The organism is Paraburkholderia solitsugae, from assembly GCF_013177695.1.
In the GTDB taxonomy this organism is placed as follows: domain Bacteria; phylum Pseudomonadota; class Gammaproteobacteria; order Burkholderiales; family Burkholderiaceae; genus Paraburkholderia; species Paraburkholderia solitsugae.
Map to the genome: position 1 here is coordinate 1 of NZ_WOEY01000138.1, position 83,593 is coordinate 83,593.

The 83,593-nt window shown below is 62.1% G+C and carries 69 protein-coding genes; 51 read left to right on the top strand and 18 right to left on the bottom strand.

Translation table 11 applies throughout. The features are described 5' to 3' along the window. The 5 genes from GNZ12_RS35965 to GNZ12_RS35985 form a co-directional block, all read left to right on the top strand. Nucleotides 1-1,214, top strand: a 1,214-nt coding sequence (locus GNZ12_RS35965; protein WP_172316726.1) for an efflux transporter outer membrane subunit, incomplete at its 5' end; no start/stop codon positions are given. Nucleotides 1,215-1,435: 221 nt separating this feature from the next. Further along, nucleotides 1,436-1,840: a MucR family transcriptional regulator gene (locus GNZ12_RS35970; protein WP_328806116.1), complete on the top strand. Its 405-nt coding sequence runs from the start codon at nucleotides 1,436-1,438 to the stop codon at nucleotides 1,838-1,840. A 161-nt stretch (nucleotides 1,841-2,001) separates the two neighbouring features. After that, nucleotides 2,002-2,592, top strand: a complete 591-nt coding sequence (locus GNZ12_RS35975) for a helix-turn-helix domain-containing protein (protein WP_172316727.1) — start codon at nucleotides 2,002-2,004, stop codon at nucleotides 2,590-2,592. Nucleotides 2,593-2,594: 2 nt separating this feature from the next. Continuing rightward, nucleotides 2,595-2,993, top strand: coding sequence for a DUF3331 domain-containing protein (locus GNZ12_RS35980; RefSeq protein ID WP_172316728.1), 399 nt, complete (start codon nucleotides 2,595-2,597; stop codon nucleotides 2,991-2,993). Nucleotides 2,994-3,184: 191 nt separating this feature from the next. Next, on the top strand, nucleotides 3,185-4,939 hold the full coding sequence (locus GNZ12_RS35985; RefSeq protein WP_172316729.1) for a LuxR family transcriptional regulator: 1,755 nt from the start codon (nucleotides 3,185-3,187) through the stop codon (nucleotides 4,937-4,939). On the opposite strand, the gene GNZ12_RS35990 is transcribed toward GNZ12_RS35985, so the two are convergent. Then, nucleotides 4,936-7,989 (bottom strand): ATP-binding protein, encoded by a 3,054-nt coding sequence (locus GNZ12_RS35990; RefSeq protein WP_172316730.1) that lies wholly within the window; start codon nucleotides 7,987-7,989, stop codon nucleotides 4,936-4,938. The two genes, GNZ12_RS35985 and GNZ12_RS35990, sit on opposite strands and share 4 nt — an antisense overlap. Nucleotides 7,990-8,188: 199 nt before the next feature. Here GNZ12_RS35990 and GNZ12_RS35995 point away from each other — a divergent pair, with 199 nt between their 5' ends. The 7 genes from GNZ12_RS35995 (at nucleotide 8,189) to GNZ12_RS36025 (ending at nucleotide 18,294) form a co-directional block, all read left to right on the top strand. Beyond that, the gene (locus GNZ12_RS35995; RefSeq protein WP_172316731.1) at nucleotides 8,189-11,287 is read left to right on the top strand and encodes an ATP-binding protein; all 3,099 of its coding nucleotides are present in this window, start codon (nucleotides 8,189-8,191) and stop codon (nucleotides 11,285-11,287) included. Nucleotides 11,288-11,490: 203 nt separating this feature from the next. Then, on the top strand, nucleotides 11,491-13,203 hold the full coding sequence (locus GNZ12_RS36000; RefSeq protein ID WP_172316732.1) for a thiamine pyrophosphate-dependent enzyme: 1,713 nt from the start codon (nucleotides 11,491-11,493) through the stop codon (nucleotides 13,201-13,203). Between the two features lie 239 nt (nucleotides 13,204-13,442). Next, a complete protein-coding gene (locus tag GNZ12_RS36005) occupies nucleotides 13,443-14,342 on the top strand; it encodes a LysR family transcriptional regulator (protein WP_172316733.1) in 900 nt (299 codons plus the stop codon). A gap of 131 nt (nucleotides 14,343-14,473) precedes the next feature. Continuing rightward, nucleotides 14,474-15,148: a histidine phosphatase family protein gene (locus tag GNZ12_RS36010; RefSeq protein WP_172316734.1), complete on the top strand. Its 675-nt coding sequence runs from the start codon at nucleotides 14,474-14,476 to the stop codon at nucleotides 15,146-15,148. A 7-nt stretch (nucleotides 15,149-15,155) separates the two neighbouring features. Then, entirely contained in the window at nucleotides 15,156-16,172 is a 1,017-nt protein-coding gene (locus GNZ12_RS36015) for a phosphotransferase (protein ID WP_172316735.1), read from the top strand. Between the two features lie 44 nt (nucleotides 16,173-16,216). Then, the gene (locus GNZ12_RS36020) at nucleotides 16,217-16,981 is read left to right on the top strand and encodes an SDR family oxidoreductase (RefSeq protein ID WP_172316736.1); all 765 of its coding nucleotides are present in this window, start codon (nucleotides 16,217-16,219) and stop codon (nucleotides 16,979-16,981) included. 68 nt (nucleotides 16,982-17,049) lie between these two features. Continuing rightward, nucleotides 17,050-18,294 carry an acyl-CoA dehydrogenase family protein gene (locus GNZ12_RS36025; protein ID WP_172316737.1) on the top strand — a complete coding sequence of 415 codons (1,245 nt, stop codon included), beginning with the start codon at nucleotides 17,050-17,052 and terminating at the stop codon, nucleotides 18,292-18,294. Nucleotides 18,295-18,462: 168 nt separating this feature from the next. Here the strand turns inward: GNZ12_RS36025 and GNZ12_RS36030 are convergent, their stop codons facing one another. Then, nucleotides 18,463-19,152, bottom strand: coding sequence for a TetR/AcrR family transcriptional regulator (locus GNZ12_RS36030; RefSeq protein WP_172316738.1), 690 nt, complete (start codon nucleotides 19,150-19,152; stop codon nucleotides 18,463-18,465). A 63-nt stretch (nucleotides 19,153-19,215) separates the two neighbouring features. Between GNZ12_RS36030 and GNZ12_RS36035 the strand changes: the two genes are divergently transcribed. The 3 genes from GNZ12_RS36035 (at nucleotide 19,216) to GNZ12_RS36045 (ending at nucleotide 24,732) form a co-directional block, all read left to right on the top strand. Beyond that, nucleotides 19,216-21,345, top strand: a complete 2,130-nt coding sequence (locus GNZ12_RS36035; RefSeq protein WP_172316739.1) for an alpha/beta hydrolase fold domain-containing protein — start codon at nucleotides 19,216-19,218, stop codon at nucleotides 21,343-21,345. Nucleotides 21,346-21,517: 172 nt separating this feature from the next. After that, entirely contained in the window at nucleotides 21,518-23,194 is a 1,677-nt protein-coding gene (locus GNZ12_RS36040; protein ID WP_172316740.1) for a long-chain-fatty-acid--CoA ligase, read from the top strand. A gap of 455 nt (nucleotides 23,195-23,649) precedes the next feature. Then, entirely contained in the window at nucleotides 23,650-24,732 is a 1,083-nt protein-coding gene (locus GNZ12_RS36045; protein ID WP_235993991.1) for a porin, read from the top strand. A gap of 48 nt (nucleotides 24,733-24,780) precedes the next feature. On the opposite strand, the gene GNZ12_RS36050 is transcribed toward GNZ12_RS36045, so the two are convergent. Beyond that, nucleotides 24,781-25,473, bottom strand: coding sequence for a Crp/Fnr family transcriptional regulator (locus GNZ12_RS36050; protein WP_235993992.1), 693 nt, complete (start codon nucleotides 25,471-25,473; stop codon nucleotides 24,781-24,783). Nucleotides 25,474-25,782: 309 nt separating this feature from the next. Between GNZ12_RS36050 and GNZ12_RS36055 the strand changes: the two genes are divergently transcribed. The 6 genes from GNZ12_RS36055 to GNZ12_RS36080 all read left to right on the top strand — a co-directional run bounded on the left by GNZ12_RS36055 (nucleotide 25,783) and on the right by GNZ12_RS36080 (nucleotide 32,358). Beyond that, entirely contained in the window at nucleotides 25,783-27,426 is a 1,644-nt protein-coding gene (locus GNZ12_RS36055) for a fatty acid--CoA ligase (RefSeq protein WP_172316742.1), read from the top strand. Between the two features lie 30 nt (nucleotides 27,427-27,456). After that, nucleotides 27,457-27,921: a MaoC family dehydratase gene (locus GNZ12_RS36060; RefSeq protein ID WP_172316743.1), complete on the top strand. Its 465-nt coding sequence runs from the start codon at nucleotides 27,457-27,459 to the stop codon at nucleotides 27,919-27,921. 47 nt (nucleotides 27,922-27,968) lie between these two features. After that, nucleotides 27,969-29,687 carry an alpha/beta fold hydrolase gene (locus GNZ12_RS36065; RefSeq protein ID WP_172316744.1) on the top strand — a complete coding sequence of 573 codons (1,719 nt, stop codon included), beginning with the start codon at nucleotides 27,969-27,971 and terminating at the stop codon, nucleotides 29,685-29,687. 61 nt (nucleotides 29,688-29,748) lie between these two features. Beyond that, the gene (locus GNZ12_RS36070) at nucleotides 29,749-30,171 is read left to right on the top strand and encodes a phasin family protein (RefSeq protein WP_172316745.1); all 423 of its coding nucleotides are present in this window, start codon (nucleotides 29,749-29,751) and stop codon (nucleotides 30,169-30,171) included. A 97-nt stretch (nucleotides 30,172-30,268) separates the two neighbouring features. Beyond that, nucleotides 30,269-31,072, top strand: a complete 804-nt coding sequence (gene phaZ, locus GNZ12_RS36075; RefSeq protein WP_235993993.1) for a poly(3-hydroxyalkanoate) depolymerase — start codon at nucleotides 30,269-30,271, stop codon at nucleotides 31,070-31,072. 104 nt (nucleotides 31,073-31,176) lie between these two features. Next, the gene (locus GNZ12_RS36080; RefSeq protein WP_235993994.1) at nucleotides 31,177-32,358 is read left to right on the top strand and encodes a DUF445 domain-containing protein; all 1,182 of its coding nucleotides are present in this window, start codon (nucleotides 31,177-31,179) and stop codon (nucleotides 32,356-32,358) included. 29 nt (nucleotides 32,359-32,387) lie between these two features. Here the strand turns inward: GNZ12_RS36080 and GNZ12_RS36085 are convergent, their stop codons facing one another. Further along, nucleotides 32,388-35,156: a LuxR C-terminal-related transcriptional regulator gene (locus GNZ12_RS36085; protein ID WP_172316749.1), complete on the bottom strand. Its 2,769-nt coding sequence runs from the start codon at nucleotides 35,154-35,156 to the stop codon at nucleotides 32,388-32,390. Between the two features lie 393 nt (nucleotides 35,157-35,549). Between GNZ12_RS36085 and GNZ12_RS36090 the strand changes: the two genes are divergently transcribed. The 4 genes from GNZ12_RS36090 (at nucleotide 35,550) to GNZ12_RS36105 (ending at nucleotide 39,894) form a co-directional block, all read left to right on the top strand. Beyond that, nucleotides 35,550-36,299, top strand: coding sequence for an electron transfer flavoprotein subunit beta/FixA family protein (locus GNZ12_RS36090; protein WP_172316751.1), 750 nt, complete (start codon nucleotides 35,550-35,552; stop codon nucleotides 36,297-36,299). Between the two features lie 15 nt (nucleotides 36,300-36,314). Then, on the top strand, nucleotides 36,315-37,262 hold the full coding sequence (locus GNZ12_RS36095; RefSeq protein ID WP_172316753.1) for an electron transfer flavoprotein subunit alpha/FixB family protein: 948 nt from the start codon (nucleotides 36,315-36,317) through the stop codon (nucleotides 37,260-37,262). A gap of 14 nt (nucleotides 37,263-37,276) precedes the next feature. Next, the gene (locus tag GNZ12_RS36100) at nucleotides 37,277-39,067 is read left to right on the top strand and encodes an acyl-CoA dehydrogenase (protein WP_172316755.1); all 1,791 of its coding nucleotides are present in this window, start codon (nucleotides 37,277-37,279) and stop codon (nucleotides 39,065-39,067) included. Between the two features lie 68 nt (nucleotides 39,068-39,135). Then, a complete protein-coding gene (locus tag GNZ12_RS36105; RefSeq protein WP_216673494.1) occupies nucleotides 39,136-39,894 on the top strand; it encodes an OmpW/AlkL family protein in 759 nt (252 codons plus the stop codon). Nucleotides 39,895-40,003: 109 nt separating this feature from the next. Here GNZ12_RS36105 and GNZ12_RS36110 read toward each other — a convergent pair whose 3' ends face one another. From GNZ12_RS36110 to GNZ12_RS36125, 4 genes are all read right to left on the bottom strand, one after another. Beyond that, the gene (locus GNZ12_RS36110; protein ID WP_172316757.1) at nucleotides 40,004-40,996 is read right to left on the bottom strand and encodes a sugar-binding protein; all 993 of its coding nucleotides are present in this window, start codon (nucleotides 40,994-40,996) and stop codon (nucleotides 40,004-40,006) included. A 223-nt stretch (nucleotides 40,997-41,219) separates the two neighbouring features. Further along, a complete protein-coding gene (locus tag GNZ12_RS36115; protein WP_172316759.1) occupies nucleotides 41,220-42,215 on the bottom strand; it encodes an ABC transporter permease in 996 nt (331 codons plus the stop codon). Between the two features lie 56 nt (nucleotides 42,216-42,271). Then, on the bottom strand, nucleotides 42,272-43,012 hold the full coding sequence (locus GNZ12_RS36120) for an ATP-binding cassette domain-containing protein (RefSeq protein ID WP_172316761.1): 741 nt from the start codon (nucleotides 43,010-43,012) through the stop codon (nucleotides 42,272-42,274). Between the two features lie 144 nt (nucleotides 43,013-43,156). Beyond that, nucleotides 43,157-44,404, bottom strand: coding sequence for an NADH:flavin oxidoreductase/NADH oxidase family protein (locus GNZ12_RS36125; protein ID WP_172316763.1), 1,248 nt, complete (start codon nucleotides 44,402-44,404; stop codon nucleotides 43,157-43,159). Nucleotides 44,405-44,472: 68 nt separating this feature from the next. On the opposite strand from GNZ12_RS36125, the gene GNZ12_RS36130 reads away from it, so the two are divergent. Then, complete coding sequence (locus tag GNZ12_RS36130; protein ID WP_172316765.1) at nucleotides 44,473-44,946, top strand: MerR family transcriptional regulator; 474 nt, start codon at nucleotides 44,473-44,475, stop codon at nucleotides 44,944-44,946. Between the two features lie 402 nt (nucleotides 44,947-45,348). After that, nucleotides 45,349-46,248, top strand: a complete 900-nt coding sequence (locus GNZ12_RS36135) for a LysR family transcriptional regulator (RefSeq protein WP_172316767.1) — start codon at nucleotides 45,349-45,351, stop codon at nucleotides 46,246-46,248. 180 nt (nucleotides 46,249-46,428) lie between these two features. Here the strand turns inward: GNZ12_RS36135 and GNZ12_RS36140 are convergent, their stop codons facing one another. Next, a complete protein-coding gene (locus GNZ12_RS36140; RefSeq protein ID WP_172316769.1) occupies nucleotides 46,429-47,103 on the bottom strand; it encodes a peroxiredoxin-like family protein in 675 nt (224 codons plus the stop codon). Nucleotides 47,104-47,558: 455 nt separating this feature from the next. Between GNZ12_RS36140 and GNZ12_RS36145 the strand changes: the two genes are divergently transcribed. The 11 genes from GNZ12_RS36145 to GNZ12_RS36195 all read left to right on the top strand — a co-directional run bounded on the left by GNZ12_RS36145 (nucleotide 47,559) and on the right by GNZ12_RS36195 (nucleotide 57,968). After that, complete coding sequence (locus GNZ12_RS36145; protein WP_172316771.1) at nucleotides 47,559-48,158, top strand: 2'-5' RNA ligase family protein; 600 nt, start codon at nucleotides 47,559-47,561, stop codon at nucleotides 48,156-48,158. 552 nt (nucleotides 48,159-48,710) lie between these two features. Then, a complete protein-coding gene (locus GNZ12_RS36150) occupies nucleotides 48,711-49,112 on the top strand; it encodes a DnaJ family domain-containing protein (protein WP_172316773.1) in 402 nt (133 codons plus the stop codon). Continuing rightward, nucleotides 49,109-49,948 carry a tRNA adenosine(34) deaminase TadA gene (gene tadA, locus GNZ12_RS36155; protein ID WP_407947751.1) on the top strand — a complete coding sequence of 280 codons (840 nt, stop codon included), beginning with the start codon at nucleotides 49,109-49,111 and terminating at the stop codon, nucleotides 49,946-49,948. Before GNZ12_RS36150 ends, tadA begins: the two co-directional genes overlap by 4 nt. Nucleotides 49,949-49,975: 27 nt before the next feature. Beyond that, complete coding sequence (ldcA, locus tag GNZ12_RS36160; protein ID WP_172316775.1) at nucleotides 49,976-50,902, top strand: muramoyltetrapeptide carboxypeptidase; 927 nt, start codon at nucleotides 49,976-49,978, stop codon at nucleotides 50,900-50,902. Nucleotides 50,903-51,218: 316 nt separating this feature from the next. Next, on the top strand, nucleotides 51,219-51,959 hold the full coding sequence (locus tag GNZ12_RS36165; RefSeq protein ID WP_172316777.1) for a GntR family transcriptional regulator: 741 nt from the start codon (nucleotides 51,219-51,221) through the stop codon (nucleotides 51,957-51,959). A gap of 341 nt (nucleotides 51,960-52,300) precedes the next feature. Beyond that, nucleotides 52,301-53,782, top strand: a complete 1,482-nt coding sequence (locus tag GNZ12_RS36170) for an NCS1 family nucleobase:cation symporter-1 (protein ID WP_172316779.1) — start codon at nucleotides 52,301-52,303, stop codon at nucleotides 53,780-53,782. A 24-nt stretch (nucleotides 53,783-53,806) separates the two neighbouring features. After that, the gene (locus GNZ12_RS36175; protein WP_172316781.1) at nucleotides 53,807-54,673 is read left to right on the top strand and encodes an aspartate/glutamate racemase family protein; all 867 of its coding nucleotides are present in this window, start codon (nucleotides 53,807-53,809) and stop codon (nucleotides 54,671-54,673) included. Between the two features lie 232 nt (nucleotides 54,674-54,905). Next, on the top strand, nucleotides 54,906-55,856 hold the full coding sequence (gene puuE, locus GNZ12_RS36180; RefSeq protein WP_172316783.1) for an allantoinase PuuE: 951 nt from the start codon (nucleotides 54,906-54,908) through the stop codon (nucleotides 55,854-55,856). Next, nucleotides 55,853-56,374 (top strand): 2-oxo-4-hydroxy-4-carboxy-5-ureidoimidazoline decarboxylase, encoded by a 522-nt coding sequence (gene uraD / locus GNZ12_RS36185; protein WP_172316785.1) that lies wholly within the window; start codon nucleotides 55,853-55,855, stop codon nucleotides 56,372-56,374. Before puuE ends, uraD begins: the two co-directional genes overlap by 4 nt. Before the next feature lie 71 nt (nucleotides 56,375-56,445). Next, nucleotides 56,446-57,459 carry an allantoicase gene (alc, locus tag GNZ12_RS36190; RefSeq protein WP_063495873.1) on the top strand — a complete coding sequence of 338 codons (1,014 nt, stop codon included), beginning with the start codon at nucleotides 56,446-56,448 and terminating at the stop codon, nucleotides 57,457-57,459. Continuing rightward, entirely contained in the window at nucleotides 57,456-57,968 is a 513-nt protein-coding gene (locus GNZ12_RS36195; RefSeq protein ID WP_172316787.1) for an ureidoglycolate lyase, read from the top strand. The genes alc and GNZ12_RS36195 overlap by 4 nt, the downstream gene beginning before the upstream one ends. A 104-nt stretch (nucleotides 57,969-58,072) precedes the next feature. Here GNZ12_RS36195 and GNZ12_RS36200 read toward each other — a convergent pair whose 3' ends face one another. The 4 genes from GNZ12_RS36200 to uraH all read right to left on the bottom strand — a co-directional run bounded on the left by GNZ12_RS36200 (nucleotide 58,073) and on the right by uraH (nucleotide 61,809). Beyond that, on the bottom strand, nucleotides 58,073-59,422 hold the full coding sequence (locus tag GNZ12_RS36200; protein WP_172316789.1) for a type II toxin-antitoxin system HipA family toxin: 1,350 nt from the start codon (nucleotides 59,420-59,422) through the stop codon (nucleotides 58,073-58,075). Continuing rightward, nucleotides 59,419-59,685 (bottom strand): helix-turn-helix domain-containing protein, encoded by a 267-nt coding sequence (locus tag GNZ12_RS36205; protein WP_172316791.1) that lies wholly within the window; start codon nucleotides 59,683-59,685, stop codon nucleotides 59,419-59,421. Before GNZ12_RS36205 ends, GNZ12_RS36200 begins: the two co-directional genes overlap by 4 nt. Before the next feature lie 258 nt (nucleotides 59,686-59,943). Further along, a complete protein-coding gene (locus tag GNZ12_RS36210) occupies nucleotides 59,944-61,137 on the bottom strand; it encodes a urate hydroxylase PuuD (protein WP_172316793.1) in 1,194 nt (397 codons plus the stop codon). Between the two features lie 318 nt (nucleotides 61,138-61,455). Continuing rightward, on the bottom strand, nucleotides 61,456-61,809 hold the full coding sequence (gene uraH / locus GNZ12_RS36215; RefSeq protein ID WP_074283346.1) for a hydroxyisourate hydrolase: 354 nt from the start codon (nucleotides 61,807-61,809) through the stop codon (nucleotides 61,456-61,458). Nucleotides 61,810-62,324: 515 nt separating this feature from the next. Here uraH and GNZ12_RS36220 point away from each other — a divergent pair. Continuing rightward, on the top strand, nucleotides 62,325-63,731 hold the full coding sequence (locus GNZ12_RS36220; RefSeq protein ID WP_172316795.1) for an 8-oxoguanine deaminase: 1,407 nt from the start codon (nucleotides 62,325-62,327) through the stop codon (nucleotides 63,729-63,731). A gap of 87 nt (nucleotides 63,732-63,818) precedes the next feature. On the opposite strand, the gene GNZ12_RS36225 is transcribed toward GNZ12_RS36220, so the two are convergent. Continuing rightward, entirely contained in the window at nucleotides 63,819-64,751 is a 933-nt protein-coding gene (locus tag GNZ12_RS36225; RefSeq protein WP_012433318.1) for a LysR substrate-binding domain-containing protein, read from the bottom strand. 251 nt (nucleotides 64,752-65,002) lie between these two features. Here GNZ12_RS36225 and GNZ12_RS36230 point away from each other — a divergent pair, with 251 nt between their 5' ends. The 4 genes from GNZ12_RS36230 (at nucleotide 65,003) to GNZ12_RS36245 (ending at nucleotide 69,923) form a co-directional block, all read left to right on the top strand. Further along, on the top strand, nucleotides 65,003-66,604 hold the full coding sequence (locus GNZ12_RS36230) for an ABC transporter ATP-binding protein (protein WP_172316797.1): 1,602 nt from the start codon (nucleotides 65,003-65,005) through the stop codon (nucleotides 66,602-66,604). A gap of 91 nt (nucleotides 66,605-66,695) precedes the next feature. Further along, nucleotides 66,696-67,793 carry an ABC transporter permease gene (locus GNZ12_RS36235; RefSeq protein WP_172316799.1) on the top strand — a complete coding sequence of 366 codons (1,098 nt, stop codon included), beginning with the start codon at nucleotides 66,696-66,698 and terminating at the stop codon, nucleotides 67,791-67,793. A 38-nt stretch (nucleotides 67,794-67,831) separates the two neighbouring features. Continuing rightward, a complete protein-coding gene (locus tag GNZ12_RS36240; RefSeq protein ID WP_172316801.1) occupies nucleotides 67,832-68,761 on the top strand; it encodes an ABC transporter permease in 930 nt (309 codons plus the stop codon). Nucleotides 68,762-68,828: 67 nt separating this feature from the next. Then, nucleotides 68,829-69,923 carry a BMP family ABC transporter substrate-binding protein gene (locus GNZ12_RS36245; RefSeq protein ID WP_172316803.1) on the top strand — a complete coding sequence of 365 codons (1,095 nt, stop codon included), beginning with the start codon at nucleotides 68,829-68,831 and terminating at the stop codon, nucleotides 69,921-69,923. A 191-nt stretch (nucleotides 69,924-70,114) separates the two neighbouring features. On the opposite strand, the gene GNZ12_RS36250 is transcribed toward GNZ12_RS36245, so the two are convergent. After that, nucleotides 70,115-70,321: a dodecin gene (locus GNZ12_RS36250; protein WP_074283352.1), complete on the bottom strand. Its 207-nt coding sequence runs from the start codon at nucleotides 70,319-70,321 to the stop codon at nucleotides 70,115-70,117. Nucleotides 70,322-70,493: 172 nt separating this feature from the next. Between GNZ12_RS36250 and GNZ12_RS36255 the strand changes: the two genes are divergently transcribed. The 4 genes from GNZ12_RS36255 to GNZ12_RS36270 all read left to right on the top strand — a co-directional run bounded on the left by GNZ12_RS36255 (nucleotide 70,494) and on the right by GNZ12_RS36270 (nucleotide 75,408). Beyond that, a complete protein-coding gene (locus tag GNZ12_RS36255; protein WP_172316805.1) occupies nucleotides 70,494-71,453 on the top strand; it encodes an NAD(P)-dependent oxidoreductase in 960 nt (319 codons plus the stop codon). Between the two features lie 145 nt (nucleotides 71,454-71,598). Then, nucleotides 71,599-73,191 (top strand): ABC-F family ATPase, encoded by a 1,593-nt coding sequence (locus GNZ12_RS36260; protein WP_172316807.1) that lies wholly within the window; start codon nucleotides 71,599-71,601, stop codon nucleotides 73,189-73,191. A 294-nt stretch (nucleotides 73,192-73,485) separates the two neighbouring features. Further along, nucleotides 73,486-74,676, top strand: coding sequence for an NAD(P)H-dependent flavin oxidoreductase (locus GNZ12_RS36265; protein WP_172316809.1), 1,191 nt, complete (start codon nucleotides 73,486-73,488; stop codon nucleotides 74,674-74,676). A gap of 69 nt (nucleotides 74,677-74,745) precedes the next feature. After that, nucleotides 74,746-75,408 carry an OmpW/AlkL family protein gene (locus tag GNZ12_RS36270; protein WP_172316811.1) on the top strand — a complete coding sequence of 221 codons (663 nt, stop codon included), beginning with the start codon at nucleotides 74,746-74,748 and terminating at the stop codon, nucleotides 75,406-75,408. Nucleotides 75,409-75,542: 134 nt separating this feature from the next. On the opposite strand, the gene GNZ12_RS36275 is transcribed toward GNZ12_RS36270, so the two are convergent. Then, nucleotides 75,543-75,746, bottom strand: a complete 204-nt coding sequence (locus GNZ12_RS36275) for a DUF1289 domain-containing protein (protein WP_028199276.1) — start codon at nucleotides 75,744-75,746, stop codon at nucleotides 75,543-75,545. Between the two features lie 471 nt (nucleotides 75,747-76,217). Here GNZ12_RS36275 and GNZ12_RS36280 point away from each other — a divergent pair, with 471 nt between their 5' ends. The 4 genes from GNZ12_RS36280 (at nucleotide 76,218) to GNZ12_RS36295 (ending at nucleotide 80,321) form a co-directional block, all read left to right on the top strand. Beyond that, entirely contained in the window at nucleotides 76,218-77,318 is a 1,101-nt protein-coding gene (locus GNZ12_RS36280) for a polyamine ABC transporter substrate-binding protein (protein ID WP_074283357.1), read from the top strand. 92 nt (nucleotides 77,319-77,410) lie between these two features. Next, nucleotides 77,411-78,577: an ABC transporter ATP-binding protein gene (locus GNZ12_RS36285; protein WP_172316813.1), complete on the top strand. Its 1,167-nt coding sequence runs from the start codon at nucleotides 77,411-77,413 to the stop codon at nucleotides 78,575-78,577. After that, nucleotides 78,574-79,503 (top strand): ABC transporter permease subunit, encoded by a 930-nt coding sequence (locus tag GNZ12_RS36290; RefSeq protein WP_172316065.1) that lies wholly within the window; start codon nucleotides 78,574-78,576, stop codon nucleotides 79,501-79,503. The genes GNZ12_RS36285 and GNZ12_RS36290 overlap by 4 nt, the downstream gene beginning before the upstream one ends. Next, nucleotides 79,503-80,321 carry an ABC transporter permease subunit gene (locus tag GNZ12_RS36295; RefSeq protein ID WP_172316066.1) on the top strand — a complete coding sequence of 273 codons (819 nt, stop codon included), beginning with the start codon at nucleotides 79,503-79,505 and terminating at the stop codon, nucleotides 80,319-80,321. The genes GNZ12_RS36290 and GNZ12_RS36295 overlap by 1 nt, the downstream gene beginning before the upstream one ends. Nucleotides 80,322-81,166: 845 nt before the next feature. Here GNZ12_RS36295 and GNZ12_RS36300 read toward each other — a convergent pair. Both GNZ12_RS36300 and GNZ12_RS36305 read right to left on the bottom strand, forming a co-directional pair. Beyond that, complete coding sequence (locus tag GNZ12_RS36300) at nucleotides 81,167-82,570, bottom strand: methyl-accepting chemotaxis protein (RefSeq protein WP_172314702.1); 1,404 nt, start codon at nucleotides 82,568-82,570, stop codon at nucleotides 81,167-81,169. Between the two features lie 409 nt (nucleotides 82,571-82,979). Then, nucleotides 82,980-83,593: alpha/beta fold hydrolase (locus GNZ12_RS36305; protein ID WP_172316815.1), on the bottom strand; the 614-nt coding region annotated here is incomplete at its 5' end.

An 83,593-nucleotide genomic window follows, 5' to 3' on the forward strand; every position in this document is an offset into this window, starting at 1 on the left:
CGCAGGCCAACGCGCAGGTCGAGCTGATCCGCGCGGGGTCCGGTTTGCAGATGTCCGCACTGGCGGAAGCCGATCGCGAGCATGTCTCGGGGCACGGTTTCCTCAGCGCGTATGCGTCGCACGACCCGGCGATCGGCGCGTTCGGGCCGTGGTATTGGACCGGGCTGGTAGGCGTCGACGCGCACTACGACATCGACATCTGGGGCAAGCAGCGCGACCTCGTGCGCGCGGCGATTGGCGAGCAGAACGCGCGGCGTGCGGAGGCGGCGCAGGCCGAGCTCGAGCTCTCGGCAGGTGTCGCGCAGCTCTACTACAGCATCCAGATCACCTACGCGAGCCTCGAGCTGTTGCGGCAGCTTCGCGAAGTGCGCGCCTTCGAGCTCGACACGCGATCAGCGCGGCACGAACGCGGCCTCGAAGCGCTGACACAAACCGCCGAGGCGCGCTCGCAGGTTCTCGCGATCGACCAGCAGATTGCGTCGAGCGAGCAGCAGGTCGTCCACGCGCGCGAGGCGCTGCGTGCGCTGGCAGGCGCCGGTCCCGACGATCTGCCGCCGATCGCGCCGGTGCCGTTGCCGGCGCCGGCGGTCTCGCTGCCGTCGACGCTGTCGTATGAGCTGCTCGCGCGGCGCCCGGATCTGCAGGCGATGCGCTGGCTGGTACAGGCGTCGTTCGACAAGATCGATGCGGCGAAAGCGGCGTTCTACCCGAGCTTCGATATCACCGCGTTTTTCGGATTCAACGCGCTGCGAATGCGCGACCTGTTCATGCATTCGAGCCAGCAGATCAATCTCATTCCCGGCCTCACGCTGCCGATCTTCGACGGCGGCCGCCTGAACGCGAACCTGCACGGCGCGCGCACGGCCAGCAACACGCTGATCGAGCAGTACGACCAGGCGGTGCTCGACGCGGTGCGCGACGTCGCGCAGAGCGGCAGCGAGATCGACGACCTCGACCATCGCGTGCATCTGCAGCATGACCGGATCGACGCGTTGCGCTTCGCGAGCGACAGTGCCGAGGCAAGCTACCAGACCGGCCTCGGCGACAGGACGACCGCGATGCAGGCGAAGGCGCCGGTCATCGTCGGGCGCCTCGAGCTCGTGCAGCTGACCGGCGACGAGATCGAGGCGGGCATCGTGCTGACCCGCGCGCTTGGTGGCGGCTATCGCAGCGACGAGCTGCCGGGGGACCCGGCCGGTACGAACAGGCCCTAGACGGCGAGCGCGCCGGCTTCGTTGCTGCTGCCGGTCGCCCGTGCGAGCGTGGCGACCGCTCTTGCGGGGGATTGATCGCCGTGCCTGCCGACCCTAACGCGACCGATGACCCGCCTGTCATGGAGCCAAATCATGAAGAATCATGATGCTTCGGGAATCCGCACTCCACGTCGGGCAACGCCGCTGTTCCACCCGGAGCAGTTGATCCGTCGAGGCGGATCGTGACGGAGGATATCGATCTGATCGAACTCACCGCCGCAATCGTGGCGAGCTTCGTGTCGTGCAATCCGTTGCCGGCGGCCGATCTGCCTGCGTTCATCTGGAGCACCTACGCCGCGCTGGCGGCATTGCGCACGACGTCGATACCGGCCGCACAGCAGCGGGCGGCGGTGTCGATCGAGGATTCGGTGCGCGACGATTATCTCGTCTGTCTCGAAGACGGACGCCGGCTTAAGTCGCTCAAGCGCTACCTGCAGCGCCACTTCGCGATGACCCCCGACGAATACCGGGCGAAGTGGGGCCTGCCCGCTGACTACCCGATGGTCGCGCCGGCCTATTCCGCGCTGCGCTCGTCAATCGCGAAGCGCCATCCCGGGGGCGCAATCAAGCCGCGTCGCGGGACCTGAGAACGGACGAACGAGGGATGCCGCTCCCGTCGCGCTCACCCGACGGGGGGATGTCGCGCCGCCGCCAGACTGCGCAAGATGGGGACCGTCGACAGCAACCATTTTGCATGGGATCGGAGTAAGTGCTGAAGCGCCAACTCCGATCGACAGCGGAGGCGCACATGTTCACGCAGACACCGAATGCAGCGTGCGGCAACGGGGCGGCAGATTTCGCCGCCGACGGTGGGACCGCACTCGAGGAAGCCGAGCCGGTCGCCGGCGCGTCCCGCCGGCTCGACTCGGACAGCGTCTGCGACGCGATCGTCGCGCGCCTCGTCGCACGGGCTGCCGAGCAAACGCCGCCGTCCGCGCGGCGCGCGGCGTCGCTGCCGAAGTGGCGTCTGCGGCGTGCGCTCGACTTCATCGAAGCGAATCTCGCGCAGCCGATCGGACTTGCCGATGTCGCCGCCAGCACCGGACTCACCCGCATGCATTTCGCCGCGCAGTTCCGCTCGACGACCGGCTATTCGCCGCACGCGTATCTGCTGCGGCGCAGGATCGAGCATGCCCAGATGCTGCTGCGCTCGTCGGCGCTCAGCGTGCTCGACGTCGCGCTCAGTTGTGGCTTCGGGTCGCATGCGCACTTTACGACCGTCTTCGGGCGGATGGTCGGCGAGCCGCCCAACAGCTGGCGGACCCGCATGCGCGGCGAGGGGCCGGTCGTGGAGCCGGTCGTGGCTATCGCCGCGCGCCGGGGCGACACCGGAGTGTGATCATGCAGACCGATCTGGCGGATGACGCATGCTGGTGCGCCGCGTTGCGCCTGCTCGACGGGGGCTCGTGGGAGTGGGCCGCGAGCCGGTTGGCGCCAGGCCTCGAAGCAGCAAAGGTGCCGGCTGCGCAAACCGACGCGCACCGCGAATGCGTGGTGCGCGTGCTCGATCGCGTTTCGGCGAAAATCGTGGTCGTGTACTGGTGTGACGCAACGTCCTGCCGCTACGGCGACCAGCCGTGGAGGGTGGGCGTCTCGAGGCGGCGCGGTCGCTGCGCGTTGTCGGGTGCGCCGATCAAGGCCGGCGACGCGGTCTATCGTCCGCGCCAGGGCCGGCCGAGGCCCGTCAACGCGGCCGCGATGATGCTGGCCTCAGAGGTCGAGCGCGTGTCACCCGGCTGATCACTGGCGCATTACAAATCTCGGTATTGATCGCTTTCGTTTCGGTTGCAGTCTGGCCAATACCGGGCAACAACCCATCCTTTACCAAAAAAGAACCGAATCATCACGCTTTTCCGGACGGTCATCTCTAGTCTGGACGGTACTGTGTTCGTCAAGCGGTTGTGACGATCGGGTGTCCGACGGAGCGTGGAATGAACGAAGCATTTGTCTGCGAGACTGATCAGGAAGCGGGGCATCTTCATCCCCGCGTGGCGCCGCCGCGGGCGCAGCCCGAAGCCCTCGTGATGTGGGCGCTTAATGCCGTTGCGCCCGCGCCGGCGTACGTCGACAAAGTTCAGGTATTGACGCGCGTCGACCGGGAACCGCCTGCGGTGAGTGTGGCGCGCATCCATCTGGATCTTGCGCGCGCGTGGCAGATGCTGATCCGCTGCGAGGCCGCCGAAGCGCTGCTGAGCGCGCAGCGGATTGAAGGGCAGGTCGGCCCATTGCCGGGCCCTGCTGCGGTTGCGGTGCGTTGCGAGATCGCGGCCGTGCGGGCCGCGGCGCTCATGCAGCAGGACGACGCGGGGGCAGCATTGGCCGCTGCGCTTTCCGCCCTGCGGCTCGGCACCGCAACGCCCACCGCGCACGTCGCGCTGACGGTGTGCCGCTGCGCTTACTGGCGCCTCGGCGATCCCGAGAGTTACTACGCGGTGGAACGCCGCGCGCCGGACGGGCAGCCGGGCCGGCTGCGCGCGATCACCACGATGCTCGACCTTGCGCTCGACGCCGCGATCGAATTCGGTCAGATGCATTTCAATGCCGCGCGCTTGCTGGCCGACGACGCGCTTGATGTCGCGCGCCGTTTCGGGACCGGTCCGGCGGCAATCGACGCGCTGCCCGCCTGCGTGATGGCGCAGGTGCTGTACGAGCAGGGCCGCGTCGCCGAGAGCGAGGCGCTGGTCGCGGCACGGCTGCCGGGAATCCGGCAGGGCGGTGCGATCGAAGGCGCGGTGCGTGGTTACGGACTGCTTGCTCGCATCGCCGTGAACCGGCGGCAACCGGGACAGGCGCTCCTGCTGCTGGCCGAGGCGGACGCGCTTGGGATGAAGCGCAACTGGCCGCGGCTGCGCGCTGCCAGCCTCGCGCAGCAGGTCGAGATGCACGTGGCCGCGGATCGCCTCGACCAGGCGGCGCTCTGCGCACAACGGCTCGCCGTGCTGGCCGGGCAATGCGGCGCGGCGAGCAGCAGCGCGCGTTTCGAGATCGCGCGCTACCACGTGCTCGCTCAGGCGCGGCTTGCGCTCGCACAGGCGCATTCCCCGGTATTCGCTCAGGCGTTCCCTCAGGCACCCATCCAGGTATCCGCCGCGGTCGATGTTGCGGCGCTGCGGCAGCTCCACTGCGATACCTTTCTGAGGCGCGATCGATACGGCGCGGTGGCGATCGCGCTGTTGCTGGTCGAAGCGTTGCTGGTCGCCGGGCTGCGCGATGAAGCGGTCGAGGCGCTTGTGACGCTGCTGACGGAGGCGGCTTCGGTGGGGTTGCAGCAGACGCTCGTCGACTGCAGCGAGCGCGTTGCGAAGCTGATCGACGGGATGGTGCGGGGTTCGGTCGTGCCCGCCGGCGACGTCCGCGAGCTGTTTCCCTACGCAGGCGCATTGATGTCGCGACGCCGGCGTGGCACCGCCCATGCGCAACCGGCGTGTGATACGGCACGGGACATAGCACGCTCCGTGGCTGCCATGAGCCTCAGCGAGCGAGAACGCGCGATCATCGGACTGATGGGGCACGGGCTGACCAACAAGCAGATCGCGATCCGACTGTGCATCGCGCCCGAGACCGTGAAGTCGCACGCGAAGCATCTGTACACGAAGCTGTCGGTGAGGAACCGGATTGAAGCGGTGACGCTGGCGAGCCGTCTGGGTCTCGTCCGGCTGTCGTCATGCCGGCACGCCGGTGACTAGCCCGCTTCGAACGTCTCGCGCAGACGATGGCCCGACGGCAGCGTCGCGGCGAGTGCATCCTTCATCGACTTGCTGAGTGTTGCGTGGCGCTTGGCCGCTTGCGTGTCGCCGGCCAACTCGCAGGCGCGGGCAGCCGTGCGATGGATGCGCCAGTCCGCGAGCGGCGTCTGGTAACCACGCGTTGCGTCGAGCGCATGCTGCACGCAGCGCAGCGCATGGTTTGCGTCATGCTGTTCGCACGCGACCCGCGCGCGCATTTCCCACGCGAAGCCTTGCCACGTGCGCTCTTCGATACGGGTCGCCAGCTCGACGAGACGGTCGGCATGGGCGATCGCCGCATCAAGATCGCGCTCTGCGAGTGCGACGCCCGCGAGCCCCCATTCGAGCGGCAGACGCCAGTACCAGTCGAAGATCACCGGCTGCGTGTCCATCCGTTGCAGCACCTGCGTGAGCGCGTCGCGCGCGGCGCGCGCATCGCCAAGGCCGAGCTGTGCGAGCCCGGTCAGCAGCACACAGAGCCGGTATTCGGCCGGCAGGATCGATTTGCCGCTGCCCGGTTCGGGCGACTTGCCGGCCAGCACCTGCGTGCAGGATTGGAGCATGGCCTCGAAATCCATCGCGTGGAACTGCACCCAGCAGCGATAGAGCGTGAGCGTGTCCGCGCCGTACGGGTTGCCGTTGTGCGCGAACATCGTGATCGCCTTGTCGAACTCGCGCTGCGCGCGGCCGAATTCGCCGAGATAGAGCTGCGTCCACGGCACACCCAGATGCACCATCCAGGTCGCGCGCGCCATGTTGAACTCGGGGCGGTTTTCGTCGTTCTCGACGAGGAAATGGTAGTTCGAGACGATCGTGTCCTGGGCTTTCTGGTAGTGCGACGACACGAGACAGACCATGGCGTATTCGCACAGGGACCAGGCGGTCGCGTAGGGATCGTCACCGGCGCGCAGGGGGACGAGCGCGGCCTCGCACCGCGCGATGTCTTCGGCGCACCAGCCGCGCACCCACATTCGCCATACGTAGCAACTGATGCGGGTGCGGGCCTGCTGCTGCGGGTTGGTCTGCCGGTCGCTGAGCGCGAGCGCTTCGTCGATGATCTGGCTGCAGCGCAGCTGGTCGCGCCAGCTATACGTATACGCGAGGCTCATCAGTGCCCGGCTCTGGATGTCGATCAGGCCGTGTTGCGCGGCACGCTCCGCGAGCTGCGCGCAGGTTTCCCGCGCGCGGGAATCGTGGGCCGCCGCGAAGATCGAAGCACGCCCTTCGAGGAATTCCGTTTCCGCCGCAGCGCGGGCTTCACTGGGCAGGTTGGCCGCGAACATCAGCGCGCGGTCGAGGACCGCGAGCGCGTCGTTGTACGCGAGACGCTTCTTCGCCGTCTGGATCGCAATGCGCAGATAGCCGAGCGCACGTTCCCAACGTTTCGCGACGGCGAAGTGCTGGGCGAGTTCGGCGGCGACCCCGCCGCGCTCGTCCGGTGCGAACAGCGCCTCGAGCGCCTCGGCGACGCGCAGATGGGAGCGGGTGGTGCGCAGCAGACCCTGCCGCTCGTAGAAGGTCTGCCGGTACATCGTGTGGCGGAACGCGTAGGTGCTCGCGGCGAGCCCGTCCTCGAGCGTGGACGTCGGCTCGCGCCGGATGAAGCTTTCCTGACGGCAGAGCGCCTCGCAGATATCCTCGAAATGCTCCTGGCTCAAGCCGGCGGCCGGCGCCGCGGTGGTCGCGCTAAACGCGAGGCCGGCGACGCTCGCGCCTTCGAGCGCGCGTTGCTGGTCGTCGGTCAGCCGCTGGATGCGATGCTCGATGACCTGGTTCAACGTGAGCGGCACCTCCAGCCGTACTTCCGAGGGTGACAGATGCAGCTTCCAGCCCTCGGGCGTCGATTGCGCGATGCCTTGTTCGACAAGGTGATCGAGCGTCGCGACCATGAACAGCGGGTTGCCGCCGGAGCGCTCGCGCACCAGCTGAGCGAAGCCGTTCGCGCTGTCGGGCCGAGCGTCGCGCGGGCCGCCCGTGAGATATTCGGCGATTGCGCCTTCGGTCAAGGGTTCCAGCACGATGTCGTGACACAGCTTCTGCAGCCCCAGATCGCGGTTCAGCCGGCACAATGGGTGTTGCGCGAGTTCGGCGTCTTCCGGACGGTACGTCGCAATCACCATCAGACGTGCGCCGCTGCGATGGCGGGCAAGCGCGGACAGCATGTCGACCGTCGAATAGTCGGACCAGTGCAGGTCTTCGAACACCAGCGCGAGCGGCCGCTCCAGCGACAGCGCTTCGAGGAATTCGCAGATCTCCCTCAACATGCGCCCGCTCGCCGCGCCGATCACCTGATGCTGTAGCTCAGCGCGGTATTGCTGCGGCACCGATCCCAGCATCTGGAGGGCCCAGGTCGGCGCGATTGATACGAGCGTGCGGGTGATCATCGGGCCCGCTTCGCTGCGGGTCAGCTGTGTCAGCGCGTCGAGCACCGGGTAGTAAGGCTCGATGCCGCCGTAGCCTTCGACGCAGCGCCCGAGCGACGTCAACACAGTGGCATCGCCATCGAGCGAGTCCAGGAACCGGTTGACGAGCGTCGTCTTGCCGATGCCAGGTTCGCCCGCCACGAACACGATGCGCGATGCGCCATGGCGTGCCTCGTCGAACAGCGTCTTCAACCGGTTCAGTTGCTGCTTGCGGCCAACGAACCCGCCATGGCTGCGCTGGTCTGCCTCGCGCGCGCCGGTGCTGGAACTGGCGGAGAGCGGTGCAATGAAGCAATAGCCGCGGCCGCGATGGGTTTCGATAAACCTTGGACGGGCGGGATCGTCGCCGAGCGCCGTGCGGATGGTCAGCATGTGGGCTTTCAGCACTTCGGGCTGGACATGCACGTTTTGCCAGAGGGCATCGAGGAATTCGTCGTGCGTGATGAGCCGGCCAGCGTGGTCGATCAGGTATTGCAGCATGTCGTAGGCGCGCGGCGCCAACGTGAGCCTGCGGCTCGTGCCGTCGGGCGCACATTGCCAGACGCATCGATTCACTCGATCCAGCCGAAAGGGTGGGAAATCGATCACCTAGGTTCTCCGACGCAGCCGCAACCCGACTTGGTTGCCGCGATTTTATACTGCGGGTGCGGGTCACGCTGACTGGAGCATTCCATTACCCAATCAGGACCAGAAAATCACCCTTCCGGATTTCGAACGCCTTACCCTGACGGGAAAAGTGTGCGTCTCGTCCTGGCAGGCGGGCGCGTTTGTTCTTCAGAGGGTTGGCATGAAGGCTCATTCGAGCAAGCTATCTTCGGTCAGTTTCGAAGGCTTTCGTCTGGATACGGCGAACGAATGCCTTTGGCGGCTGGATTCCGACTCGACACCCGAGCGGATCGACCTGACGCGCAAGACCTTCGGCGTGTTGCGGTTTCTGATCGAGAATCGCGGTGCGCTGATTACCCATGACGCGCTGCTCGAAGCCGTGTGGCCCGATGTGCACGTGCAGCCCGAAGTCGTGAAGAGCCACATACAGATGATCCGGGCACGGCTCGGCGATAGCGCGCAGCGCCCTCGCTACATCGAAACCCTGCGCGGGCGCGGCTATCGTTTTGTCGCGCCCGTCAGGGTCCCTGCAACGGAGTCCGTGCCGGCCGTTAGCGAGGAGAGCTTCGGCCGCTTTGCCGGGCGCACGAGCGAACTGCAGCAACTGAGTGCAGCCATGGACCTGGCCCGATCCGGAAGCGGCCAGGTCGTGGTGGTTGCCGGTGAGCCGGGCATCGGCAAGACAGCGTTGCTCAAGCAGTTCGTTGCCGCCCAACGGTTCGAACCTGACGATGCGTGGGTCGCTGAAGGGCATTGCGTCGAGGGCTATGGCGGCACGGAACCGTTTTATCCGGTTCTGCAGGCTCTCGGGCAACTTTGCCAGGGAACCGGCGGCAGCGAAGTCGTGAAAGCGCTGGTGACGCTGGCGCCCACGTGGGCATGGCAGCTCCCGGGCCAGGTGGCGAGTCATGTGCGCGAGTCCCTCCATCGGCAGCTCCCTGGCGCGTCGCGCGAACGCATGCTGCGGGAGATCCGGGGCTTGCTGAGCTTTCTGACGCAGACGCAACCGCTACTTCTGATATTCGAAGATCTTCATTGGGCCGACTACTCAACCATCGATTTTCTGGCGGCGCTGGCGCGCCAGCCAGGCGCGCTGCGCCTGATGGTCGTCGCCACTTACCGGCAGGACGAGGCGGCGCTGGCCGAACACCCCATCGAGCAACTGCACCACGAGCTTTCGCTGAGGGGCCTATGCCGGGAGCTGGCGCTTGGACCATTGCCGCGCGACGCAGTGGTTGCGTGGCTGACAGATCGCGATCACGCCGACCCTGCCGAGGCAGAACTGTCTTATCTCATCGCGCAACGTTGCGGCGGGAATCCACTGTTTATGCGGGCGACCCTCGCAGATCTCGTGGAGCGCAACATGCTCCGCAAGACGGCGACGGGCTGGCGGCCGCTGGCGCCGATGGCGACGATCGGCGCGGCAGCGCCACACACGATAACCCGGACGCTCGAGGGTAGAATCCGGCGCCTCGGCGCCGACGAGCGTAATCTGCTTGAAGCCGCTAGCGTTGCGGGGCTCTGCTTTTCTTCGGCGACTGTGGCCGAGGCCGCGGGTCTGTCGACGGAGCAGTTCGACGATCTCTGCGAGGCGCTGGCGCGCAACCAACGCTTTATTCAACGTTGCGGAGTGAAGCGCTTACCCGACGGGGAAGCGGCGGCGATGTTCTGTTTCGACCATGCCCTCATTCGCCACGCGTTCTATGGACGTCAAGGGCTGACTCGCCGCTCCCGTTTGCATCGGCAAATCGCGGAACGGCTCGAGGCGATCTATGCTCTCGATCAGAGAGCGGAGGTGGCATACGAGCTTGGACACCATTTCGCTGACGCGAGAGACTGGCTCAAGGCGATCGACTATCTACGCATGGCGCTGCAAACCGCGAAGGTTCGCTTTGCGTATCGCGAGGCGCAGTCGATTCTCGACTTTGCCGCTTCGCTCACCGCGAAGTTGCCGGCTGATTTGCGTCCGCTTAAAAGCTTTGAGTTTGCCGAGGCGCGCGCATCGCTTTACGCTGCAGCGCATGATCCGCGCGCCGAGGCCGCCTGGATCGAACTGGAGGAACAGGCACGCACGATTGGCCGGCTCGATGCGCAATTGCGCGCCATGCTCGGCCTCGCCTACGTCTTTAGCTGGAGCGACAGGCAACGTTGCATCGAGATGCTAAACGAAGCGCTGACGCTGAGCGCATCGCATCCCGACCTGCGCGTCAGTGCGCTGGTGCGCGTGAGTGCCTACGTACGCCGTATCTGGACCGACGGCTGGTCGCATGCCGATCTGACTGAGTGCGAGACGGCGATGCGTGCGCTGCGCGAGACGGGGGATCCCTTGCCGATCGCCCGGGCGAATATGGAATACAGCATGCTGTGCATCATTTCCACCCGGTATCGCGAAGCGCTCGGGACGGTGCGGGCGAATTACCAGATTCTCTTCGAGCATGCGGTGGAACATCCGGGCTTCGACCTCGCGAGGGCGACGTGGATGCTCCGGTTGGGTACGTCGTGGGCTCAGCTTTTCCTCGGCGAGTTAGGCCGGTCGATGGAATCGTTCGACCAGGGTATGGCTTCGTTCCACGAGAATGGCGACTATTTTGCGGCCCGCACGCTCGAAGTCTATCGGGGTTGGTTGCTCGTGCACACGATGGACTACGAATCAGTCATTGAAATGTACGAACGCTTCGTGCCGGCTTCAAACTCGTCCGCTCGGGCGGTCGAAACCGACTCCGGCGCACTGCTGCCCGTGCAACACCGTGCGTGCATCGTGCTCGCGGGCCTCGCGTATATAGGATTGGAGAACGGCGCACGCGCCTCGGCGCTGTTTGCGGAAGCGCAACGACAGCTGGACGCCACGCCCATCATGTTCGACTGGTACTGGCGACTGGCAATCGAATGGGGTACCTCGGAGGCCGCGATGATGGCGGGCGACTATCGTACCGCCCGATCGCGCGCCCAGGTGTTCCTCAGGCTCGCCCTCGCCACCGAAGACCGGACGTGGCAGGCTCTCGCCTGGGAAGTCGTTGCCCGAGAGGCGCTCGCGAGTGGCGATCCGGTCATTGCACTCGAGCACATCAACGCCGCGTTCGCGGCCACGGCAGGATTCGAAACCCCGCTGGCGGACTGGCGGCTTCACCGCACGGCGGCCGCGATTCACGAGGCCTGCGGCGACGCCGAACAGGCGGATGTGCAACAGCGCCATTTCATGTCGACGCTCGAACGGTTGTCGAATTCCTTGCCGCGGGGCGGTCAGATCGGCTGGCGTCTGCTCGCTTTTTCAACAAGCTGATGGATGCTTCAGGCGTGAGGCACGGGGGAGCCGTCAGAGTGTCGATCCCCCGGCGGGGTGATATCGGCTGATAGGGCGTCCATGCAAGATAAGTGAATCGTCAAACCGATGAACTCAGTGCGGCCGGAGGTTAAGAACTGCGGCCTGCGGTTCATAACGGTGGCGGATCATTTCATGCGTGGAGCACCTTCAGGAGAGCAGACGTGAGCAAAAAAGTTGCGGAAGTCATTGTGGACACGCTCGCCGCGGCGGGCGTCAAGCATTGCTACGGGATCGTGGGGGACACGCTGAATCTCATCGCTCACCACATCAACGAGAGCGACATCGAGTGGGTCCATGTGCGCCATGAGGAGGCGGGGGCGTTCGCCGCCGAAGCCGAAGCCATGCTGACCGGCAACCTCACCGCCGTGGCGGGAAGCTGCGGCCCTGGCAGCCTTCACTTCATCAACGGCCTGGTGGATGCCAACCGCAATCGGGCGCCGGTTATCCTGATCGCAACCCAGGTCGCGAGCGAGGAACTTGGCTTTAACTTTCCGCAGGAAGTCGACTTCAAGGCGATCTACGGATCGTGCAGCGTGTTCTGCGACATGATCATTACGCCGGAGCAGGCGCGCCGCAAAACCGTGATTGCCTGTCAGACCGCCATTGCAAAGGGTGGCGTCGCTGTGTTGATCGTTCCGGTCGACATCGCGCATGCCAATACGAGCGATGAGGTCCCGTATTCGGTCCACACGAATGTGCCCGTTGTCCGGCCGAGTGACGCGGACCTCGACCGTGTCGCCGACATCCTCAATTCGGGCGGCGACAAGATCGCGATCTATGGCGGCTCGGGATGCCGTGGCGCCCACGCCGAAATCCTGGCGGTTGCCGAGCAGCTCAAGGCGCCTATTGCACATACGTCCCGCGCAAAAGACGCGCTGGAACATGACAACCCGTACAACGTCGGCATGACCGGTATTATCGGCGGCGAAGCGGGCTATCTGGCGGTATCCGAATGCGAGACCTTGCTGTTGCTGGGCGCCGACTTCGCGTGGCGGCAGTTCTATCCGGAGAGGGCCAAAATTGTTCAGATCGATATGGCGCCCGATCATCTCGGCCGCCGGCATCCGGTTACGTTAGGGCTGGTCGGGGATATCAAGGCCACGATGGAGGCGTTGTTGCCGCGCCTCAAGCCGCGCACGTCAACCGAGTTCGGCGACAAGCTCGTCGAGCGGCATGCCAGCGCGCTGGAAACCCACCGGTCCAAGGCCGTCGCGTCGAACCGCGGAACGATTCCGCCCATCTATCTGACCGAGTTGATCAACCGGTATGCAGCCAGCGATGCACTCTTCTGCGCCGACGATGGAACGCCCACTGTCTGGCTTTATCGGCATATCCAGACGAACGGAAAACGCCGGGTGTTTTCGAGTCTGCTCCACGGCACGATGGCGGCGGCCTTGCCGATGTCAATGGGGCTGCAGAAGTGCCAGCCCGGACGCCAGGTGATCTCCATGTCCGGCGACGGCGGTCTCGCCATGCTGTTCGGTGAGCTCATGACGGTCGTGCAGGAGAAGCTGCCCGTCAAGGTGGTGGTGTTCGACAACGGCAAGCTTGGATTTATCGACATCGAACAGAAGTCCGAAGGCATGCTCCCGCTCTACACGGGCCTGCAAAATCCGGACTTCGGCAAGGTCGCCGAGGCGATGGGATTGTGGGGGCGCACGGTGTCGAAAGCCGACGAGCTCGAAGAGGCCGTTATCACATGGTTGAACCAACCCGGCCCCGCGCTTCTGAACGTCAAGGTCGACACGATGACGCTCGTGATGCCGCCGAAGTTCGAGTGGGGTTCTGCTTACGGAATGGTCCTGTATTCCGCGAAAGCCATGCTGCAGGGGCAGTCCGCCGACGTGTTCGCCATGATCCGCGAAAATTTATAGGACTTAGGCGGTAAGCGGGGCGGGCAGACGGCGCGATCACGCTCTCGACGATCGCGCAGAAGCGCAGGATAAGCGCGCGCGACATGTCCTCATTTCCCTGTTTGGCTGTCTTGCCCCGGCGGGAGTAGACTCGCCGGGGTTGCTCCGTGATACCACGCCGATCGTCGCTTTGCGCCGATATTTGCGCGTGAACAAAAGGAGTAGGGAAACCAGTTTGAGTGGCGTCGGGGAATTCGAGAATGCGTCTGTCCAAGGTTGATCTGAATCTCTTCGTGGTCTTCGAAGCCGTCTACAGAACGCGAAACCTGACGCGCGCAGCGGAGATGCTGTTCATCACCCAGCCTGCTGTCAGCAATGCGTTGGCGCGGATGCGCAAGGCATTCGACGATCAGCTTTTCGTCAGTACGTCGGCCGGCATGATGCCGACGCCCGCTTCGGAAAACATCATCGGCCAGGTTCGTGAGGCGCTGCAGTTGCTCGACTCGAGCACCCACGTCGGAGGGCGCTTCGATCCCGCCTCGTCGGAGCGTACGTTCCGGCTTAGCATGACCGACCTCACGGAGGCACTCCTTCTGCCGGCACTGGAGGAGGTATTGCAGCAACTGGCGCCCGGCATCCGCATCGAAAGCTACTTTACGACGCGCAGAGAGGTTCCGGAAGCGCTAGCCAGCGGGGCGGTCAATCTCGCGATCGACGCGCCGCTGATTGATGACCCCTACCTCGAGCAGGAGCCGCTGGGCCGCGACCGTTATGCATGCATGCTGCGCCACGACCATCCGTTCACAAAAAAGAAACTGACGATCGATGACTACCTCAGGTTCGGTCATATCCACGTATCCAGCCGCCCCCAGGGGTCGGGTCTCGTCGACGCGGAACTGAACAGGCTGGGTCTCCGGCGATCGATTCAGACGCGGGTTCAACACTATCTGGTCGCCCCCTTGATCGCGATGCGAACCGATCTCGTCCTCACGGCCCCACTTGTGCTGCTCCAGCGGTATGACGCGCGAATCCTGGCGCTGCCGTTCGATCTTCCGGATCTTCAGTCTCATTGCTACTGGCATCGAAGCGTGACCGGGGACCCGGCTCATCGTTGGCTGCGCGAGCAGATTGGCCGCCTCATGCGTGAAATGCACCAGTAGCCGGGGCTTGTGGGGCGTACGGGGTCTACGCGCCAGGTGTCACGAAAACTTATAGCGGACTATCACAACAATCAATTTCCTGAATGTCGCGGCACTGGGTATTCTGCTAGTCATGTTGAAGCGAGGATGGCATGGCAGAACTCTATCTTGTACGGCATGGTCAGGCGTCTTTCGGCGCCGAAAACTATGACGAACTCTCTCCTTCCGGTCGTACCCAATCAGGTTGGCTCGGCGAGTACTTCGCGCAGGCGAACTTGCGGTTCGATCGCGTTGTCATCGGCACGATGCAGCGGCATCGGCAAACTGCCGATGGAATTCTCGCCGCCATGGGTGACCCGCAAGTCGAGATCGCGCAAGACGCGGGTCTGAACGAATACGATTTCGAGGCCCTGTTCGGAGCCCTCGGCGAAGCGGGCTTGCCGTCAGGTTTGTCGCCGGCAAGTTCAAAGAAGGACTTTTACAAAGGGCTCCGGCAAGTGCTGCAGCTTTGGGCCGATGACCGCTTGCCGGGCCGTGTTCCAGAGACATGGCAGCAATTCCAGGCGCGTGTCCAGCGCGCGCGCCTCGACATCCAGCGGGCTGGCGGCAGGCGCGTTCTGGTGGTGAGTTCGGGTGGTCCGATCGCGGTAACGGCACAGCAGGTTCTGCAGGCGCCCGCTGCGAGCGCGATTGCACTGAACCTGCAGATTCGAAACAGCAGCGTTTGCCAATATGTCTTTAACGACGACGCGATGTCGCTAGTCAGCTTCAATTCAGTGCCTCATCTCGAACATGCCGAGAGGCGTGAATTTGTCACTTACGGCTGATCTTTACATGAATGCCCATCTTCAATTCGACACCGAAGATCTCACACGTTATCTGACGGTGCACGTCCCTGGGTTTCAAGGGCCGTTGTCCGTCGAGAAATTTCCCGGCGGACAATCCAATCCGACGTTTCTTTTGAAGGCGCAAAGCGGTCACTACGTGCTGAGGCGTCAACCGCCCGGCGAACTGCTCAAGTCCGCCCATGCCGTTGATCGTGAGTTTCGCGTGCTGTCGGCGCTTGGCCGAACAGCGGTCCCGGTCGCCCGTGCGTATCACCTTTGCGAGGACCGTGACGTTATCGGTAGCCTGTTTTACGTCATGAGCTACGAAGACGGGCGAATCTTCTGGAATCCGGCGCTGCCTGAAGTACCCGTCGAGGAGCGCGGCTCTATCTACGACGCACTGCTCGGCACGATGGCGGCTCTCCACGACGTGGATATCGACGAAGCCGGATTGTCGGACTACGGCCGCCCGGGCGACTATTTCGCGCGTCAGATCGACCTGTGGACCCGGCAATATCGCGCCGCGCAGACCGATACCCTGGAGCCGATGGAGTCGCTGATCGCGTGGCTGCCTGCCCACTGTCCGGCGGAAACCGGCAAGCCTTCGCTTGTGCACGGCGATTTCCGTATCGACAACCTCATTTTCATGCGCGGCGAACCGCGAGTTCGCGCGGTTCTCGACTGGGAGCTCTCCACGCTCGGCAATCCTCTGGCTGACATCGCGTACTTCTGCATGTGTTTGCGGCTTCCGCCCGGCAGTCATATCGCCGGACTCGCGGGCCTGAATCGAGGGGCGTTGGGGGTGCCGGACGAGGCGTCGATTGTCGAGCGGTATAGCGAGCTCCGGGGCATTTCATCGATTGAGAACTGGAACTTCTACCTGGCGTTCAGCTTCTTCCGACTCGCCGCTATCGCACAGGGCGTGAAGAAACGGGCCTTGAGCGGTAACGCATCGAATCAAAAGGCCCGGCAGGTGGGGGAGATGGCTGGAGTGCTGGCGAAGATGGGCATGGACCTGATCTGAAGGCAGGCAGGAAACACGGAAACGTAGAAGGATGGAGACTGATTGTGACTACTAATTTGTTTGACCTGAAAGGGAAGATTGCGCTGGTGACGGGCGCGAGCCGCGGTATCGGTGAGGAGATCGCCAAACTGCTCGCCGAGCAGGGTGCCCACGTGATTGTGTCGAGCCGCAAGCTGGAAGATTGCGAATCTGTGGCACGCGAGATCAGCGAAGCGGGCGGGAACGCGGAAGCCAAAGCGTGCCATGTCGGGCGCGTCGAGGACATTCACGCGATCTTTGCGCATATTCGTGCACAGCATGGCCGTCTGGATATCCTCGTCAACAACGCGGCGGCGAATCCGTATTTTGGCCATATTCTCGACACCGATCTGTTGTCCTTCGAAAAGACGGTGGAAGTCAATCTGCGCGGTTACTTCTTCATGTCCGTGGAAGCGGGCAAGTTGATGCGGGAGCACGGTGGCGGTGCGATCGTCAACACGGCTTCGGTCAATGCCTTGCAGCCTGGCGACAAGCAGGGAATCTACTCGATCACCAAAGCGGCCGTTGTCAACATGACGCGGGCATTCGCGAAGGAGTGCGGGCCGTTGGGAATTCGCGTGAATGCGCTGCTCCCCGGATTGACCAAAACCCGCTTTGCGGGGGCACTCTTCGCCGATCAGGGCACGTACGAAAGCTGGATGTCGCGCATCCCGCTGCGGCGTCACGCGGAACCTCGCGAGATGGCGGGGACCGTGCTTTACCTGGTGTCCGATGCTGCGAGCTATACCAATGGAGAGTGCATCGTCGTTGACGGTGGACTGACGATCTAGTCAAGGGGTCGACGCACGGGCTTGACCCATGCGTCGACGGCATGAATCACGATTCTGGAAGAGTAAAAATGGACTTTGCATACAGCCCGAAAGTCGAAGCGCTGCGCTCACAGCTGCGTACGTTCATGGACACGCATATCGTTCCGCGCATCCGGCAGTGGCACGACGAAGTGAGTGCGGGTCAATATCCGGTTTCCTTTATGGAGACCTTGAAGGAGCAGGCGCGTGAGGAGGGGCTCTGGAACCTGTTTCTGCCGCATCTGCGCGATGACGAGCCCGGTACCCGCCTCACCAATCTCGAGTACGCGCCGCTCGCTGAAATCATGGGGCGGGTGTCGTGGGCTTCCGAGGTGTTCAACTGCAATGCGCCGGACACGGGCAATATGGAGTTGCTCCATATGTTTGCCACGCCGGCCCAGCGCGAGCAGTGGCTCAAGCCCCTTCTCGACGGCAAGATTCGCTCCGCGTTTGCGATGACGGAGCCGGCTGTGGCCTCCTCGGACGCGACCAATATCACGACGTCGATTCGTCGTGACGGTGATGACTATGTCATCGACGGCCGCAAGTGGTTCATCACGAACGCCGCCCACCCGAATTGCGAGATCTTCATCGTGATGGGCAAAACGGATCCGGACGCGCCGAGTCACAGTCAGCAGAGCATGATTCTCGTGCCTCGCGATACACCCGGCGTCAAAGTGATCCGCAATATCTCGGTGGTCAATCATGTGGCGCCGGAAGGGCACTGCGAAATCGAGTTCAAAGGCGTGCGCGTACCCCGGTCGAATCTCCTCGGCGAAGAGGGTAGCGGCTTTGCGCTCGCGCAGGCGCGTCTCGGACCGGGACGGATTCACCACTGCATGCGTTCGATCGGCGCCGCGGAATTGGCGCTCGAGTTGATGGTGGAGCGGGCCCAGGCGCGCACGGCATTCGGAAAGCCGCTGTTTAAGCATGGGACGGTCGCCGAATGGATCGCGAAGTCACGAATCGAAATCGATCAGGCGAGGCTCTTTGTTCTCAAAGCCGCGTGGATGATCGACAACGTGGGGGCGAAGGCGGCGCGCAAGGAGATCTCGATGATCAAGGCGCTCGTGCCGGGTGTTCACACCGCCGTTTGCGATCGGGCGATGCAGGTGTTTGGCGCGATGGGTCTGAGCCCCGACACGCCATTGGCCGATAGCTGGACGTGGGGCCGTGCGTTGCGCTTCGCGGATGGCCCGGACGAGGTTCACCTGCAGAGCATTGCACGCATGGAACTCAAGGCGCAGCCCTATGAGCCGGGGAAGGAGAATCCCTACCTGACGGCGTCGGTGTAACGTATAGCGGCAGTTTCAAAGCTTTGCATGGGACCCGAGCGCGCTGCGTGGGACCGGAGTAAGTGCTAATGCGCCAACTCCGGTCGACAGCTAAAGCGTGAACTCGGGTCGACAGCGTGACCTTGCGAAGGGAGCCTTGGGTTTCCAGTGCGTTGTCGTGACCACTGACTAACGCTGGCCGTCAGATCCCCCCAGCAAGGACCGCGTCTCTTCCGATGGCTCCGCAGTGAGTACGCTTTCAAAGCTGTCCATCAAGCTGGACACCGCGTATCGTGGGGACCAGAGCGCGCCCGAATCGCCACTGTCCCGACTCGCTTCCCACGCTGCCAGCGAGGCATTGCCGTAGATGCTGATGAGCGACAGCCGGTGATCGACGATTGCCGGTGGAATATCGGCAAGCAGATTCCGAAGCAGGTCGTTGCAACGCTGATAGCCCAGATTCCACTTGTTTTCCAGCGCCTCCCGCAAGAACGCGCGATTGTTCAACTGCAAGTTGGCGATCATGCGGATGTACGTCGCTTGACCCGTACGATCCGCTAGCTCAAGCATCGGAAAGAGCAGCGCGCCTAATACCGCCCGCACGTTTATCCCCGCCTCTACATCCAGTCTGTCGAGCCGCGCCTGACGATCTTCGTCGATCAGGCGCGCGCCGTCGACGACCAGCTCACGGGCCAGTTCCAGTTTGTTCCCGAAGTAGTAGCGCAGCGAGGCGCTGTTGCGCTGCCCTGCGGCGGAGATGATGTCCTGCACGGACACGCCGTCCAATCCGCGTAGCGCGAACAGGCGCTGAGCTTCTTCTTTTAAGCGAATTCGTGTCTCCGCCCCATCCGAGCGAAGGGTTTTCCCTGGCATCATCATTACTTTACCGTGTCGAGTTAATTAACTACACTGGGTTAATTAACCCAGTTGGAGAAACTTAGCATGAAAGTGATCGTTGTTGGAGGAGGCATTGGTGGGCTCACAACCGCTCTGGCGTTGCTGCGCCACGGTATTGAGCCGATTGTACTGGAGCGCGCGCCGCAACTGACCGAGGTCGGCGCGGGCATCCAGATCGCTGCGAACGGCACGATCGTGCTGCGGGAATTGGGGCTCGAGCCGGCGCTGGCGAGCATTGCGACCGTGCCGGCTGGCTTTGATTACCTCGAGTTGTCGACGGGACGCCGCCTGTACTACGCCCCGCTCGGTGAGGAAGCAGCGGCACGTTATGGCGCGTTGCTTTACAACGTCCACCGCGCCGATCTGATCGAGTTGCTCGCGAAGGCCTTGCCGCCCAAGGTGGTCCGGCTGGGTGCGCAATGCGCGTCGGTGTCGCAGGACGACGAGGGCGCCTACGTCACCCTGCAAGACGGCGAAGTGATTCGTGCCGACGCCGTGATCGGCGCGGATGGCATTCACTCCGCCGTTCGGACGGCCCTCCGGGGACCCGAGGAGAAACAGTTCGCCAACATCCTGATGTGGCGCGCGCTGATTCCGGCAGACCGGCTTCGTGGGCTGAACCTGCCGGTGGCGGGGAACAACTGGTTCGGCATTGGCCGCAATATCGTCTCGTACTGGGTTCGCCCGGACCTCTACAGCGTTCTCGCGTCGGTGCCGGCAACCGAAGTGAGCCGCGAGTCCTGGACGCAAGCAGGCGACGTCGCGCAACTGCGCCGCGCGTTTGAAGGTTCCGAGCCGACCGTCCAGAAAATGCTGGAAGCCGTCGACTCGACTTTCATCACGGGGATGTACCACCGGGATCCGATTGAACACTGGGCCACCGGACGGATCGCGCTGCTCGGCGACGCCGCGCATGCGATGGTGCCTTATCTTGCGCAAGGCGCCTGCCAGTCGATCGAAGATGCGTGGGTCCTTGCCACCTGTCTCAAGAACCATGGCCCGGCCGGCGTTCAGGACGCGCTGCTGGAATACGAACGGCGCCGCCAGCCGCGTACGACGCGGATTCAGGCGGGCGCGCGCTTTGTCGTCGATTGGGCCCATGAGCCCGACGAGGCACGGGTACGCCAGCGGAACGGACGGCTGAAGGGACTCTCGCGTATCGATCCGCTGGCCGAGGCTTCGTGGTCGTTCGCCTGGGGGCACGACATCCTTAAGGCCGTCAAACTGCCGCCGGGCGAGGTGGTGGGTTTGAGCGCGGCACGCGAAGGAAAGCGGATGGCACGCCCCGAGAGCCAGCGCGCTTTCGATCTCTGGAAGGGTGTGTTCAAGCCGGATGACATCGCGCGTGGCGACCGGGGGCAGCGTGCAGCCTACGAACGGTTCCTTTTGGAGCAGTTCCCGGCGCCGGCAAGCACCGAAGTGACAGACGTCGATCTTGACGGCGTGAGCGCGTTGCGCGTGGTTGCGCCGGGAGCAGGGCAGAAGGCGACCGTACTGCACTTCCATGGCGGCGGCTACGTGCTGGGTTCGGCGAAGAGCTCGGTTGAATACGCAAGCCGTCTCTCACACGCGCTGAACGGTCCGTGCTACACGGTCGACTACCGCCTCGCGCCCGAGCATCCGTATCCGGCGGCATTCGATGACGCATTCAGCGCCTATCGCGGCTTGCTTGCTGCGGGCGTCGATCCGTCGACGGTCTTCCTGAGCGGAGAATCGTCCGGCGGCGGCCTGGCTCTGGCGCTGGCTGCTGCGCTACGTCGCGCCGGCCTGCCGTTGCCAGGCGGCGTCATTGCGATCTGCCCGCTCACCGACCTCACGCTGAGCGGCCCCTCCGTCAAGGCGAATTCGGGCGACGACCCGGCCGCGAATCGCGAGACGCTTTCCAACCTCGTCGCGTCCTACTTCCAGGGCCACGAGCCGACCGATCCGATGGTGTCGCCGCTGTTCGCGGATCTCGCCGACCTTCCGCCGGTGTTCCTTTCGGCCGTGGAGGGCGAGGTACTGGAAAGCGACACGACTCGTTTTGCGGAGCGGGCAAAGGCAGCCGGCGCGAACGTGCAATTGAAGATGGTGGCCGATTCGGTTCACGTCTTCACGCTCTTCCCGTTCTTGCCGGAAACCGCTGAGACGCTCGAAGAAATCGGCTGGTGGAGCCGCCAGCTCCTTCAGAAGTAGCGAGACGCATCCGCCTCGCGCACGTCGCCAGGAACGGACACGACAACCTGCTTACGCGTCGCTGCCGTGAGCAGATCCTGCTTGCGTCACGGGCGATTTGCCCGTGACGCAAGCAATCGGTTTCAAGGCGCTACGCCATCTCACTGCATTTCGTTTCATGCCCGGAGTAGATATGACGGCAACATCAACGCGTCGGCTGACCGACGTGTCGCGGCAACTATCCGTGCCGCAGACATCGCTGTACACCAATCTCGAAGCCTCCTCGATCCGCCATCCGGACAAGGCTGCGATCCTTTACTACGGCAGTACCGTAAGCTACCGGCAATTGCGATCTGAAGTCGATGCAATGGCGGGATTTCTGCAGCAGCACTGCGGCATCGCCCGCGGTGACCGCGTCGTCCTGTACATGCAGAACAGTCCGCAGTTCGTCATCGCCTTTTATGCGGTGCTGCGCGCGGATGCGGTAGTCGTGCCCGTCAATCCGATGAACCGGACATCGGAGCTGCAACACATACTCGAAGATAGCGGGGCTAGGGTCGCGTTCGTCGGTGAAGAACTCATGGGGCACGTACGGCCGCTGTTGGGCCGGCACGTGGACTATGTGATCCCTGCACGTTATGCCGACTATCTTCGCGACCAGACCGATCTGCCGCTGCCCGACGTTCTGACATCGTCCGGGCTGCAGCCCCATGCAGAGTCCATAGACAGTCATGCTGCCCTCATCGGCTGGAACGATGCGCTCTCGCGCGCGTGTATTCCGTGCGGCCACGAATCCCGGCCCGAGGATCTGGCGGTCATTCCGTATACGTCCGGCACGACCGGTCGCCCCAAAGGGTGCATCCATACACATCGTAGCGTCATGCATTCAACGGTCTCGTGCGCTGAATGGCCGAGCCTCGCGAGCGAGAGCGTGATGCTGTGCTCCGTGCCGTTGTTTCACGTCACCGGCATGCAGAACTGCATGAATATGCCGATCTACATCGGCGCCACGATGGCGATCATGACCCGCTGGGACGCGCAATGTGCCGCGCGCGTGATCGAACGCCACCGCGTAAGCACATGGATCATGGTTCCCACGATGCTCATCGACCTGCTGAATCTGGCGGACGTCGACAGGTTCGACCTGAGCTCTATTGCGTACCTGAGCGGCGGCGGTGCCGCGATGCCGCAGGCTGTCGCGCAGCAGATAGAGACGCGTTGGGGCATCCCGTACGTGGAAGGGTATGGCCTCACCGAGACGATGGCGGCGACCCATATCAATCCGCCGAAGCAAAGCAAGCAACAGTGCATGGGGGTGCCGGTTTTCAGCACGGATTCACTCGTCGTCGATCCCGAGACGCTCGACCCTCTCGGCGAAGGAGAAACAGGCGAAATTCTCGTCAGCGGACCTCAAGTCTTCGACGGGTATTGGAAATCGGCCGAAGCCACGCGAGAAGCATTCGTTCTGATCGACGGGAAGCGCTACTTGCGCACGGGAGATCTCGGCTATGTAGATCGGGACGGATACTTCTTCATCGTCGACCGGCTCAAGCGCATGATCAACGCCTCCGGCTACAAAGTCTGGCCGGCCGAGGTCGAGGCCATGCTGTTCGAACATCCCGCCGTACAGGAAGCGTGTGTCATTGCGACTCACGATCCGCGTCGAGGCGAGTCGGTCAAGGCGGTCATCGTGCTTCGGAACGGTGAGCGCGCGACGCAAGACGAAATTGTGTCGTGGGCTCGCGAGCGCATGGCGTCCTATAAGGTTCCGCGCGTCATTCAGTTTGCCGCCAGCTTGCCCCGCACCGCGAGCGGAAAGATCCAGTGGCGGCTACTGCAGGAAGAGGAGGCGCGGAGTCGACACGCTTGATCCGAAGCTCACCGGCTGGATTGATCCGTTGCCCGCGCGATGTGTTTTCACGACACCGCCAGGGTTATCCCGCACGCCTCGTCAACGCGGCGGAATAAGGCGCGGCGCAGTGGCCGACGCGTTCATGGCGCGCAAAGTAAGTTTTCTGGCAGTTGTGGTCAACGTTTCCGGGCACCGTGTGGTTGTGGACACAACGCCTTGATCGGAGTGGGTGCCGTCAGAGGGTGAGGTTCTCGTCGAGCCGGCAGGCGGATCAAGTCATGTCGGCCCATCGAGTCACGCAACAAGAAGAACTCAAGCGCGTGTACTCAGCCGGCAATGAATGAGCCGTAAATAGGGTTCATATAGTTCGTAGTGCGACATAATCATAAAATTGGAGTCTTTGTATGACGAAGGTAAGGAGATTGGCTGGAAAAGAGCGGCATCGACACAAGGCCGGCCTGTTGGCGGCCATCATGTCTACTGCGACGCTGTACTCCGTCTCGGCGGCCGCGCAGTCGTCGGTCACGCTTTTCGGCGTCGTCGATCAAGGAATTCGCTACACGACTCATGCGGATCCGCAAGGCGATTCTCGTGTGCAGCTCGCCAACGGCGCAAACGAGAGTCTTTGGGGATTCAAGGGAGCGGAAGACATTGGTGGCGGAACGAAGGTCGTATTCCAGCTGGAGAATCGCTTTTTCCCGAACACCGGGGCGACCGACCCTGCCTATCCGTTCTTCAATACGGCTTTTGTTGGCCTGCAGTCGAGCAGTTACGGAAAGCTGACCATGGGCCGTCAGATCAACCCGCTTACCGACGCTGTTGTGGGCGCCTTCGTGACCAATGCATGGCTGCCGACCTTCTACCAGTTTCGGCCAGAAGTCATGATGGCTCAGGGCGTGTGGACCAGCAACATGGTCAAGTACGCGGCGCGATGGCAATCCCTCACGGCTGAGGTGTCGTATGCGTTTGGTGGCAATGCAGGCGCATTTGGTTCGGGAAGTCAGATTGGGGCATCGATTCTCTATTTGCCTGGCGCACCCTTGCGTCTGGCTGCCGCATACCTGGACTCGCGCGACGCCGTGAACGGTTCCGCGCACTTCAAATCCTGGACTGCTGGCGGGTCGTACTCGCTCGGCGATACGACAGTCAATGCCGGCTGGGCCGTGAACAGGCAGGATGCCGGGTTTGTCGGCAATTTCCCTAACGGTCCATTCACCCCGCCGGAGTTGTCCGCGCTGAAATTCAATACATTCAGTTCCCGGCAAATGTTTTTTGGCGGGGTGACGCAACTGATAGGGAATGCGACTCACCTTTCTGCGAATGTATGGCGCACGATTCAGACCGGGAAGACGCAAACGGCCGACGGCAACGCGACGCAATTCCAACTGCTCGCGGACTATAACTGGTCCAAACGCACGGATACCTATCTGGAAGCCGACTACTCGCTGTACCGCGGCGGAATGGTGGGCGCCCAGTTCCAGGGGATCAACGCCCTGAGTTCGGCATACGGCACGAACCAGCTAGGCATCATGGCCGGTATACGGCATACGTTCTAGTCTGCCTGCGGGATGACGAACGGCTCGAGCGCGTGCCGGCGGGAGCGATCACGGATAGTCCTGAAAGGACGAGAGGATGTCCTTCGAACATATTTCGATTCGACCATACCGGAGAGCGATCGCTCCTTTTTCGGCCATTGCCTTCAGCTCCAGCGACAGCGTCTGGCGCGTGATGCCCAGCATCATGGCCAGTGTGTCCTGGGAGATGCTGACGTCCTGGCGACTCTGCGGCCACGCTGTCACGTCGCCCGACGCGAGCAGCAGCAGGCGCCGGGCAATGCGCGCGCGCGTCGAGTGGAGGGTGGCATCTTCGATCAGGCGATAGAGCCAATTCATGTGGATGGACTGCAACTCGGCGATAGCCCGGAGGAACGCTTGACTCTGCATCAGTCCGTCAAAGGCGGGTGTTCTGACCACGAAGACGCTCGATCGCTCGATGGCTACGACATCGCGCGGCCGTGGCTGACCACCGGTCATGGAGGTCTGTCCAAACCAGTTGCCGGCTTCGATGACGGCCAGGATCGCCTCCTTGCCGTCTTCGCGAAGCGTGCAGGCTTTTAGTCTGCCGCTCTTAAGACCATAGAAGCCGATCGGCGTATCGCCGCGGCGGAACAGATATTCGCCGGGGTGCATCGTCACCAATTCGCTTCGCTGGATAAGTGCCTCCTGCTCGAGCGCAGGCAAGGAGCAGAACCACTGGTTTGTCCGCATTTCTTCGGACGTGTCGGTCATGAATGCCATTTTGAAGCTGTCAATGTACACATCTGCTGAAAACGCGACGGATGATCGCAAGTTTGTGCGGCTTCCGTCGCGTCCATATCAGACCGCGTGGCCGGAGGGCTCCACCCCATTATCGGGCTCGGGTCTCTGATCGAGACGCTCAGTTCAGACTGTATCCCCCGACTGTATCCACAGCATTCCCCCATTCGGGGGGTACTTCCCGAGTCCAGACACTCGGATCATTGTCCCAACGCGATGCCACAGCTGGCCGAGAAAGATAAATAGATCAGCATCCGCTTTAAATCCATTTTGGAACTGAAGGAGATACAGATGCAGGACGAAGTCATGACGTCAGGATCCGCCGCCTACGCCTATCCGTTGCTGATCAAGCAACTATTGCTCACACCGTTCGTTCAGTCGCAGGACGAGGAGATCGTCTACCGGGACCAGTTCCGGATGACCTATGCCACGTTGCGCGAGCGTATCGCGCGGCTCGCCAACGGGTTGAGCCAACTTGGCGTGCGGCACGGCAGCACCGTCGGGGTGATGGACTGGGACAGCCACCGCTATCTCGAGAGCTATTTCGCCGTCCCGATGATGGGCGCTGTCTTGCAGACGGTGAACGTGCGTCTGTCTCCGGCAGAGATCGCCTACACGATCAATCATGCCGGCGCTGAAGTCCTGCTGGTTCACACGGATTTTCTGCCGGTCGTCGAAGCGATCAAGGACAAACTGGAAACCGTGCGAACTTTCATCTGGATCGATGAGCCAGGCAGCGAAGTTTCTGCACACAGCATTCCCTTCGCGACGGAATACGAGGCGATGCTGGCGGCGAGCAGCACGAGCTATGTGTTCCCCGATTTCGACGAGAACACGCGTGCAACGACTTTCTACACCACCGGCACAACCGGTCTTCCCAAGGGCGTCTACTTCACGCATCGGCAACTGGTTCTGCACACCATCACCCTGATGGCGGCACTGGCGAGCCCCGTCTCGGGACAGCGTTTCCATCGCGGCGACGTGTATATGCCGCTCACCCCGATGTTTCACGTCCACGCATGGGGCATGCCGTATATCGCCACGGTGATGGGTGTGAAGCAGGTCTATCCCGGACGCTACTTACCGGACCGGCTCGCACGGCTCGTGCGCGATGAAGGCGTCACGTTCTCGCATTGTGTCGGCACGATCCTGCACATGCTGCTCTCGTGCGAGGAGGGGAAGACGACGGACATGAGCAAGTGGAAGGTCATCATCGGCGGCGGCGCGTTGCCGCAAGGCCTCGCGAAGGCGGCGCTAGACCGGGGCATCGATGTGTTCGTCGGTTACGGGATGTCGGAAACCTGCCCCGTGCTCAGTCTCGCGCAACTGCCGCCCGGGGCCGAAAAGCTCGACGCCGACGAGCAGCTCAGCCTGCGCTGCAAGACCGGCCGGCCGGTTCCGCTGGTTGATCTGCGTGTCGTCGACGACAACATGGATGAACTCGCCCACGACGGCAAAGCCACCGGCGAGATCGTCGCGCGGGCACCGTGGCTCACGCAAGGCTATCTGAAGAACCCCGAGGCTTCCGAGCAGCTGTGGGCCGGTGGCTATCTCCATACGCAAGACATTGCCAGTATCGACCCGACGGGCAACGTACAAATCACCGACCGTCTCAAGGACGTGATCAAGTCCGGCGGGGAGTGGGTTTCATCACTCGAAGTAGAAAACCTGATCTCGCGCTACGAGGGTGTGTCCGAAGTGGCCGTTATCGGCATCAAGGACGAGAAGTGGGGGGAGCGGCCGGTGGCGCTGGTCGTGCTCAAGGAGGGGGTGGCAGTCACGGAGGACGACATCAAACAGCACGTCCTGTCGTTCAGCACATCCGGAAAGATATCGAAGTACGCGGTGCCGCAGACTGTGAAGTTCGTCGATGCGATCGCAAAGACGAGTGTCGGCAAGACCAACAAGAAGTGGCTGCGCGAGCAGTTCGCCTGATGGGTAAGCAAATTTCCGGGAGTGCAAGCGATGAGTACTGAGAACTACAGCATTGTCACCATCGGCGACTTCGTGGGGCGCGAGCTGGGCGTGTCGAATTGGGTGGTGGTCGATCAGGCGCGTATCAATGCGTTCGCCGAGTGTACGGGCGATAAACAATGGATTCACGTCGACGAGGAGCGGGCGAAACGTGAGAGTCCGTTCGGCGGCACGATCGCACACGGCTATTTGACCCTGTCGTTGTTGGGGGGCCTCGCGATCGAGATCGGCATCGTTCCGAAGGACGCTTCTGCGGGTCTCAACTACGGTCTGGACAAGGTGCGTTTCATGACGCCGGTCAAGGCAGGTGCGCGTGTGCGTAGCCGTATGACGCTCGTGTCGGCGGAGAGCAAGGGCGGTGGCCGCATCCTGATCAAGATCATGAACGAGCTGCAGATCGATGGCGAGGACAAGCCCGCACTGATTGCAGAAACCCTCGCGATGCTGGTCGCGTGACCCATGACGTTTGGCGAAGCGGAAGACATTCCTGAAGGAGCAGCAAAATGGCGGTAACCACTGAAAGCCCGCAGCAAAACGCGCAACAAAGTGACAAGGCTGATGATCTCGCGGCGTCGGCTGCGGAGGGAATGCTGGGTCCGAATCCCTTTGTCGGTCTGCGGCCGTGCGACATCGTCGCCACCGCGCAGCAAATCGGCGTTCAGGCATGGCGGCAACCGGGTTTGGTCCTGGAGCAGGAAGTGGCTTTCGCTCGCGAGCTTTTAGCGCTTTTCTCGGGTAGCGCGGAATCCACGCCGCCAAAGGGCGACAAACGCTTCGCCGACGCCACATGGCAGAACAATTCGCTGTATCGCTTAACGTTGCAAGGCTACCTCGCGTGGCGCAATGCGCTTGCGGGTTTCGTTGACCGCTCCGCGCTGGATCCCACTAACAAGGAGCGTGCACGGTTCGTGATGTCGCTCATTACGGACGCGGCGTCTCCGACGAACACGCTGCTGGGCAATCCTGCCGCGCTCAAGAAGGTCATTGATACGGGTGGCGCCAGTCTGGTGGATGGCTGCAACAACGTCGTGATGGATCTGCTCAAGAATCGCGGCATGCCCGCGCAAGTCAACAAGACGGCTTTCGAGGTGGGCAAGAACCTCGGTACATCCACAGGCGCGGTCGTGTTTCGCAACGAAGTGCTGGAACTGATCCAGTACGCGCCGACGACGCAGCAGGTCTACAGCCGGCCGCAACTGATCGTGCCGCCGCAGATCAACAAGTTCTACATCTTCGATCTCTCCGAGGGCAAGAGCATCGTCGACTATCTGGTCAAGAACGAGCTCCAGGTGTTTGTCGTCAGCTGGCGCAATCCGACCGCGGCGCAAAGCCATTGGGATCTGGACACGTACGTCCGCGCACTTGTGGAAGCCATTGCGGCGGTGCGCGAGATCACCGGGTGCGACGACGTCAACCTGCATGGCGCCTGCTCCGGTGCGATGACCATTTCGGCCTTGCTGGGACATCTCGCAAGCAAGGGTGAAAAGACGGTCAATGCCACCACGCTGATGGTCGCCGTACTCGACAATATCGCCGACTCGCAACTCGGTCTCTTTGCGACGCCGGAGGCGATTGCGGCGGCCAAGCAGCACAGCATCTCACGCGGGGTGCTGGCGGGCGAGGAAATGGGACGCGTCTTCGCCTGGATGAGACCCAACGATCTGGTGTGGAACTACTGGGTCAACAATTACTTGCTGGGCAACGCACCGCCTGCTTTTGACGTCCTTTACTGGAACAACGATACGACCCGGCTCCCGGCGAAGCTGCATGGCCAGTTGCTCGACATTTTCACGCAGAATCTGTTCAGCAAGCCTGGCGCGCTGACTGTGCTGGGCACGCCGATTGACCTGTTCCAGGTCAAGTGTGACAAGTATGTGGTGGCAGGTATGACGGATCACATTACGCCGTGGAAGGGTGTGTACAACACCGCTACGACGTTTGGCGGGAATACCCGTTTCGTCTTGAGTTCAAGCGGTCATATTCAGAGCCTGATCAACCCGCCCGGCAATCCGAAGGCGAAGTTCTACCTCAACGCCGAGTTGCCGGCCAACGCCGATGCGTGGCTTGCCGGCGCACAGGCTGAAACGGATTCGTGGTGGGCCAACTGGAGAGACTGGCTGGTCGCCCGTTCCGGCGACAAGCGTGCAGCGCCGGCGGCGCTCGGCAGCGAACAGCACCCGGCCGGTGTGAAAGCACCCGGGACCTATGTTTCGGAAGCCTAAGCGGCATCGTCGCCGAATAGCAAAACCGATTTTTTTTTGCAACTACTTTAACGGAGTCATCATGGCAGCAACCCAACCCAGCAATATCTTTGGTGAATATACGAAGCTCATCACGCAGTTCAAGCTGCCGGGCGTCGACGTAGCCGCAATCCTCGAGTCGCGCCGCAAGGACATTGAAGCGCTCGCCGAGGCGAATATGACTGCACTCGCCGGTGTACAGCAACTCGGTCAGAAGCAGATGGATATCGCGCGTTCGTCGATGACTGAACTGCAATCGCTCGTGACCCGCTTGAGGACCCCCGGCAGCGAATCTGCTGCGGCAACGGGAGAAGGCGTTCAAAAGGCACTGCAAAAAGCCTTCGTGGACATGCAGGAACTCGCGGATGCCGCGTACCGGGCTCAAACCGACAGTATCGCTGTCGTCACGAAGCGTTTTGCGGAGCATGTCGAGGAACTGAAAGCGCTCGTGCAGCCCAAGAAGTAACGGGCGGGTGCGAGCCGCCATCATAACGAAACGAAGCGTCCAACCTGGGGCCAACCGGATGACCGACTTACAAACAAGCGCGGAGTCTATCGACGCCATGCAAATTCAGATGATCGATCTGGACGGCCAGTTGCTGCGTGTCGCAGTCCGGCCCGGTAGCGACGCTTCGCCCCCGCTGCTCTTATTCAATGGCATCGGAGCGAATCTTGAACTCGTTGAGCCGTTCGTTACAGCACTAGATGACGTAACAGTCGTCATCTTCGACGTCCCCGGCGTTGGCGGTTCGCCCGCTCCCTTGATCCCGTATCGGTTCTCGACGCTTGCCGTCCTGGCCGACAAGCTGCTGACGCGGCTCGGTTACGTCGACCCGGTCGACGTGCTCGGCGTATCGTGGGGTGGGGCGCTGGCCCAGCAGTTCGCACACCTTTACCCCGAGCGTTGCCGCAGGCTGATTCTCGCGGCCACGTCGCCTGGGGTAATCATGGTGCCTGCCCGGCTGTCGGTACTTTCAAAACTGATCGGGCCGCGACGCTATACCGACCCGGCCTACCTGCGGAAAATCGGAGCCGAGATATACGGGGGCGCCTACCGTCACGATCCCGCGTTGCTCGAGGAACACAGCCGACATATCGAGCCGCCGCGCGGCCGTGGCTATCTTTATCAGTTGCTGGCCGCATCGGGTTGGACCAGCTTGCCGTGGCTAGGCGGCCTTCGGCAAACGACGCTCATCATGCATGGCAACGACGACCCGATTGTGCCGCTCACGAATGCAAAGATTCTCGCGGCAAGGATTCGACATGCGACCCTGCATGTGATAGATGACGGCCATCTATTTCTGATCACCCGGGCAAAAGAAGTCGCTCCGGTGGTGAAGCGGTTCCTGCGGCAGGAGGCGCGTTGAGTTTCGTGACGCAGAGGAGCGGAAATTTACAGCGTGCGGCGCTCGACCCAACCGGGGACAGGAAGCTCGCCCGGTTGAAGCGCATGCGCACGACGGCGACCTGTTTGCTCGCGGCGATGATCGTGCTGCTGCTCGTCTGCGTGGCCTGGCAGGCGCAGCATCCGTGGCTCGCATGGCCACGGGCTTTTGCCGAGGCGGGTACAGTCGGTGCGATCGCGGACTGGTATGCCGTCGTCGCATTGTTCCGGTACCCGTGCGGGATCCCGATTCCGCACACGGCCATCATTCCGAAGAACCAGCAGCGCATCGCCGAGAGTCTGGGCAGCTTCGTCGAGGAAAACTTCCTGACCCCCGAACTTATCATCGGGCGACTGAGTGGTTTCAACGCGGCCCAAGCGCTGGCGGGATGGCTCGCAGTACCTGAAAACAGCGCGGTGGTCGCGGATGTGGTGGCCGGCTCGCTTCCCCGATTGCTCGAAGACATCGACGAGAGGGACGTCGAGCATCTCTTCGACCGACTGGTGATGCCGCGCTTGCGCACGCTCGAGGTATCACGCCTCGCGGGCCAGGTCCTGACCATCCTTACCGAAGGCAACCGTCATCAGCCCCTGCTGGATCGCGGACTGAGCGCCGTGGAAACGTGGTTGAGCACCAACGTGAGCCTGATCAAGGCGAAGTTCAGCGAGGCGTCGAAATTCACGATGGCGTCGCTGGACGCCTACATCGTCAACAAGTTTGTCGAAGGCATCGTCGCGCTCATCCACGAGGTCGCGGCGAACCCGGAGCACGAGCTTCGAAGCCGGTTCGACGTGGCGGTCGACGATCTGTCCCACAACCTGCGGACCTCAGCGGTTTATCGCCGGTTTGGCCGACTGTTGCTGCGCGACTGCATTCGGCATCTTGAAGAGGGGGGCTATTACCGTGTCATGCTCGATCACGTCCGTGCGACCGTGCTTGCTGATCTCGCAGGCAAGGACTCTGTCGTGCGCGACATGCTGACCGGGACATTCGTATCTATCGGTAAAGGCGTGGCAAGTGAGTCTTCCATTCAGCACAAGTTGAACGCGTGGTGGCTTGATATTGCCGGCCTGCTCGTGCTGCGCCATCGCCATCAGCTGTCGGCGCTGATAACTGACGTCGTGAAAGGCTGGGACGCGAAGGAGGTGAGCCACAAGATCGAGGCCGAGATCGGTCGCGACCTGCAATACATCCGAATCAACGGCACGTTTGTCGGTGGCGCGGTGGGCGTCCTGATCCACGCATGTGTATTGCTTGTTTTGCGGTAAGCCAGGTACCACCCGCGTATCGGGCGCTGCTAGCTATGCTTGACCAATCCGAGCGCCTGTGCGCGCGAGACGGCTTGGGCGCGTTTGTCGACTTCCAGCTTCGTAAAAATACTCTTGACGTGGGATTTGACCGTCTCAGGTGTGATCCCGAGCGTGCGCGCAATTTCCTTGTTTGACTGTCCCTGTGCGATCAACTCGACGATGCCGCGCTCACGCGAGCTGAGGCGGTCACGCTCGCCTTCTGGCTGGGGTTGGCTGTTGGGTTCGTACTGTGCTCGCCAGCTATTCAGCAGACGGTCTAGCCAGGTCACGATTTCCTGCGCTTTGGCGGTAGTAGTGGTGCGGGCGCTGTCGCGCGCCAGCTTCAATAGCGGACCGATCTCCGGCCCATGATCGATAATGGACTGGCAAATCCCAGCAGGCGCCGCGACCGTCGCAACCTGGTGGAATATGTCGAGCGCCCGGTCGCGCTCGCCCGCGTTCAGCCACGCCAGCGCGAGGAGGGATCGCAGTCGCAGTGCGAGATAGGTTCCATGGAGGTGTTCGAGACGCTCCAGCGCACCGTTCAATATCGTGACCGCCTCCTGGGTCTGCTGCCGTCGTATCGCCAGGTACGCGGCCCCAAGGTCCCGGTAGTTTTCGATCTCCGGCGAGACCGGAACGGACGACCCGGCGTTGGCGGTAGCCAACTGACGTAGTTGTGCCACGCACGCGGCTGCTTCGGCAAGCCTGCCTTCCGCGAGATTGAGCCGGGTTCTTTCCGAGAGCCCGGCAGCGACCAGCCGGTTCCATCGACGTGCCTGACCCAGTTCCTGTCCTCTGTCGAGCAAGACATACGCGTGCGCAAAATTGCCGCGCGCCACGGCGATTCGAATGAGTATGCGATAGCCAATCAGCACGCTGTCGAGAAATACCGCAAGGTCAATAACCGGCATGAGTTCGACGAGCAGCGCTTCGGCTTCGTCCAGCCGGCCCTGTTCATAATGCAATTGCGCGAGCATCGGCGCGCACAACGCCGCCGCTATCGACTGCGGACCCGAATACTCCTCGGCAAGCGCCATCGCTTCGTTGAAACGGCGCTCCGCGAGCGGACAGCGCAGCTGCTGCATTTCCACATGACCGAGCAGGCAAAGCCGGTAGACCGAGGAAAATACGCTGCGTTGATCTTCCGCGATCGAGTCGGGAATCCACGGCGTGGCGTGCAGCGCGTCGAGATTGCCCGCTTTCCAGTGGCAGAAACGGGCTACGTTGGAGACCACGTTGGTGGTCCACGAATCGCGCGATGGCCGGTCCAGATAGTCTTGCGTGAGCGCGAGCGCCCGTTGCGGGTCATCCTGTAAGGCTGCAAGTGTCGCGCGAAGCGCGACGCACTCCGAGCGGACGTGGTCCGCGTCGATACCCTTGCGCGCGGCATCGTGTTCGATCGAATCCAGCATCGTGACCGCGTCATCGAAGCGCAAGGCGAGTACCGTGCCCCAGGCGATCGCAAGCGTGACCGTGATCTGTGCGCGCATCAGGTCGGCCGGGAATTGACGTTGCCAGCCGACCAGCGTGAGCAGATCGCCGCCTTTGAGGAGGGCCATGGCGCAGTGTTCCATGAGGCGAATGGCCTCGTCGGTCGCGCCGGCCGCAATCGCGTGCCTGACTGCGTCGGTCCACTGGTGCTGCGCCGCATACCATTGCCACGCGCGGCGATGCAGTTCGGTGATCTCGTCGTGATGCGGTGCCTCCAGCCGACGCTGCAGATACTCGGCCATGAGCGGGTGATAGCGGAACCAGTGCCCTTCCAGGTCCAGCGGCTCCAGCAGCAACTGGCGCGCGACAATGGCGTCCAGCATCGCCTGGCTCGGCGCGAGGCCGGTAAGCGCCTCACACAGCGGTGCGCTCAGACGATCGAGTATCGCCGTACGCAACATGAACTCGAGCATCCCGGTTGGTAAGGACTGCAGTATGTCTTCGAGGTAGTCTGCCAGCGGCCTCGACGCGCCGCTCGGCGCGCTTGGCCGCCAGCCTTGGGGGCGATCCTTCCGGGACAGCACCGAGGAGGAGATGCGCAGCGCCGCCGCCCAGCCTTCGGTGGTGGCGAAGAGTGACTTCACGTCGATGGTGCCGTGCTTGTCCGGGCATTCGTGCTCGACGAAGCGGCGCGTCTCGTCGAAGTTGAATCTCAAGGTCGATGCGTCGATTTCCAGCAGATCGTTGTGGGCGCGCAGCTTGGCCGTAGGAAAAGGGGGATCCGTTCGCGTGCAGAGCACCACGTGGACCTGCGAGGGCACATTGGCGATGAACAGCGACATCGCTTCGTGAATCGGCGTCTCGCTGATCAGGTGATAGTCGTCGATGAAAAGGTAGACCTCGTCGTCGACATCGATCAGCTCGTTGATCAGCGTCGTCGCCAGCGAATTCGCCGGCACAAACGACGCTTCGGCGGTCAAGCCGATCACTGAAGTGCCGACGTTACCGCAGGCTTGCCGCAATGCGTGCGCGAGATGATTGAAGAAGCGGGCGGGCTCGTTATCTTCGGCGTCGAGCGATAGCCAGGCCACCCGCGCACTGCTCGTGCCGAGCAACTTGAGCCAGGTGAGCGCGAGCGACGTCTTGCCAAATCCAGCCGGAGCCTTGATCACCGTCAGGCGCTTCGTTTCCGTCTGCGCAGCAAGCGAGGCAAGGCGCGGGCGATCGATCAGGCCGGCGGGCAGGCGTGGCGGAAAAACCTTCGTTGCGAGGACGAGAGGTGGCCTGTTCGGGGGCGGCGGTTTTGTCGCGTTTATTGCTTTCGTCGCTTCTGTCACGTGCATCAGCTGCTCCAGGCGTTCGGGTTGACCCTGGCTACCACCCCCCATCCATCCCATCGTGCTCCCCTTTACGGGGGATTCTGCGCGGTGCTGCGCTCGGACACTATGGATTCCAGCGAGCAGACGCGCAGTTCCGCAACGGGACAACGGAGCAACCGGCCGGTCATGGGTGATTGCCCTTCGGCGGGCTGTGCCTGAACGGGTGTCTTGCTCAGGAAATGATACGCCCAACCACCCTAAGGGAGGAGACATGTCTAGCGCATCGAATCGTATTGCGGCGCACAAACCCGGGCCGGCGGCACGTATCCACGACGAACACAACGACACCTCGAACGATCGGTTCACATGGCCGGCGTGACGGAGTACCCGGAGTCCTTTATCGAAACGGAGTAGGCAATGAAAGTACTGGTTCCTGTCAAACGCGTCGTCGACGCGAATGTGAGAGTCCGCGTGAAAGCCGACGGCAGCGCCGTCGACATCGCGAATGTGAAGCTGTCGATGAACCCGTTCGACGAAATCAGCGTGGAAGAGGCCGTGCGTTTGAAGGAAGCCGGCGTGGCCTCAGAGGTGGTGGTCGTGTCCTGTGGGGTGCAGGCTTGCCAGGAAACGTTGCGCACGGCGATGGCGACAGGTGCTGACCGCGGCATCCTCGTCGAGACCGACGTCGAGTTGCAGCCGCTCGCCGTGGCGAAGCTGCTCAAGGCACTGGTGGACAAGGAGCAGCCGCAACTCGTGATGCTCGGCAAGCAGGCCATCGATGACGACGCGAACCAGGTCGGCCAGATGCTCGCGGCGCTGCTCGGCTGGCCGCAGGCGACCTTCGCATCGAAGGTGAGCGTCGAAGCAGGCAAGGCGATCGTGACACGCGAGATCGACGGTGGACTCGAGACGATCGAGGTCGATCTGCCGGCCGTTGTGACTACCGATCTCCGGCTCAACACACCGCGCTATGCGACGCTGCCCAACATCATGAAGGCGAAGAAGAAGCCGCTCGACGTGGTGGCACCCGCTGCCCTCGGCGTCGACATCGCGCCGCGCCTGTCGACGCTGAACCTTGCCGAACCGGCGAAACGCGCGGCGGGCATGCGCGTCGCCGACGCCGCGGATCTCGTGGCCAAGCTCAAGAACGTCGCACGCGTCATCTGACCGGAAGAGGGAACCATGTCCATACTCGTTATTGCAGAACACGACAATCAGACGCTGAAGGCGGCGACATTGAACACCGTCAGCGCCGCTGCGCGCCTTGGCGACGACATTCATGTTCTCGTCGCCGGATCACAATGCGCGGCCGTAGCCGAACAGGCTGCACGCATCGCCGGCGTGAAGCGCGTGCGGGTCGCCGATGCGCCGCACTATGCCCATCCGCTGGCCGAGAACCTGGCCGCGATGATCGCAACGGTCGCGCCCGACTACAGCCACGTACTGGCGCCCGCTACCACCACCGCCAAGAACGCGATGCCGCGCGTGGCCGCGCTGCTCGACGTCGCGCAGATCTCCGACATCGTTGCCGTTGAGTCCGCCGATAGTTTCGTGCGCCCCATCTACGCGGGCAACGTGCTGGCAACGGTACGAAGCGCGGACCGCATCAAGGTCATCACAGTACGCACGACAGCCTTTGCCGCAGCGCCCGCCGAGGGCGGCACGGCGGCGATTGAATCGATCGCACCGGCCGCCGAGGTCCCGGGCTCTCGTTTCGTGAGCCAGCAACTGACCCGCTCCGAGCGTCCTGAGCTGACATCGGCGCGGCGGGTGATCTCGGGCGGCCGAGGCATGGGCTCCGGCGAAAACTTCGCCTTGCTGGAAGACATCGCCAACAAGCTAGGCGCAGCGGTCGGTGCGTCGCGCGCTGCCGTGGATGCCGGCTTCGTGCCGAACGACTATCAGGTGGGCCAGACCGGCAAGGTCATCGCGCCACAACTTTATATCGCGGTCGGCATCTCCGGCGCGATCCAGCATCTGGCCGGCATGAAGGATTCGAAGGTGATCGTCGCGATCAACAAGGACGAGGAGGCACCGATCTTTCAAGTTGCCGATTACTGGATCGTCGGCGATCTCTTCAAGGTATTGCCAGAGTTGTCCGCCGAACTGGACAAGCTGCAACAAAACTGATTCCGGAGACCATGATGAGCACCTATATTGCACCGCTGCGCGACATGCGCTTCGTGATGACGGAACTGGCCGGTCTCGGCGAGTTGTCCTCGCTGCCAGGCTTCGATGAGGTGAGCCCCGAACTCGCCGAGGCCGTGCTCGAGGAGGCGGCGAAGCTCGCGACCGAAGTGCTGGCACCGCTCAACAAGTCCGGCGACGAGCAGGGCGCGCGCCTGACGAAGGACGGCGTCGTCGCAGCGGACGGTTTCGCGACAGCCTACCGGCAGTTTGCTGCAGGCGGCTGGAGCGGCCTCTCCGGCGACCCGGAGTTCGGCGGGCAGGGGCTGCCCGAATTGCTGCATGCGGCGACCGTCGAGATGTGGAACTCGTCCAACATGGCGTTCGCACTGTGTCCGCTGTTGACAGCGGGCGCCACGGAGTCGCTGAGGCAGCACGGCTCGGAAGAGCTCAAGGGACGCTATTTGCCGAAGCTCGTCAGCGGCGAGTGGACGGGCACCATGAACCTGACCGAGCCGCAAGCGGGCTCGGATCTCGCCGCCGTGCGCACGAAGGCAGTGCCGGAAGGCGACCAGTATCGCCTCTACGGCCAGAAGATCTTTATCACGTGGGGCGATCACGATATGACGGACAACGTCATTCATCTCGTCCTCGCACGCACGCCGGATGCACCCGAGGGCGTGCGCGGCATCTCGCTCTTTGTCGTGCCCAAGTTTCTGCTGAATGCCGATGGCTCTCCCGGGCAACGCAACGACGTGCATTGCGCGTCCCTCGAACACAAGCTCGGCATTCACGCGAGTCCGACCTGCGTGATGAGCTTCGGCGATCAGGGCGGGGCGATCGGTTATCTGGTGGGGCAGGAGAACAAAGGCCTCGCCCATATGTTCACGATGATGAACGAGGCACGCCAGAAGGTGGGTATCCAGGGGCTCGCGATCGCGGAACGCGCTTATCAGCAAGCCCGCGAATACGCGAAGGAACGTGTCCAGGGTCGGCTTGCAGCCAGTAAATCTGCCGGTGCGGTTTCCATCATCCATCACCCGGATGTGCGGCGCATGTTGATGACGATGAAGTCCCAGGTCGAAGCGATGCGTGCTTTCGCCTACGTAATGGCCGCGGACATGGACCGCGCGCACCGTGACCCCGATGCCGCTGAGCGCGCGCGTCGCCAGGTGCGTGTCGATCTTCTGATCCCCGTGTTGAAGGCATGGTGTACGGAGTTGGGCGTCGAGATTGCGTCGATGGGGGTGCAGGTGCACGGCGGGATGGGCTACATCGAAGAGACGGGCGCATGCCAGTTCCTGCGCGATGCGCGAATCGCGCCGATCTACGAAGGCACGACAGGCATCCAGGCTGCCGACCTCGCAGGACGCAAGCTCGCGTCGGATCAGGGCGCGGGGATGGCTGACCTTGTTACGGAGATGCGTCAGACCGCGCTGGAACTGGAGCGCAGCACGGATACGCAAGTGGCGTCCATTGGCACGGCGCTGGTGGCCGGTGTACAGGCGCTCGACGATGCCACCGCCTGGGTGCTGCACGCTTTGGCGACTCAGCCCGACGTCGCGCTTGCCAGTTCCGTCGACTATCTGATGCTCACCGGCTATGTATGCGGCGGGTGGCAGATGGGGCGCGCAGCGCTTGCTGCGGCAAGAAAAAGCGCCGCGAATGAAGACCCGGACTTCCATCGCACCAAGCTCGCCACCGCGCGTTTTTACGCCGACAAGGTCTTGCCCAAAGCGAATGCGCTTCTGAAGGCGATCCGCAGCGGCGCATCGAGTGGATCGAGCCTGCCAATCGAGCAATTCTGAGCGGCAATGCAAGAAACAGCGTCGATGTGAAAACATTGATATGTAATGCGAAATAAATGGGAGGAGACATGATTAAAAGACTTGCATGCCTTGCGTTAATACCGGGCGCGATTTGTTCCAGTGCGATGGGCCAGAGCGCCGGCAGTCTCGTTACCAGCGTGGGTGGAGTTTGGCTCGACTTTGGCCCGTCTTCCACAACATCGTTGCAGAGCAGTTCGGCTTTGGGCACATTCACGTCAATGGGCACGGGTGGTCAGATACATAACACGTTCACCCTGGAGCTCTCGAACACCTATTTCGTCACGGACAATATTGCTCTTGACCTGGCGGCGGGCATACCACCCAAGCTCAAGCTCTATGCGCAGGGCAACGCCACACCCTTCGGTGCCGGCGGGCCTTCGCTCAATCTGGGGAATCTGGCGCCGCTCGCCACCACCCGGTCGTGGTCACCCATTCTGTTCCTGAAGTATTTCTTCTTCGACGCGCAGGCGAAGCTGCGCCCGTTCGTCGGTGTAGGCGCGAACTATACCTGGTTCTCGCATACCAATCTCAATTCAACATTCAGTGGCGCGTTGCAAGAGATTGCAGGGCCGGGCGGACAGGTCAAGGCAACGCTCAGTCCGTCATGGAATCCCGCGTTCGTCGCGGGCGCGTCCTACAACATCAGCAAGAACTGGTACGCGACTGCGTCGGTGACCTATCTGTCTCTCAAGACAAATGCGACGGTCAGTTCCGTGGCCGCCAACGGTCAGACGGTGTTGTCCAACAAGACGCATATCACGGCGGATCCGGTGATCGTCTTTCTCGGACTTGGATACCGGTTCTAGCGAACGGATGCGTTGGTTGCGGCCGCCCTGCGAAGAAAGCCGCGTGACGGGGCCGAGTCAGGGCTGCCTCGGCTCCCGCATCCATCTTTGCAACGGATCCTACCGGCCTTCAATGTTTGAGGCAGGTGTCGGCGTTCTTCCAGGTGCAGGTGTCAAGGCCGGTGTGGATGACCGGCTTCACCGTCTTTCCTTCCGCGAGGTCGCGCATGACCATCGCTGCCCGATAGCCCATTTCTTCCGGCCGCTGGCCGACGAGGACATTGACCTTGTGATCCTTGAGGGCTTGCAGTTCCGGACCGAGCGTATCGGCCGAGACGATGACGAACTTGCCGCTGTTGATCTTATCCATGATCGGAGCTACGACCTGCGAATAGGCCTGCGGAGCAAAGAGCGGCCAGCCGCCTTCAAGTACGAAGGCATCGAGACCGGTGGCGTTGGCGGTCAGCGTGTCCTGCATCATCTGGTTCGCCTTGGCGGCGTCGTCGTTCACGTAGAGCGGGCAGGCGCTGATCTCATTCCAACCGTTTTCGCCGGCGAGCTTCGCGATGCCCTTCTTGCCGGAGAGTATGTCGCGCGTGCCCTGGGCGCGCTGGTTGATATTCTCGGCAGCGGGATTGCCCATGACGAGGCAGATATTGCCGCCCTTCGGCATCAGCAGCTTCAACTGCTCGCCGAGCTTGACGCCCAGTTCGTAATTGTCGGTACCGACGTAGGTCTTGCGCAACGACGCATCCTTCGGCAACAAATCGGCATCCGCGGTGATGACCGGGATCGTCACATTGCGGCGGCGCAACGCTTCGGCCACGGCTGGGGCGTTCGCGGGCGAGATTGCCATACTCGCCACGCCCTTGGTCAGAAGGTCGTCGATGATCTGTACTTCGGCGCTTTCGTCCGCGGCCGTCGCGGGGCCGGTGTAGTAGCAGGTGTAGCCTTCCTTATGAAGTTCCTTGTTCGCCCGCTCGCATCCCTGATGCATGAGGTCGAAGTAGGGGTTGTCGAGACCCTTTACCACCAGCGCCAGGGTCTTATCGGCTGCGAAGGCGGGGGAGGCCAACATGGCGAGCCCTCCGATCGCGGCAAGACACATCAAAGCTTTCTTCATTGTTCCCTCCATTCTCATGCAAAGCTATCGGCGCCGGGTCGACGGTGCCCATGTCTGCTCGCATACAATTCATAATAGTTCCAAGGAAAGCCCGTGTTCGAGCTTTAACCTTCCTGCGGAACCTTGTCATTTTGTGAACATGTGCGTCCGGCGGTTCCGCATCTCGTCCGGCCGCGCCTCCCCAAGCACCGGCCGCGTCGCGACCGCTGCACCCGCAGACATTTCAATCTCCTTGCCGCTCGCCGCCGAGCCGGTTGAAGAGCATGGCGACGATGATGAAGGCACCGACAACCGTCCCCTGCCAGAACGAGTCGACGCCGAGCAGGATCAGGCTGTTGCGAATGACTTCGATGAGCGCGGCGCCGACCACAGTCCCGAACGCGCTGCCGACGCCGCCCACGAGATTGGTGCCGCCGATCACGGTCGCGGCGATCACGCGTAATTCGTCGCCGGTGCCAAGGCCCGTCGTCACCGCGCCAAGCCAGCCGACTTCGAGGATCGCCGCGACACCCGCCATGAGGCCGGCCAGTACATAGACGGAGCAGATGATGCGGCGCACCGGAACGCCGGTGAGATTCGCCGCATGTCGGTTGCCACCGACCGCGAAGACGTAGCGGCCCCAGCGCGTCCAGGTAAAGGCGAACCAGAACAGCACGGCGAGGACCACGAGGAACCACACCGGATTGGCGAGGCCGAAGGTCTTGCCGCCGCCGAGCGTAAGGAGCTTGCTACCGTCTGGACCGAAATCGAAAATTGTCCGGCTGCCGGAGAACACCAGCGCGAGGCTACGGCCGACGCTCAGCATGCCGAGCGTCACGACGAAAGGCTGCATGTCGAGATAGGCGATGAGCAGACCGTTCACGAGGCCGACGAGCCCGGCGGTCAGGAGCCCCATGCCGATGCCGGCCCAGATCGGGTAGCCGGCGTTCATGACCACTGAAAGAACGATACCGCTCAAGCCGATCGTCGAGCCGACCGAAATATCAATGCCGCCCGTGACGATCACGGCCATCATGCCGAGCGCGACGATTGCGACGAAGGCGAAGTTGCGTGTGACGTTGAAAAGGTTCTGCTGCGTGGCAAAAGTCGAGGTCACGATCGAGAGCACGAGGCAGGCAACGACAGTCGCGAGCACCACCCAGAACACCTGGCTCGCGAAAAGCCCGGTCCAGCGGGTATGAGTCTTCGCGGATTGCGGATCATCAAGCAATGCCGACATTGGGGTGGGCCTTTCCGGCAGATCGTCCAATTTTGCGGCTCCCGTGTGAGGCAGGATCAGGCGACGGCGATGGCCCCGGTGATCAGGCCGGTCACTTCTTCCGGAGAAGACGCTTCGGTCTTCTTGTCCGCGACCTTGCGCCCACGCCGCATGACGACCACGCGGTGGGCGACGGCGAAAACGTCAGGCATGCGGTGGCTGATGAGAATGACTGCGATGCCATGTTCGGACAGGCGTTGGATGAGGTCGAGTACCTCCGCCACCTGCCGGACGCTGATCGATGCCGTCGGCTCGTCCATGATGACGAGCCGCGCCTCGGAGAGCCGCGTGCGAGCGATTGCCACGGCCTGTCGCTGACCTCCCGACATTTGTCGGACGAGATCACGGGGACGCGTCTCGGATTTCAGTTCTTTGAAGAGCTCGCCGGCGCGCCGATACATGGTCGCGTGATCGAGAATGCGGATGGGCCCGAAACCGAGCCGGGGCTCGCGGCCGAGGAAGACATTGGCGGCCGCCGTGAGGTTGTTGCAGAGCGCGAGGTCCTGATAGACGACTTCGATCCCCTGAGCGCGGGCGTCAAGCGGTCTGCTGAAATGCACCTGCTTACCGTCAATAAGGATTTCGCCGTGCGAGGGGGGAAAGTTGCCGGCGATGACCTTCACCAGCGTCGATTTCCCAGCCCCGTTGTCGCCCATGAGCCCGACCACCTGGCCTGGCTCCAGACTGAAGGTCATGTCGGTCAGGGCGTGAATGGCGCCGAAGTGCCTGGAAACGTTTCTGAGCTCCAGAAGACTCATGGATTGTCGCGCTCGCTCCAGTGGAGCCGCCCATTTCTTCGGCCGGGCGACCGGTAGGGATGCCCTGGTTAGCTTTTTTTTATAGCACAACAGCGCCTTTTGGCAAGCCTCCTTCGGTTTGCAGGATGTCCGGCATGCTGTCGGTTAAGGCCGATCCCCGGCTGTGGAGCCGTTCCACTGACGGTAACGCCGCGTCAATTTGCGCGTGCGGATCTGGTCGATCACGAGACTGTAGACCGGCGAGTAACAGCGCCGCGGGTGCCCGCCTGCGGTGATCGCGCGCAAGCGGCGCTTGACGAGCGCCATGGTCGCGAATCCGGCAGCTGCCTTGTCCTGCCATCGGACCTGGGCGATCGATGCGTCGACAGCCTGACCGTCGCGCCAGCGATTCGGCAGGTCCGGTACGGACGCCAGCGCACTCGCCATGCCGACGACGGCGACGCCTTCGTCCAGCACTGTCTGAGCGATCGACTGCCGGCGAATGCCGCCCGTCGTCATCACCGGCATCGCCGCGATGGCGGCAATGTCGCGCGCGAATGTCAGGAAATAAGCCTCGCGCGCAAGCGTGCGGCCGTCCGCAGTGTGGCCCTGCATCGCCGGGCTCTCGTAGCTTCCGCCGGACAGTTCGACGAGATCGACCGCCTGGTCGTTGAGCCACAGCACGATTTGCCGGGCTTCGTACTCGGAGAACCCCCCGCGCTGGAAGTCGGCGGAATTGATCTTGACCGCGACGCCGAACCCGGCGCCGACCCGCGCGCGCACCGCGCGCACGACGGATAACAGTAGTCTTGCCCGGTTTTCCAGCGAGCCGCCCCATTCGTCGTTGCGCCGATTGGTCAGCGGCGACAGGAACTGCGATATCAGGTAGCCGTGCGCGGCATGTATCTCGACACCGTCGAACCCGGCCGCTTCGGCAGCCACGGCTGTGTCGGCGAAGCGTTCGATGACTTCGTGGATCTCGGCCGCGGTCATCGCCTGCGGCTCGGCAAACAGTTTGCTATGCCGGCCCAGATCGAGCGGCACCGCGGACGGCGCCCATGCATGCCGCCTCAACGCCGCGAGCACCTGGCGTCCCGGATGATTGATCTGCATCCATATCCGGGCGCCATGCTGGCGCGCGGTGGCCGCCCACCGTTTGAACGGTTCGAGAGGCGTATTGCGGTCCAGCACGACGCCGCCCGGGCCGGTAAGCGCTCTCGCATCGATCATCACGTTCCCGGTGATCAGCAATCCCGCTCCGCCGGCTCCCCAGGCGGCATAGAGACGCCAGAGCGCCTGACCGGGCAATTGCCCGGCATCGGCGAGGTTTTCCTCCATCGCGGCCTTCGCGATGCGGTTGGGCAGGGTGCTGCCGTTGGGCAGCGTCAGCGGTGTGAACAGCGATGTCGTCATCGGGAGAACTCTTCGGTGTGGTCGATAGGCCTATACTAAGTTTCAAGTCGACTTTAAGGTCAAGCGCGATGAAGATCGGGGAACTGGCGGCGCGTACCGGGATGACGGCATCCGCGATCCGCTTTTACGAACAGAGCGGACTGCTGCCGCCGGCGGGCCGCGGGCCGAACGGCTACCGGATCTACGACGCCGCGGCGGCGGAGCGGCTAGGGCAGATTCAACTGGCGCAGCGGCTCGGCTTCTCGCTGGACGAGATGCGCGCCGCGGTCGAGGACATGAAGGGCTTCTCGAAGGAGGGGCTGCTCGAGCGGATCGACCAACGCTTGCGCGAGATCGATGAACTCCGCGCGAAGCTGGATGGGCAGCGAGCGGAGCTGCACACAATACGCGACGCGCTTCAGGCCGAATGGACGGCAGGGCGGTGCTTCAAGGTCGATCAATTTGAAGCGTCGGCGCCTGCTGCCGCCAAACACCGTCGCACGGAGCGAAAGGTTGCGTCGCATGACTTTGGCGCGTATAAAGCGCCGAAAGGCAGCTTTTGATATCTGGCGCCGTCCCGCCATGCCGCCATTCACCTTCTGCCTTCGCGATCTCCGCGAAGACGCGCCGCGCCTGTTCGACATAACGCTTACCTTCTTCTGTCTGTGCACGCGAACGCGAAGCACAGAAGCAGGGCATCACCGTGCGCGTCGCGAAACTGCCGGTGAGCAATGTGTTGCGCACTTAAGCCAGGGGGGAGATGCAAGGCTTCATGACAGTACGCGTGTCCGTCGTCTCATCGAAGGATCTGGGGGCCTGTACACTGGCACCATTCTGGCCAGCGGAGGATTCACGGCTGAAAGCAGCACGAGTGAGGTTGCACCTCCTCGTGCACGCAGGCTGGCTCGAGTGTGCCTCGCCGTGCGACACACGAACCACAACGATTCGTTCGAGGAGGGAAGGCATTGGACCGACTGACAGCGATGGAAACGTTTGTATGCGTGGTTGAGTCGGGTTCTTTCTCGGCTGCAGCCCGGTTGCTCGATGTCGGGCAGCCAGCCGTTTCAAAGTCGATTGCGCAACTCGAAGAACGGCTCGGGGTTCGATTGCTGCTCCGGTCTACCCGCGGGCTGACGCCGACCGAGGCAGGTCAGGCGTTTTACGAACGCGCAAAACGGACGATCGAAGAAGCGGACGAAGCAGAGTTGGCGGCACGAGGATCGGCGGGTGCTCTTTCGGGCCGCCTCAGGGTTTCAGCGGCCGTGACTTTTGCGCGGCTTCATATCGTCCCGCGACTGCCGTCATTTCTCGCTCGACATCCTGATCTCAACATCGATATTGTCCTCGATGATGAAAACATTGACTTGCTGGAACGCGGCATCGATGTAGCGATACGAATGGGTGTGCTGGGCGACTCCGCCATGACGGCGCGCAGGCTCGCCCATGGCAGGCGTTGTGTTGTCGGCTCGCCAGCATGGTTCGCGATAGCCGGCGAACCGCGCGTGCCTGCCGATCTCGTTTCGCATCAGGCGATTGTGTACGAGCAAAGCGGCGGCGGAAGCGCATGGTCGTTCAAACGGGGCAATACGGAGACGTCTATTGCGGTCGCGGGGCGAATCCGCGTGAACGCGGCGGAGGGCGTGCGCGCAGCGGTGCTTGCCGGAATGGGTGTCGCGATCGCGTCCGAGTGGATGTTCGCGCCAGAAATTGCGAACGGCACGGTAAAACAGGTGCTCACTGAATGGGAATTGCCCGGTATTGACCTGTGGGCAGTGTTTCCGAGTGGGCGCATGGTTACTGCAAAAGCGCGTGCTTTTGTCGCCTGGGTCGAGGAGATATTCGGCGCGTCGGATTCGATGGTCTGACTTTGACCTGTAATGAACGCAGCCTCTTCGAACAGCAGGAATGCGATGGCTGCAGTGATTTCGTCTGGCTTGCCGAAGCGTTTCATTGGGACGGCAGCGAGGTAGCGCGGCTCGCCTCTATCGGTCACCCTCATGCGTTCGCTCCCGACTCCGACGTGCCGGGAGCGAAGCCGATCCGGCTTAAAGAGCCGGGGTGACCTTGCGGCGGAGAACCGGCAACATGTCCTGCGGTTCAGGCCGATGGGTGTAATCCGGATTCACTTCGGAGTACAGGATAGTGCCGTCTTGTCCGATCACGTAACGCGCTGGCATCGGCAGAGTCCAGCTGTCGTCGCCGTTGAACGCTGGCAGGTCGTTCTTGAGCTTCCTGTACAGATCAACGAGATAGTCGGGCAGGGCAAAGCGGATGCCGAACGCCGCTGCCACATCGTTGTGCGTGTCGCTGAGGATCGGGAAGCTCAGCTTGTTAGTGCGAACCGACTTGCGGCTATTGACGGCATTCTGCGGTGAGATGGCGACAAGACTGGCACCTTCGGCCTTGAACGACGGCAACGCTTCCTCAAGCGCCAGCAGTTCAAGGTTGCAATACGGGCACCACACACCACGATAGAAGCTGATGACGAGCGGCCCGTGCTTCAGCAGTTCGACAGACGACACGGGTTTTCCCTCCGGGTCGTTGAGGGTAAATTCCGGTGCCACGTCGCCCGCTTTGAGCGCGCGTTCAGCCTGACCAGACGCCACGAGCTCGGCCGTAGCGCGCTCCATGACTGGATGGATTTCCGGTGGCGCAAAGTACGGCGCCTTTCCACCTTTGAAATCCGCTTTGAATGCGTCGAGCTTCGTTTGAAGTGACATGACAATCTCCTTTCTCGGACAGGTGACGTGTTGAAGTTGCACTGCGTTGGACGGATAGTCCGCCAATGCAAACAGGTGGAGAAGACAGGTCGACCTCATAACAGTCATTCCCGTAAGGCATGAAGGCCGGCGGCTCGAAGTGGGCTGTGGGGGGCGGATGGCGAGGCGTGTGGATTGGATTAGCTTTGGTGCCTATGCCTCTGCGCACGAAGGATTGCCGCGACGAACTCGCGGAGCGCACTGGAATCGGTCGGGACTTTTCAGCTTCAGGCGGTCCCATTTGCAGCCAATACTGTATGCATGTACAGTATTGTATGTTTTTGGGCGGTGAGCGAATGCAAACGCTTCTGACGCCCGCGTCCTCGCTCGACGCATCCACGCTTTCCAGAGGCGTGGCACGCGCACTATTGAACGGAGATTCATCCCTATGCCGGCTTCACCCCATCAGGAACGACATGCCTGAACAACTCTGGTTGCCCGGTCTCGAGGCGCCGCCAACGCCGACTGACGGGCTCTTTTTCGCGGTCTTTCCCGATACGAATACGGCGGCCAGCATCGCGAAGCTCGCGCAGCAGCTTTGCGGGGAGACGCGCTCGAAGAGCAAGCCGCTCGCGGCCAACCGTTTGCATGTCACGTTGCTGCATCTTGGGAATTTCGCCGGTGGCTTGCCGCAGGCACGTGTTGATGCGGCGATGCGCGCGGCCACATCGATCAGCATGAAGCCTTTTACCGTCGAGTTTGAGAATGTGATGAGCTTCGCGTCGAAGCCGCGCCCAGGGCCGCTGGTGTTGGGAGGCGGCGAGGGCGCCGTCGGGCTTCATGCGCTTCACGACACGCTGGGATTGGCATTGCAGGACGAAGGTTTTGGCGATCGCGCGGTTATGCCAGGCGTGCCATACATCCCGCACGTCACACTCGCTTATGGCATGCCCTGGATGGCCACCCGTCCCATCGAGTCTGTCTGCTGGAACGTGCGCGAGTTCGCGTTGATGCACAGCTTGCTCGGGCGTACCCGGCATATCGCGCTGGCCCGATGGCCTTTGGTTGGCCCTTAGTTGGCACGCAGTGATGCCACGGAGCGCGGATCGGGCGGGGATGCTGCCAATGTGCTGACGCGCTGGCGCCTAGAACCGCATGCCAGTCGAACAACTGCCGGCAAAACCACCGCCGCTTCCGCCTGCGCCACCGCAAAATACGCCGCAGCCGGACAGCGCGATCGACATCGTCACAGCTGCGAACGTTGCACGGAGACAGGTTTTGAAAGTGCGCTGCCCAGCGCGCGCAGGGAATGCAGCGCGTCTGGGACTGTTGCTCCTGGCACAAGCGGAACCTGAGTTGTCAAAGCGGTGGTCGATCATTCCGGATTGCATCACGTAATTGGGCTCGGTAAGCGATGAGTGAGGGAACGAGCGGCGTCGTCCGTTGAAAGATTTTTGTTAGCTTTTGCCTGCGGAAAGCGGTGCGGTCGCGAACCCCTCAGCCTAGCCCTTGCCATGCGTCCCTCAAATACGCAAAATCTGAAAACCAGGGGGATCCGTCGGTCAGACAACCCGAATCGCCTTGCGCTCCCTGATAGAATGGTTGGGCCGCAACGTAGTGGACTGCAGATGAGATTGCTTGATGCGTTAGTCGAACAGCGTATTGCCGCCGCAGCCGCGCGCGGTGAGTTCGATGATTTGCCGGGCGCGGGCGCGCCGCTGCCTCTGGAGGACGATGCACTGGTCCCTGAGGAAGTGCGCGTCGCCAACCGGATTCTGAAAAATGCGGGTTTCGTGCCACCGGCTGTCGAACAGCTGCGCGCCTTGCGCGACCTGCAAGCGGAGCTGAATGCCGTGAGCGACCGGGCCACCCGCTGCCGTCTCCAGGCGCGCATGCTGGCGCTCGATATGGCACTTGAATCCCTGCGCGGCGGCCCGCTGGTCCTGCCGCGCGAATACTGCCGGCGCATTGCCGAGCGGCTGTCGGAACGCGTCGACAACCTCAAATTGGCCGACGCGGGTTCGCAGTGAGCGAGCCGCTTGCCCGCTCCGCCGCGCCAGGTCCGGAGTCTGTCGCGTCCGGTGAATCCGCTGAGGCAGCGACATTGCCGGCTGCTCCGGCCGGATCCGTTGGGTCCGACGCTTCAGCACCCGCGGTGGGTGATCCAGCGCCAACGGCTGCCGCTGTGACGCTAATCGGCATCCCCATGCCAGATGAATCGCCCGCACCGCCTGTCTCGGAGCGCGATCGCCGCTTCATGGCGCTTGCCCAGGCCGCCGCCGAAGAAGCCCGCGCAGCCGGCGAAGTGCCGGTTGGTGCTGTGCTCGTGCGGGGTGACGAAGTCATTGCCAAAGGGTTCAACCATCCGATCGGTGCTCACGATCCGTCGGCGCATGCGGAAATGATCGCATTGCGCGCAGCTGCGCAAGCCGTCGAAAACTACCGTCTGCCAGGCTGCGAGCTCTACGTGACGCTTGAACCTTGCCTGATGTGCGCCGGTGCGATCATGCACGCACGCATCGCCCGCGTCGTGTTCGGGGCGCGCGATCCGAAAACCGGAGCGTGCGGCAGTGTCGTCGATGCATTCGCGAATCCGCAGTTGAATCACCACACCACGGTGACTGGCGGCGTGCTCGAAACCGAATGCGGCGCCGCGCTCAAATCGTTCTTTGCCGAGCGGCGGCGCGCAAGCCGTGAAGCACGCGCGGCGGCACGGGGCGAAGCGCACGTCGCAGCAGGTGGCGAAGCACACCCTGAAGCGCACGTCGAAGGACGCGGCGAAGCACGCGTTGAAGCACACCCTGACGCACACCCCGACGCGCACGTCGAAACACGCAGCGAACCAGGGCCGGCCGAGCCGCTCTAAAACCAAAACATCCAACAGGTCTCGCCAATGACCGTCCATCGCACCATTGAACTGATCGCGCCGTCCGGCTATCCGCATGATTCCGAGGCGCTGCATCGCGCGTTGCACCGCTTGCATGCGCAGGGGCACCGCGTCGAGGGGGTGGAGGCGACAAGGCGCCGTTACCAGCGCTTCGCCGGTACCGACGGTGAGCGTGCAGCCGATCTGAACCGGCTGGCCGACCCCTCGCGTGCGTTGCCCGATATCGTGCTAGCCGTACGGGGTGGCTACGGCGCGGCGCGCATCCTGCACGGACTCGACTACGAAGGGCTGCAACGGCGGCTGACCGATCAACCGGTCGCGCTGGTGGGCCATAGCGATTTCACCGCGATACAGCTTGCTTTGCTGGCACGCGCCGGCGTGAAAACTTTCGGCGGCCCGATGTTGATCAGCGACTTCGGCGCGGAAGATCTGAACGAATTCACCATGCAGCACTTCTGGTCCGCGCTGACCAAATCGACCATGACGGTGACGAGCAATGTCCCGCAAGCTCAGACTGCCGACGTGTCGGGCATGTTGTGGGGTGGCAATCTGGCGGTGCTGACATCGCTGATCGGCACGCCGTACATGCCGCCGGTGCAGGGCGGCATTCTGTTCGTCGAAGACGTCAACGAGCAGCCGTTCCGGCTCGAGCGGATGCTTTATCAATTGCACCTGTCGGGCATCATCGCGCAGCAGCAGGCGCTTGTGCTTGGCGACTTCTCCGGCGGCAAATCGTACGAGTACGATAACGGCTACGATCTGCACGCGGTGATCGAGCAGGTGAGGTCGGTGATCGGGATTCCGGTCATCACCGGTCTGCAATTCGGCCATATTCCCAACATGCTGACGCTGCCGGTCGGCGCGGATGCGCACCTCGTCTCCGACGCACACGGGTTCAAACTGACGCTATCGGGTTATCCGAGTCTCGCTTGAGACTACGCGGGGGCAGGGAAGCGGGCGTTTGCCCGCTTTATTTTCGAATCTATAACGCAACTAACGGTCATTAATTTGAGGCAACCGCAAGCGGACCAGCGCTGTGAAGGTCCTCTACTTTGTTGACAAAAGACGTCACCAATGGACGACCATCCCATACTTTAATTAAACTGGTAGTGAAGTAGAGCAAGGCCTAAACGGCATGTTCACTGGCCTGCAGTCCTGCACGGGCATTCAGATTGTCGAAATTAATGGAAAAAATTGTTGACAATCTTTATGTCCGTCCTATGATGACAAACATACCGAGACACACATCATGTCCGACACAGACTCCGCTGCCGCGAATAGTTCGAAACCCGAAGCGATCGCCGAGCGCATCCGCGCTGCGATCCTCGAGCATCGGTTAGCGCCTGGCGCCAAGCTGACAGAAGCACAGCTATGCGAAGTATTTGGTGTGAAGCGCGGCCCGATCCGGCAGGCGCTCGCCCAACTGGCAACAGACCACCTCGTCGATCTCGAGCCGAATCGTGGTGCATTCGTCGCCAGTCCGTCGCTGCAAGAAGTGCATGAAGTGTTCGAAATGCGCCGGATTATCGAGTTGGCTGTGGTTGAAAAGATTTGCGGCGGTCATGGCATGCGCCGTCTGAAGAGCATCGGCAGCATGATTGGCCGCGAACGCAAAGCGTTCGAAACACGTGATTTTCCGGCGTGGATTCGCCTGTCGGGTGAGTTCCATACTGAGTTGGCCGGGCTCACCGGCAACGCCGTGCTGTGCGACTGCCTGAACGGACTGGTGGCGCGCTCCACGCTGATTTCAGCACTGTACGAGTCGCTCGGACGCAGCCCTTGCTCGTTCGAAGACCACGAAGCGATTCTCGCCGCGCTCGACGCCGGCGATGCAAAAGAGGCAGCGGCACTGATGGCGCGCCATTTGCAAAGCGTCGAGTTGAAGATGCTGGAGCGCCCCGCACGTGGCGCGGCCGACCTGCATGAAGTGTTTGGTGCACTCAATGGCGCACCGAAGGAAGCACCTAGACCCAAGTCCGCGCCAGGCTAAGGCGGGCGGCCGGTGTGCGCTCTTTGCCCGTGCGCGCCGCACTGAATTGAACTGAACTGAACCGAATCAAGCGTTGCAAGGCGGCTCGGCGTGAGCGCTGCCGGCTTGCGCACGCGTGGCCGTCACCGAATGACAGCCTTGGAGTAGTAACGCACCGCCCGCGGTCCGCGGCTGCCTGCGGTGCGATAACCACAAGTACATCAAGTACGGAGACACCCGCGGCGCGGTCAATCAGCCGGCTCGAACCTCCTGTTCCCAGATCGAGGAGAAGAGGGCGACTGGCATGGCCGATGCCAAGTCCTTCGATTCGCAATCGAGGGTCCCTATCCCAAGGAGGAATCATGGCTCAGTTCAGTGCAGCGCCCGGCAGTCCCGCAGTTTCCACATATGGAGACGGCGTCGTGTCCAGCGAACTTTCGATACCCGCAGGCTACAGCGAAAGGCTGTACAACGAAGACCTCGCGCCGCTGCGCCATCAAACCTGGGGCGCTTACAACATCTTCGCGTTCTGGATGTCGGACGTGCACAGCGTCGGCGGCTACGTGTTTGCGGGCAGTCTGTTCGCGCTTGGCCTGACGAGCTGGCAGGTGCTGATCGCGCTGCTGGTCGGCATTACCATTGTCAACGCGCTCTGCAACCTGATTGCGAAGCCGAGTCAGGCGAACGGCGTGCCGTATCCGGTGGCCTGCCGCGCGACGTTCGGCGTGCTTGGTGCGAATATCCCTGCCGTGATTCGCGGCTTGATCGCGGTGGCATGGTACGGAATCCAAACCTATCTGGCTTCGAGCGCGCTGGTGATCGTGGTGCTGAAGTTCGTCCCGCAACTGTTGCCGTACGCGGACGTTCATCATCATGGCTTCATGGGCCTCTCGACCCTTGGCTGGGCCGGTTTCATGTTGCTGTGGATCCTGCAGGCGCTGGTATTCTGGCACGGCATGGAGACCATCAAGAAGTTCATCGACTTCGCCGGTCCGGCAGTCTACGTGGTGATGTTCATTCTCGCGGGCTACATGGTATATCGCGCAGGATGGCGAAACATCGGCATCAACCTGGGCGGCGTTAAATATCACGGCATGGAAGTGGTGCCGGTGATGATCACGGCGATCTCGCTGGTGGTGTCGTACTTCTCCGGACCGATGCTGAATTTTGGCGACTTTTCGCGCTACGGCAAGAGCTTTCGCAGCGTGAAACGCGGCAACTTCTGGGGGCTGCCGGTCAACTTCCTCGCCTTCTCGCTGGTGACGGTGGTCACGACCGCAGCCACGCTGCCGGTGTTTGGCCAATTGATCACGGACCCGGTCGAAACGGTGGGCCGTATCGACTATCCGACCGCGGTGATTCTCGGTGCATTGACCTTCACGATTGCCACGATCGGCATCAACATCGTCGCGAATTTCGTGTCACCGGCCTTCGATTTCTCGAACGTCGCGCCGCGTCTGATCAGCTGGCGCGCGGGTGGCATGCTCGCGGCGGTGGCGTCGATCTTCATCACGCCGTGGAATCTGTTCAACAATCCGGCGGTGATTCACTACACGCTCGACGTGCTCGGCAGTTTCATCGGACCTTTGTATGGTGTCCTGATCGTCGACTACTTTCTCGTGAAACGTCAAAAGGTCGTGCTCGATGATCTCTACTCGGTCTCCCCAGCCGGCTCGTACTGGTACACCAACGGTGTCAACTACCGGGCCGTGGCTGCATTGTTGCCGGCTGCGCTCATCGCCGTGATCTGCGTGATGGTGCCGACGCTCGACGGGCTGGCTAATTTCTCGTGGTTCATCGGGGCTGGATTGGGTGCAGTGTTCTACCGCGTGCTCGCTCGCTGAGCCAGTGCTGTAACAGGAGTCGATATGCGCATCAAACTGATCAATCCGAATACGACACAACGTATGACGGACGCAATGGGACGCTGTGCGCGCGAAGCCGCTGCGCCCGGCACTGAAGTGATCGCGGTGAATCCCACCATGGGGCCGCCGTCGATCGAAGGCTATTACGACGAAGCGCTCGCCACGCCCGGCTTGCTGGCCGAGGTCCTCGCCGGCGAGCGTGAGGGTTGCGACGGGTACGTGATCGCCTGCTTTGGCGATCCTGGTTTATACGCAGCACGCGAGTTGGCGCGTGGCCCGGTGATCGGCATCGCCGAAGCGGCAATGCATGCGGCAAGCGTGCTGGCTCCCGGGTTTTCGGTGGTGACCACGCTGGCGCGCACCTGCGGCATGGCATGGCATCTCGCCGAACGTTACGGCATGAAGCGTTTTTGCCGCAACGTGCGCGCCACCGATGTCGCCGTGCTGGACCTGGATAAGCCCGGCTCGGCGGCGCGCCGCATCATCCTCGACGAATGCCGGCGCGCGCTGGAGGAGGATGGTTCGGACGCAATCGTGCTTGGTTGCGCCGGCATGGCCGAGTTGTGCGCGGAGATTGAAGATGCGTTGGGCTCGCCGGTGATCGAGGGCGTGACGGCGGCGGTCAAATGGACCGAGGCGCTGGTCGCGTTGCGGCTATCCACAGCCAAGCGGGGTGACTATGCGCGGCCGCTGGCCAAACGTTACGACGGCGTGTTGGAAGCTTTCAGTCCGATTGATGCGGACCCAAATCCACAACCGCCGCGCGATTCGGCCGTCAGTACCGCGGAAAGCGTAAATTCGGCCGGTTTACTGCGGGTAAACACCACGGAATGCCCGGTGGAACGGGCTCCGCACATACTTCCGGTCTGACACGCACTATCTGCCCGGGTGTATGGGCGCACCCGGGTGTTTTCGCTACACTGGTCCCACTCGGCGCTGGTGCCCGAATGCTATTTTGCTGTTGCTTCTGGCGCCGCTTTTTTAGGGCTGTTTCCGCCCGCACCGGTGTGAGGAACAAGCAAAACGCCACGCAAACCCCCACGTGCATGTCACGTGAGTTCCACGAGAATTTTACGTACCGTCACCACGCTTTCGTCAAACCATGCCACTCGACTCGAACTATCCACGCGATCTGATCGGCTACGGCCGCCACCCGGTGCAGGCGAACTGGCCGGGTCGAGCGCGCGTCGCGGTGCAATTCGTCCTGAACTACGAAGAAGGCGGTGAAAACTGCGTGCTGCACGGTGATCCGGGCTCGGAGCAGTTTCTGTCGGAAATCGTTGGCGCGGCGTCTTATCCGGCGCGTCACATGAGCATGGAGTCGATCTACGAATACGGCTCGCGGGCAGGCGTGTGGCGCATTCTGCGCGAATTCGAAAAACGCGGCCTGCCGCTCACGGTGTTCGGCGTCGGCATGGCGATCGAACGGCATCCTGACCTGGGGCGCGCCTTCGTCGAGCTCGGTCATGAGATCGCCTGTCACGGCTATCGCTGGATTCACTACCAGGACGTGTCACCGGAAAAAGAGGCGGAGCACATGCGCCTCGGCATGGAAGCGATCGAGCGCATCACCGGCGAGCGGCCGCTCGGCTGGTACACCGGCCGCGATAGCCCCAATACGCACCGTCTGGTCGCCGAATACGGCGGGTTCCTGTACGACTCGGATTACTACGGCGACGATCTGCCGTTCTGGATGGATGTCGAAGTGACGGGCGGCGCAAAGAGCCCGCAACTGATCCTGCCGTACACGCTCGACACCAACGATATGCGCTTTGCAAGCCCGCAAGGCTTCAACACTGCGGACCATTTCTTCACGTACCTGCGCGACGCATTCGACGTGCTCTACGAAGAAGGCGACGAAGCACCGAAGATGCTGTCGATCGGCATGCACTGCCGTCTGCTCGGCCGCCCGGGGCGCTTCCGCGCGCTGCAACGTTTTCTCGATCATATCGAACAGCACGATCGCGTGTGGGTGACGCGTCGCGTCGATATCGCGCGTCACTGGCGCGAACATCACCCTTACCAACAAAACAACCGCGGGGCTGCGGCATGAAGGCGATGCAATACACTCTGGACCAACTCAACTGCACCTCGACTGACGCGTTCGTCGCGGCGCTGTCGGGCATTTTCGAGCACTCGCCGTGGGTCGCGGAAATTGCCGCGCAACAACGGCCATTTGCCAGCATCGACGAACTGCATAGCAAGATGTCGAACATCGTCGAGACGGCTGGCGAAGAGAAGCAACTGGCGTTGATCAACGCCCACCCGGAGCTCGCTGGCAAGGCTGCGGTGCGCGGCGAGCTGACGGCCGAATCGACGCGTGAGCAGAGCGGCGCGGGTCTCGCCCTGTGCACGCAGGAAGAATTCGACAGGCTGCTGGCGTTGAACAGCGCCTATCGCGAGAAGTTCGGTTTTCCGTTCATCCTCGCGGTGCGCGGCTACGACCGCCACGGCATCATCGCGAACTTCGAGGCGCGCGTGAACAACAGCCGCGCCGACGAATTGCGCGCCAGCCTTGATCAGATCTACCGCATCGCACGTTTCCGGCTCGACGACCTGATCGACGCGTAAGGTTCGTTACGCGTCGCGGACTTCGAACAGAAACGTTTTTTCAGCACTAACAAACATTAAGGAAGACAAAGATGGCACTCCCGATTCTCGACCCCAACGCACCGGAATTCACGCGTCGCTATGTGAACCTGGCGGACCCGCGTCTGGGCGCGCAGGCGCTCGAGGCCAGCGACGATTTCTTCGCACCGAAGGAACGCATGCTGAATCCGGAGCCGGCCGTCTTCATTCCGGGCAAGTACGACGACAACGGCAAGTGGATGGACGGCTGGGAAACGCGCCGCAAGCGCGCCAACGGCTACGACTGGTGCGTCGTGAAGCTCGCACGTCCGGGCGTGATCAAGGGTCTCGACCTCGACACCAGCCACTTCACGGGCAACTTCCCGCCGGCGGCTTCGGTTGAAGCTGCGCGAGTCGTGGACGGCGTGCCGAACCAGTCGACGCAATGGACCGAAATCGTCCCGTCGACCACGCTGCAAGGCAACAGCCACCACTATCACGAAGTCAGCGACGCGAACGCTTACACGCACCTGCGCGTGAACATCTACCCGGACGGCGGTATTGCGCGTCTGCGCGTGTATGGCCAGCCGCAAGTCGACTGGGCAGGCGCAAGCCGCACCGAGCAGTTCGATCTGGCCGCCATGGAAAACGGCGCGTATCTGGTCGCGGCGAATAACCAGCACTTCGGCGCTGCGTCGACGATTCTGATGCCGGGCCGTGGCGTGAACATGGGCGACGGCTGGGAAACGCGCCGCCGCCGTGAACCGGGCAACGATTGGGCAATCGTCGCGCTGGCGCAACCGGGCGTGATCAGGAAGATCGAAGTCGATACGGCCCACTTCAAGGGCAACTATCCGGACCGTTGCTCGATCCAGGCGGCATACGTTACGGGCGGCACCGACAGCTCGCTGATCACGCAAGCCATGTTCTGGCCGGTGCTGCTGGGCGAACAGAAGCTGAAGATGGACAACCAGCACTATTTCGAAAGCGAAATCGCTGCATTGGGTCCGGTCACGCACGTGCGCTTCAACATCATTCCGGACGGCGGCGTCTCGCGTCTGCGTCTGTGGGGTACGCTCGCATCATGAAAACGCTGGTCATCGAACCGTTGACGAAGGAAGCGTTCGCCGCATTCGGCGACGTGGTCGAACTCGAAGGCGCGAAGCAGATCCCGATCAACCTCGGGACCACAATCCGCTTTCACGATCTCGCGAAAGTGGATGTGACCGACGAGAACGGCCGGACGCTGGTGAACCTGTTTCGCGGTCAGCCGCGCACGTTGCCGTTCGAAGTGAAGATGCTCGAACGGCATCCGCTCGGCAGCCAGGCCTTCGTGCCGCTGAACGACAAATCGTATCTGGTGGTCGTGGCGCCGGCGGGCGAACTGGACCCGAAGCTGATTCGTGCGTTCGTGACGAGCGGCTGGCAAGGCGTGAACTATGCAAAGGGCGTCTGGCACCATCCGCTGATCGCATTGGGCGACGTGAGCGACTTTATCGTCGTCGATCGTGGTGGCGACGGATTGAACCTGAACGAGCAGGATCTGGTCGAGTCGCTCTGGCTCACTGAAGATGCGTTGAGCGCGGTGACCGTTTGAGGCCGCCGTTGCTTTAGCGTAGCAGGTTGGTTGTGAAAAAGCCCACAGTGTAATGCTGTGGGCTTTTTCATTTGTGGAAGACGAGGGCGAGGCCAAGTGATCTTTCAGCTACGCTTGCCTAAGAGCGGTGAGTGCCCGATCACTTCGCGCGCACGTTCCGCAGGCTCCGGCGAGGAGAATACCGCGGCTTCGATTGCCGGTTTGAGTCCTTTGAATTGCAGGCTTTTCTTCGGCGACCGCAGCGACGCCATGCCGTCGTCCCAGGCGTGGAGCATGTGTTTCGCGACGTTGTGCCACTGCGGTTCGTTGCGCGCCGCTTCAATTAACTCGTGACCGACGGCGACCGCCGAATCGCACAACGCTTCGACCATCTGCGCGTATTGCCGTGGCGCGATCCCCATGCGGGTGTTGAAAAAGCGTTCGAGCGTTTTGCCGGCCGCCCAGGTCTTACGTCCGTCGATCGGCAGGCCCGGCGGATTGGCCGCGAAACGCGGATAGGCCTGCGTCGTGACGATGTCATAGACAGGCGTGAACGCGACATCGTCCACCGACGTGTAGAACAGCGCGACATTCTTTGTGTGACAGTCCGCGTTGCGCACGACGTAGTTTGTCAGCAAGTGCCAGGCGAGTTGCTCGAGCTGCTGCCGCATGCTGTCGCGATTGAGCAGGTAGGCCCGCGCGGCATTGAGCATTTTCTCGCTGGTCGAATTGTATTTTTCGTGCGGCGGCAAACCTAACAGGCCGCACATGTCTTCGACACCATAGGCTGGCAGCCCATGCGCATCGACGTCGAAGCGTTCGACGATCAGCGCCCGGCCATCGTCTGACATCTGCGTGTGCGCGACCGGCGCTACGCCGAGCCGCTCGAGCACGCGCATCGAGTAGAACTCGTTGAAACCGAGAAACGGCGTGCTGTCGTCAGAGCCTTTGACGATGTGGCGGCTCGTTCGGATGGTCGGTTTGCCGAGCGGCATGGATGCGGACGCGCTGGAAGCTTCCGTCAGAGGTGCGATGAACTTCGGCACGGCGCCCGAGATGGCCGCGCGCGCATATTCGCGAACCAGCGCGGCGAAATGTTCGGCGGTGTTGTCGCCGTGCAGGATGTCCTGCACATCTAGCGGTTGCAGTTCGGTGCCTGGCGCGACGCCTTCGGGTGTCACGGTGACGCGGCCAATCCCCATGGCGCCGACTACGGCAAGCAGCGACAGATCGGTGCCGTCGAGCAACGGGCCGAATTGCTCGCGGATCAGATTGAGCAGGTAGCCTTCCGGCAGGTTTTGCCGGAAAAACGGATGCAGGTCGCGCGGCCAGCGCCAGGCTTCTTCGCGTACCGGCATGGTCAGACTGATGAAGTCGGCCGCCGTTGCGTCGCGATCGTATTTGAGGACGTAGTCGTCGCGCTCGCGAAACAGCGTAGCGACATGCTTGCCCAGTACCTGAACGTCGAGCCTCATGAGTCCGCGTCCGGCATGCGTTGTTCAGCCAGGATGTCTTCGAGCGTGCGCCCGTGGCCGTGCGCGACGAACTTGAGGTCGTAGCCGGCCGCTTCGAGCAGGCGCACGAGCACGGATACGCTCATATCGTTTCTGGCTAGCGTTTCCATGCGTGCGACGGTGGTGCGGGCCACGCCCGCGCGGCGGGCCAATTCCTCTTGCGACAGGTGGCTTTCGCGCCGAACGGCCTTCAGCATGTCCGATACATCAGCGAGGTTGGTCATTTGTAGCCTCGAGGCGACAATTTTTCAAATATCAGCCTATATTGTAGCCCATAAGGCACAAGTTGTTTTTAAGATTTTGTGCCTGTTAGGCTACATTCCAGAGATTTTCATTCAATTTGTGTCCCTTGGGATGCAAATTTGATTGCCATCGCTGACAAGCAACGCTAACCGACTGGCCAACAAAAAAGCGGGCTTCCCGCTCACGCGAAAAGCCCGCTACATGCTTTGCAAAGCCGGGCGCAACGCCCGGCCAGCTCATTACTTCGCTGCACCGCCTTCGAACCACGCGGCGATCTTCATCCGCTCGTCGTCGGTCATGTGCGTGACGTTGCCCAGCGGCATCGCTTTCAACGTCACCGCCTGCTGATAGATCCGCTGTGCATTCTGCGAGATCTCGTCCGGCGTATCCAGCAACACGCCGGCCGGGGCGCTGCCCATCAGCGTCGGATGCGCGGAGTGGCAAGCAGCGCAGCGCTGTTGCAGCACCGGCGCAATATCGGCCACCTTGACCGTCGGCGCGTTCGCGGCCTGCGCTTGCGGCACCATCGGCTTGGGCATCGTCCAGAAGAGGGCGCCGAACATCAGCACGATCCCCACCAGCGGCAGATACCACAGCACCTGGCCACGGTGACGCATCACGAAGAACTGGCGAATCAGCGCGCCGGCCAGCATGATCATCAGGAGCACGACCCAGTTGTACTGATTCGTGTACGTCATCGCATAGTGGTTCGACAGCATCGCGAACACCACCGGCAGCGTGAAATACGTGTTGTGCACCGAACGTTGCTTGCCGCGCTTGCCGTAGATCGGGTGCGGCGTTTCGCCCTTGAGCATCGCGGCAACCATCTTGCGCTGGCCCGGGATGATCACGAAGAACACGTTCGCCGACATGATCGTCGCCAGCATCGCGCCCATGATCAGGTAAGCCGCGCGGCCCGCGAAGATATGGCACGCCAGGTAAGCCGCGATCAGCACATAAATGCCGACGCAGATGCCGAGTACCTTGTCTTTATTGCCGAGCAGACGGCACAGCGAGTCGTAGACGATCCAGCCTGCAGCGAGGAAGCCGAGAGCGGACGCAACGGCCACGACCGGACCCATATCCAGCACGTTCTTGTCGATCAGGTAAGTGCTCGGCGAGAACAGATACAGCACCGTGAAGAGGCTCGCGCCCGACAGCCACGTGGTGTATGACGGCCACTTGGACCAGTGCAGGTCGTCCGGCATTTCCGGCGGCGCGACGGTGTACTTCTGCATGTTGTAGAAGCCGCCGCCGTGCACGTGCCACAACTCGCCGAATACGCCGCGCTTGCGCTGGTTCGGGTCCGTAGGCGGTTTCAGGCTGTTGTCGAGCGCGACGAAATAGAACGATTCGCCGATCCAGGCGATGGCGGCGATGACGTGAAACCAGCGCAATGCCAGGTTCAGCCAGTCTGTGATAAAGCCTTCCATGAAACTCCTCCACTTCTGATTCGTTGTACGCGCAGCGATGCTTATGCCTTGATTGCGCCTTGGGTGACCCGGCTGACGGGTCGTCGGCACGCATGGCGTCGCTGCACAGACTGCGGGGTGAAAGACGCGGTGCGCTCAGTTCGCACGCGCCGTTTTTTATTGGAACGTCAGGTCGAGTCGCTCGCGTTCGATTGCGCTTCGCGGGTGTCTCCGAGGATCCGCACAGTGCAATCGGGCGCGCTCGGAAATGCAACGCGACTTCAACCTCGTCCTCCTCCAGCGCCTATCGAAAAACGCGCCGTGCGCTCAGTTGCGCACTTAACTGCCCCGATAGGTGCTGTACGACCACGGCGACACCAGCAGCGGCACGTGATAGTGCGCGCCGGCATCGGCCACGCCGAAGCGCAACACGACGCGATCGACAAAACGCGGCTCCGGCACCTTCGTGCCGATCGAGGCGAAGTAATCGCCGGCGCCGAACACGAGTTCGTATTCGCCCGGGACCAATGCGTCGCCTTCGAGCAGCGGCTGGTCGCAGCGGCCGTCGTCATTGGTGGTGGTGGTTTTGAGCGCGCGGCGAGTGTCGCCGGAGAGCGCAAAGAGTTCGACCTTGATGCCCGCGCCAGGACGGCCGTTCGCGGTGTCGAGCACATGGGTAGTGAGCTTTCCCATTCGCAATTTTCCTTATGTGGATGCGAGGTTTCGGCGGCGGCCCGATCCAGAATACGTTGCGGCGGATCGAGGCTCCACGTCAGTGGCTACATACCCGTCGGCGAATTGAAGCGAGCGCCGTGGCAGTCATTGTAAAAAGGATGTTCCCCTCAGCGCGCGCGAGATAGGAAAGATAATACCTGGCGCATGACAGACAGCCTGTTGAAAGCCACATTGAGTCGATTCGTTCGACTATTGCCGTGCATTTAATCGTACCGGCGCCAAAAAGGGGCCACTATATCGATAGCGTGAGGTTGAGTATCGCACTGGCGCGAGTTGTCAGCATTATTTTGGCCGTCGAAGGTTACACCTGTGCGCCGCGCCGAACCTGAGTGAAGCGCGGCACACCCCGAAGACGGCGGAAGCACGCTGGGTAACCGGGCCAACGGCGTTCGACGGGACGCGGCGGCACGGTTGACGTGCCGTCACATCGCGTTCGAACGGCTTTGCACGGAAGCAATGAAGCGGAGAAACGAATGACGATGGAGCAGGCGGCTAATCAGCCGAACCAGGCAAACAAGCCGAAGAAAACGATGTTGGTGAAGCACGCGGACGTGCTGGTCACGATGGACGGCGCCCGGCGCGAACTGCGCGACGGCGGCATGTACATCGAGGACAACCGCATCGTCGCGGTCGGACCGACGGCGGAGTTGCCGCAAACGGCCGACGAAGTGCTGGACATGCGCGGCCACCTGGTGATTCCAGGGCTGGTGAACACGCATCATCATATGTATCAGAGCCTGACGCGCGCGATTCCGGCCGCGCAGAACGCCGAGTTGTTCGGCTGGCTGACCAACCTCTATAAGGTGTGGGCGAACCTCACACCGGAGATGATCGAAGTCTCGACGTTGACGGCAATGGCTGAGCTCTTGCTGTCCGGTTGCACGACCTCGAGTGACCACTTGTATATCTACCCGAACGGCAGCCGCCTCGACGACAGCATCGGCGCGGCGCGGCGGATCGGCATGCGTTTTCACGCCGCGCGCGGCAGCATGAGCGTGGGGCAGAAGGACGGCGGGTTGCCGCCCGATTCGGTGGTCGAGCGTGAAGCGGACATCCTGAAGGACACGCAGCGTCTGATCGAAACGTACAACGACGAAGGGCGCTACGCGATGCTGCGCGTGGTGGTGGCGCCGTGCTCGCCGTTCTCGGTGAGCCGCGATTTGATGCGCGAATCGGCGGTGATGGCGCGGCATTACGGTGTGTCGATGCACACGCACCTGGCGGAGAACGTCAATGACATCGCGTATAGCCGCGAGAAGTTCGGCATGACGCCGGCGGAGTATGCGGAGGACCTGGGCTGGGTCGGTCACGACGTGTGGCATGCGCACTGTGTACAACTCGACGACGCGGGCATCGAACTGTTCGCCCGCACGGGGACAGGCGTCGCGCATTGCCCGTGTTCGAACATGCGGCTCGCGTCGGGCATTGCGCCAGTCAAGCGGATGCGCCTTGCGGGGGTGCCGGTGGGTTTGGGCGTCGACGGGTCGGCGTCGAACGATGGCGCGCAAATGGTCGCCGAAGTGCGTCAGGCGCTGCTGCTGCAGCGTGTCGGTTTCGGCCCGGACGCGATGACCGCGCGTGAAGCGCTGGAGATTGCGACGCTAGGCGGCGCGAAGGTGCTCAATCGCGACGACATCGGCGCGTTGGCGCAGGGCATGGCAGCGGATTTCGTGTCCTTCGATCTGCGTCAGCCGCTGTTTGCCGGCGCGTTGCACGATCCGGTCGCGGCACTGGTGTTCTGCGCGCCGTCGCAGGTGAGCCATAGCGTGATCGGCGGCAAGGTGGTGGTGAAGAATGGTCAGTTGACGACGCTGGAACTCGGACCGGTCATCGAGCAGCACAACCGGTTGGCGAAGACGCTTTACGAAGCAGCAGCGTAAGCGCAATGATGGAGTAAAGGCGGAATAGAAGAAGCAGGTCTATCGGCATCCACGAAGATTGGATGCCGATAGACCGCAGCACAAGGATTAAGGCTTATCGATCAACGTCTTGGTCGCCTCGGCAACCAGACTGCGCAGCCAGCGCACTTCGTCAGAGTAATGCACGCGCTCGTGCCACAGCTGGTAGTACTGCATCGGTGGGAAATCGAGCGGGGCGGGTACCACGGTCAGCGGCAGGAACTTGGCGTAGTAGTCAGCAAACAGGCGCGTTGTCGTGAAGATCAGATCGGACTTGATCAGCACGTAAGGCGCCAGATTGAAGTACGGCAACGTGACGACCACGTGACGCTTTAACCGTTCGCGCGCGAGATGCACGTCAATCGCGCCGCGTTGGCCCACCGAGTAAGGAGTAGGCGCAAGATGCGGCGCATTCAGATACTGGTCGAGCGTCAACCCGCCGCGTTTGGCGAACGGATGCGCATTGCTCATCAGGCAGACGATCTGATCGACGAACAGGTTCGACAGGTGCAATTGCTCCGGCGGTTCCGGCCAGTTGCCGACCACGATGTCGAGCTTGCCGTCCTCGAGCGCGAGTTCGTAGTCGAATGCCGGCCCGAGCGAGTGAAATTCAAGCGTCGCGTTCGGCGCGGCCTGACGAAAGCGTTCCACCACCGTCGGCACGAACAGCACGTTCAGGTAGTCCGGGCAGCCGATCCGATAACAGCGGATCGAGGTTGCCGGATCGAAGTTGTGCTGCTGGAACTTGATGCGTTCGATTTCGCGCAGCGCGTTTTGCACCGGTTCGAGCAGGCGCAGGCCGTACTCGGTCGGCACCATGCCGGATTTGCCGCGCACCAGCAGCGGGTCGCCAGTGATGTCGCGCAAGCGGCGCAGCGCCGCGCTGATGGCGGGTTGCGATTGATTCAGTTTGACGGCCGCGCGCGTGACGCTGCGTTCCATCAATAGGGTGTGCAAGACGCGTAATAGATACGTATCGATCGCCTCGCGTTGCTGGCTCATGACTTCTCCGAAATATATGTTCTGGCTGATCGAACGGGCGTGGGTATATATGACTTTTAATATGAACGTGGCGCCAAGTCAAGAGTGGGATACCCGCAGAGCACGCTGCGGCGGGGGTTTGCGGGGAATTTTGGCGGCTCGACTGACTGGGTCGAATTAGGTATTGTCATCCGGTTGTGGTGACGGATCGCCCACTGACAGGGCGGGCGGACGCGCTGTAACCGGCAGTCTCTGACGTACTACGGAATCACATGAGCGACTCTTCTTATAGCGACGGCGCCGCCGCGCAGCCGGCAAACAGGCCGGAACAGACGGCGCCCCGGTTGATGCTTCAGGGCATCACCAAACAATATCCGGCCGTGCGCGCCAACGACGACGTCACGTTGATCGTCGCGCCGGGTGAAATCCATGCTGTGCTCGGCGAAAACGGCGCCGGCAAAAGCACGTTGATGAAAATCATCTACGGCGCGGTGCGGCCCGATGCCGGCGAGATCCGCTGGGAAGGCCAGCCGGTCGAGATCGCGAGCCCAGCGGCCGCGCGCAAGCTCGGTATCGGCATGGTGTTCCAGCATTTTTCGCTGTTCGAGACGCTTACGGTCGGCGAAAACATCGCGCTCGCGCTCGACGAACCTTTCGATCTGAAGACGCTGTCCAAGCGTATCCGCGAAGTCTCCGCCGACTACGGCCTCGACATCGACCCGCAACGTCACGTGCATAGCCTGACAGTGGGCGAGCGGCAACGCGTTGAAATCGTGCGCTGCCTGCTGCAGAACCCGCGTCTCCTGATCATGGACGAACCGACTTCGGTGCTCACGCCGCAAGCGGTCCGCAAGCTCTTCGAGACGCTGCGGCGTCTCGCGGCGGAAGGGTGCAGCATCCTCTACATCAGCCACAAACTCGACGAAATCCAGGAGCTGTGCGACACCGCGACGGTGATGCGTGGCGGCCGCGTGACCGGTCACGTGACGCCGAAAGAAGAGACGCATGCGTCGCTCGCGCAGTTGATGGTCGGCCATTCGCTGCCCGATTACACGCGTCGTGAACACACACCGGGCGCCGTGCTGCTCGAGGTGAAGCAGTTGTCGGTGGAAAGCGACGATCCGTTCGGCACCTCGCTTAACAACGTGTCATTCGGCGTGCATGCGGGCGAGATCTTCGGCATCGCGGGGGTGTCGGGCAACGGGCAAGCTGAATTGCTGTCGGCACTCTCGGGTGAAAAGCGCGGCACGCGTGCCGACGCGGTCACGATCTGCGGCAAGGCGGCAGGGCGGTTAGGGGCGGGCGGCCGGCGCGCGCTCGGTTTCGGTTTTGTGCCGGAAGAGCGCCTGGGCCGCGGCGCGGTGCCGGCCATGACGCTGTCGGAAAACGCGCTGCTCACGGCGCATCGTCAGCAGATGGTGAACGCTGGCTGGATCAAGGCGGGCGCGATGCGCGCCTTCGCCCAGCGCTGTATCGAAGCCTTCGACGTTCGCTGTGGCGGCGCCGAAGCGCTGGCGCAAAGTCTTTCCGGCGGCAATCTGCAGAAATACATCATGGGCCGCGAGATTCTGCAGGCGCCCAAGGTATTGGTGGTCGCGCAGCCGACCTGGGGCGTCGACGTCGGCGCGTCGGCTTTCATTCGTCAGCAGTTGCTCGACCTGTCGGCGCGCGGCGTGGCGATTCTGGTGATTTCGGAGGAGCTGGAAGAGCTGTTCGACATCTGCGATCGTATCGCGGTGCTTGCAGGCGGCAGGCTTTCGCCAGTGCGCGCCACGGGGGCGACTAACGCCGAGGAAATCGGCCGCTGGATGGCCGGCCTGTTCGGCGACCGCGAGGGCGCGGCGCCTTCGGCGGAGCAGCCGGCGCATGCCTGAGTAGATAGATGCGCGATCGGATCGCTGATCGACGCTAAAGCACCAGAAGCACAAGAACCAGACCTAAGCACTCACATAAGCGCACGCTCCCATGATTCTTCCGTATCGACTCGAAGCACGCACGACGCCGTCGCGCACGATGCAGCTTGCCGTGCCCCTGATCGCCGCGTTGCTCACGCTCGCGATCGGCTTCCTGATCTTCAGCCTCGTCGGCCGTGATCCGCTCGAAGCCATGCACGCGTTTTTCATCGAACCGCTCTCCAGCGTGAACGGCTGGTCCGAACTGCTGCTGAAGGCTTCGCCGTTGTGCCTGATCGGCCTTGGCCTCGCGATCGGTTATCGCGCCAACGTCTGGAACATCGGCGCTGAAGGGCAGATGCTGCTCGGCGGCATCGCCGCCAGCGGCGTCGCGATCTATTTCGATCAGGCCACCGGCTGGTGGATTCTGCCGACCATGATGATCGCCGGCGTGCTCGGCGGCATGGCGTGGGCCGCGATCCCCGCGCTGCTGAAAAGCCGTTTCAACACCAATGAGATTCTCGTCAGCCTGATGCTCACGTATGTGGCCACGCAGCTGCTGATCTATCTGGTGAGCGGCCCGTGGCGCGATCCGCAGGGCATGAACTTCCCGCTCTCGGAGATGTTCAGCGGCGACGCGCTCTACCCGACCTTCGCCGGCGACTGGCACTGGAAATGGCTGCGCGGCACGCGGCTGAACGCGTCCGTGTTCGTCACCCTGATCGCGATCCCGTGCGTGTGGCTGTTCATGCGCAAGAGCTTTGCGGGCTACCGGATGAACGTCGGCGGTCTGGCGCCGCTCGCCGCGCGCTACGCCGGTTTCTCCGACAAGAAGACCATCTGGACGTCGCTTCTGATCAGCGGCGGTCTGGCGGGCCTCGCCGGCATGGGCGAGATCGCCGGTCCGATCGGCCAGTTGCAGGCGACATGGTCGCCGGGCTACGGCTTCACCGCGATCATCGTCGTATTCGTCGGACGATTGCATCCGGTCGGTATCGTGCTCGCGAGCCTTTTGATGGCGCTGTTATACCTCGGCGGCGAAGCGGTGCAGACCTCGATGCAATTGCCGCAGGCGCTTTCCGGCGTGTTCCAGGGGTTATTGCTGTTCTGCCTGCTGGGTGCTGACCTGTTCGTGAACTATCGCGTGCGCCGCCGAACACTGGCCGCGTAAGTCCACTCATTCGCTACTGATTTTCCCGCCAGGTCTCCATGGATATTCAACAAGCCAGCGCGCTCACCTCGAGCGCCGTTACCGCCGCGATCCCGCTGATGTTCGCGGGCGCAGGCGAACTCATCACCGAGAAGTCGGGTGTGCTCAACCTCGGTGTCGAAGGCATGATGCTGATGGGCGCGGTGACCGGCTACGCGGTCACCGCGATTACCGGCAGCCCGTGGCTCGGCGTGGTCGCCGCGATCGGCGCGGGTCTCGCGATGTCGCTGCTGTTCGCGTTCCTCACGCTGACCATGCTCGCCAACCAGGTTGCCACCGGTTTGTCGCTGACGATCTTCGGCATTGGCCTGTCGGCCTATGTCGGCAAGCCGTACACGTCGGCAGCCGTGCGCGCCACGATCGACACGTGGACCATTCCGGGTCTCTCGAAGATCCCGGTGCTCGGACCCGCGCTCTTCAGCCTCACGCCGCTCGACTACCTCGCGTTCCTGATGTTCGCGGTGATCTGGTGGTTTCTGTACCGCACGCGTGCGGGCCTCGTGCTGCGCTCGGTCGGCGAATCGCCGCAAGTGGCGCACTCGGTCGGCTTTCCGGTGATCGGCGTGCGTTACGGCGCAGTGGCCTTCGGCGGCGGCATGGCCGGTCTCGCAGGCGGTTATTACTCGATCGTCAACCTGCACTTGTGGCAGGAGCAGCTCACGTCGGGCCGCGGCTGGATCGCGCTCGCCCTGGTGGTGTTCGCGACGTGGCGCCCGGGCCGTCTCTTGATCGGCGCGCTGTTGTTCGGCGCCGTGACCGGCCTGCAGTTTTACGCTCAGGCCATCGGCGTGCCGGTGCCGACGCAGTTTCTGGCGATGCTGCCGTACGTCGCGACCGTCGTCGTGCTCGTGCTGATTTCGCGCAACCCGAACACGATTCGTCTGAATGCCCCGGCGTCGCTCGGCAAGCCGTTTTTCTCGGCGGGCTGACACAGGCGTCGTTTCATATGACCGACCACACGTTTCAAATCACTCGATAAACACGACAGGAGAGAACATGAAGAGAAGAAATCTGCTGACCGCTTTCGCTTGGGGTGCGGCCTCGCTGGCGCTCGCCGCGCCGCTCGCGCAAACCGCGCAAGCGGCCGACGCACCGGGCGTCGCGTTCGTCTACCTCGGCAATCCTGGCGATGCCGGCTGGACCTATGCACACGACCAGGGTTCGAAGGAAGTCGAGGCGAAGTTCGGCAGCAAGATCAAGATCACCCGCATCGAAAACGTGCCGGAATCGGCCGACTCGGAGCGCGTGTTCCGCGATCTGGCGAACAAGGGCAACAAGATCATCATCGGTTCGAGCTTCGGCTATCAGGACTTCGAACTGAAGGTCGCGAAGGACTTCCCGGACACGGTGTTCCTGCATGCAACCGGCTACAAGAAGGCGCCGAACTTCGGTACCTATGACGTGCGGATGTATCAGGGTGCGTACCTGGCAGGCGTCGCGGCGGGCTATGTAACGAAGACCAACACGCTTGGCTTTGTCGCATCGGTGCCGATTCCTGAAGTGGTCCGCAACATCAACGCGTATACGCTCGGCGCGCGTTCGGTGAATCCGAAGATTCACACCAAGGTCATCTGGATCAACAGCTGGTTCGATCCGGGCAAGGAAAAGCAGGCTGCTGAAACGCTGATCGGCCAGGGCGCCGACGTGCTGCTGCAAAACACCGATTCGAGCGCGACGCTCGCGACGGCTTCGGAAAAGCACGTGTATGCGTTCGGCTGGGATTCGGATATGAAGAAGTTCGGTCCGGATGCGCACCTCGGCTCGGTGGTCGCGCACTGGGGCGTGTATTACAACGCGGCTATTCAGCAGGTGCTGGACGGCAAGTGGAAGAACGATCCGGTGTGGTGGGGCATTCCGCAGAAGGCGGTCAATCTTGAAGACCTGAACACGTCGGTGATTTCGGCTGACGCGCAGAAACAGGTCGAGGCGAAGCGTGAGGAACTGGCCGGCGGCAAGTGGGACGTGTTCACGGGCCCGATCAAGGATCAGTCCGGCGCGGTGAAGGTGCCGGCTGGTAAGACGCTGGCCGATCCGGAACTGCAACGCCTGAACTGGTATGTGGAAGGCGTGGACGGCTCACTGCCGAAGTAATCCGGCTTTTGCGGTCATCGCGGTCGACGGGGTTGCGATTGACGGGGTCGCCACCGACCGGGTAACAATCGACGGGGTCGCCATCGACCAGGCGGCGGTCTCAGCAACCGCTGCTTTAAGGCGCTGCGTCCACTACGGACGCAGCTTTTTTTTGCTTCGGATTTTGTGTTGAACGAGTTTCAGGCGAAGCACTAGTCGATGCGCAGGCCGACCTTGATGGTTACCTGCCAGTAGGCGACCTTGTCATTTTCGATCTGGCCCCGCGTTTCCGTGACCTCGAACCAGTGCAGATTGCGCAGCGTCTTCGACGCTTTTGTAATCGCGGTGCTGATTGCGTCGTCGATCGATTTGGTCGACGAGCCGGTCAGTTCGATTTGCTTGTAGACGTGTTCTGACATGAACTTCCTCCTTTGACCTCCGTTGGTGTGAAAAAAGTATAGGCAATGGATTGCTGCTGACGTTGCCCGTATGAGCGCGTCATGTCACCCATCGCGTGGCCGATATGCCACGGCGAGGCCGGGCCGTTATGATGTCCGCGCAACTCAATCTGAAACCTGACGAGGCTTGAAAGTGGAAATTGGTTTTTGCGGTCCCGGTCTGATGGGCGCGCCGATGATCCGGCATCTGTTGCGCGCGGGGCATACCGTGCATGTCTGGAATCGCACGCGGGCCAAGGCAGAAGCGTTGTTGGCGGACGGCGCCAAGGTGGTCGATACGCCGCGCGAACTGGCCTCGCGGTGCGAGGCGGTGCTGCTGTGCGTCGCGGATGCGGCGGCTGTTGAAGAAACGGTGTTCGGCGCCGAGGGACTGCTGAGCGTGGATGCCGCCGCCCCGAGACGCGTGCGCTGGATCGTCGATCATTCCAGTATCCCGCCGGCAGCGACGAGAGCGTTCGCGCGGCGTGCGGCGACGGTTGCTGGCGCGACGGCGGCAAGCGCGGCCTCTAGTGGGGCCAAGGGCGGGCGAGAGTCTGAAGGCGAGGGCGGCGCAAGCGTCGGCTGGATCGACGCGCCCGTATCCGGCGGCGTAGCGGGTGCGACGGCGGGCACGCTGGCGATCATGGCGGGCGGCGCCGCGGCGGACGTCGAAGCGGTCACGCTGCTCCTCGGCGCGTATTCAGCCCGCGTTACGCATATGGGCGACGTTGGTGCGGGGCAGACCACCAAGCTCTGCAATCAGACCATTGTCACCGCAACCCTTGCGGCGATTGCCGAGGCGGTGAGCCTCGCGCAACGCAGCGGCATCGACGCCGCCAAACTGACGGAAGGCCTCGCCGGCGGCTGGGCCGATTCCGTCCTGCTGCAGATTTTCGTGCCGCGCATGACGCAAGGCGGCCTCGCGCCGATCGGCGCGTTCCGTACGTTCCAGAAGGACATCGACACGGTTGCCGCGACGGCGTACGAGACGGGCACGCCAATGCCGGTTTCGTCGACGGTCCAGCAACTGCTGCGTCTCGGCGCGGCGATGGGGCTAGGTGAGGCCGATCTGTCGGCCTTCATCGACGTTTTGCAGACGCCGCGTGGCGGCTAGACGGCGCGCGGGAGGCGTGAACCGCACATGAACGCCACGTGAAAGCGGCGTCAAAACACGTGAACACGGCGCTCGCGTGGGTCGAATTCGCGATAACCTGCTAAAATATTGGGTTGTTCGCCGATATCACATTTAAGGACGCGCCGTGCTGTCTACCGCCAATATCACCATGCAATTCGGGCCAAAGCCCCTCTTCGAGAACATCTCGGTCAAATTCGGGGGAGGGAACCGCTATGGCCTGATTGGTGCGAACGGCTGCGGCAAGTCCACCTTCATGAAGATCCTGGGTAGCGATCTGGAACCGAGCTCCGGCAACGTGATGCTCGAACCGAACGTCCGTCTCGGTAAGCTGCGCCAGGATCAGTTCGCGTACGAAGACGTGCGCGTGCTCGACGTCGTGATGATGGGTCACGCCGAAATGTGGGCCGCGATGACCGAGCGCGACGCGATCTACGCGAACCCCGACGCGACGGACGACGACTACATGCACGCCGCCGAACTCGAAGCGAAGTTCGCCGAGTACGACGGCTATACCGCCGAAGCGCGCGCGGGCGAGCTGCTGCTCGGCATCGGCATCGCGATCGAAGACCACAACGGCCCGATGAGCAACGTCGCACCGGGCTGGAAACTGCGCGTGCTGCTCGCACAGGCGCTGTTCTCGAAGCCGGACGTCCTGCTGCTGGACGAACCGACCAACAACCTGGACATCAACTCGATCCGTTGGCTGGAAGACGTGCTCAACCAGTACAACTCGACGATGATCATCATCTCGCACGATCGTCACTTTCTGAACCAGGTCTGCACGCACATGGCCGACATGGACTTCGGCACGCTGAAGGTCTATCCGGGCAACTACGACGACTACATGCTGGCCAGCACGCAGGCGCGCGAGCGTCAGCAGAACGCCAACGCCAAGGCCAAGGAACGGGTCGCCGACCTGCAGGACTTCGTGCGCCGCTTCTCGGCGAACAAGTCGAAGGCGCGTCAGGCTACCAGCCGTCTGAAGATGATCGACAAGATCAAGATCGAGGAATTCAAGCCGTCGTCGCGGCAGAACCCGTTCATCCGCTTCGAGTACGAGAAGAAGCTGCATAACATCGCCGTGGTGGCGGACAAGATCTCGAAGAAGTACGAGCGTGCGATCTTCAACGATTTCAGCATTAGCGTGCAGCCGGGCGAGCGTATCGCGATCATCGGCGAGAACGGCGCGGGCAAGACCACGCTGCTGCGCTCGCTGCTTGGCAAGCTTACGCTGGACCACGGCACGGTGAAGTGGGCTGAAAATGCGAACATCGGTTACATGCCGCAGGATACGTATGAAGAGTTCCCGGACGACGTCACGCTGATGGACTGGATCGATGGCTACCGCCAGGAAGGCGACGACGAGCAGATGGTGCGCGGCACGCTCGGCCGTCTTCTGTTCAATGCCGACGACATCCGCAAGTCGGTCAAGGTGCTCTCCGGTGGCGAAAAGGGCCGCATGATCTGGGGCAAGCTGATGCTGGGCCGCCACAACGTGATGCTGATGGACGAGCCGACCAACCACATGGACATGGAGTCGATCGAATCGCTGCAGATCGCGCTCGACAAGTACGAAGGCACGCTGATTTTCGTGTCCCACGACCGTGAGTTCGTAAGCGGTCTCGCGAACCGGATCATCGAAGTGAAGACCAACGGCACGCTGAACGACTTCGGCGGCAACTACGAAGAGTTCCTGACGAGCCAGGGCGTGCAGTAAGCGTTCCTCGCTTCGCGGTGTCGCGTCAAGCAAAGCCCGCTTCTTCGAAGCGGGCTTTTTTTATGGTGGGCGTCTTGCGCGCCGGTTTCGGTTTTTCTATGCGCGGCGGGCCCACGGATCTGCGGACCCGCAAGCGTCGTGACGGAAGATCCATAAATCTTACGGTGAAGTGACCAACATCAACTAACCAGACTCAAAACCAGACCGGCAAACCGGCTCATTGACCCAAAGCAACGCACGCCGTGCCCGACGACCGATTATCACCGCTTCGATAGTCCACCCATCGGGTCGTCAATGCTCACCTCTCACTCTTTCCCACCGCTCGTCATCCGTGGCCGCTCGCTGCTTCCGATCGTACAAGGCGGCATGGGCGTCGGCATCTCGGCCCACCGGCTGGCAGGCAGCGTCGCCCGCGAGGGCGCACTCGGCACCATCGCCAGCATCGACCTGTGCCATCATCATCAGGATCTGATCGAACTCTGCCGGCAATCCCCGGATCGGGCCACGCTCGAACAGGCGAACCTCACCGCGCTGGCCCGTGAAATCCACGCCGCCAAAGCACTCAGCGAAGGCCGCGGCATGATCGCGGTCAACGTGATGAAGGCCGTCAACGCACAAGCAGATTACGTGCGCGTCGCCTGCGAGAACCGCGCCGATGCGATCGTCATGGGCGCGGGCCTGCCGCTCGATTTGCCGGACATGACCCAGGGCCACGACATCGCGCTGATCCCAATCCTGTCGGATAGCCGCGGCGTCGCACTGGTGCTGAAGAAGTGGATGAAGAAGGGCCGTTTGCCCGACGCCGTCGTGATCGAACACCCGGCCCACGCAGGCGGCCATCTCGGCGTGACCAACCTCGCGGACATGCAAGACCCGCGCTTCGATTTCCTGCGTGTACTGGAGGAACTCGATGCGGTATTCACGTCGCTCGGATTGAGTCGCAAGGACGTGCCCTTGATCGTCGCGGGCGGCATCAATAGTCACGAAGCCGTGCGCGAGTTGCTGAGCGCGGGTGCCGGCGGCGTACAGCTCGGCACACCGTTCGCCGTCACCGAGGAAGGCGACGCGCATCCGAACTTCAAACGCGTGCTGGCCGAAGCGACGCCCGACGACATCGTCGAATTCGTCAGCGTCACGGGGCTGCCCGCGCGCGCCGTGAAAACGCCGTGGCTGATGCGCTATCTGCGTCACGAAACGAAAATCCGCGAGAAGATCGGTGCGCTCAAACATGCCTGTCCGACCGCGCTCGAATGCCTCAGCGTCTGTGGTTGGCGCGACGGTGTCGAGAAGTTCGGCCACTTCTGTATCGACACGCGGCTCGCCGCCGCATTGCGCGGCGACGTGGCCAATGGGCTGTTCTTTCGCGGCCGCGAAGCCTTGCCGTTCGGCACGGCCATTCGCAGCGTCCACGACCTGATCGAACTGCTGCTGACCGGCGCGACGCGACCCGCTGTCGCAGGGCGATGGGCGTTCTCGCCTGGTTGATACGGGTCAACGTGAAGCCGCACGGGACCTTCGACAATCCCCGCACGCAAACAACACTCGGGGAAGCACATGAAGCACTCACTCAGGAACAGAATCAAGGCCGCCGCCGTCGCGTCGTGCCTGCTAGGCGCTGGCGCGCTGGCTTCGCAAGCTCAGGCTCAGGTTGCCGGCGACGACCTGATGAGCGGCATTCACGCCGGCGACGTACTGGTGCGTCTGCGCGCCATCAGCATCATGCCGGACGTGAAAACCAACCAGTCGCTGTCGGCGCTCAACGTGGGCGTCAACAACGCCATCGTGCCGGAGCTGGATCTGACCTACATGATCCGCGATTACCTCGGCGTCGAGCTGATTCTCGGCACGTCGCGCCATCAGCTGACGTCGAGCCTCGGCAACCTTGGCGGCGTGAACGTGTTACCGCCCACACTGTTGTTGCAATATCACTTCAACCACGCAGGTCGTATCCGTCCGTACGTCGGTGCGGGTCTGAACTACACGTTGTTCTATAACAACGGCTTGAACGCCGGTGGTCAGCCGATTTCGATCACTAACCACAGCTTTGGCCCCGCATTGCAGGCAGGTGTGGACGTGCAGGTGACCAAGTCGCTGTTCGTCAATGCGGACATCAAGAAGATCTGGATGCACACCGACGCAACGCTCGGTGGTCAGCCGCTCGGCAGGCTGAATATCGATCCGGTGGTGGTCGGTTTGGGTGTCGGTATGCGGTTCTGATTGCCGCGCGGGAGAATCCGCGCTCGTCATGCAAAAACGCCGGACTCTCCGGCGTTTTTTTGCAATCACAATCCCAATCGGGAGACGGGTCCTCCAGCAGTCGGGCCGATGCGGGTGGCCGTGGCGCGAGGAGGCTACAGCTTGTCGTTCTTGAAGCGCATTGCAGTGCCGTCCTGCTCGATGCGTACCCAGACGGCGCGCTTTTCCTCGTCGCTCAGGAACACCCAGTTGGACACCTCGGTGGCGGTGCGGCCGCAGCCTTTGCAGACCTCGTCAAAAAGCGTGGAACAGACGCCGATGCACGGGCTGTCGGGAAGATCGTGGAGATTCGAAGCCATCGGAAACCTTGGGGCGGAGAAGCGGAGTTGCGCTATGTTAACCGATGCGGCGATCGTGGCCCGGCGTCGCGCTCACCGTGGCACAGATGCATGCACGATTGGCCGTATCCTCTGCCGCCTTCGTCCCGCAACAGCGAGATGCTCGGGAAATGCTTACAAAACCACTTCATTCAGACTGCACGCGCTCGTAAGCGACGTACCCATGGCGAGACCGCAGCAACTTGACAACGAGATAACACTGAGGCTGCCACTGGTGTTTTTTTCGGGTAGACACGCGCCGATAACCCGCTAAAATTGCGCCCATTTTGTAGCGGCACGGCTTACGCTGTACCGTTTGCGCGACAGCCTGGCATTTTTTTTGGTGCGCGCAATAATTAATGGTAGTTTTCGGTTTTTCAGGGGAGCCGCGTGCGGTATGCCGCGGCGTGGGCGAAGACGGTCGGCTTGGGCCGGCCAGGATCGGAGAACGGGATGAAAAGACGGGTAGTGGGGCAAGTGGCAGCGCTGATCTTGTGCGCGACACCGTGGTTGACGGCCGCTGCGAAAGATACGCAGCTGAACGTGTATAACTGGTCCGATTACATCGCCAAGGACACGATTCCGAACTTCACCAAGCAGACTGGCGTCCAGGTCAAATACGACAACTACGACAGCGACGACACGCTGCAAGCCAAGCTCCTGACCGGTAATTCCGGTTACGACATCGTCGTGCCGACCAGCAATTACGCCGGCAAGCAGATCGCTGCGGGCATCTTCGCGCCGCTCGACAAATCGAAACTGCCGAACCTGAAGTATCTCGATCCCTCGCTGATGGCCCTCGTGGCCGGCGCCGATCCGGGCAACAAGTACACGGTGCCCTGGGCATACGGCACGACCGGCCTCGGCTACAACGTCACCAAGGTCCAGCAGATCCTCGGCAAGAACGTGCCGCTCGACAACTGGGACATCCTCTTCAAGCCGGAAAACATCTCGAAGCTGAAAGCGTGCGGCGTGTCCGTGCTCGACGCGCCGGACCAGATGTTTGCCGCCGCGCTTCACTACATCGGCAAGGATCCGATGAGCACGAACCCGGCCGACTATCGCGCCGCGCTCGAGATGATGAAGAAGATCCGCCCGTACATCACGCAGTTCAACTCGTCGGGCTACATCAATGACCTGGTCGGCGGCGACGTGTGCTTCGCGTACGGCTGGTCGGGCGACGTCGTGATCGCCAAGCATCGCGCGGTCGAGGCGAAGAAGCCGTTCAAGGTCGAGTACTACATTCCGAAGGGCGGTGCGCCGGTGTGGTTCGACGTGATGGCGATTCCGAAAGACGCGAAGAACAAGGAAGCCGCGCTCGAGTGGATCAACTACATCGAAACGCCGCAGGTTCACGCCGCGATCACCAACGCCGTCTACTATCCGAGCGCCAACCTCGAAGCGCGCAAGTATGTGGACAAGGACGTGGCAAACGACCCGGCCGTGTACCCGCCGCCTGACGTCATCAAGACGCTGTTCCTGTTGAAGCCGCTGCCGCCGGAAATCCAGCGGCTGCAAACGCGACTGTGGACTGAATTCAAGTCCGGCCGCTGATCCGCGGCCTGAGTGAACGGGTAAGTATCATCATGAAGCCCTCGGTGTCCACCGGGGGCTTTGTTCGTCAAACGCCGGAGTAAAGCATTGTGATGAGTAGTGACCAGTCGGGCGCGCTGGCAGGGGCCGCCGCGCCGTTCCCGGGCCTGAACGCCGCAGCGGGCGACGCCGCAGAGAATTTCGTTCAGATCGTCGACATCGTGAAAAAGTTCGGCGAGACCGCGGCGGTCAAAGGAGTCAACCTGTCGGTAAAAAAGGGCGAGCTGTTCGCGCTGCTTGGCAGTTCTGGCTGTGGCAAGTCGACCTTGTTGCGCATGTTGGCCGGCCTCGAATCGATCACGTCGGGCAAGATCCTGATCGACGGCGAAGACCTTGCGCAATTGCCGCCTTATCGCCGGCCGGTCAACATGATGTTCCAGTCGTACGCACTGTTTCCGCACATGACGGTCGAGGCCAACGTCGCCTTCGGCCTGAAGCAGGAAGGCGTGCCGAAATCTGAACTGAAAGACCGCGTGCAGAACGCGCTCGATCTCGTGCAGATGGGCCGCTTTGCGAAGCGCAAGCCGCATCAGCTCTCCGGCGGTCAGCAGCAGCGTGTGGCGCTCGCGCGCTCGCTCGTCAAGCGGCCGAAGCTGTTGTTGCTCGACGAGCCGATGTCCGCGCTCGACAAACAGATCCGTCAGCGCACGCAGATCGAACTGGTCAACATTCTCGACAAGGTCGGCGTGACCTGCATGATGGTGACGCACGACCAGGAAGAGGCGATGACGATGGCGGACCGTCTTGCCGTGATGAGTGAAGGCGAGATCATCCAGCTCGGCACACCGCACGAAGTGTACGAATATCCGAATTGCCGTTTTTCAGCTGAGTTCATCGGTTCGACCAATCTGTTCGACGGCAACGTCGTCGAAGACGAACCCGATCACGTGTTCATCGAAACCCCCGACCTGCCGGTCCGTCTCTACGTGAGCCACGGCATTACCGGGCCGCTCGGCATGCCGGTGACGATCTCTGTGCGGCCCGAGCGTATCGCGCTCACGCGCAAGCCGCCTGAAGGCGCGAACAACTGGGGCAAGGGCGTTGTCACGAATGTCGCTTACATGGGCGGCTACTCGCTGTATCACGTGAAGCTCGACGCCGGCAAAACGGTGATTGCCAACGTGACGAGCCTGGCATTGACGGAGATCGACCCGCCCACCTGGGGCGACGAAGTGTATGTGCGCTGGAGCGCGTCGGCCGGTGTGGTGCTGACGTCATGAAGCGCTCGATCAGTTCTCTGGCGTCGTGGCCGGTGCGCCGTTTCAACCTGAACGGCCGCACCGCGGTGGTGGCCGGGCCGTTCATCTGGCTGCTGCTGTTCTTCCTTGTGCCGTTCCTGCTGGTCGTGAAGATCAGCTTTGCCGATTTGCAGCTTGGCATTCCGCCCTATACGGAACTGACCACGTACACGGATGGTGTGGTTCACGTCGCGCTGGACCTGTCGCACTATGCGTTTCTGCTGACCGACAGCCTGTATTTCGCGACCTATGTGAATTCGGTGGTGGTCGCGGCGATATCCACGTTGCTGTGTTTGCTGATCGGGTATCCGATGGCGTACTACATTGCGCGATCGAATCCGGCGAGCCGCAATCTGTTGATGATGGCCGTGATGCTACCGTTCTGGACGTCGTTTCTGATTCGCGTGTATGCATGGATCGGCATCCTAAAGAATAACGGCTTGCTGAACAACTTCCTGATGTCGACCGGGTTGATCCATACGCCGATCGAGCTGTACCACACGAACACCGCGGTTTATATCGGCATGGTGTATTCGTACCTGCCGTTTCTCGTGATGCCGCTGTATGCGCATCTGGTGAAGATGGACATGACGTTGCTGGAAGCCGCTTACGATCTCGGCGCGAAGCCGTGGCGGGCGTTCTGGCAGATTACCTTGCCGCTGTCGAAGAACGGCATCATTGCCGGTTGTTTGCTGGTGTTTATTCCGGCGGTAGGCGAGTACGTGATTCCGGAATTGCTGGGCGGCGCGAACACGCTGATGATTGGCCGTGTGATGTGGAATGAGTTTTTCGACAATGCCGATTGGCCGATGGCGTCTGCCGTGACGTGCGCGATGGTGTTGTTGTTATTGGTGCCGATGGCGTTTTTCCAGTACGCGCAGGCGAAGGCGATGGAGGAAAGACGCTGATGAAGCCAAACCGAATTTTTCAGTTCATTGCCTTGGGGATTGGGTTTTTGTTTCTCTACATTCCGATCGTGAGTCTGATTGTGTATTCGTTCAACGAATCGCAACTGGTCACGGTGTGGACGCGGTTTTCCACGCGCTGGTATGCGGCGTTGTTGCAGGATGACGAGTTGATCGCGGCTGCGTGGTTGTCGTTGCGCGTGGCGTTGCTGACGGCGTTTGCGTCGGTGATCATCGGCACGTGGGCCGGGTTTGTTTTGGCCCGGATGGGGCGGTTTCGTGGGTTTACGCTTTATACCGGGATGATCAATGCGCCGCTGGTGATTCCCGAGGTGATTCAGGGGATTTCGCTGCTGCTGCTGTTCATCGAAATGGCCAAGTGGTTGGGATGGCCCGCCGGGCGTGGTATTTTCACGATCTGGATCGGGCACGTGATGTTGTGTATTTCTTATGTGGCCATCATTGTGCAGTCACGGGTGAAGGAGTTGAATCCTTCTCTTGAGGAGGCCGCGCTTGATCTTGGGGCTACGCCGCTGAAGGTGTTTTTCTTCATTACGTTGCCGTTGATTTCGCAGGCTCTGGTTTCTGGGTGGTTGTTGTCGTTTACTTTGTCTATCGACGATCTGGTGTTGTCGGCGTTTTTGTCGGGGCCTGGGTCGACTACGTTGCCGTTGGTCGTTTTCTCTCGCGTTCGGCTTGGGTTGAATCCTGAGATGAATGCGTTGGCTACGTTGTTTATTGCTGTTGTTACGGTTGGGGTTGTTGCTGCTAATTATTTTATGCAGCGGGCCGAGAGGAAGAGGGCTGTAATGGCGGTGTAGGTTTTTTTTGCCTGCGCGGCGCTTTGTCTGTTTGCCTGCGGCGTTGGCCTTTCCTTGATTTGATATTGGACTATTAGCGTCGCCCCTGTGCGGGGCAGGCACCTACTTTTCTTTGCATGCCGCAAAGAAAAGTAGGCAAAAGAAAGCGGCTCCAACCGCTAATTCTTAAGCGGGTCCCCTAGCTCGGAGGGGGCAGTGGTGCATCTGGAATCTGTGCCCTCGCACATTCGGCCTTGGTGACAAAGCAGTCATACCTCCGGCGGCGCCGCGCGCGCCGAAGGGCATTTCATAAAACCGTCCGTTGTGTTCCGGCTCCCGCGTTTGTCACGGAACCGCGGCCGGCGGCCACGTCAACACTGCCACTGCCACTGCCACTGCCACTGCGACTCACTGACATTTCATTTGAGGTATGAGTTTGCCCATGCGAGCAGAGGCGTTTCGCCGAGGCGAAGCCGATGGCTCCCGCCGCGCGTAATCGAAGCCCCACGGTTTCCCTGGCAGGCCCATCCGCGACGCACGCAGTGCGGAGTGGGAGCTGATGATTCCTTTGTCACTGACGCTGAAGGTGCGAGGGCACGGATTCCAGATGCACCACTACCGCAACTGCGCGAGGGACCCGCTTAAAAATTAGCGGTGTGAGCCGCTTTCTTTGCTTATCTTTCTTTGCGGCGGCAAAGAAAGTAAGTGCTGCCCCGCACAGGGGCAACGCTAATAGACCAATAAGAAATCAAGGAAAGGCCAACGCCGCAGGCAAACAGACACTAAGGGCCGCCCAGGCAACCAGATCCAGAAAAGCCCAACACCGCACGCACACAGACAAAGCGCCGCGCAGGCAAAAAAACCCATCAAACCCTATACCCAACCCGAACCCCACCCCAATGCCGCCCGGCAACAAACACAGGCGCCGACGCGTCCTTCATCAAAACAAACTGCCCGCCACCCATATCGCGCCGATACGTCTGCAGCAAAAATTTCTTAACATGCGAAGCAGCCGCAATCCCCGTCCGGTCATCGAACATCCTCCGATTCCGGCAATTCGCCATATTCCAGACCACATCCTCGCGCTGCGGCAAAGAAAACTTCAGATTGTGAGTAGGCAGATACCCGCGCACATCGACCGCGGCACAAAACGCCACGCGTGGATCAAGCCCGAGTAAGGGCTCCTGAATAGCGGGCAAAACCCGATCAGTAAAAGCAGTAAACCGGGTAACGAACTGAGCCGGATTGCTCCCTGCAACAGGCGCGTAACGTTGATCGAACAGATCCTCAATCGACACTTCGCCCCGAGCAACCGCCGCTTCGAATACCTTGCTCACCGTAGCCGCGGCCTGCTGCACAGCATCAATAAACCGCGTATCCGCAGTCTCGACCCCCGTGGCGGTCGTCAACTCGATCAGCGTCTCGGACACGCCGAGCAAATTCCCCAGCCGATCCTTCGCCTGGACAAAGTTCTCGCTCGAATCTTCGACGTCGCTCGCCATCTCCAGCACCTGCGCCTCGAGCCCTTTGCATTGCGTTTCGATCTCACCGGTCAACGCAGCGATCTGCCCAGCCTCGTCGTTGAGCTGCGTAATCGCATCCCCCGTCGCATGCACGACGTCGCCGATCTTGCGGGTGCCTTCGCGTACCCGGTGAGCGCGCGCTGTGTTCACCGAACCCTCGTTGATCAATTGCTCGGTCTGTTGCGTGAGTTGCGCCAGCGTCGTCTCGATCTGGCCCGTGGCCTGTGCGGTCTTCGCCGACAGGTTCTTCACCTCGGCCGCCACCACCGCGAAACTTCTACCGGAGTCGCCGGCACGCGCGGCTTCGATCGCGGCGTTCAGCGCCAGCAAATGCGTCTGGCGGGCGATCAGCGAAATTTCCTCGGAGACGCGGCTGACATGCGTCAACGCGCTGCGCAACGCGCCGATCTGGCTCTCGATCACCGTCACGCCTTCCACCAGCCCGTGGATGTCGGCCAGCGACGCTTCCAACGTTTGCTGGGATGCCTGCACGCTGGTCGCGGCGTCGGCCGATACACTGCGCATCGCGCGCGCGGCAGTGGCAATGCGATGATTGCCGGCGAGTGTCTGCGCGGCGGACTCGCGCAGCGCGCGGCATACCTGCGCCTGGTGCTGCACGCGTGCGGCAACTTCTTCGACGTGACCCGATACGTCGCAGATTTCAATGCCCAATTTGCCAGCTTGCGCGGCGATATCGCCGACGATCGTTTGCGAACGGCCGCTGCGGCGAAAGCTGAAACGCGTCATGCTCGTCTCCTTGATGGCGCGATTGGCGCAGTCAATTGGCGCGGTCACCCAGTGCGGATGCCGCGCCTTCTCAGTGCGTTTACGGCACACTTTCAATCGACTTGATACGGGGTATCCCGCAGTCGTTATGATGTGCACTCGCCGTGCAAGCCCGCAGCCATTCTTTTTCCGACCCGCCAACCATGATCGATTCCTTCGCACGCGTTTCAGGCTGGCAACAGCTCTATCACCTGTGGGAGCTGATCGTGATGATCTGCAAGTTTCTCTGGAGCCTGTTGCGCTTGCTCGGGGGCGGTTGAAGGGGATGGTCACGCGACGGCCGTGCGTCGACCGCGCGGCCGGGCTAACGTGAAACGTTCGCCCGGCCGGCGCGACAGCCGGTCATGAACAATGCAGAGAGGGCGCTTCCTTACGTCGGGGAACGTTTCGACGCGCCTGCAGCCGCGGCGTTCGTGCCGAGAAACGCGCGCAGATCGGTCATCACGCGCTCGGGCGCTTCTTCCATCGGGATGTGACCGAGTCCCGGGTACATCACCGATTTCGCCCCTGGAATACGGCTTGCAAATTCGGCCGCGTGCGCAGGCGGAATCCAGCGATCCTTCGCGCCCCACAGCACCAGAGACGGCACGTTCAGCGTCTTCAGCACGTCGGTATCGACGTCCTTGAAGTCGAGCGTCGGCACCATCTTGCCGATCGCCGTGCGCGTGCCTTCGCCGTGGAAGAATTCAACGTAACGCCGCAGCGTCACCGCATCGAGCTTGCGCGGATCGCCATACACGTTGCGCACCGCGCTCTTGATAATGACTTCGGGCAGCCACCACGGCGAACTGACGCGCACCAGCGCGCTGTTGAAGAGGCCGATGTAAATCGGCAGCTTCATCGGAAAACCGGCGGAGTCGATCAATACAAGCCGCTCGACGGCTTCGCGATGGCGCACCGCGTAGTCCCACGAAATCAGGCCGCCGAGCGAGTTGCCGATCAGCGTCGCGCGCGAGATGTCGAGCGCCTGCATGAATGTGTCGA

What these genes read in the sequence shown, in the direction of transcription:
- GNZ12_RS35995 (WP_172316731.1), top strand. Translation starts at nt 8,189, where the DNA reads ATGAAGGCTCATTCGAGCAAGCTATCTTCGGTCAGTTTCGAAGGCTTT.
- GNZ12_RS36205 (WP_172316791.1), bottom strand. Translation starts at nt 59,685, where the DNA reads ATGACCAACCTCGCTGATGTATCGGACATGCTGAAGGCCGTTCGGCGC.
- GNZ12_RS36145 (WP_172316771.1), top strand. Translation starts at nt 47,559, where the DNA reads ATGCCTGAACAACTCTGGTTGCCCGGTCTCGAGGCGCCGCCAACGCCG.
- GNZ12_RS36125 (WP_172316763.1), bottom strand. Translation starts at nt 44,404, where the DNA reads ATGACGACATCGCTGTTCACACCGCTGACGCTGCCCAACGGCAGCACC.
- GNZ12_RS36005 (WP_172316733.1), top strand. Translation starts at nt 13,443, where the DNA reads ATGCGTCTGTCCAAGGTTGATCTGAATCTCTTCGTGGTCTTCGAAGCC.
- GNZ12_RS36280 (WP_074283357.1), top strand. Translation starts at nt 76,218, where the DNA reads ATGAAAAGACGGGTAGTGGGGCAAGTGGCAGCGCTGATCTTGTGCGCG.
- GNZ12_RS36240 (WP_172316801.1), top strand. Translation starts at nt 67,832, where the DNA reads ATGGATATTCAACAAGCCAGCGCGCTCACCTCGAGCGCCGTTACCGCC.
- GNZ12_RS36025 (WP_172316737.1), top strand. Translation starts at nt 17,050, where the DNA reads ATGGACTTTGCATACAGCCCGAAAGTCGAAGCGCTGCGCTCACAGCTG.
- uraH (WP_074283346.1), bottom strand. Translation starts at nt 61,809, where the DNA reads ATGGGAAAGCTCACTACCCATGTGCTCGACACCGCGAACGGCCGTCCT.
- GNZ12_RS36210 (WP_172316793.1), bottom strand. Translation starts at nt 61,137, where the DNA reads ATGGAAGGCTTTATCACAGACTGGCTGAACCTGGCATTGCGCTGGTTT.
- GNZ12_RS36015 (WP_172316735.1), top strand. Translation starts at nt 15,156, where the DNA reads ATGAATGCCCATCTTCAATTCGACACCGAAGATCTCACACGTTATCTG.
- GNZ12_RS36200 (WP_172316789.1), bottom strand. Translation starts at nt 59,422, where the DNA reads ATGAGGCTCGACGTTCAGGTACTGGGCAAGCATGTCGCTACGCTGTTT.
- uraD (WP_172316785.1), top strand. Translation starts at nt 55,853, where the DNA reads ATGAAGGCGATGCAATACACTCTGGACCAACTCAACTGCACCTCGACT.
- GNZ12_RS36290 (WP_172316065.1), top strand. Translation starts at nt 78,574, where the DNA reads ATGAAGCGCTCGATCAGTTCTCTGGCGTCGTGGCCGGTGCGCCGTTTC.
- GNZ12_RS36175 (WP_172316781.1), top strand. Translation starts at nt 53,807, where the DNA reads ATGCGCATCAAACTGATCAATCCGAATACGACACAACGTATGACGGAC.
- GNZ12_RS36115 (WP_172316759.1), bottom strand. Translation starts at nt 42,215, where the DNA reads ATGTCGGCATTGCTTGATGATCCGCAATCCGCGAAGACTCATACCCGC.
- GNZ12_RS36100 (WP_172316755.1), top strand. Translation starts at nt 37,277, where the DNA reads ATGAGCACCTATATTGCACCGCTGCGCGACATGCGCTTCGTGATGACG.
- GNZ12_RS36060 (WP_172316743.1), top strand. Translation starts at nt 27,457, where the DNA reads ATGAGTACTGAGAACTACAGCATTGTCACCATCGGCGACTTCGTGGGG.
- GNZ12_RS36235 (WP_172316799.1), top strand. Translation starts at nt 66,696, where the DNA reads ATGATTCTTCCGTATCGACTCGAAGCACGCACGACGCCGTCGCGCACG.
- GNZ12_RS36120 (WP_172316761.1), bottom strand. Translation starts at nt 43,012, where the DNA reads ATGAGTCTTCTGGAGCTCAGAAACGTTTCCAGGCACTTCGGCGCCATT.
- GNZ12_RS36165 (WP_172316777.1), top strand. Translation starts at nt 51,219, where the DNA reads ATGTCCGACACAGACTCCGCTGCCGCGAATAGTTCGAAACCCGAAGCG.
- phaZ (WP_235993993.1), top strand. Translation starts at nt 30,269, where the DNA reads ATGCAAATTCAGATGATCGATCTGGACGGCCAGTTGCTGCGTGTCGCA.
- ldcA (WP_172316775.1), top strand. Translation starts at nt 49,976, where the DNA reads ATGACCGTCCATCGCACCATTGAACTGATCGCGCCGTCCGGCTATCCG.
- GNZ12_RS36110 (WP_172316757.1), bottom strand. Translation starts at nt 40,996, where the DNA reads ATGAAGAAAGCTTTGATGTGTCTTGCCGCGATCGGAGGGCTCGCCATG.
- GNZ12_RS36170 (WP_172316779.1), top strand. Translation starts at nt 52,301, where the DNA reads ATGGCTCAGTTCAGTGCAGCGCCCGGCAGTCCCGCAGTTTCCACATAT.
- GNZ12_RS36010 (WP_172316734.1), top strand. Translation starts at nt 14,474, where the DNA reads ATGGCAGAACTCTATCTTGTACGGCATGGTCAGGCGTCTTTCGGCGCC.
- GNZ12_RS36140 (WP_172316769.1), bottom strand. Translation starts at nt 47,103, where the DNA reads ATGTCACTTCAAACGAAGCTCGACGCATTCAAAGCGGATTTCAAAGGT.
- GNZ12_RS36275 (WP_028199276.1), bottom strand. Translation starts at nt 75,746, where the DNA reads ATGGCTTCGAATCTCCACGATCTTCCCGACAGCCCGTGCATCGGCGTC.
- GNZ12_RS36045 (WP_235993991.1), top strand. Translation starts at nt 23,650, where the DNA reads ATGTCTACTGCGACGCTGTACTCCGTCTCGGCGGCCGCGCAGTCGTCG.
- GNZ12_RS36150 (WP_172316773.1), top strand. Translation starts at nt 48,711, where the DNA reads ATGAGATTGCTTGATGCGTTAGTCGAACAGCGTATTGCCGCCGCAGCC.
- GNZ12_RS36230 (WP_172316797.1), top strand. Translation starts at nt 65,003, where the DNA reads ATGAGCGACTCTTCTTATAGCGACGGCGCCGCCGCGCAGCCGGCAAAC.
- GNZ12_RS36285 (WP_172316813.1), top strand. Translation starts at nt 77,411, where the DNA reads ATGAGTAGTGACCAGTCGGGCGCGCTGGCAGGGGCCGCCGCGCCGTTC.
- alc (WP_063495873.1), top strand. Translation starts at nt 56,446, where the DNA reads ATGGCACTCCCGATTCTCGACCCCAACGCACCGGAATTCACGCGTCGC.
- GNZ12_RS36250 (WP_074283352.1), bottom strand. Translation starts at nt 70,321, where the DNA reads ATGTCAGAACACGTCTACAAGCAAATCGAACTGACCGGCTCGTCGACC.
- GNZ12_RS36195 (WP_172316787.1), top strand. Translation starts at nt 57,456, where the DNA reads ATGAAAACGCTGGTCATCGAACCGTTGACGAAGGAAGCGTTCGCCGCA.
- GNZ12_RS36030 (WP_172316738.1), bottom strand. Translation starts at nt 19,152, where the DNA reads ATGATGATGCCAGGGAAAACCCTTCGCTCGGATGGGGCGGAGACACGA.
- GNZ12_RS36300 (WP_172314702.1), bottom strand. Translation starts at nt 82,570, where the DNA reads ATGACGCGTTTCAGCTTTCGCCGCAGCGGCCGTTCGCAAACGATCGTC.
- GNZ12_RS36095 (WP_172316753.1), top strand. Translation starts at nt 36,315, where the DNA reads ATGTCCATACTCGTTATTGCAGAACACGACAATCAGACGCTGAAGGCG.
- GNZ12_RS36270 (WP_172316811.1), top strand. Translation starts at nt 74,746, where the DNA reads ATGAAGCACTCACTCAGGAACAGAATCAAGGCCGCCGCCGTCGCGTCG.
- GNZ12_RS36035 (WP_172316739.1), top strand. Translation starts at nt 19,216, where the DNA reads ATGAAAGTGATCGTTGTTGGAGGAGGCATTGGTGGGCTCACAACCGCT.
- GNZ12_RS35980 (WP_172316728.1), top strand. Translation starts at nt 2,595, where the DNA reads ATGCAGACCGATCTGGCGGATGACGCATGCTGGTGCGCCGCGTTGCGC.
- GNZ12_RS36130 (WP_172316765.1), top strand. Translation starts at nt 44,473, where the DNA reads ATGAAGATCGGGGAACTGGCGGCGCGTACCGGGATGACGGCATCCGCG.
- GNZ12_RS36220 (WP_172316795.1), top strand. Translation starts at nt 62,325, where the DNA reads ATGACGATGGAGCAGGCGGCTAATCAGCCGAACCAGGCAAACAAGCCG.
- GNZ12_RS35975 (WP_172316727.1), top strand. Translation starts at nt 2,002, where the DNA reads ATGTTCACGCAGACACCGAATGCAGCGTGCGGCAACGGGGCGGCAGAT.
- GNZ12_RS36040 (WP_172316740.1), top strand. Translation starts at nt 21,518, where the DNA reads ATGACGGCAACATCAACGCGTCGGCTGACCGACGTGTCGCGGCAACTA.
- GNZ12_RS36245 (WP_172316803.1), top strand. Translation starts at nt 68,829, where the DNA reads ATGAAGAGAAGAAATCTGCTGACCGCTTTCGCTTGGGGTGCGGCCTCG.
- GNZ12_RS36225 (WP_012433318.1), bottom strand. Translation starts at nt 64,751, where the DNA reads ATGAGCCAGCAACGCGAGGCGATCGATACGTATCTATTACGCGTCTTG.
- GNZ12_RS36295 (WP_172316066.1), top strand. Translation starts at nt 79,503, where the DNA reads ATGAAGCCAAACCGAATTTTTCAGTTCATTGCCTTGGGGATTGGGTTT.
- puuE (WP_172316783.1), top strand. Translation starts at nt 54,906, where the DNA reads ATGCCACTCGACTCGAACTATCCACGCGATCTGATCGGCTACGGCCGC.
- GNZ12_RS36055 (WP_172316742.1), top strand. Translation starts at nt 25,783, where the DNA reads ATGCAGGACGAAGTCATGACGTCAGGATCCGCCGCCTACGCCTATCCG.
- GNZ12_RS36050 (WP_235993992.1), bottom strand. Translation starts at nt 25,473, where the DNA reads ATGGCATTCATGACCGACACGTCCGAAGAAATGCGGACAAACCAGTGG.
- GNZ12_RS36085 (WP_172316749.1), bottom strand. Translation starts at nt 35,156, where the DNA reads ATGCACGTGACAGAAGCGACGAAAGCAATAAACGCGACAAAACCGCCG.
- GNZ12_RS35985 (WP_172316729.1), top strand. Translation starts at nt 3,185, where the DNA reads ATGAACGAAGCATTTGTCTGCGAGACTGATCAGGAAGCGGGGCATCTT.
- GNZ12_RS36070 (WP_172316745.1), top strand. Translation starts at nt 29,749, where the DNA reads ATGGCAGCAACCCAACCCAGCAATATCTTTGGTGAATATACGAAGCTC.
- GNZ12_RS36090 (WP_172316751.1), top strand. Translation starts at nt 35,550, where the DNA reads ATGAAAGTACTGGTTCCTGTCAAACGCGTCGTCGACGCGAATGTGAGA.
- GNZ12_RS36265 (WP_172316809.1), top strand. Translation starts at nt 73,486, where the DNA reads ATGCTCACCTCTCACTCTTTCCCACCGCTCGTCATCCGTGGCCGCTCG.
- GNZ12_RS36065 (WP_172316744.1), top strand. Translation starts at nt 27,969, where the DNA reads ATGGCGGTAACCACTGAAAGCCCGCAGCAAAACGCGCAACAAAGTGAC.
- GNZ12_RS36105 (WP_216673494.1), top strand. Translation starts at nt 39,136, where the DNA reads ATGATTAAAAGACTTGCATGCCTTGCGTTAATACCGGGCGCGATTTGT.